The sequence below is a fragment of the Novosphingobium sp. HR1a genome, assembly GCF_015594425.1.
GTDB lineage: Bacteria > Pseudomonadota > Alphaproteobacteria > Sphingomonadales > Sphingomonadaceae > Novosphingobium > Novosphingobium resinovorum_A.
This window is the reverse complement of the sequence record NZ_JABXWS010000036.1, coordinates 1-92,729: the sequence shown is the minus strand read 5'-3', so window position 1 is coordinate 92,729 and position 92,729 is coordinate 1. Positions and strand designations below refer to the sequence as shown.

Here is a 92,729-nt window from a genome sequence, read left to right as displayed (position 1 = left end):
GGAAGTCGAGGAAGCTGCACTTGCGACCGGTCTAGTGGCCGAGGCGGTTGCGCTGGGCCTTCCGGATGAACGTCTGGGGCAGACGGTGCACCTCGTCGTGCGGGCATCCGCCGGATCTTCAGATGCAATTGAAGAACTACCCCGTAAACTCATGCAGGAACTGCCAAATTTCATGCAACCAAAAGTGATCCATTGGCGTGATTCGATGCCGACCGGTCCCAATGGCAAGCTCGATCGAACGGGGCTGGCTGCCGAGATCGCCCGGGAAACAGCGGCATGAAGGCGCTTGGACCGATCCCGGCCGGCTATGGCGGCATTGATGGTATCCTTGCCGTCGGTGGTCGGCCTGTTACGCATTGGGCCGAAGAGGCTGGGGCCACACCGCTGTTTCTCTACGATGCCGACTTGATCCGTCGGCGCGTGACGCAGCTGCGGTCCGCAATCCCGGATCGGGTGGCGCTGCACTATGCAGTGAAGGCCAATCCCTTTCCCCCGCTTCTGGCGCTCATGGCGGGGCTGGTCGACGGCTTTGACATCGCATCCGGCGGTGAACTCGAGATCGTCCGCGATGCGGGCCTGCCCTTGCGCGAGGTCAGCTTCGCCGGGCCGGGTAAGCGCGATGCCGAACTGGAAGCCGCGATTCGCAGCGGCGTGACGCTCAATCTGGAATCCGAGGGTGAAGCGGCCCGCGCCTTTGCCATCGGTGACAGGCTGGGCATCGTCCCGCGCCTTGCTATTCGCGTGAACCCGGATTTCGACCTGAAGGGATCGGGGATGAAGATGGGCGGCGGCGCCAAGCCTTTCGGGGTCGATGCCGAACGGGTTCCGGCTCTGGTGCGCGAAGTCGTTGCCAGCGGCGCCGAATGGCGCGGCTTCCATATTTTCGCAGGCAGCCAGGCGCTCGATGCCGAGGCGATCGCCGAGACGCAGGGACAGGCGCTGGAACTTGCCGCACGACTGGCCGAGGAGAGCAAGACGGTGTTGCCGCATTGCAATCTGGGTGGTGGGCTGGGGATTCCCTATTTCCCGGGAGACACGCCGCTAGACCTTCCGCTTCTTGGCGAACGGCTTGCCGCCAGGCTCGAAGGTCTGCCGGACGTGCTGCGCGGTGCGCAGTTCTGCATCGAACTGGGGCGTTATCTGGTCGGCGAGGCGGGCGTCTACATTGCGCGCATCGTCGATCGCAAGATCAGCCACGGCGAAGTCTTTCTCGTCACCGATGGCGGGTTGCATCACCAGCTTGCGGCTTCCGGCAACTTCGGAACCGTGGTGCGGCGCAATTATCCTTCGGCGATCGCCACTCGTTTCGGCGCCGAGGTGGAGGAAGAAGCCTCCATCGTCGGATGCCTCTGCACGCCGCTGGACAAGCTGGCCGACAAAGGCGGCTTTCCCCGCGCCGACGTTGGCGACCTGATCGCCGTGTTCTGCGCCGGAGCTTACGGTGCCAGCGCCAGCCCCGCGAGCTTCCTCGGGCAAGGTCCGGCAAAGGAAATGCTGGTCTGACCTTGCGTTAACTTGCGTCATGCCCCCGTCCCGATTTGGGACCTGCGCGGAATTAGCCTTGCAAGGCTAACGCAATATTCACCGTTTGCATTGATATCCGAGGGTGAATTTTGCCGGACCTGACCCCGCGCGCCTGGCGTGCGAAGGCCAGACGGTCGCAAAGACGAGGATTGTTCATGCCGCATCTCCCAGCCCGACTTCTGGCCGCTACCGCGCTTGCCAGCGTCGCCCTGACCGGATGTGCGGGGTCCGGCGGCCCGGCTCGGGAACTGCCGCCTGCGTCCTTTGTGGCGATGCAGGAAGGGCCGGGCGAGGAATACGTCATTGGCCCGCTTGATCAGCTGACCGTCTTTGTTTGGCGCAATCCGGAACTTGGCGCGAAAGTGCAGGTCCGTCCTGACGGGCGCATCACCACGCCGCTGATCACCGACATGCCCGCCGTGGGCAAGACGCCCTCGATGCTGGCCGAAGATCTGCGGCTGCAGCTCTCGCAATATATTGAGGACCCGCTGGTTTCGGTCATCGTCGATGGGTTCTCTGGCACCTTCAGCCAGCAGATCCGCATCGTCGGCGCGACCGAGAAGCCTGCGTCGATCCCGTATCGAGCGAACATGACCGTGCTCGACGCGATGATCGCGGTGGGGGGCCTCTCCGAATATGCCTCGGGCAATAGCGCGCGCCTGATCCGGTTCGACAAGACGGCGGGCAAGCAGCAGGAATACAAGCTGCGGCTCGGCGACCTGCTCAAGAAGGGCGACAGCAAGGCCAACGTCATGCTGTCTCCCGGTGACGTGATCATCATCCCGGAAAGCATGTTCTAAGATGGATTCGCTCTACGAAGAACTGCTCGCCGGGCTGCACAGCATCTGGCATCGCCGCTGGATCGCGCTGGCTGTGGCCTGGGCGGTCTGCCTTGCGGGCTGGCTGGTCGTGGCACTGATCCCGAACAGCTACGAATCGCACGCGCGCATCTTCATCCAGCTGGATGATGCGTTGGCCGAGCAGGTCGGCATTGGCGTGGCCGACAAGAAGCGTGATATCGAGCGTATTCGTCAGACCCTGACCAGCGCCGTGAATCTCGAGAAGGTCGTGCGCGCCACGCGCCTCGGCGACACCATCGAGAACCCCAAGGCGATGGAAGCGGCGGTCCTCAAGCTGGGCAAGAACGTCAAGGTGGTGAGCCAGGAGGACAACCTCTTCGAGATCACCGCGACCGCCAACGACAGCTCCTTCTCCGATGCCGAGAACGCCAAGCTGGCGCAGAGCGTCGCGCAGAAGCTGATCGATATCTTTCGTGAGGAAAACCTCTCCGGCAATCGCGGCGACATGGTCGAGACGCTGGAGTTCGTGAACCAGCAGCTGCGCGCGCGTGAGCGTGAGCTGGAATCGGCCGAGAGCAAGCGCACCGCCTTCGAGGCGCAGCACCCGGAAATGGCGCTTGGCGGCGCCGCCGTGGCGCAGCGTCTGGAGAGCGCGCGTTCGACGCTGCGCGATATCGATGCCGACCTTTCGGCGGCGCAGAGCGCTTCGGCAGCGATCGACGGGCAGCTTGCGGGCACGCCGCGCACGATCGCGGGTGGTGCGGCCGATGGCGGGGCGCAGTCCTCGCTGGCGCGCGCACAGGCCGATCTCGCGGCGATGCGGGCACGCGGGCTCACCGAGAATCACCCCGACGTGATCGCGGCCAAGAACCAGGTTGCGGCCTTGCGCGCTCCGGCGGCGCAGGAAGCGGCTAGCGGCGGCGGCACGATCAATCCGGCCTATTCCTCGCTCCAGTCGATTCGCGCCGAACGGCAGGCGAGCGTCCAGGCGCTGCAGTCGCGCAAGGCCGCGACGCAGTCCGACATCGCCTCGCTGACCGCGTCCGCGATCTCCGATCCCGAACTTGCTACTCAGGCCCAGCGTATCAACCGCGATTACGACGTGCTTCGCCAGCAGTACGACAAGCTCCTGCAGGACCGCGAGGAACTGCGCTTGCGCGGCGAAGTGAAGACCGAGCGCGAAGCGGTGAAGTTCCAGGTCGTCGATCCGCCGACGAGCCCGCGTACGCCCGTCGCGCCGAATCGTCCGGTCTTGCTGCTGGGCGTGCTGATCGTGGGCTTCGCGGGTGGATGCGCCGGCGCCTTTGCCTTGAGCCGGGTGCGTTCGGTCTTCGCCACCACTGCGGGGCTGGAGAAGGCGACCGGCCTGCCGGTGCTGGGCGCGATCTCGCACAGCCTGACCGATCGTGCACGGGCGCTGAGGGCCAAGCGTCTCAAGTATTTCTATGCCGGGACCGCCGCGCTTTGCGGACTGTTCGTGGTGCTGCTCGCCGCCGAGTTCATCCAGCGCGGCATGGTGGCGTGAGGGGACTGACATGACCGATCATCGCAAGATCCCCGTACCTGACCAGCCCGATGAACCCGAAGGCGAATCGCTGTTCGAGCGGGCCAACGGCCGGTTCGACTTCAACACGCTGATCGCGAAGCCGGTGGCGTTTCCGGAGCGGCCTGCAAGGCGCGCGCCCGCAAGGCCGGAGCCAGCGCCCGTTCCCGCACGTCCCGTGCCTGAAGCGGCGGCTCCCGCGGCTGCGCCTCAGCCCGCCGCAGAACCGGCGCCTGAGCCCGCACGCTTCAGCGATACCGTGCATCCCGTCGATCGTGAGCACTTGCGCGAGCAGGGCCTGATCGTGCCCGAAGGCGCGGTCACCGAGCTTCTGGAGGAGTTTCGCATCGTCAAGCGCCAGCTGCTGGTTCAGGCTGCAGACCTGCGCCGCCAGAAGGCGGGGCCGATGGCACAGCGCGTGCTGATCTCCTCGCCGCATCCGGGCGAGGGCAAGACTTACTGCGCACTCAACCTCGCGCTGTCGATCGCGGCGGAGAAGGAGAGCGAGGTCCTGCTCGTCGATGCCGACTTCGCCAAACCTTCGATCCTTTCCGCGCTCGGCCTTCCGGGCGGTCCGGGGCTGATGGACGCGCTGATGGACGAGACGATCGACGTTGCCGACTGCGTGCTCGGCACCGACATTCCCGGGCTCTGGGTGCTTCCCGCCGGAGATACGACGGCGCACGACAGCGAATACCTGTCCAGTTCACGCACTGCCCGAATCCTCGACCGGCTGACGCAGGGTGCGGCCAACCGGATGGTGATCTTCGATTCGCCTCCGGCGCTGGCGGCTTCGCCTGCGGCCGAACTTGCCAAGTATGTCGGCCAGACCGTCGTGATCGCGCGCGCGGACAAGACCGGGCGAGGGTCGCTCGACGATGCGATCTCGCTGCTGGGCGCATGCCCGAACGTGCAATTGCTGCTCAACGCGGCCCAGTTCAGCCCGAGCGGTCGCCGCTTCGGCTCCTACTACGGATACAAGGGATGAGCCGCATGAAGCAGGCATCAGGCATGGTGGCGCTGGCGGTGATCGTTCTTGCGCTACCGGCAGCCGGCCATGCCCAATCGACCGGCTATGGCGGCGGCATGAGCGGAGGCATGGGGAGTTCCGGTGCCGGGATGGGCGGCGACAGCGCATCCGACACAGCTTCCGGCAAGTCCGACCGCGCTTCGCGGCGCGGTGCCAAAGGCCAGGGCGGTAAACGCATCGACATCGCGCCTTACATCGAAGTCGACCAGATCGTCACTGCCGAGCTTTCGCCCGGTAGCGACGTGCTGACCTACACCCAGGTCGCGGTCGGCGTGGACGCCTCGATCCAGGGCCGCAACAATGGGGCTTCGGCCTCGGTGCGCTATCAGCGCCAGTTCGGCTGGGGCAAGAAGGCGGGCGACGGCGACGCTATCAGCGGCGTCGTGCGCGGCTACACCACCATCGTTCCGGGCGTGACGGTCGAAGCGGGCGCGCTGGCCTCGCAGGTCAACGTCGAGAACGGCGGTTCCGCGCTCGCCGCCGGGCCGCTGTCGGGCAACGGCAAGTCGACGGTCTACTCTGTCTACGGAGGCCCTTCGGTAACCAAGCGGATCGGCGATCTCGATGTGGGCGCCAATTACCGGGCCGGTTTCACCAAGGTCGAGCAGTCCAACGCCGCGCGCAATCTCCAGACCGGCGCAGCGGCCGATGTCTTCGACAAGAGCGTCGTCCAGTCGGCCGACGTGCAGGCGGGCTTCGCCCCCGGCACCGTACTGCCGGTGGGCGTGGGCGTCGGCGGCAGCTTCTATCAGGAGGATATCTCCAACCTCGACCAGCGTGCCCGCGACATGCAGGCCCGCGCGATGGTCACCGTGCCGGTCAGCCGCACCGTGCAGGTGGTCGGCGCGATCGGCTATGAGGACGTGGAGATTTCCAGCCGCGATGCCGTGCGCGATGCAAACGGCCTGCCGGTGCTGGGCTCCGATGGCCGCTACGTGATCGACAAGTCCTCCCCGCGCGTAATGGCCTACGACGTCAGCGGCCTCATCTGGGACGCCGCCGTCATGTGGCGCCCGAGCCGCCGAACCTCGCTGTCGGCCCATATCGGCCGCCGCTACGGCTCGACCAGCTTCGGCGGCACGCTAGCCTATGCGCCGAGCGACCGTGCCCAGTTCAACGTCGCGGTCTACGACAACGTCTCGGGCTTCGGCGGGCAGGTCAACCGCGCGCTCGACCAGTTGCCGGATGACTTCGAGGTCGTGCGTGATCCCGTCACCGGCGAACTGCGCGGCTGCGTCGCCTCGCTGGAGGGCGGCAGCTGCCTGTCCGGCGTGCTCGGCTCGCTGCGTTCGTCCACTTTCCGGGCGCGCGGCGTGACGGCAAGCTACTCGATGAAGTTCGGCCGCATGCGTGCAGGTCTCGGTGCCGGATACGACCGCCGCAAGTACATTGCCGCGCGCAACACCGTCCTCGCCTCCGCAAACGGCGTGCTGGACGAGAACTGGTGGCTGGCGGCCTATGTCGGCGGCGATCTTGGCCGTGACGCGGGCTGGTCGGCCAACGTCTACGCCAACTGGATCAGCAGCAACGACCCGCTGACCGGCGACGTCGCGGGCTACGGGGCTTCGGCCAGCTACTACAAGATGTTCGCGCCGCGCCTGCGTGGTACGCTCGCTGTCGGCATCGACGGGGCGAAGTACGATACCCCCTCCATCGACGACCTGTGGACCGCCTCGGCGCTCGCGGGTCTGCGCTATACCTTCTGAGGAGAGAAACCCGATGTTCGACGACTTCTACGGGCTCGACGCCAGGCCTTTCCAGCTGACCCCCGACCCCGCGTTCTATTTCGAGAGCAGCACGCACAGGAAGGCGCTGTCCTACCTCGGCTACGGTCTTGCCCAGGGCGAGGGCTTCGTGGTCATCACCGGCGAGGTCGGTGCGGGCAAGTCCACACTCGTCGCCTACCTGATGGCGACCATCGATCCGGCGCGCATGACGGCCGCCAACGTGGTGACCAGCGCGCTCGACGGCGAGGAGATCGTCCACGTCGTCGCGCAGTCGTTCGGGCTGCCGGTCATGGGGCATGACAAGGCATCCGCGCTCGGCACGCTGGAAGCGTTCTTCCACGACGAGGCGCGTGCAGGACGCCGCTGCCTGCTGATCGTCGACGAGGCGCAGAACCTTTCGGTCAGCGCGCTGGAAGAGCTGCGCATGCTCTCCAACTTCCAGCTCGGCTCGCACCCGCTGCTGCAGACGCTGCTGCTCGGCCAGCCCGAGTTCCGCGAGACCTTGCTCGAGAGCAACCAGCTCGAACAGCTGCGTCAGCGCGTTATCGCGACGCACCATCTCGGCCCGATGCACGTGCGCGAGGTCCAGCCTTACGTCGAGCACCGCCTCGGCTGCGTCGGCTGGAAGGGCAACCCGAGCTTCGATGCGGCGCTGTTCCCGGCGATCCACGAGGCGACCGGCGGTATCCCCCGCCGCATCAACCAGATCGTCAACCGTTTGCTCCTGCTGGGTGCGGTGGACCGTCGAGAGCACCTCGACGCCGCGATGCTCGAGCAGGTGCTTGACGAGATGAACGACGACGGCGCGCTGGCAGTGGTCACCAAGGTCGCGGAGCCTGAAGTTGCCGCTGCGCAACCGGTGGAAGCCGCGGCTTTCGCAAGTGCGCCGGTGCAGGCGATCGATACCTCCGTTGTCATGGCGCTGATCGAGTCGGCACTCGCCGATCGCGAGGCGCTGGATACGGAAGGCGCGATCGCGCTCATCGAGGCGGCGCTCGCTCATCGCGACATGCTCGACACCGCCGGCGCCAATGCGCTGATCGAGGCTGCCATGGCCGGGCGCGACACGCAGATTGGTGAGTTGCACTCGGCGATCGCACAACTCACCGCTGCTGCCGAAGAGCGCGAAGCCTCGGCACGGCAGGCGCAGGGCGAGCAGTTCGGGGCGCTTGAGCAGCAACTGGCGGATGCCATCGCCCGCTCGGACAAGCTCGAGGCGCGCCTCGGCGAGACCGAGCGCACGCTGCGTCACACGCTGACCATGCTGATCGAGTGGATCGAGAGCGGCGACGGCCAGCGCAACGTCGCCTGAGGGAGTTTCTACCCCATGTCGGTGCCGATCAACGGCCTTTCGGTCGATGTCGAGGACTGGTTCCAGGTCGGCGCCTTCGAGAAGGTGATCGACCGGGAGAACTGGAACTCGCTGGCCACGCGCGTCGAGCGTAACTGCGACGAAATCCTGCGGCTTTTCTCGGATGCAGGGGTGAAGGGCACGTTCTTCACCCTCGGCTGGGTGGCGGAAAGGAATCCCGCCTTGATGCGGCGGATCGCCGAAGAAGGCCACGAGGTCGCCAGCCACGGCTGGGATCACGAGCGCGTGTTCCGTCTCGGCAGGGAGGCCTTCGCCGCCGACATCGACCGTGCCCGCAAGGTGATCGAGGACGCCTCGGGCCAGGCGGTCAAAGGCTACCGCGCGCCCAGCTTCTCGATCGATGCCCGTACGCCCTGGGCCTTCGAGGTGCTGGCGGAGCAGGGCTATGTGTATAGCTCCAGCGTGGCTCCGATCGCGCATGACCATTATGGCTGGCGGGAGGCTCCGCGCTTTGCCTTCCGGCCGATCGCCGATGCGGAACTGATCGAGATCCCGGTCACGACCGCGCGGTTCGCCGGGCGGCGGCTGGCGGCTGGCGGCGGCGGCTTCTTTCGGGTGCTTCCTTACGGGTTCTCGCGCTGGGCGATCCGGCAGGTGAACCGCGATGATCGGCGCCCAGCGGTGTTCTACTTCCACCCGTGGGAGATCGATCCCGGCCAGCCCCGCGTCGAAGGGGCGCCGCTGCGCTCGCGTTTCCGGCACTACACGAACCTGTCGGTGATGGCCGACAAGCTGGAGCGACTGGTCGGCGAATTCCGCTGGGGCCGCATGGACGAACTCGCCGCGCGTGAAGCCTTGCGCGCCGAACCGCTGGCCTTCGCGGCATGAACGCGCCCTTCGTGCCACTGACAGCGCAAGTCCGCCTCGTCGATCTGACCGACCCGGGCGAGGTCTCGCGCCTTGAAGGCTTCGTGGCGCGCCATCCGCAGGGGACGCCGTTCCATCGCCCCGCATGGTTCGTCTCGGTGGCAAAGGCGACCGGCAACCGCGCGCTGGCGCTCGTGCAGGAGAAGGGGGGCGAGATCGTCGCTTTCCTGCCGCTCGATGCCATTCATTCGCCGGTATTCGGCCGACTGCTGGCCTCGACCGGGTTCGCGGTCGGCGGCGGGCTGCTGGCGACCGGGGGCGCCGATACCACCGCCGTATTCGCCGCCGTTGAGGAACTGGCACTGCGCCTCACCTGCCCGACGATCGAACTTCGCGGCGGGGTACTTCCTCCGGCGGGCGAAGGCTGGGCACTCAAGACCCGTTCACACGCCAACTTCGCCCGCCCGCTCGCGGCCGACGACGAAGCGCAACTGCTGGACATTCCGCGCAAGCAGCGCGCCGAAGTGCGCCGCTCGCTGGGCATGGACCTGACGATCGAGGTCGGCACTGCGGAAGCGGATCGCGCCGCGCATTACACGGTCTTCTGTGAGAGCTATCGCAATCTCGGCACCCCGGTCTTTCCCCGCGCGCTGCTGGATGCGGTGGTCAACGGTTTCGGTGACGATGCGGACATTCTGACCGTGCGCCATCAGGGCGTGCCGGTAGCGAGCGTCATCAGCGTCTATCATCAGGGCGCCGTCATGCCGTATTGGGGCGGCGGCACCTGGGACGCCCGGCGCCTTCGGGCCAACGACCGGATGTATTTCGAACTCATGCTCCACGCCCGGCGGCGCGGCTGCACGGTGTTCGACTTCGGCCGCTCCAAGACGGAGAGCGGCGCCTATCATTTCAAGCGCAACTGGGGCTTCGAGCCCGAGCCGCTGACGTATGCGACCTGGACCGCCCCGGGCAGCGCCAGGCGCGATGCGGACCCGACGAGCGGCAAGCTCTCGCTCCAGATCAAGCTGTGGCAGCGCCTGCCTCTGGCAGTGGCCAATCGCCTCGGCCCGCTGATTGCACGCGGTATCGGCTGATGGGCGAAATCCTGTTCCTGGCGCACCGCATCCCGTTTCCGCCGGATCGCGGTGACAAGATCCGTTCCCACCACGTGCTCAAGGCGCTAGCCGCACTGGCTCCCGTGCATGTCGCGACGTTCTGTGACGATGAGCAGGACCGTGCGTTCGAGCCCGATCTCGCCGACCTCGCCACCAGCTATCGACTGGTCGAGCGCTCCAAGCCGCTGCCCGTCGCCGGTGTACAGGCTCTGGCGAGCGGCCGCCCGCTCAGTCTCACCGCGTTTTACGACAAGGACCTCGAAACCTACGTGCGCGATCTGCTTGCCGAGCGTGACATCGACACCGTCTACGTGTTTTCCGGACAGATGGCGCAGTATGTGCCCGGCGATTTTCGGGGCCGTGTCGTGGCCGATCTTGTGGACGTCGATTCTGCCAAGTTCGAAGCCTACGCCGCGAAAGGACGCGGTATTCGCGCATGGATGGAGCGCCGGGAGGGGCGCCTGTTGCGGCGCGAGGAAGCGCGGATCTGCGCGGGGGCGTCAGTCACCCTGCTGATCAGCGACGCCGAAGTCGGGCTCCTGCGCTCGCGGCTGGCCAGTGAGCAGGGCCGCGTGCGGGCGATGGGCAACGGCCTCGACGCTGCATATTTCGACCCGTTTGCGGTCGCTCCGGAGCCGCGCATGGCAGCGAAGGGTGCTCCGCGTATCGTCTTCACCGGACAGATGGATTACGCGCCGAACATCGAGGCGGCCACCCGCGCCATCGATCGCGTCCTGCCGCTCGTGCGCAGGACGTGTCCCGATGCCACGCTCCATATCGTCGGCCGCAATCCGCCGGCAGCTTTACAGGCCCGTTCCGGACAGGATGGCGTCGAGGTGTGGGGCAGGGTGGATGACATTCGCCCCTGGCTCGCCGCCGCCGACGTCGCTCTGGTGCCACTGGAAATTGCGCGGGGGGTTCAGAACAAGGTGCTGGAAGCGATGGCGATGGGGCTGCCCGTGGTGCTCTCTCCTGGCGCCGCGACGGGTATCGATGCGATCGACGGCCGGGATTTCGCGATACGTGACGGCGATGCCGCGATGGCGCAGGCGGTCCTCGACCTTGCTCGCGCGCCGGAAGCGGCCAAGCTGATGGGGGCGGCTGCCCGCACGTGGATCGTCGCCAACGCCAGCTGGGAGGCCGCACTGGCGCGGCTGCCCGAATATCTCGGCACCATGGGCGAGGCGCTTACCGATGTCGCTTGATGTTGCCTCGACGTCCCTTGCCGGTCCCGCCCGCGCATGGCGCGCGCTTTCGCCGCAGTGGCGTGGCGGGATCATCCGCCTTGGCGCGGCGTGGCTGGTGCTGCTGTTCGCCTTCCTCGGCGACTGGGGCGCGATGGCGCGTCAGTGGTGGGATATCTCCACGTACAATCACGTCCTGCTGATCCCGGCGATTCTGGGCTGGCTGGTCTGGCAGCGCTGGCCGCAGCTGGAACGCCTGACGCCTACCGCGTGGTGGCCGGGGCTCATCCTGCTGGCGGGGGCAGCCTTCCTGTGGCTGCTGGGCGCGATGTCGGGACTGGACCTTGCCCGGCAGGCAGGTGTCGTCGCCATGTTGGGCGCCTGCGTTCCCCTGATCCTGGGTGTCAGGGTCACTGCGGCGCTGATCTTCCCGCTGGGCTATCTGGTGTTCCTGGTCCCGATCGGCGAGGAACTGGTCAACGTCCTGCAGACGATCACTGCCGAAATCACCATCGCGCTCACCCATCTCAGCGGCATTCCGGCCCGGATCGACGGCGTTTTCATCGATACGCCCGCAGGATTGTTCGAGGTAGCCGAAGCCTGTTCGGGCGTGAAGTTCCTCATCGCGATGGTCGCTTTCGGTGTGCTGGCCGCCAATGTCTGCTTCCTCAGCTGGCGGCGTCGAACCGTGATGCTGCTGGCCTGCGTGGCCGTGCCGATCCTCGCCAACGGGATCCGGGCATGGGGTACGATCTATGCCGCGCAGATTTTCGGCATAGAGGCTGCGGCGGGCTTCGACCATATCGTTTACGGCTGGTTCTTCTTCGCGATCGTGCTGGCGCTGGTGATCGCCTGCGCCTGGCGTTTCTTCGACCGCCCTCTGGATGGTCCGGCGATCGACCTTGCGGCTATTGAAAACGCCGGGTGGCTGGCGGGTCTGGAACGTTTCGCCATTTCCGGAACGGTGGCGGTGATCGGCTTCGCGCTGGTGCTGATCGCGGCGCGGTGCTGGGCTCTCGCAGCCGATACGCTGGCTGCTCCTGTCCCGGCGCGCATTGACTTGCCTGCGGTCGAGGGATGGGCGCGGGTGGATTATACCCCAACGATCTGGTGGGAACCGCGCGCGCAGGGCGCCGATCACCGCCTGCTCGGCCGTTATCGGGACGGTCGGGGGCATCAGGTCGATGTCTTCGTCGCCCTCTACGCCAGCCAGGGAGAGGGACGGGAGGCAGGCGGCTTCGGTCAGGGCGCGCTTGTTCCAGCCAGCGCATGGGCATGGCAGTCGCCGGCACCGTCGGTCGAAGCTGGCAAGGGCGAGCGCCTCCTCGGCAACGGCAGGATCGAGAGGATCGCCGTGACCTGGTATCGTCAGGGCGAACTATTGAGCGGCAGCAATGCACGGCTCAAGCTGGCGGTGATTGTTGACCATCTCCTGTTCCGGGCGGAACCGACGACGATGCTCATCCTCTCCGCCGAAGATACGCCGCGCGGCCGAGCCGAGCAGTCGATCACCGCCTTCCGCGCATCCACGGGGTCACTCGCGCGCTGGATGGACGGTATCGCTCAGGTCAGGTAGGGCCAGGGACGATGTGCGGGATTGCCGGAATCTATCACCTGGAAACGCCCAAGCCGGTCGATCGCGCCCGGGTCGAGGCCATGTGCGACGCCATCGCGCATCGCGGCCCGGACGGGCAGGGGGTATGGACCGCGCCGGGCGTCGCCCTGGGGCACCGCCGCCTTTCGATCATCGACCTCGCAGGATCGCCGCAGCCGATGGCATCCCCAGATGGCCGCGCGATGCTCGTCTTCAACGGCGAGATCTACAACTACCGCGAACTGCGGCATGAGTTGAAGGCAGCGGGAGAGCATTTCCGCACCGATGGCGACAGCGAGGTCATTCTGGCAGCCTGGCGGCGCTGGGGACCGGGCTGCGTTACGCGGCTGCTGGGCATGTTCGCCTTCGCCATCTACGACCTCGACGCGCGCACTCTGTTCCTCGCCCGCGACAGGCTGGGCGTGAAGCCGCTCTATTACGCGCAGTTGAGCGACGGGAGCCTGGCTTTCGGTTCGGAACTCAAGGCACTCACCGCCCACCCGCTGCTGCGGCGCGAGATCGATCCGCTGGCGGTCGAAGACTATCTGACCTGGGGCTATGTCCCTGACGATCGGGCCATCCTCAAGGGCGTCTGCAAGCTGGCGGCGGGGCATTCGTTGCTGCTGCGTCATGGCGCTCCGTTGCCGCGCCCTGTTCAGTGGTGGGACGTCTCCTTCGCAGAGCGGCGCAAGGGCAAGCCCGCCGACCTCGAAGCCGAACTGGTGCACCTCATGCGCCAGGCGGTGTCGTCCCGTATGGTCGCAGATGTGCCTCTTGGCGCGTTTCTGTCGGGCGGTGTGGATAGTTCCAGCGTCGTCGCGTTCATGGCGGAGGCAAGCGGCAGTCCGGTACGGACCTGCTCGATCGGCTTCGACGTCGCCGGGCTGGACGAGAGTGCGTACGCAACGAAGATCGCCCGGCAGTTCGGCACGAACCATGCCTCGCGGATCGTCTCGCCTGACGATTTCGCTGCGATCGACCAGCTTGCAGGCATGTTCGACGAACCTTTCGCCGACGCCTCTGCCCTGCCGACCTGGCGAGTATGCCAATTGGCGCGCGAATCGGTCACGGTGGCGCTCTCCGGCGATGGCGCGGATGAAGCGCTTGGCGGTTACCGGCGCCACGTGTTCCAGGCCGGGGAAGACAAAGTGCGTGCGTTGCTGCCGCAATCCCTGCGTGGTCCGGTCTTCGGAGCGCTCGGAAGGGCCTACCCTAAGGCGGACTGGGCTCCGCGCCCGCTGCGGGCGAAGTCGACGCTGCTCTCGCTGGCGGGAGATTCCGCGCAAGGCTATGCGCGCTCGATGGCCGTCCTGCCGCCGGAGCTGCGCGATCGCCTCTATTCCGACGATTTCCGCCGCCTGCGCGGTGATTACCGCGCCGAGGATCCGTTGCTGGCCCTGATGCGAGACGCTCCGGCGCGTTCGGGCCTCGACCGTGCGCAATATGCCGACCTCAAGGTCTGGCTTCCGGGAGATATCCTCACCAAGGTCGACCGCACCAGCATGTCGGTAAGCCTTGAGGCGCGCGAGCCGCTGCTCGACCATCGCCTGATCGAATTCGCCGCCAGTCTGCCCGAGCGGATGCGTGTTCAGGGCGGGCAGGGCAAATGGCTGATGAAGCGGGCGATGCGCCGCTACTTGCCCGATGACGTGCTCTATCGTCCCAAGCAGGGCTTCGTGACGCCGATCGCGCAATGGTTTCGTGGGCCGCTTGCAGGCGCGGCGCGCGAGATCGCAGGCGGGGCAGCCCTGGCGCGAACCGGCTGGTTCGACCAGCGCCGCCTGCTGGGCCTCGTCGATGCGCATGTTGCGGGAACTTCGGACAATTCCCGAGTGCTTTGGCAGATGCTCATGCTTGACAAGGCGTTTACCTCGCTGGGTGTCAATTAATCCGGGCATCAACCGGGCTTTGCGGGCGGATTTAGCGATCCGGCCCGCTCGAACCATTAACTACACGGTTTCTTAGTACCTTTGCGTTAGCTCATGCCTACCAAAGCCTCTTTTGCAGGGCATGAATGAACAGAATCGGTCGCCATCACCGGTATTCAGAGCGGACGCTTTCCGCGCTGGTGGCTTGTGCCCGATACATCCTCACGATGCGGGCAGGGGGAAGACCATGACCGGCATCTGGGGGCAACTTCGCGGTTTCTGGAAAAGACCTCGCGTCCGGATCGTGTTCTGGGCGGCGCTGACCGGCCTGGCCATGGGCATCAGTGGCCTCGGTCTGCCGCTCGAGGACTACCTGCGCAACGTGCGCTGGATGTCCCGCACCCAGCCCGCAAGCGGCGCTATCACCATCGTCCTTCAGGACTCGCAGACGCTCATCCAACTCGGCGCCAACGATATCACGCATGGCAATGACGCTGACACGATCAACCAGTTGTTTGCTGCGGGTGCGAAGCGCGTCTTCTTTGATCGTTCGTTTTCGATGCCGGGTAATCCCATCGATGATGCCAAGTTCGTCGCGGCGCTGAAGGCTCATCATGGCAAAGTTGTGTTGGGCGCTGCAGTGGACAGCAACGGCCAGATGGGCAACTTCGCGGGGAAAATCCCGCTTCAGGCTTACCGCGACCATGCTGGTATGGCATCGGTTCTCGTTCGCCATCGACCACTCAATCAGAACGTTCAGCTTCCGTATGCTTCCGGAAGCCCCGCTGGTAAAATTCCGTCCCTCTCGGCGGCGATCGCTGGCATCGATGGTAAGACAGACGAATTGTTTTTCCCAGACTTCTCGATTGCGGTCAGTTCCTATCCTACGCTGAGCTACATCGATGTAATGCGAGGACGATTTGACCGTTCGCTTGTTCGCGGCAAGGATATCCTGGTCGTCCCAGCTGCAGTAACTTTTAACGATATCCATTCCATTCCTGGGCAGGATATCAATGCCCCAGGCGGCTATTTCCATGCGATCGGCGCTGACACGCTGAAGCTCGGCATTCCCCGTGAGTATGGCTGGTTCCCTGCTTACCTGCTGGTGCTCGTCGTCATCGCATCGGGTCTTGGCCGAGGCCGGGTGCTCGACATCTATCGATTTACGGGGCTGGTCGCGGTGGTGGGCGCCGTTCCGTTCCTGCTCGATTACGTTAACGTGCAAGTGGAAGTCATCCCGGCCTTCTCCGTGGCGCTGGTCGCCGTCATCCGCATGCGCAATCTCGACAGGGTCGAGGAGGCGGGCGAAACGAACACTGGTTCCGGCCTGCCCAGCGTTCAGGCCCTGCGCAATTCTCCTGATCTGTCCACGCGTGTTCTCGTCGCCCTGAAGATTCGGAACTACGGCGGAATTATCGGGAGCTTTGCGGAGCACGTCGAAGCGCAGCTTGCCAAGGAAATCGTTCGTCGCATTCGTATCAGTGACGAAAGCGTGTTGATCTATCACGAAGGCGGAATGTTCGTCTGGCTGTCTTCGATCCGCAGCACGTTCGACTTGTTCGAGAATCTCGAAGGCCTGCACCGGATCGTCCAGAACGGCATCCAGGTCGGCGGTATCGACATCGACTTGTCGTTCAACTGCGGCATCGACTCCGAGTTCGATCGTCCGCTCTCGGGCCGCGTCGCCAGCGCCATGCAGGCCGCGGAAGAGGCGGTGCGCAACGACGAGTTGGTTTATCAGCACGATGCCCGCAAGCACGAGGCTCAGTGGGAAATCTCCCTGCTGACGTCGCTCGACCGGGCCATCGATAATGGGGAGGTCTGGGTCGCCTATCAGCCCAAGCTCGATCTGCGATCAAACCGGATCAGCGGAGCGGAAGCGCTCGTTCGCTGGACGCACCCCGAACGAGGACCGATCAGCCCGGACAAGTTCATCCGGATTGCTGAGGAATTCCATCGGATCGAGCGCATCACCCGCTTTGTCATCAATGACGCGGTGCGAGTGGCTGTCGAACTGGAGCGTCACGGCTACGAGATGACGATGTCGGTGAATATCTCTGCTCAGCTTCTTCGCAATCCGGGACTGCCGGGAATGATTGCGGAGATTCTCGCCGCGCATGGTCTGTCACCCAACCGTCTGATCCTTGAGATCACGGAGACGGATCGCCTGGACCGCAGTTCCAAGACGTTCCAGATGCTGCAGCGTCTAGTCCAGTCCGGCCTTCGCCTGTCGATCGACGATTTTGGCACCGGCAACGCCACGATCGATTATCTGCGCTATCTGCCCGCCAGCGAGGTCAAGATCGACAAGACCTTCGTATCCTTGATGGAAAGCAACAAGGAAGATCTGCTTCTGGTGCAGTCGATCATCGAGATGGCTCATTCGCTCGACCGTGTCGTCGTGGCTGAAGGGGTCGAGACGGCCAAGGTTCTGGAGATGCTGACCGGGCTGCACTGTGACCTCGTTCAGGGGTATCACGTAAGCCGTCCTGTCCCATTCCGGGATTTCCTAGACTTCGTGTCCGGCAGGAGGGCACGACTGATTGGTTAAAAATTCCTTGATGCATCGTTAACTAACTATTATCCGTGAGGGCGGCCGCAGCGATGCGGTCGTTCACATGGGGAATGACGATGAACAAGGACATCTGGGGCGGTGGTTGGTGGGGCGGCGGTCTCTAATAGAGGCTTCTGCTGCACTAGTTTGGGTTGATTAATCCGAACCACTGCAAAAAACGAAGCGCTTTCCAGAAGAACTCCTGTCTTTTGGAAAGCGCTTTTTCTTTGTCTATTGTTTGTGTTTGTTTGTAATTTCTCGCGATGGGTGATTTTAACCCATTTAAGCGCCGCAATTCATCGGTTCTGAAAAGCTCTCGTCTTAAATTGACGATAGCGGCTCCGGGCAGGGGCACTGTAAATCGCTTCCCGATTCGGGACTCGTTAACGAGGTTAGCCTTCGCCGTGGCCCAGCGCGAGATAATCGGCACTCTGCATTTCATTGAGACGGCTGATCGTGCGGTCGAATTCGAAGCGACCGGTCCCGGATTCGTACAGCTCTTCTGGAGTAGCGTCGGCAGCCGCGATCAGCTTCACCTTGTTCTCGTAGAGAGCGTCGATAAGCGTCACGAAGCGCGCTGCCTCGTTGCGACGGTCCGGACCCATCTTCGGAATGCCGACGAGGATCACCGTGTGATAGGCACGCGCGATGGCGAGATAGTCGGCCGCGCCGCGGGCCTCGCCGCAAAGGCGTTTGAAGCTGAAGACTCCCACGCCCTTGAGGCTCTTGGGCACGTGAAGCATTCTTCCGCCGCCGACGTCGATGTCAGTGGAGGGCACATGTTCGCTATCTTCCGGCGGATAATCAGTGAGGCGGTAGAACGCTTCGCGCGCGGCTTCGGTGGCCGGTTCGCCCAGCGGGTGGTGCCAGGTCGCCATGCCGCCGAGGCGCTGCATGCGATAGTCGGTCGGACCGTTGAGCGTGAGCACGTCGAGCTCCTGTTCGATCAGTCCGATGAACGGCAGGAAATGCTCGCGGTTCAACCCATCCTTGTAGAGTTCGGAAGGAGCGCGGTTGGAGGTGGTCACGATGGTGACCCCCTCGTTCGTGATCAGGTGCGTGAACAACCGGCTCATGATCATCGCGTCGGCCGAGTTGTTGACGACCATCTCGTCGAAGGCGAGGCAGCGGACGTTGCGGGCAATAGCTGCGGCGACCGGTGGGATCGGGTCGCCGGTTTCCTTCTTGCGCTCGTCGCGCAGGAGCGCGTGGACTTCCAGCATGAAGGCGTGGAAGTGCACGCGGCGCTTGCCGGGAATGTCGAGCGTCTGGACGAACAGGTCCATCAGCATCGACTTGCCGCGCCCGACACCGCCCCACATGTAGACGCCGCGCGGCGCTGCAGCCTTCTTGCCCAGCAGCTTGCCGAACAGGCCGGTCGAGGACGACGACTTGTAGAATTCGCGCTGGAGGCGGTTCAGTCGCTCGGCGGCCGCTGCCTGTTCCGGATCGGAGCGCAGTTCGCCGGTCGCGACAAGCGCCTCGTAGCGTTCGAGCATCGCGCTCATTTGGACGCACTCGGCTTGCGGAGGGTGCCCATGAAGCTGGCGACGAGATGGTCGCCCTGCTCGACCGTGCCGCGCACGAAGACGAGACGGCGGGTTTCCTTCATGATCTCGGCCACGATGTCGAGCGGCTCGCCGATGCGGCCGGCACCGATGAACTGGTTGCTGAGTTCGAGCGTGACCGCACCGACGGCATCCTCGCCGAGTACGACGAACATTGTCGCGAACATGCCCACATCGATCAGGGCGAGGGTGACGCCGCCATGGACGGCGTCGAGGACGTTACTGTGCTGCAGGCCCGCTTCGACGAGACGAAGGCGAGCGCCGCGCTCACCCTCGCGGCGGACGATCATGCGACCAAGGCCCTGCGAATTGAACCGCGAGCCCTCGTTCAGCTTCCACGTGGACCACCCCGGAAATTCCGGGTCGGGCTCATGGATGAATACACCGTCCTGCGCCACGGGAAGTTACCGGTCTAAAGCCCGAAGGCTCAGACCTGCCGCTCGGCCTGCATCTTCTTGATTTCGGCGATGGCGCGCGCGGGCGAGAGGCCCTTGGGGCACACGTTCGCGCAGTTCATGATGGTGTGGCAGCGGTAGAGGCGGAAGGGATCTTCCAGCTCGTCAAGGCGCTCGCCGGTCATCTCGTCGCGGCTGTCGGCCAGCCAGCGGTAGGCCTGCAGCAGGATCGCCGGGCCGAGGAACTTGTCGGAGTTCCACCAGTAGCTCGGGCACGAGGTCGAGCAGCACGCGCACAGGATGCACTCGTAGAGGCCGTCCAGCTTCTCGCGCTGTTCGGGGCTCTGCAGGCGCTCCTTGCCCGACGGGGTGGTCGAGACGGTCTGCAGCCAGGGACGGATCGAGGCGTACTGCGCGTAGAAGTGCGTGAAATCGGGAACCAGGTCCTTGATCACGTCCATGTGCGGCAGCGGGGTGATGCGGATGTCACCCTTCAGGTCTTCGATCGCGGTGGTGCAGGCGAGGCCGTTCTTGCCGTTCATGTTCATCGCGCACGAACCGCAGATGCCTTCGCGGCACGAACGGCGGAACGTCAGCGAGGGGTCGATCTCGTTCTTGATCTTGATGATCGCGTCGAGGACCATCGGGCCGCACGCATCGAGGTCGATCTCGAACTGATCGTAGCGCGGGTTCTCGCCCGAGTCCGGGTCGTAGCGGTAGACGGTGAACTTCTTGACCTTGGTGGCGCCCTCAGCCTTGTGCACGTTGCCGCGCTTGCTGATCTTGCTGTTCGCCGGGAGGGTGAAGGTCGCCATGGTAGAATCCCCGTGATCTTGCAGTGCGGCATGAACCGCTTTGTGGTCCCCCTCTAGCGATTCGTCCGCGTAGGGCAAGAGGTGACTATGGTGAGGTGAGGGGTGGGATATCCGGAAATGCACCAATATCGGCGCTGCAGCGGGCCTTGCGGGCGCATGGCGCGCAAGGGCAGTTGCGAAAGTCGCGGGCGTCGAGGTTTACACGGTTTACACGGTCCAGGGAGAAAAGGTGTCACCTTCCACCGCCGGTGTGGCCCCGTTTCACGCAAATCCGCCATTCTTGCGCCGAGATGTGTAACCTTGTGTGTCACCTTAGGGCTTCGATGTGTCACCTTAGGTGTCACTTTACGATCCCGGGGTGTCACCTTGCAGGCCGGGCCTGTCACCTTGTGACGAAAGCCGCCAGCCGGAAAACGGTCCTTCGGACCGAAAAACAAAAGAGTGAGAACGCAGAAGGGCATGGACGGAAAAATACTCCGCCCATGCCCCTGTAGGAAAGTCCCTGTAGGAAAGCTGCGGTCAGTAGTTCGGCAGATGCGTGCCGAGGTGCTTTCCGGCGATGTAGCCGAAGGTCATGCCCGGACCGAGCGTGCCGCCTGCGCCTCCGTAGGCCTCGCCCAGCACCGCCGACATGGCGTTGCCCGCTGCGTAGAGGCCCTGTATCGGATTGCCGCTCCAGTCGAGGACCTGCGCATCGGCGTTGGTCTTCGGACCACCGGCGGTGCCGAGCGCCCCGGCTTCCATCTTCACCGCGAAAAATGGTCCCTGATCGATCACGCCGAGCGTGCGGTAAGGCGGTTCGAACTCCGCATCGCCCCACATGTAGAAGTTGTCGTAGGTGTTGTCGCCGCGGTTGAAGTCGTCGTCGTGGCCCTTGCGGACCAGATCGTTGAAGCGCGTCACCGTCGCCGCGAGCCCCTGCGGATCGATCCCGGCCTTTTCGGCGAGTTCCTCCAGCGTGTCGGCCTGCATCATGAACGAGGGCACGGGGCCGCCCGGGGGCGTGTTGAAGGTCTGGTACTTGCTGCGATAGCGCTGGTCGACGATCAGCCAGTACGGCAGGTTGGCGTAGGCGTGCGTACCTGCATCGAAGGCGTGGAGCGCCTTGCCCATGGCGTTGTAGTTGGCCGCCTCGTTCACGAAGCGCTTGCCCGCACGGTTGACGAGGATCGCGCCGGGGCGCGCGCGTTCGTCCGAACCGAGCAGATAATTGGGCTTGGCGGCGCGGTGCTGGGGCTGGAATTCCAGTACGCTCTGCTGCCAGAAGGCGTGCTGCATGTTGCCGAGCTGGGCGCCCGCCTCGATCGCCATGAGCAACCCGTCGCCCTCGTTCTCGGGCACGCTGACCGGGCCGGTGAGGGGGCCGCGCAGGAAGGTCTTTACCAGCGTCTCGTTCCACTCGAAACCGCCGGTGGCGATGACGACGCCGCGCCGGGCGCGCACGCGGTAGTCGCGGCCATTGGCGTCCTCGGCGACGACGCCGATCACGCGATCACCGTCCTTGACGAGCTTGCGCGCGCGCTTTTCGAACTCGACGGGAATGCCGCGATCGATCACCGCGAGGAACAGCGATCCCGCCAGTGCCTGACCCAGACCGCGATAATCGCCTGCCTCGCGCTCGGCGAGCGTCGCTTCGTCAAGCGTGCCGTTGATCGCTTCCATCAGGCTGCCGCGCACCGGGTAAGCCATCTTGGTCGGGTTCACGCGAGTGGACCACTTGCCGAGCCGCTCGAACGAGAAGGCATCGTTGTCGAGCGAGCGGCCGCCGTCGGGCTTGGCGCCGGGCATATAGGGCTGGTAATCGGGGAAATCGGCGTAGGCGTGGAAACGCACGGGCGTGTTGTCCGCCAGATAGCGGATCATCTCCGGCCCGGTTTCCATGAAGGCCATGAGCGTATCGGGATCGAGCGCCCCGGGCGCCAGCGAGTCGAGATAGGCGACGACGTCCTCGTCGTCCTCGGAGATACCTGCCTCGATCTGGTGGTGGTTGCCCGGAATCCACAGCATGCCGCCCGACATCGCGGTGGTACCGCCGACCATGCCGGTCTTCTCGAGGATCACCACGTCCTTCGCGCCGAAATCATGCGCGGCGATCGCTGCGGTCATGGCCGCGCCGCCCGATCCCAGTACGACCACGTCCGCCTCGAGATCCCAGTTCACGTCTTGTGTCATTCAGTCCGTCTCCCAGCAGGCCATCGGCTGCGGCAGGACCAGCGCAACGCCGCCGCCGCATGTTCTTTGCGTCGGCACTGTAGGTTTCGTCGGGGACTGGCAGCCACTCCGACATGTCATAGGGCAGGGCGGTTTGTGCATTCGAAAGTCGTCATCGCGAGCGCGGCGAAGCAATCCGGAGCGGTGAATGTTGCCCTGGATTGCGTTGCTGCGCTCGCGATGACGAAGTTGGGGATCGACTGCTCCCTCAACGCAAAGACGCCGCGCGTGACCTCTTGAGGGCGCGCGCGGCGTCTGCATTTTCAGGCCCTTGTTTCAGAGCCGTCGGCGATTACTCGCCGAAAGTGCGCTGCCACCAGCCACGGCGCGGTGCCGGAGCGGCATCGTCAGCCGACGCGGCTTCGGCGACTGCTTCGGGTTCGGCGACCGGCTCGGCGACCGGTGCCGGAGCGGCTTCGGCCTCGACGTCCGCCTTCTTGCGACGGGTGCGCTTGGGCTTTGCTGCAGCCTCTTCCGCAACCGGCTCGGGAGCCGGTGCCGGAGCGGCTTCGGCCTCGACGTCCGCCTTCTTGCGGCGGGTGCGCTTGGGCTTTGCAGGCGCTTCCTCGGCGACCGGTTCGGGCGCTGCGGGCGCTTCGACGACGGCTTCGGCTTCGACGTCCACCTTCTTGCGACGGGTACGCTTGGGCTTTGCCGGCGCTTCCTCGGCGACCGGTTCGGGCGCTGCGGGTGCTTCGACGACGGCTTCGGCCTCGACGTCCGCCTTCTTGCGGCGAGTGCGCTTGGGCTTTGCAGGCGCTTCCTCGGCGACCGGTTCGGCCGGGACGATCGGCTCGGCGCTGATGCCGCCATCGGCGACCGGCAGCGCGGCTTCTTCGGCAGCCAGTTCGAGGCCTTCGGCGCCGATCACGGCATCCTCGCCCTCGGCACCGTTCTCGGCCTCGCCTTCACCGCGACGACCGCGACGACGGCGACCACCGCGACGGCGGCGCTTCTTGGGTGCGTTGGTATCGTCACCCTCGGCCTCGGTGCCCTCGGCTTCGACGATGCTCTCGCCTTCGTCTTCGGCGTCGTCGCCTTCGTCCGAAGCGTCGGCAGCTTCGACCTCAGCGGTCTCGGCACCGTCCTCGCGGCGATCGCGGTTGCGGCCACGGCGGCGCTTGCGGCGCTTGCTGCGGCGGCCTTCACCGTCCTCGGACGCTTCGGTGCGCTCGGCAGCCTCTTCGGCTTCCAGCTCTTCGTCCTCGTACTCTTCCTCGACGAAGTCGTCCTCGACGTCCTCGGCGATGGGCTCGAAGCGGGGCACGAACTCGTTGCGCGGACCCGACGACATGACGCGCATCTTGGCGCCTTCGTTCTCACCCTCGGGGATGACTTCGACGGTTACGCCGTAGCGTTCCTCGATGTCGGCGAGGTCGGTGCGCTTGGCGTTGAGCATGTAGACCGCCGCCTCGGTGGAGGCGAACAGCGAGACCACGATGCCCTTGCCCTTGGCCGCCTCGTCCTCGATCAGACGCAGCGCCGAGAGACCGGCGGAGCTGGCGGTGCGGACGAGGCCGGTGCCGTCGCAGTGCGGGCACGAGCGGGTGGTCGCTTCGAGAACGCCGGTGCGCAGGCGCTGGCGGCTCATTTCCATCAGGCCGAAGCTGGAAATGCGGCCGACCTGAATGCGGGCGCGGTCGTTCTTTAGCGCTTCCTTCATCGCCTTCTCGACCTTGCGGACGTTGGAGCCGTACTCCATGTCGATGAAGTCGATCACGACGAGGCCGGCCATGTCGCGCAGGCGCAGCTGGCGGGCGATTTCGGCCGCGGCTTCGAGGTTGGTGGCAACCGCCGTCTGCTCGATCCCGTGCTCCTTGGTGGCGCGGCCCGAGTTGATGTCGATCGAAACCAGTGCCTCGGTCGGGTTGATGACGATGTAGCCGCCCGAACGCAGTTGCACGACGGGGTCGTACATCGCGGTCAGCTGGTCCTCGGCGCCGAAGCGCTGGAACAGCGGGACGGGATCGGCGTAAGGCTTAACCTTGCGGCCGTGGCTGGGCATCAGGAGCTTCATGAAGTCCTTGGCGGCGTGGTAGCCGGCCTCGCCCTCGACGATCACTTCCTCGATGTCGCGGTTGTAGATGTCGCGGATGGCGCGCTTGATGAGGTCGCTGTCCGAGTGGATCAGCGCCGGAGCGGCCGAGCGCATGGTCTGTTCGCGCAGCTCGTCCCACAGGCGGGCGAGGTAGTCGAAGTCGCGCTTGATCTCGGTCTTGGTGCGCTGGAGGCCCGCCGTGCGGACGATGCAGCCCATCGAGCGGGGCAGGTCCATTTCGGCGATGATCGACTTCAGGCGCTTGCGGTCCGAGGCCGAGCTGATCTTGCGGCTGATGCCGCCGCCGTGGCTCGAATTCGGCATGAGCACGCAGTAGCGGCCCGCGAGGCTAAGGTAGGTGGTGAGGGCCGCGCCCTTGTTGCCGCGCTCTTCCTTGACGACCTGGACGAGCAGCACCTGGCGGCGCTGGATGACGTCCTGGATCTTGTAGCGGCGGCGCAGCGCCATGCGCTTGGCGCGCAGGTCGTCGGCTTCCTTCGAGCGGCCCGAGGGACGGCCACCCTGGCGGCGACGGCCACGGCCGCGACGGTTATTGCCTTCGGACTCTTCGTCGCCGTGCTCGCCCTCGTGCTCGCCTTCGTCGTCGGCGTGGAACGGGTTCTCTACCGCGCCGTCCTCGATCGTGGCGACATGGTCCTTCTCGGACGTATCGACCTCGGTGAGGCCGCCATCGTCGTTGTAGTCGCCGTCTTCGTCCTCGTCGTCACCTTCGGTGGCGCGCAGGGCGGCTTCTTCCTCGGCATGGGCGGCTTCTTCCGCCAGCAGGGCCTCGCGGTCCTCCTTGGGGATCTGGTAGTAGTCCGGGTGGATTTCGCTGAAGGCGAGGAAGCCGTGGCGGTTGCCGCCGAAGTCCACGAACGCGGCCTGGAGCGAAGGCTCCACGCGCGTCACCTTCGCGAGGTAGATGTTACCCTTGATCTGCTTGCGTTCGGTCGACTCGAAGTCGAACTCTTCAATGCGGTTTCCCTTGACGACCGCCACCCGCGTTTCTTCCGGGTGGCGCGCATCGATCAGCATGCGGGTTGCCATTTGGTATTCTCCGTGCGCGTCGACGCCGGGCCGGATCAGCCTGGCGGATGCGCGTATGTTCACTGTAGGCGAATGCGCCCCGCAGAATCACGACGCGGCCACTTGGGGCGGCGTTCCAAACTGAGGGGGCGAGTTTTGGCGCAATGGTGGAGCAATCCAGCGCTCCATGCGCGGCGAAAGTAGTGGCTGCCCCAGTAGCATGTGCGGCAGCATGTGCGTCTGCGAGCGAAGACACGCGCGGCGTATTAGAACGCGCGGAAAGTTGCGACCACGCCGCCCGCGCCCTTTCGGGCGTCGAATGGCAAGGCGGCAACTGGCTTCTCATGGCTCACTTCAACCTGATAAGGCACTCCGGAAAAAGGATTATTTCCGGCTCCCTGGACCGAGGCTTGCGTCTGGCTCTGCCGGTCCTGTCCGGCGCCATATGGTTATGGTATTGCCGGATTGCGAGGACCGACGCGCATTCCTCGCCTCGGTTCTGCTGGCCTAGCATTCATGACGCAAGACGGCAAGTTGCTTGGACCGTTGGAATTTGGCGGGCATCGGCCCGGGGCGGAGCGGCTGACCAGCCTGTGGGAAAGCGCGGGGGCGCAGGATTGCCCGCCCGCCAAACGCGGCTTAGTCCTTGGCGCAAATGTCGCGCACCTTGCAGTTGATCCTCGTCTTCATCGCGCCGCTGGCGGTGCTTGCCGCCGCGTTCGCGGTGAGCGGGGTATGGCCGGTGCGGGCCGGGGGCTACGACTACGTCATCCGCTTCGACCTGCCCGGGGTGAACGCGCCGATCGACCTGCCGCGCGTCGATGGGCCGCCCGACGCCAGCCGTCCGTTGGTGGTCATCGATCCGGGCCATGGCGGCTTCGATCCCGGCGCGGGGGCAGGAGCGCTGAAGGAAAAGGCCGTGGCGCTGCAGATCGCATTGGCGCTGCGCGAGAAGCTGCTGGCAAGCGGCGGCCTGCGCGTGGCCCTGACGCGCGACACCGACCGCTTCATCGCGCTCGCCGATCGCCCTGACATCGCCCGGCGGCTGAACGCGGACTTGTTCGTCTCGATCCATGCCGACAGCGCCGAGGCTGATTCGGCGCGCGGGGCAAGTGTCTATGTCCTCTCGGAAAAGGGATCGAGCCAGGCCGCCGAGCGGTTCGCCGAACGGGAGAACGGAGCCGACCGCGTGAATGGCGTCAAGCTGTCGAAGACGAGCGCGCAAGTGGGCGCGATCCTGCTCGACCTCTCGCAGCGCGGGGCGCAGGCGCGCTCCACCCAAGTCGCGACGCTGCTGCTGCGCGAACTGGGCGACGCGGGCGTTGGCATGCATCGCGACCGGCCGGAAGCCGCTGCGCTGGCGGTGCTGAAGGCGCCCGACATGCCCTCGATCCTGTTCGAGACTGGCTACATCAACAACCCCGACGACGCGCAGGCGCTGGGATCGAAGCAGGGGCAGCAGGTTCTGGCAGAGGCAGGCGCGAAGGCGATCCGCGCCTATTTCGCAAGGAACCCGGGTGGTTGAGCGGGCTGCACGCGTCGTCCCGGACTTGATCCGGGACCGGTGGCGGTGTTTGGGCGGCCGGACGCGGGCAGCTTCGTGGGCTGTTTACGGCCAGCGGTCCCGGATCACGTCCGGGACGACGAAGAGTTGCGACGAGAGTGGTTTCCTTGCGCCAAAACGCCGTGCTAGAGGGCGCACGCAATGACCGACGCGATTGATCCCGGCGAACAGCCGCCCGAAGACGCGACCTACCGCATCCGCCGCGATGGGCCGGGACGCCTTGCCGCTCTGCGCAGGGCATGGCACGAACGCAAGTGGATGCGCCGTTTCGGCTATCTGTGCATGGCAGGCTTTGCCGGCATCGCCGCGTTCTGGGTGTTCCTTGCCCACGACCTGCCGGACGCCAACAAGCTGCTGGAATACCAGCCGCCGCTGCCGACGATGGTGCGCGGGATGGACGGCGAGATCGTCTATTCTTACGCCCGCGAACGGCGCGTGCAGCTGCGCTTTGTCGATTTCCCCAGGCCGATGGTCAACGCCTTCCTCTCGGCCGAGGACCGCACGTTCTGGACGCACGGCGGCGTCGACGTCGGTGGTCTGGCGGGCGCGGTGGTGGATTATGTCACCAAGTACGGCTCGGGCGTACGCGCCAAGGGCGGTTCGACGATCACCCAGCAGGTCGCCAAGAACATCCTGATCGGCGACGAATATTCCGTGACGCGCAAGCTCAAGGAAATGATCGTCGCCCGCCGTATCGAGGGCGTGCTGACCAAGCAGCAGATCCTCGAACTCTACCTCAACGAGATTCCGCTCGGACGCCGTTCGTTCGGCGTGCAGGCGGCCTCGCGCGCCTATTTCGACAAGGACGTCGAGGACCTGTCGCTCAGCCAGAGCGCGTTCCTCGCGATCCTGCCGCGTGCGCCGGAAGTCTACGGCCGCAAGAAGAACGAGGACCGCGCGATCGAGCGTCGCAACTGGGTGCTCGACCAGATGGTGCGCAACGGCTGGGCCAGCGCGCAGGACGCCGCCGCCGCCAAGGCGGAGCCGCTCGGCCTCGTCACCCAGCGCACTAGCACGTACGAACCTTCGAACGGCTACTTCCTGGAGGAAGTTCGCCGCCGCCTGATCGGCAAGTACGGCGAAAAGGCCGAAGACGGTCCGAACAGCGTTTATGCGGGCGGTCTTTGGGTGCGCACTTCGCTCGATCCGCAGATGCAGGTCGCGGTGCGTGATGCGCTGCGCAAGGGGCTGCTGCTCTATCACGGCAATCGCGGCTTCGTGCGGCCGATCGCGCATCTGAGCGACCTCGAGAACTGGCAGAGCCAGCTCGTCGTCGCCAACAAGACGATCGACTACAAGGACTGGCGCGTCGGCGTCATTCTCGATGCCTCGGGCAGCACGGGGCGCATCGGCTTCTCCGACGGCAACGTTTCCACGCTGACCGGTATTTCCGACAAGGCCAAGGTCGGCGATCTGGTCGCGGCCCAGCCGGTAGGCGGCAGCACCTGGGCGCTTCGCGGCATTCCCGAGGTGTCCGGCGGCATGATCATCGAGCAGCCCGGTTCGGGCCGCATTCTTGCCATGCAGGGCGGCTTCGATTCCGGGATCGACAGCTTCAACCGCGCGACGCAGGCCGAACGCCAGCCCGGCTCGACCATCAAGCCCTTCGTCTACGCGACCGCGCTGCAGAACGGCATGACGCCCGCCACGCAGGTCCTCGACGGCACCTTCTGCGTGTTCCAGGGAGCAGGGCTGGGCAACAAGTGCTTCCGCAACTTCGGCGGTGCGGGCGGTTCGGGCAGCCATACGCTGCGCTGGGGCCTCGAACAGTCGCGCAACCTGATGACGGTGCGCATCGCCAACGACGTGGGCATGGCCAAGGTCACGCGCACGTTCCACAACATGGGCATCGGCGATTACCAGAAGTACCTGTCGTTCGCACTCGGCGCGGGCGAGACGACGGTGGGACGCATGATCAACGCCTATGCGGCGCTGGCCAACAACGGCGTGCAGTTCTCCGGTTCGGTGATCGACTACGTGCAGGACCGCAATGGCAAGGTGATCTGGCGGGCCGACAAGGGCACCTGCAACGCCTGCAACATGGCGCAATGGGACGGCAAGCCGATGCCGCGCATCCAGCGCGTCGGCAAGCAGGTGATGGACGCGCCGACGGCGTACCAGACCGTGCATATGCTCGAAGGCGTCGTCACCCGCGGCACGGCCGAGCGCCTGCGCGACCTCAAGCTGCCGATGTTCGGCAAGACCGGCACCACCAACGGCCCGACCGACGTGTGGTTCATGGGCGGCAACCAGGACTACGTGGGCGGCGTCTACATCGGCTATGATACGCCGCGTTCGCTGGGCGGTTACGCGCAGGGTGGCCGAATCGCTGCGCCGATATTCAAGGACGTGGTGCTGGCGACGCCGGGCCGCTGGTCGCACCAGCCGCTGGTGGCGCCGCAAGGCATCCGCATGGTCCGTATCGACCGCGTGACCGGCAAGCGCGTCATGGGCGTCGAGCCCACCGACGAGCCGAAAGCCTCGGTAATCTGGGAGGCCTTCAAGCCCGACACCGAACCGCGCCAGTACACAGCCGAGGACGAGTTCAGCCGCCGCCGCGACGCGCTGGTGGCCTCGATCCGCAGCGCCCGCGACGCGCGCGATGCGAATGCGGCGGCAGCGGCGGGTGACATGGGCAACTTTGCGGAAGAGCAGGGCGGGGTATACTGATCCCCGCCGGGGCCGGACTGCCGTAGTGCCGCCGGCCGAACAGGAGGGGAAGTCTATGAAGAGAATGGCGGGTATGCGCAGCCTCGCAGGCTGCGGTGTCATGGCCCTGATGCTGGCAACGGCGCCGGTGGCGTCCGGAGAGGCGGTTCCGGCGGCGCAGGAAACGAGCGCCGCGCCCGATGTCCGCCCGGACGTCGCGGCCTATCTCAAGGCGTTCTACGCCAAGCCCAACCCGCCTTTCACGCGCGAACTGCTGATTCAGATCCACAAGCTGCCGCCCGCCGCGCTGGCGGCGATGGCGCAGCAGGACCTGCCGATCGGGAACGTGACGACGAAGGACGTGACGATGCCCGGACCCGGCGGCGCGATGGCGCTGCGCCTGTTCGATCCGCGCCCCGAGCGCGGCCCCGGCCCCGTCGTGGTGTTCTATCACGGCGGCGGCTACGTGCTCGGCAGCATCGATACTCACGCCGGCCTTGCGGCGGAGATCGCGCGGCAACTGGACCTGCCGGTGGTGTCGGTCGAGTACCGCCTCGCGCCCGAGAACCCCTGGCCCGCCGCGCCTGACGACGGCGAGGCGGCGGCGCGCTGGGTGGCGGCCAACGGCAAGGCCTTCGGGCGCGCGTTTACCGGCCTTATCCTCAGCGGCGACAGCGCGGGCGGCAATCTTACGCTCGTCACTGCCGCGGCGCTGCGTGACAAGCCTGCGGCCGTGCCGGTGGTGATGCAGATCCCGATCTATCCGGCGACCGATTTCGGCAAGCTCTATCCCTCTTCGAAACTGTTCGCCGAGGGGTACATGCTCGACGCGAAGAGCATGGCGAGCTTTACCGAGCACTATGCGGCCGATCCCAAGAGTCCGCGCACCTCGCCGATCCTCGGTGATCTGGCGGGCCTGCCGCCGACGGTGCTGGTGACGGCGGGGCTCGATCCTCTGCGCGACCAGGGGCGTGCCTATGCCGCCAAACTGGTCGAGGCCGGGGTGCCGACCGCCTATTTCGAGGGCAAGGGTCTGATCCACGGCTTCGCGACGTTCCGCAAGGCGATCCCTTCGGCCCAGACCGACACGGCGGCGTTCCTCCATGTCGCCCGGGCGATGCTTGACGAGGCCGCGCCTCCAAAGAAATGACACGATCGTGTCAACATGACACCCCGTTTCCATGGAAACGGGAGTATCTGAGTCGCGTCATCCGCTGGTAGGACTGGTCGATGAGACCATCCGCCTGAACGGCCGCCTGCGCAGCGTCTTCGGCGAGGCGCGGGCGGGATGCGCGCTCAACGACAGCGAACACATGGTGCTCACCGCGGTGGTGGAGGCGCAAGACGCCCCCACCGTCGCGCAGATCGGCCGCTCGATGGGCCATGCGCGCCAGCTGGTGCAGCGCGCCGCCAATGCCCTGCGCGATGCCGGGCTGGTCGAGACGTTCGAAAATCCCGCACACAAGCGCGCCATGCTGCTGCGTCCGACCGCGAAGGGCGCTGCGCTCAAGCGTCAGATCGACGCGCGCGCCGATGCACTGGCCGCGCGGCTGATGCTCGATTCCGAGGAAGTCGCGGCCGCGACGGCCGCGCTGCGCGCGGTGCGCAGGCAGATAGAGGCGCATTTCCGCGCTCGCTGAGGAGAGGATGATGGACGCCGATCTCGACCGGCTGGCCCCAGTCGGGCCGCTGACCGAATGGCTGGACGCCTTCGTGCCCGAACTGGGCACGGGGCCGCTGCGCACCGCGGTACTCTCGGGGGGCACGTCGAACGTGGTGCTGACGATCGACCGGGGCGAGAAGCCGATGGTCATGCGCCGTCCACCCGCCGTGCCGCCGCCGGGAGCGGAGAAGGGTGTGCTGCGCGAGGCACGCATACTGACGGCACTCAAAGGCACTCAGGTGCCCCATCCGGTGTGTTACGGGTCCTGTTCCGACGACAGCGTGGTCGGCGCGCCGTTCTACGTCATGGAGAAAGTCGAGGGCTGGGCACCGAACTTGCGCGGCGAGAAGATTCACAACGAGCCGCCCTTCGATACGATGCCTTGCGAATACGGCATCCCCTTCGCCATCGTCGACGGGCTGATCGCGCTCGCCAACGTCGACCACGAGGCGATCGGGCTGGGGGACTACGGCAAGCCGGGCCGGTTCCTGGAACGGCAGGTCGATCGCTGGGCGGGCCAGCTGGCGTCCTACAAGGAGCGCTACGGCTACGAGGGCCGCATGCTCGAAGGCTATGCTGAAACCGAGGACTGGCTGCGGCACGCGCGGATGCCGGAGGAAGTGCGCGGGATCATCCACGGCGACGTCGGCACCCCCAACATGATGTTCCGCCACGGCCCTCCGGCGCGCCTTGCCGCGATGATCGACTGGGAGCTGTCCACCATCGGCGATCCGATGATCGACATGGGCTGGTTCACCGGCGGCATGCGCGACGAGGACGATCCGGACCGGGAGTTCCCGACCGCACTGAACAACCCGGCCAACTTCCCGACGAAGCAGGAACTGGCGCGCTATTACTGCGCGGGGACCGGGCGTGACATTCGCGACTTCGAATGGTTCTCGGTGCTCTCGAAATTCAAGTCCGGGTGCCTGCTCGAATACAAGGTGGCGCAGGCGGAGGCGGGGATATTGCCGAAGGAGACGGGGCGCTTCTTCGCGCGCATCGTCGAGCAGTGCTTCCGCGATACCGCCGCGCAAGTGGCGAGAATGCAGTAAATTCCTCCCCCGCCGGGGGAGGAATGGGAGAGAACGATGATCGATTTTTCGACGGACCCGGAATTCCAGGCCAGGCTCGACTGGATGGACCGTTTCGTGCGCGACGAGTGCGAGACGATGGATCTGCTGTTTCCCGAACAGGGCGCTCAGTTCGATCCCTCCTACGCGGCCGCCCGGCGGCACCTGAAGCCGCTGCAGGAGCAGGTGAAGGCGCAGGGGCTCTGGGCCTGCCATCTCGGCCCGCATCTTGGCGGTCCCGGCTACGGACAAGTCAAGCTGGCGCTGATGAACGAGATCATCGGCCGCTCCACCTGGGCGCCGACGGTGTTCGGCACAGCCGCGCCCGATACCGGCAATGCCGAAATCCTCGCCCTGTTCGGCACGGCGGAGCAGAAGCAGAAGTACCTCGGCCCGTTGATGGCCGGCGAGATCGTCTCGTGCTTCTCGATGACCGAGCCGCAGGGCGGTGCCGACCCCGACGTCTTCACATGCCGCGCCGTGCAGGAGGGCGACGAATGGGTGATCGAGGGCGAGAAGTGGTTCTCCTCCAACGCCCGGTTCGCCAGCTTCCTGCTGGTCATCGCCGTCACCGATCCGGACGCCCCGCTGACCGAGCGGATGAGCATGTTCGTCGTTCCCGCCGACACGCCGGGGATCGAGATCCTGCGTAACGTCGCCATCGCCGGGGACTTCGATCCCGAGAACGGGCATCACGCGCACATCCGCTACAACCGGGTCCGGGTGCCGCTCGATCATATGCTCGGGGGACGGGGCGAGGGGTTCAAGGTGGCGCAGGCGCGGCTGGGCGGGGGGCGCATCCACCATGCCATGCGCACGGTGGGCATGTGCAACCGCGCGCTCGATATGATGCTGGAACGCGCCGTCTCGCGCCGGACCAAGGGCGCGATGCTCGGCGATCACCAACTGGTGCAGGCCAAGATCGCCGATTCGGTGATCGAACTGGAGCAGTTCCGCCTGCTGGTGCTCAAGACCGCATGGCTGATCGACGAGATCGAGGCGGGCCGCCTGAAGCACGGCGCGGCGCGCAAGCACATCGGCATGTGCAAGGTGGCGATGGCCTCGGTCTATGCGAACGTCGTCGGGCGGGCGCTGGAGGTGCATGGGTCGCTGGGCATCTCGCTCGATATGCCGCTGGCCAAATGGTACGGCGGTAACATGGCGCTGGCCTTCGCCGATGGGCCGACCGACGCGCACCGCTCGCAACTGGCGCGCGCCTATCTCAAGCGGGTGCGGCCGGCGGAAGGGATGTTTCCGACCGAGCATATCCCGACGCGCACCGCGAAGGCGCTGGAGCGCTACCCGAACGCGAGAGATGCCTGAGATGGACCCGCTGTTCGACTTCACCGGCAAGGTCGCGCTCGTCACCGGCGGGTCGCGCGGGCTGGGCTACCAGATGGTCCGCGCTTTCGCCGAGCGCGGCGCCGACGTCATCGTCGCCAGCCGCAAACTGGAAGCCTGCGAGGCGGTCCGCGAGGAAATGCGCGGTCTTGGCCGCAAGGCGATGGCGATCAGCGCTCACGTCGGCCGCTGGGACGAATGCGAGCGGCTGGTCGAGGAGGCCTACGCCGCTTTCGGGGCTGTGGATATCCTTGTGAACAATGCGGGGATGAGTCCGCGCATGCCCAGCCACGAAGTCAGCGAGAAGTTGTTCGATTCCGTCCTCAACCTCAATTTCAAGGGGCCGTTCCGCCTTTCGACACTGGTGGGCAAGCGCATGTTCGACCGCGCCGAGGCAGGAGGGCCGGGCGGTTGCATCATCAACGTGACCTCCTCGGGCTCGATGATGCCGCTACCGCAGGTGGTGACATACGGCTCGTCCAAGGCCGCGCTCAATGCGATGAGCCGCTCGCTGGCGTGGGAATATGCGCCGCACGTGCGGGTCAACACGCTCTCGCCGGGCGCATTCCGCACCGATATTGTCGAGGCATGGCCCGACAAGGGGCAGGGGCCGATCCCGATCCCGCGCGGGCATGCGGCGAACCCGGAGGAGATCGTCACCGCCGCGCTGTTCCTGGCCAGCCCTGCCTCGGTCAACGTGACGGGCTCGATCGTGCGCTGCGACGGGGGGCAGCATTGAGCCTGCGCGCGGTCATCGGCCGCGCCTTCGGGCCGCCGGAGAGCTATGTCCTCGAAGCGTTCGATCCCGGCGCTTCCGGCGAGGGTCAGGTGCGCGTCGGCATCAAGGCCGCTGGTGTGTCCTATGTCGATGTGCTCACCGCGATGGGGCATTACCAGTTCAAGCCGCCACTGCCCTTCATCCCCGGAAGCGAGGCGGCGGGCGTGGTCGAGGCGGTGGGGCCGGGCGTGACGCACCTCGCCCCCGGCGACCGCGTGTTCTGCGGCGGGCTCGGCGGGTTGTTCGCCGAGGCCAACCTGTTCAAGGCAGCGAACATGGTCAAAGTGCCCGAAGCGATGAGCTTCGAGCAGGCCGCCGTCTTCGCGGTGAACTACCAGACCGCCTACTACGCGCTGGCCGATCGCGGGCGCGCGAAGCCGGGCGAGACGCTTCTGGTGCTCGGTGCGGCGGGCGGGACCGGATACGCGGCGATCCAGGTCGGCAGGCATCTTGGCCTGCACGTCATCGCCTCGGCATCCAGTCCGGAGAAGCAGGCGGCGGCACTGGCGGGCGGGGCGCATGCGGTCGTCACCACCGGCGCCGAAGACTGGCGCGAGCAGGTCATCGCGGCGAACGACGGCAAGCCCGTCGACATCGTCTTCGATCCCGTGGGCGGCGAGGCGAGCGAGCCCGCATTCCGCAACCTGGGATATGACGGCCGTCACCTCGTCATCGGTTTCACCGCCGGGATCGCGGCACTGCGCACCAACCTGCCGCTGCTGAAGTCCGCCAGCCTCATCGGCGTGCAGATGCGTGACCATGCTCTGCGGCGCCCGGCCGAAGCCGAGGCGATGCGGCGAAAGGTGATAGAACTGGCGGGCGAGGGCGCGTTCTCTCCCGCGATTGCCGAGAGGTATCCGCTGAAGGACTACGCCGCCGCCATGAACGCGGCATTTTCAGGCAAGGCTGCGGGCCGCGTGGTGCTGGTGATGGAGTGAAACCCGCGCCGCCAGGCTCTCTCCGAACAAACGCCCTGGCGATCGTTCGGAGCGCAAGGCGGTGGGCGCGATCTCGATCATTCGCCAGCGTTCGGCGGCGAACCTGTTCTTCCGCCGTTCGCGCCAGCATATTCGCGAGGACGAGACCGACCTGTCTATCCTGTGGTTCGTGAAGCGCGGAGAGCTTGCCGTCTCCAATCAGTGCGGCGGTGAGGTGGCGCGGGCCGGGGACTTCATCATCACCCGCTCGATGTCGCCGTTCTTCATGGAATGCCGCACCGGCGGCGACGGAATGCACGAAGTCCTCCACGTCACCGTGCCCACGCACATCCTTCGCGGGTTCGTGCGGCAGGACTTCAGCACCGGCCTGTTCATGGCGATGGAGCGGGCCGAACTCGCCCTTGCCGAGACGCTGCTGAGCGAAGTCTTCGCCGACTATCCCGCGCAGTATTCGGCGGCGAGCAGCCTGCTCCAGTAAGATCGCTCCGGCGAAAGCGCGGGGGAGCGATGCTTTCGGACGCCGGATAGTGCCTGCTTGCGTCGTCGCCGGGGCTGATTGATCCTCGATGACGAGGAAATCGGAAAAAAAGGACTGCCCATGAAGATGAAGCTCGTCGCGCTCACCCGCCCACAGCCCGGTCGCGAGGCCGAGTATCACGAATGGTACGATACCAGACACCTGCCGGAACTGGTCAACACGTTCGGCATGGCGGGTGCCCAGCGCTACAAGCTCGCGGCGCGGCTGATGGGCGAGGACCCCAACGAATTCCTTGCGATCTATGACGTGGAAGCCGACGACCCGATGGCCTTTCTTGCCGCCATCGGCGCGGCCTCGAAGTCGGGCGAACTGACGCAGAGCGACGCGCAGGACTTCGGCACCTGCTACACTGCGCTGTTCACCGAGCACGGCGATCGGGTGGTGCCCGGGTAATCGCTGGCATAGCGGCACGCTACGTCATAAAGGGTCTCCCGGGGCATGTTTTTCGGGGGAAGTTATGCACTTGCGCGGGTGGCTGGCCATTGCGGGCCTGACGATGTCAAGCAATCTGGCGGCCCAAGCTGTATTGCCAGACGGGCCGTCGATAGACCGTATCGCGCAAGTCGAAACTTATACCGCGCCTCTGCAGCCGGGCATGTTCGCGGACGAAAAGCACGTACTGCCGTTACTCTTCATGCTGCGATTTCCGGTATTTCCGGACACCCCGGCAACATTGCCCATGCTGATCGAGCATGGCGATGCGCAGGCCCTGACCGAAGGGACAGCCGTTCCGGGCCTCTATCACAGGGTCTTCGCCGACCGTGTCGAACTGCACTGGCTGGCGTCTGTGGACCGCAAGGCGCAATCGGCTTCGCTGTGCCGCCTGACGGTACGCCCTGATCGGCTGGAGCGCGGCGCGGGGATCGTTCCCTCGCAATTGATCCGCTACGTGCCGGGTCCGGACTGCGCCTTTGCGAAGGGCAAGCTGCCCTTGGCCCTGGTGCGGCCATACCCGGGCAGGGAGCGGGTGCTGCCGCCCGCGAAAGTCCATGCGACGCGCGCGTTTTCCGGCTGGAAGGTGTCGGTTGTCTCCGCTGCCAGGGGCGCACCGCCCGTCAATGCCTTCGTCGAGAAGGCCTGGGGCGGGGACGATGCGCCGCTGGCGCTCAACGTCGATGCCGGGGACATCGATAATGCGACCGGCCTGCGCGGCGCCTACTGGGAGTTCGGGGTGCCTTACGATCCGCGCGTCGGGGCGGTGCTTCGTTTCACTCGGCCCGACATGATCAAGCTCTATCAGGATGACGCCTATCGCCTCGCAGCCTGCCGCTTCACCGCGGCGTCCAAGGGCCGCGATGCCTCCGCCGGGCTGCCGCAGTTGCCCGAAGCATTCGCATGGTGCGCGAAACAGGTGCTTGCCACAGGAAAGACCGTGCCCGATTTCCCGCGACCGGCGCCGCCTCCACCGCCGATGCCGCCAAGACCGGCTCCTGCGCCCGCGAAGTGAACGCCGTCAGCGGCCCACGAACTTCGGGGCGCGTTTTTCCTTGAGGGCCTGAATGCCCTCCAGATGATCCATGCTGCGGACCGAGACGCTTTCGTAGGCGATCCCGGCGTCCATCAGTGCCGTCGCCAGCCGCTTGAGTTCGAGGTTGGTGAGGATCTTGGTCGCCCGGATTGCCACCGTCGCGCCTGCCAGCAGCTTCGCGCAGAACGCATCCACCCTGGCGTCGAGTTCATCTGCCGGGACGCAATGGTTGATCAGCCCGATCTCCGCCGCCTTGCCGGCGGTAAGGAGGTCGCCGGTCAGCAGGTATTCCTTCGCCCGCGTCAGGCCGATGCGCTGCGCCCAGATCACCGCGCCGCCGTCCCCCGCGACAAGGCCGAGGCCGACGTGCGGGTCGCCGATCTTCGCGCCTTCGGCGGCGAAGATCACGTCGCACAGCAGCGCCAGCGTCGCGCCGAGGCCGACCGCGTGGCCGTTCATCCGGCACACCACGGGCTTGTCGATGTCGAGCAGGGTGGAGACGATGCGCTTGGCCACGCGCGTCTCGTGGTCGAAGAGGTGCGGGTTGCGCGCATTGTTCTCGATGTGGTCGAGGTCACCGCCCGCCGAGAAGGCGCGGCCCGCGCCGGTCAGCACGACGACGTCCGATCCGGTATCGACCTGTGCGAACCACATCGCCTCGGCCAGATCGTCGTGAAGCTGGAGGTTCACCGCGTTCAGCGCCTCGGGCCGGTTGAGCGTGATGCGCAGCAGCCGTCCTTCGCGGGCCATATCGATCGTGGCCAACTGCGGCAGCGCGGGCGCGGTATCGGTCATTTCGGCAGGTCTCCTCTTCCCTCCAGCGTCATAGGCCGGGCGGTATCGAGGGCCATGCGAAAACGCGATTTTGCCCAAACCTTTCGCTCCGGCGAAACCTTTGCCCCTCGCGTTGCCAAAGCGGGCGAAGTTCGATCTACCGGGCTGAACGCATGCGCAGCAGCGCGGCTAGGCGGAGAGGTTACGGCACGATGACGCAGTTCGACGAGACTTTCGACTGGGTGGTCGTAGGAAGTGGCGCAGGCTCGATGGCTTCGGCGCTCTTGATGAAGCAGGCGGGCAAGACCGTCGTGATCCTCGAGAAGGCGCAGTGGATCGGCGGCACCACGGCGAAGTCCGGCGGGGTCATGTGGATACCCGGCAACCGCTTCATGGCCCCCGGCGAGGACAGTCTGGAACGCGCTTGCCAGTACCTCGACGCGGTGGTGCCCGACGATGCGGAATCCCCCGGCACCAGCCCTGCGCGCCGCCGCACTTATGCGGTCGAAGCGCCGAAGATGCTGGACTTCATCGTTTCGCAGGGGGTCAGGATGGAGCGCGGCTCCCGCTTCTGGCCCGACTACTACGATGAACTCCCCGGCGGTATGAAGACCAGCCGCACCGTTACGGCTTTGCCCTTCGACAAGAATGAGCTGGGCAAGGAATGGGCGGGCAAGCTGCGTCAGGGCTTCGCCGAAGTGCCGGTCAAGCTGGACGATGCGATGAAGCTGCCCTTCGCGAAGCATTCGTGGGCGATCAAGCGGCTGATCGTCGGGATCGGGTTCAAGATCATCCTCGGCAAACTGACCGGCAAGCATTGGGTCACCGCCGGCGCGGCCTTGCAGGGGCGCATGCTCAAGGCGGTTCTGGACAATCAGGCGGCGGATATCCGCGTTAATTCGCCCGTCAGCGAAGTCATCATGGAAGGCGAAAAGGCCGTCGGCGTCGTCACCGAGAAGGACGGCAGGCCTTGGCGCATCGGTGCGCGGCTGGGCATCCTGATGAACGCGGGCGGGTTCTCGATGAACCAGGCGATGCGTGACACCTACATGCCGGGCACGCAGTCGAAGTGGTCCAACGGCATCGAGACCGACACCGGCGACATGCACCGCGAACTCGCCGCGAAGGGGGCCGCGCTGGCGCAGATGGACCAGATGGTCGGTTTCCAGATGACCGATGCGCCCGGTTGGGACACCGACTACGTCAAGCCGGGCACCCAGAGCACCACCGCCAAGCCGCATGCGATCCAGGTCGACCAGTCGGGCCTGCGCTACATGAACGAGGGCGGCTCCTACGAGGCGTTCTGCGAGACCATGCTGGTGCGCAACCGCACCGTGCCCGCAGTGCCGAGCTGGGCGATCCTCGACCAGCAGTACATGGACGAATATGCCGTCGCCGGTAAGGGCACCGCGAAGAAGAACATGGCCAAGTGGCTCGCCTCGGGCTGGATGCGCAAGGCGGATACGGTTGGCGAACTGGCCGGGATCATCGGCGTCCCTCCCGGCGCTCTGGAAACCACGGTCGCGCGCTGGAACGGCTTCGTGCGCGGCGGCCGCGACGAGGATTTCCAGCGCGGCGAGCGGGCCTACGACAACTTCCTCGGCGATCCGTTCTTCAAGGACGGCCCGAACCAGACGATGGGGATGATCGACAAGGCGCCGTTCTATGCTTTCCCGGTCTATCCCGGCGACGTCGGGACTTACGGCGGCGTCGTGTGTGACTGCGATTCGCGAGTGCTGCGCGAGGACGGCTCGGCGATCGAGGGGCTCTATGCCTGCGGCGTCACCACCGCCTCGCCGATGGGCCGCGTCTATCCCGGTGCCGGCGCGAGTGTCGGCCCGTCGATGACCTTCGGCTGGATCGCGGCCAAGCACGCGGCCGGCCTCGGCAACCAGGTGTTCTGAAACGCAGATACCGCAGGGGCGGTTCGCCCGTCCTTGCCAGCGGGGCCTGCCCTGAACCAATGTTCAGCCATCCCAGCAGCCACGAGCTGTCCGAGAGAGGAATCATGAGCGAAACGCCAACCAACCGGGCCATCCCCGACGCCGCCACACAGGTCGACATCTACCGTCGAATGATCCGCATCGAGCGCAACGACGACCTCACCCGTCAGCAGATCCGCCGCGGCCGCATCACCGCGCCATATTATTCGGCGCGCGGGCAAGAGTGCATTCCCTCGGCGATCTCGGTGCTGCTCAACAATGACGACAAGATCTGCACGATCTATCGCGGCATCCACGACATGGTCGCCAAGGACATGCCGCTGCGGCCCCTGTGGGCAGAAATCTGCGGCCGCGTCGACGGCACCTGCAAGGGCAAGGGCGGCCCGATGCACCTCACTCACCCGGAGACCGGCGTCATGGTGACGACGGGCATCGTCGGCTCCTCGATGCCGATCGCCAACGGCTTCGGTTGGGCGGCGCTGCTCGACGGCACGAAGCAGGTCACCGTCGCCTACTTCGGTGATGGCGCCAGCAACATCGGCGCCTTCCACGAGGCGCTGAACCTCGCCTCGGTGTGGAAGCTGCCGGTGATCTTCGTGTGCCAGAACAATGGCTTTGCCGAGCACACCCGCTACGAGAACGGCACCTCGGTGGACTTCATCGCCAAGCGCGCGGCCGGTTACGGTATGCCGGGCTACACGGTGGACGGCAACGATCCGCTCGACGTCTATGCCCATGCCCACGCCGCCATCGAGCGCGCCCGCGCCGGTGAAGGGCCGACCTTGCTGGAGTGCAAGACCTTCCGCTTCATGGGCCACGTCTTCGGCGACAACGACGCCTACATGACCAAGGAAGAAAAGGCCGCCGCGATCGAGGCCGATCCGCTGCCGCGCTTCCGCCAAAAGCTGATCGACGACGGTGTCGCCAGTGCCGAGCAGCTCGACGAACTCACCGCGAAGATCGAGGCCGAGGTCAACGACGCCATCGACTACGCAATGGCCTGTGAATTCCCGTCCGACGACGAACTGCGCCGCGACGTCTTTGCCGAGGAGATTCCGGCATGAGCACTGAAACTCTCGAAGCCCCCGTCGTCGAGACGGTGAAGATGAACGGCCTGCAGGCCATCAACGCCGCGCTGAGCGAGGCGATGGAAGCCGATCCCAAGGTTCTCGTTCTGGGCGAGGATATCGCTGACAACGAGGGCGGCGGTGTCTGCGGCGTGACGCGCGGGCTGTCGACGAAGTTCGGCACCAGCCGCGTGCGCTCCACCCCGATCTCTGAACAGGCGATCATGGGCGCGGCGATCGGCGTGGCCATGGCCGGCTACAAGCCGGTGGCCGAGATCATGCTGATGAACTTCACGACCGTCGCCATGGACATGATCGTGAACCACGCGGCCAAGCTGCGCTTCATGTCCGGCGGCCAGAGCCAGGTGCCGCTGGTGATCCGCACCATGACCGGCGGCGGCAACCAGACCGCCGGGCAGCACGCCGACTTCTACGAGGCGTGGTTCGCGCATACCGCGGGCATCAAGGTGGTGATCCCCTGGACCCCGGGCGACATGAAGGGCCTCTATCTCTCGGCGATCCAGGACCCCGATCCGGTCATCATCATCGAAAGCGTCAAGACCCTGTTCGTGCCGATGGACACGCCGGTCAACCAGGGCCCGATCCCGCTGGGCAAGGCCAACGTGGTCGTACCGGGCAGCGACCTCACCATCGTCTCCTACGGGCAGATGATGTTCACGGTGATGCAGGCGGTCGAGGAACTGGCGGCGGCGGGCGTCTCGGTCGAAGTGGTCGACCTGCGCACGATCTCGCCGTGGGACAAGGAAACGGTGCTGGCCTCGGCCGAAAAGACCGGACGCCTGTTGGTGGTCCACGAAGCGGGCCGCAACTTCGGTCCTGGCGCGGAGATCGCCGCGACCGCGCAGGAAGTGCTGTTCGGCAAGCTCAAGGCGCCGGTCGGTCGCCTCGGCGCGCCGTATTGCGCGGTGCCCTTCGCGAAGAAGCTGGAGGATGCCTATCTCGTGCAGCCGCCCGAGATCGTCGCGGAGGTCAAGCGGCTGATGGCGATCTGATACCCACCCCGTCCGGCTAGTTCGCTGCGCTCTCAAGCCTACCGGCCCTCCCGCACGCGGGAGGGCGAAGCGGTGGCCTTTCATTCCCCTCCCGCGTGCGGGAGGGGGCAGGGGTGGGCCTTACTCAACCCAGCACCGCCTGCTCGCGCTTCTCGGGCCGGATGTAGATCGAGGTGATCTTCGGCGAGAGCGCTTTCATCCGCGTCTCCAAGTTTTCGATCAGCGTTTCCGCCTCGCCCATCGGCAGGTTGTCGGCAAAGTCCGCGCTGATCGCCACGAACACCGCGTCCGGTCCTGTGTGGACGGTGCGCACATGGTTGACCGAGGTGATGTGCGGGTTGCCTTCCATCACCCCGCGCAGCCCGGCAATCAGTGCCGGGTCGGCGGCCTCTCCGATCAGCAGGCCCTTGGACTCGCGCGCCAGCAGCACTGCGACGGCCGCCAGCACCAGGCCGATCAGAACCGATGCCGCGCCGTCGAGCCTCGGCTCTGCGAAGTGGCCGCTAGCCCAGATGCCGAGCGCTGCGATGACGAGGCCGATCAGCGCTGCGCTGTCCTCGAACAGGACGATGAAGCCCGGCGGGTCCTTGGAGCGGCGGATTGCCTGCCACCAGCTCTGCCCGGCGCGGCCCGCGTTGAACTCCTTCACCGCGATGGCCCAGGATGCGCCCTCCATGAGGAAGGCGACGCCCAGCACGATGTAGCTGAGGGTCGGGTCCTCGACCGCGCGGGGCTCGCGGATATGGGCGATGCCCTCGTAGATCGAAATACCCGCGCCGCCCGCGAAGATCAGGATCGCGACGACGAAGGCCCAGAAGTACAGCTCGCGCCCGTAGCCGAAGGGATGGGCTGCGTCGGCTGCGCGCTTGCCCTGGTTCTGGCCGTAGAGCAGCAGGATCTGGTTACCGCTGTCAACCAGCGAATGGACACCCTCGGTCGCCATGGCGGAAGAGCCGCCGATACCTGCCGCCACGAACTTGGCGACGGCGATGCCCATGTTCGCCGCCAGCGCGCCGTAGAGGACTATGTTGTCGCGGATGTGTCCGGAAGTCTTGGCCATGCCCGGCACAACGAGCGGCGGGGCAGGGCGTTGCTTACCGTCGTCCCGGACTTGATCCGGGACCGCTGCCCGTGAACAGCCTACCCGTCGCTTAGACACCTTGCCGCATGAACTGCGCCTAAAGACAGCCACCGGTCCCGGATCAAGTCCAGGACGACGAATTGCTCCGGCCGATCTGTCAGCCCAGCGCCTCTCGCCCCGTCCGCTCGTTCCACAGGTCTGGCGATCCGCAAAGCTGCAGGTTCAGCATCGCGCGTTTCATGAAGCGGTGGATCGGGTGTTCCTCGGTCAGGCCGATGCCGCCGTGAAGCTGGATCGCCTCTTCGGTGACGAATGCGAAGGCCTCGGCCGCCAGCGTCTTCGCCGCGGCGCACTGGACGAGGGTTGCGGCATCGTCGCGCACCCGGTTCCACAGGAGCGCCTCGGCCACGGCAATGCGCGCCTTCATATCGGCGGCGCGGTGCTTGAGAGCCTGGAACATGGCGATGGGCCGGTCGAACTGGCGGCGCATCTTCATGTATTCGATGGTGAGTTCCAATGCGGCATTCGCGGCACCGAGGCAGTCGGCGGCGACGGCAAGGTGCGCTTCGGGCGCCAGCGCGTCGTGCAGCGCTGCAGCGCCGTCCGCATCGGTGAGCATGAGTGCCGGATCGGGCGCGTATCCATCAAGAACGATGTCGAACAGGCGCCGGCTGGGGTCCCAGATCGCGCGCTCCACGATAGAAACACCCGGCGCATCGGTCGGCACGAGGGCATAGCCGCCCGGCAGCTTCGCAACGACCGCCACCGCCATGTCCGCATCGAACACACCGCCGACTACGCCCGAAAGCGTACCATTCGGTGCCGCCTCCAGCTTCGCGGGGAGCAGGTGCAGGGGGGCGTATTCGCCCCCCGCCAGCCGTTCCAGCCACTCGACCCGCGCCGCAATCTCGCTCGCCAGCACGGCCTGCAGGCCCAATTGCGCCGGGATCAGCGGCGTCGTCGCCAGCACGCGGCCCATCTCGAAATGGATCGCGGCGGAAGCCTCTCGATCAAGGCCGAGGCCGCCGTCTTCCTCGGGCAGGCGCACCATCAGCCAGCCCATCTCCGCCACCAGCCGCCAGCTTTCATCGCGGCCGGGGGAGAGTGCGTCGGCGGGGAACGCCTTCTGCGCGGCGTCGGTCAGTTCGTTCAGTTCGATCATGTCAGGCCACCCAGGCTTTCGGCTCGCGCGGCATGTCGAGCATGCGCTCGGCGATGATATTACGCTGCACTTCCTCGCTGCCCCCGGCGATGGTCCAGGCGTAGGAGTTCATGAAGTCCGCCATCCAGTTGCCGGTATTGAGGTCGCCGAAGGTGATCGGCGCTACGTATTGCTCCGCGATGCCGCCAAGGCGCAGGCCCAGCTTCGCATAGGCCCTGAGCGCGCGGCTGTAGCTGTTCTTGATGATGGAGGCGTCGCCAATGCGCTCGATGCCCTTGATCCGGTTGTCCAGGAACTGGTCGGCGACGGCGCACACGGCGTCCACTTGCGTCACCAGTTCGCCGAAATCCCGCAGCACTCCGCGATCGTCCTCGTGTCCGTGCTCGCGGATCAGCGAGGCCACGCGCGACAGGGCGCCGCGCATGCGGTAGGACAACTCCATCAGCGTCAGCCCGCGCTCGGAAGCGAGCGTCGCCTGCGCCACGGCCCAGCCCTTGCCCTCATCGCCGACGCGCTCGGAGACGGGGATTTCCACATTGTCGAGGAAGATCTCGGCGAATTCCTCGTCGCCCTGGATCTGGTGGATCGGGCGGACAGAGACGCCGGGTGCCTTCATGTCCATCAGCAGGTACGTGATGCCCGCCTGCTTGGGGCCGTCCGAGGAGGTGCGCACCAGCAGCAGGCACCGTTGCGCGAACTGCGCCATCGTCGACCAGACCTTCTGGCCGTTGACGACGTAGACGTCGCCCTTGCGCTCCGCCCTGGTCTTGATGGCGGCGAGGTCTGATCCGGCGCCGGGCTCGGAGAAGCCCTGGCACCATGTCTCGCCCTCGAGGATGCGCGGGAGGTAGCGGTCCTGCTGCTCCCGGGTCGCACATTCGTGCAACGTTGCGAAGGCATGGTACGTCGAGACGAAGGAGAGCAGCAGGCGCGGACAGTCTGCCTTCGCCAGTTCCTCGTAGATCACTTTCTGCTCGGCCAGGCTGCGGCCGCCGCCGGGGAACGTGGCAGGCCAGTGCGGGATGGCGTAGCCTGCCGAAACCAGCCGCGTAAACCAGTCGCGCTGGGTGCGGACGAAGTCGTCCTGCGTGCGGCTCGCGTCGCGCCAGCCGGTCGGCGCCTCGGCGGCTAGGAAGGCGCGCACTTCGCGGCGCAGCGCTTCGAGATCGGGCGTATCGGTCATGGAGACCGTCCAAGCACGGGGCACGGCGGCGCGTCCATAAGGGGCGGTACGCGCGGGCGATATCGGGAGGTTAGACCGCCACCTCGATCACGTCGCCCTCGATCCGCACTTCATAAGTATCGATCGGCATCGAGGCGGGCGGGTTTATCGGCTTGCCGGTTTCCAGATCGAAACGCGCGCCGTGAACCGGGCAGGAAATCCACCCCGCGCGCACGCGGCCGCATTCAAGCGTTTCGTAGGCGTGGCTGCACAAGTTGCGCACCGCGTAGACCTGATCCCGCGCGCCGACGAGGAGCACGCTGATCCCGCCCACCTCGACCACTTTCTTGCCGCCCTGCGGAACTTCATCGAGTTTCGCCACCGCGACGAATGCCTTCTCGCTCACCCGTGTCCTTTCGTATCTCTTCGCTGCGTCCTTGCGGTACTCCGCAGGTGATTTCCAGCACAAGTGGTCGATGCGCAATCGCGCCAGCGATTCCGACGCCCCGGCGGTTGTGGGGCGAGGCTGCCTGTGCCTAACGAAAGGCTGAGAGGAGGGCGCCGCCCCGATGCAATTCGAATGGACCGCCGGGCAGGACGCCTTCCGGCACAAGATCCGCGACTTCCTACACGCCAACCTGCCTGCGGACTGGGAGAAGTTCTCGGAACACGGCCCTGCGTCCCCGGCGCTGACCGCCTTCGCGCGCGACTTCTGTGTCAAGCTGGCGGAAGCGGGCATCCTCTTCCCGCACTGGCCGGTCGAGATGGGCGGCGAGGGCCTCGGCCCGTGGGAACAGCAGATCCTCTCCGAAGAGATGTGGATCGCCGGCGAGCCGCGCGGCGGCCAGTACATGAACGTCAACTGGATCGGCCCGACGCTGGAGAAGTACGGCACGCCCGAGCAGAAGGCCCGCTACCTCGAGCCGATCACGCGCGGGGAATCGCTGTGGTGTCAGGGTTTTTCGGAACCTGACGCCGGGTCGGACCTAGCCTCGCTGCGGACGCGAGCCACGCTGACCGAAGGCAACTACGTCATCAGCGGCCAGAAGATCTGGACCAGCTATGCGGGCCTCGCCGACACCTGTTTCCTGCTGACGCGCACCAGCGACGACCGCAAGAAGGGCATCACCATCATTCTGGTGCCGATGGACACGCCCGGCATCACCGTGCGCCAGATTCCCTCGCTGATCGGCGAGGGCGACATCCATGAGGTCTTCTTCGACGACGTCACCGTGCCCGAAACCGCCCGCTTCGGCGAGGAAGGGCAGGCATGGGAGATCGTCGCCTATTCGCTGCGCAACGAGCGGCTCGGCATCCCGCGCTTCACGCTGGCGCGCGCGGCGCTCGATCGGGCGGTGGCGATGCTCAAGGAGCAGGGGCGCTTTGCGCGCGAACATGTGCGGATCGAGGCGGCGCGTTGTGCCGCACTGTGCGAGGCGGCGGGCACGGCGAACTACGCCGTCGTCCAGAAGCGCGTCGAGGGCCTCGCGATCGGTGCGGAGTCCAGTTCCGCGCGCTACGCCACCGTCATGGCCGAGCGGGCGGTGTGCGAATTCGTCGTCGAGTTCCTGCCCGAAGCTCTCGCGGGGGCCTCGCCGTATCTCAAGATGCACCACCAGCGCGGGATCGTCGCGGGCGTCGCGGCGGGGTCGGCGGAAATCCAGCTCAACATCATCGCCAGCGACGTGCTGGAACTGCCTCGGGAGCCGCGCTGATGCACTTGTCCCTCAACGAGGACCAGCGGCAGGTCCTCGACTTCATCGACAGCCTCGCGCGGCCTTACGCGGGCGTTCCGCTGCACGATGCCGGCCTCACGCTCGAAAGCGCGGAACTTGACGCGGCGCTGGTCGAGAACGGGTTTCTCGACGTGCTGATGGTCGAGGAACTCGGCCCCGTCACCGCCGCGCTGGTGGTGGAGAAGCTGGCGCGGCTGCCCTTTGCACTAGAGGCGGCGGCCTCGTCCTTCGTACGCCCGCTGATCGATCCGGACCTGCCGCGTCCGCTGTGTCTGGTCGAGGAGGGGCGCACGGCTGGTCCGGTGCGTTTCCTGCGGCCGGGGGCGAGCGTCGTGATCGTCGGGCCTTCGGGCGTGCGCAGCTTCAAGGCGGACGAGAGTGTGATCGCGGCGGCGCAGGAGGATGCGCTTTATGCCTATCCCGTGGCGTTCCTGACCGGTCTGCCGGATGCGATGACTGCGTATGAGGTCGATCCTGCCGAAGTGCTGCGGTCGTGGCGCGTGGGAAGCGCGGCCGAAGCCGCGGGCCTGCTGGGCGCGGCGCTGGCGTCTACGGTGACTTACGCGTCAGAGCGCAAGCAGTTCGGCCGCCCGCTGGCCACCTTTCAGGGCATGCGGCATCGTCTGGCCGAAGACCAGGTCATGACCAACTCGGTCTACTGGCTCGCCCTGCGTGCGGCCGGGACCGGCGATCCCGGCGACGCCGCGCTGGCCCTTCTGCATGCGCAGGAGGCGGCGAAGCGGGTGTGCTACGACTACCACCAGTTCCTTGGCGGCATGGGCATGACGCTGGAACATCCGCTGCACTTGTGGACCTATCGCCTCAAGCTGCTGACCGCCGAACTGGGCGGGCGCGGCGAGCAGGGGCTGGCGGCGGCGGAGGCGCTTTGGGGGTGAGGCTCGAAGGCCCACCCCGCCGCGACTAGGCGATAAATCGCCAAGTCTCGCTCCCCCCGCTTGCGGGAGGGGCGTCTCCGGCTAGATTCCCCCTCCCGCTTGCGGGAGGGGCTGGGGGTGGGCTCTTCCGCACTTCACCCCATCACCGCCACGCTGTCGCTGACCAGCCGCACCAGTTCCGCTTGCCCGCGCACGCCCAGCTTGGCGTAGAGGCGCTTGGAATAATTGCGCGCCGTTTCCAGCGTCAGGCCCATGTTTTCGGCCGCCTCGGCGATAGATTGCCCCTCGTTCAGCGCGATCGCCAGCTGCGCCTCGCGCGGGGGCAGGTCGAACAGGCGGGTGAGGCGCTCCACGCTCGCCGGCGTTCTTGCATTGGGCAGGCGGCACAGCGCCAGCATCGAGGGGCGCGGCATGTCGCTGGTGGCCGTCAGCAGCGCTTCCAGCCGAGGGTCCTCATGCAGCATCACTGCACGCGGCGGGGGCGGCGTCGACGAGGCGAACAGCACGGCTGCCCCGCCCAGTTCACGCTCCGCATGGACGCCGAGATCGCGCAGGCGCTCCCCCACGCGCGGCGTGTAGCCGAGATTCCCGCGCATCCATGCATCGAGGCGCGGGTCGATGGCCAATAGCCGCGCCTCGCGGTCGAACACCATCCATGCCGTAGCGCTGCGCGCCATGCCCTGCGCACTGACGCTGGCGCGGATGCGGTGGTGCTCCAGCGCGACATAGCTGCGCAGCGCGGCCTCCACGTAAGGCGCGAGCGAGGAGAGCAGGGCGCTGTCCGCCGCCTCGCAAGGTTTAGCGCGGGCGAGGATAAGCCATGCATCGGTCTCCGCGACACGCGGCAGGCGCACCACCCGCTCGTCGGCGATACCGAGGCGCGCCATCTTGGCCAGGCGGTCGGCCCGGAAGACGGGATCGTGGTCCACGAACTCGCCGACGCTGTAGACGCGGCCCGGGCGCAGTTGGTCGTAGTGCAGGCGCTCCAGCGCATGCATCTCGAACGGATCGAGTTCGCGCGCCTCGCTGCGCAAGTCGCGTCCGGCGTGGAAGTCGGTGATCTGGGCATGCGGGCCGTCGCCCTGCTTCATCACGATGCTGACGTACTCGGCATCGCTCCGGCGACGCAGGCGCTCGAGAAACTCGGCAAACTGCGCCTTGTCGCCAATCCCCGCTATCAGCGGCAGCAGCAAATCTGTCTCATCGTTGGATGTCAGAGCCATATCTCCCTCCCATATGGGAGGTTCTGCGATTTGTCATCCTTGCAAAGAGCGATTCGAGCCCAACAAGAGGGCGACCCTGCGAAGGCCAAAGGACCAGAGATCCTGATGAAGACCCTGACGCACCTCGACAGACTCGAGGCCGAAGCCATCCATATCATCCGCGAAGTCGTCGCCGAGGCCGAGAAGCCGGTGATGCTCTATTCCGTCGGCAAGGACAGCGCGGTGATGCTGCACCTTGCGCGCAAGGCGTTCTATCCCTCGCCGCCGCCGTTCCCGCTGCTCCATGTCGACACCACGTGGAAATTCAAGGCGATGTACGACCTGCGCGACAAGATGGCGCGCGACAGCGGTATGGAGCTGCTGGTCTACCAGAACCCGGAAGCGGCCGAGAAAGGCATCAATCCCTTCGACCACGGCGCGCTCCACACCGACATGTGGAAGACCGAAGGTCTGAAGCAGGCACTCGACAAGTACGGCTTCGATGCGGCTTTCGGCGGCGCCCGCCGTGACGAGGAGAAGAGCCGCGCCAAGGAGCGCATCTTCTCGTTCCGCACCTCCTCGCACGGCTGGGACCCGAAGAACCAGCGTCCGGAGCTGTGGAACCTCTACAACGCCCGCAAGGCGCGCGGGGAATCGATCCGCGTGTTCCCGATCTCCAACTGGACCGAGCTGGATATCTGGCAGTACATCCACCTCAACGACATCCCCATCGTCCCGCTCTATTTCGCGGACAAGCGCCCCACCGTGGAGCGCGACGGCATGCTGCTGATGGTCGATGACGACCGCTTCCCGCTCAAGGACGGCGAAGTGCCGGTAGAGCGCTCGATCCGCTTCCGCACGCTGGGCTGCTACCCGCTGACGGGTGCAGTGGAGAGCGAGGCGAAGACGCTGCCCGAGGTGATCCAGGAAACCCTCCTCACGACCACCAGCGAGCGACAGGGCCGCGCCATCGACAAGGACGCCGGCGGCGCCGGCATGGAAGTGAAGAAGCAGCAGGGGTACTTCTGATGGCCGATATCGACACCAAGGAAGCGGTCTACGTCACCGACAAGCTCATCGCCGAGGACATCGACGCCTACCTCGTCCAGCACGAGCACAAGACGATGCTGCGCTTCATCACCTGCGGCAGCGTCGACGACGGCAAGTCCACCCTGATCGGGCGCCTGCTCTACGATTCGAAGATGATCTTCGAGGACCAGCTCGACGCGCTCACCGCCGACTCCAAGAAGGTCGGCACGCAGGGGCAGGAGATCGACTTCGCGCTCCTCGTCGACGGCCTCGCCGCCGAGCGCGAGCAGGGCATCACCATCGACGTGGCCTACCGCTTCTTCAACACCGAGAAGCGTAAGTTCATCGTCGCCGACTGCCCCGGCCACGAACAGTACACCCGCAACATGGTGACGGGCGCCTCGACCGCCGACCTCGCGGTGATCCTGATCGATGCGCGCAAGGGCGTGCTGGTGCAGACGCGCCGCCATTCGTACTTGTGCCACCTGATCGGCATCAAGAACATTGTGCTGGCGGTGAACAAGATGGACCTCGTCGACTACGACCAGGCCGTGTTCGACGGCATCGTCAAGGACTACGCCGAGTTCGCCAGGTCGATCGGGATCGACAGCTTCACCGCGATGCCGATCTCCGGCTTCAAGGGCGACAACATCACCACGCCTTCGGCCAATACGCCCTGGTACAAGGGGCCGACGCTGGTGGAGCACCTCGAAACCGTCGAGGTTCTCTCCTCGGTCGATGCCGACAAGCCGTTCCGCCTGCCGGTGCAGTGGGTGAACCGTCCCAACCTCGACTTCCGCGGCTTCTCGGGCCTCATCGCCACCGGCAGCGTCAAGCCGGGCGACAAGATCCGCGTACTGCCCTCGGGCAAGACCAGCGCGATCACCCGCGTCGTTACCTATGACGGCGATCTCGACGAAGCCGTTGCCGGCCAGTCGGTTACGGTGTGTTTCGAAGATGAAATCGACTGCTCGCGCGGCTCGGTCATCTCGGTCGCCGACAATCCGCCGCAGACCGCCGACCAGTTCGAATCGACGATCGTGTGGCTGGCCGACGAGGCGCTGATCCCTGGCCGCGCCTATTGGCTCAAGCTGGGCACGCAGCAGGTCTCCGCGACCGTGGCCGAGCCCAAGTACACGGTCAACGTCAACACCATGGAGCACATGGCGGCCAAGACGCTGGACCTCAACGCCATCGGCGTGGCGGAACTGACCACCGACAAGCAGGTCGTCTTCGAGCCTTATGCCGAGAACCGCACGCTCGGCGGCTTCATTCTGATCGACAAGATGACCAACGCCACCGTCGCGGCGGGCATGCTCAACTTCTCGCTGCGCCGTTCGCAGAACGTCCACTGGCAGGCCGTCGACATCGACCGCAAGCAGCATGCGGGGCTCAAGAACCAGAAGCCCGCCGTGCTGTGGTTCACCGGTCTTTCGGGTTCGGGCAAGTCCACGATCGCCAACATGGTCGAGAAGAAGCTGCACCGGATGAACCGGCACACCTTCCTGCTCGACGGGGACAACGTGCGCCACGGTCTGAACAAGGATCTGGGCTTCACCGAGGCCGACCGCATCGAGAACATCCGCCGCGTGGGCGAAGTCTCGAAGCTGATGACCGACGCAGGGCTGATCGTCATCACCGCGTTCATCTCGCCGTTCCAGGCGGACCGCGAGATGGTGCGCGCGATGCTGCCCGAGGGTGAATTCATCGAGGTGTTCATCGACACCCCGCTGAAGGTTGCCGAGGCGCGCGACGTCAAGGGCCTCTACAAGAAGGCGCGTTCCGGTGAGCTGAAGAACTTCACCGGCATCGACAGTCCCTACGAAGCGCCGCGCAATCCCGAGGTGCGGATCGACACGACGGTCATCTCGCCCGAGGAAGCGGCCGAACTCATCGTCAACACCCTGCTGGGAGACGCCTGATGTCCTATACCGACGGCGATCTCGCGGCGAAGCTGGCGGACGAAGCGGGCAAGATCCTCCTCAGCGTGCGTGGCTCCGGCCTGTTCGGCGGGAAAGCACTGGGCAAGGCGGGCGACCAGACCGCCAACCAGTTCCTCTGCCACGCCCTGCGTGAGCAGCGTCCCGAGGACGGCCTGCTCTCCGAGGAGGAGAAGGACAACGCCGAGCGCCTGGCCATGAGCCGCGTATGGATCGTGGACCCCGTGGACGGCACCCGCGAATACGGCGAGGAGCGCGCCGACTGGGCGGTCCATGTCGGCCTTGCGGTGGACGGCGTGCCGGTGCTGGGCGCAGTGGCGCTGCCGGGCGCCGACCTCGTGCTGCGTTCGGACCAGCCGGGCGAGGTTCCGCCCGCGCCGGAAAAGCTGCGCATGGTCGTGAGCCGCACCCGGCCCGCGAAAGAGGCTACCAGCGTGGCGGAGACGATCGGTGCCGAACTGGTGCCGATGGGTTCGGCCGGGGCCAAGGCAATGGCTATCCTGCTCGGGCAGGCGGACATCTACCTGCACTCGGGCGGGCAGTACGAGTGGGACAGCTGCGCGCCTGCGGCTGTCGCCCTCGGCTGGGGGCTGCATGTCTCGCGGATCGACGGTTCGCCTTTGGTCTACAACCGCGAGGACGTCTACATGCCCGACCTGCTGATCTGCCGGAAGGAACACGCTGACATGGTGCTGCGCGAGGTCGCGGCGTTGGTTTGAGCGCGGCCCCTTCATTCGCCCACTGCGTCGTCATCCCAGCGAAAGCTGGGACCGTTGTGGCCATCATGCAAGCCTGCGTGAGGCCGCAGCGTCATTCGCCGAAGCCTCGGCGCAAGCTTTCGTCAGGCCGCCAGCGGTCCCAGCCTTAGCCGGGATGACGGGCGGTCTGACGCAAGAACTGCATTCGCGGCACAACGCCCCCACGGCATTTTGCTATCGATTGTGTATCACATCCCGGTCAACATTGCTGTTCAGTGACGCCCCCGCTATAGCCGCCCCCTTTTTACGGGTAATCGGGGGCAGACATGGAAGCGAGGACCAGGCGCAGGGTCAGAGACCCGATCGCGACGCGCGAGACGATCCTCGAGGCGGCCAGCAACCTGCTGGCAAAGGACGGGCTTGAGGGGGTCAGCCTTTCTGCGGTGGCGCATCTGGCGGCCGTCAACCGGGGCACTGCCTACCAGCACTTCGAAACGCGTGAGAAGCTGATCGAGGCGACGATTCAGTGGGTCTCCGACAAGCTGTTCCGCGCCGTGTTCGGCGATCCCGAGACGATCGGCGATCGCCGCGTCGAGGAAGTTGACACCGCCGCGCTCACCGACCGCCTGTGCGATTTCGCCATGGAGAACCCGGAAATCTGCCGCGTCTGGCTGCAGCAGGTGCTGGCCTCGCCCGACCCCAGCCAGGACCCGTTCTGGCGCGAGTATGCGGGATCGCTGCAGCGCTTTGCCGATACCAAGCTGGCGATGCCGGGGATTGATGCCGAGGTGTTCTCGGTGATGAACCTTGCCGGCGTGTTCTTCTGGCCGATCTTCGCGCGCGCCCATGCCGCGAACGAGGAGGAGCGCAATGCCCTCACCAAGCGCTTCAGCCATGAGATTCTGCGCCTCTCGATGTACGGCTCGATGAACGCCTCGCGCTTTCCCGAAGTGGCGGCGCGGCTGGCGGCGGAGGATGGGGCTGCGTAGTCTCGCGTTCGAGGTTTGCGCGAGGGGGCTTCGACTGGCCGTGCCTGACCCTTCGACAAGCTCAGGGTGAGCGGAGGTAACGTAAACCTCTCAATTCCCGCTCAGGCTGAGCTTGTCGAAGCCCCCCTCGGCGAGCCACTTCCATTTCGCCTCCGCGATGCCATGTCCCGCCGGCATTGACGCATGGGGTCCGAACCCGTCAGCACGGCAGGCGAGTTCGACCCCGTATCGGGCCGAAGAGGGAGTTCGCCAGAGATGTTTTCCGCCATCGTCATCGACAAGACCGAACAGGGCCAGACCGTCGGCCTCCAGCAGCTGGACGAAAGCGCGCTGCCTGAAGGCGACGTGACCATCGACGTCGCCTTCTCAACGCTCAACTTCAAGGACGGCCTCGCGATCACCGGCGCCTCGCCGGTCGTGCGCAAGTTCCCGATGGTGCCCGGCATCGACCTCGTCGGCACCGTGACCGAGAGCAGCCATGGCGACTGGAAGGCGGGCGACACCGTCGTCCTCAACGGCTGGGGCGTGGGCGAAGTCCACTGGGGCGGTCTCGCACAAAAGGCGCGGCTCAAGGGCGACTGGCTGGTGCCGCTGCCTTCGGCCTTCACCCCGGCACAGGCCATGGCGATCGGTACGGCGGGCTACACCGCTGCCCTGTGCGTCGATGCGCTCGTCGATTTCGGCGTAACCCCGGATCAGGGCGAGGTGCTCGTCACCGGCGCCACCGGCGGCGTCGGCTCGGTCGCCATCGCGATCCTCAAGAAGCTCGGTTATTCGGTCGCCGCGCTGACCGGCAAGCCGGGCGAGGCGGACTATCTCAAGGCGCTCGGCGCCGAAACCATCATCGACCGCGCCGAACTGGCCGAGAAGGGCAAGCCGCTGCAGAAAGAGCGCTGGGCTGGCGTCGTCGATACGGCGGGCAGTTTCACCCTTGCGAATGCTTGCGCGCAGACGAAGTACGGCGGCGCGGTGGCGGCCTGCGGTCTGGCACAGGGCGCGGACCTGCCCGCGACCGTGATGCCCTTCATCCTGCGCGGCGTGGCACTGCTCGGCATCGACAGCGTCATGGCGCCGAAGGCCAAGCGCCTTAAGGCATGGGACCGTCTGGCGAAGGATCTCGATCCCGCCTCGCTCGACACCATCGGCCAGACCATCGCCCTTGGTGATGCGGTGGAGGCCGCGAAGAAGTTCATGTCGGGCGAGGTCAAGGGCCGCTTCATCGTCGACGTGAACGCCTGACGTCAGCAGAGCGAAGAGGACGGCATGACGGCTTCGGTCAAGGTGGTGGACGGCCTTTCGGTCGTCCACGGCATTCCTCTCGGCGAGGAGCAGGGCATCGGCGCGCTGACGCTGGGCGGCTACGTGCGTGAGGTCACCGCGCGCTACGGCCCGCGCGAGGCTGCGGTGATCCACCTTGGCGGGGAGGTCGTGCGCTGGACCTACGACGATCTCTACGCCCGCTCGCTGGAAGTGGCGAAGTCGCTGCTGGCGCTCGGCACCGGCAAGGGCACGCGCGTGGGCGTGCTGATGACCAACCGCCCCGAATTCCTCGCCGCCGTGTTCGGTGCGGCGCTGGCCGGGTGCGTGGCGACGCCGATCAGCACGTTCTTCACGCCCTCCGAGCTGGAAGTGGTGCTCAAGGCCTCGGGCGTGTCGGTGCTGCTGCTCGAGCGCTCGGTGCTGAAGAAGGACTTCGCCGAAATGCTGGCCGGGCTGGAGCCAGAGGTCATGACCGCCAAGCCCGGCGCGCTGGCCTCGCGCACGTTCCCGTTCCTGCGCTATGCGGCGATGGTCGACAGTGACGAGCCGCTGGGCATGATCGAGGGGCCGGGCGCCTTCCTCGCGCGCGGCCGCGATGTGGCCGAAGACCTGGTTCTCGCCGCCGCAGATGCGGTCTCACCCGCCGATCCCGGCATCCTGCTGTTCTCCTCGGGCTCGACCGGCAAGGCCAAGGGCATCCTCAGCGCGCATCGCGCGGTGTGCCTGCAACTCTGGCGCTGGCCGCAGTGGTATGCGATTTCCGATGATCTTCCCGCCCGCACGTGGTCGGCGAACGGCTTCTTCTGGTCGGGCAACTTCACGATGGCGCTGGGCGGTACGCTTTCGCGCGGAGGGACGCTGGTGCTGCAGCGCTGGTTCGATGCCGCCGAGGCGCTGGAGCTTATGGACGCCGAGCGCGCCAACATGGCGCTCGCCTGGCCGCATCAGTGGGCTCAGCTGGAGGCTGCACCGAATTACCTCGACGTCGATCTGGCCTCTCTTGTTTACGTCTGCAGGAACCAGCCGATCTCGCGCCAGCCCACGGTCAACAGCACATGGGTCGAGCCCGGGCAGGCTTACGGCAATACCGAGACGTTCACACTGATCTCGGTCTTCCGTTCAGGCACGCCCGAGGCGATCGCGGGCAAGTCCCACGGCATTCCGACGGCCGGTTCCACGATCAAGATCGTCGACCCGATGACTGGCGCTACGATGCCGCTGGGCGAGCGCGGGGAGATCGCGGTCAAGGGACCGACGCTGATGCTGGGCTACCTCGGCATCCCGCTCGATGAATCGCTCGACGGCGACGGTTTCCTGCGCACCGCCGATGGCGGCTACGTGGACGGCGAAGGCCGCCTGTTCTGGGAAGGCCGCCTCAACGACATCATCAAGACCGGCGGCGCCAATGTCTCGCCGCTCGAAATCGACGAGGTCATCCGCGCGCACCCCGAAGTCAAGGTCTCGCAGACGGTGGGCGTGCCTGATGAACTGCTCGGCGAACTCGTCGTCTCCTGCATCGTCCCGGTCGAGGGCACCAGCCCCAGCGCAGAGGCGATCCGCGACTTCGCCAAGGAAAAGCTGGCTAGCTACAAGCTGCCGCGCCGCATTCTCTTCGTGGCCGAGGGCGAACTCGAAACTACCGGCAGTGCCAAGATCAAGACCGCCGAGCTGCGCAAGCTGGCGGCGGAGCGGCTGGCAGAGGTCTGAGCGATGGCGGCTCCCGATTTTGCCGACTGGCTCGCCATCTGCAACCTCAAGGCGGCGTATTGCCGCATGCTCGACACCAAGGACTGGGAGGGCTGGAAGCAGCTTTTCACCGAGGATTGCGTGCTCGATACGCGGCCTAGCGGGGGCTCCCGGGAAGAGGGGCGCGAGCGTATCTGCACGATCGTCAGTACGGCGTTGGCGAACGCGAAGACCGCGCACCACGTCCACTCTCCCCAGATCGATATCGATGGCGACCGCGCCCAGGTGGTCTGGGCAATGCAGGACCGGGTCGTCAAGGATGACTTCGCGCTAACCGGCTACGGTCACTATCACGAGACCTGCGTGCGCACGGTCGAGGGTTGGAAGATCGCCGGGCAGGTGCTGACGCGCCTGATCCTCGAGGTCGAGAGTCCGGCGCCCTGAGGTCATCGCCGGGGCGCGTCGCGCGGCAATAGGCGGCGCTCACGTGACCCGCTATGGTGCCATTCGAAGCAGCCGACCCACATGCAGCGGGCGGCGAGGGAGCGGAGGAAGCGTGGGCAAGACCATCGTTATCACAGGTGCCGGATCGGGTCTCGGCAAGGCTCTGGCACGGCGTTTTGCAAGCGAGGGCGAAACGGTGATCCTGCTCGGGCGTACCTTGTCGAAGGTGCAGGCGCTGGCGGACGAGCTGGGTGCGCCCGCGCTCGCAGTGGCATGCGACGTGGCCGATGCCGGTTCGGTCCGCGCGGCTTTCGCGCAGATCGCCGAGGCCCATCCGAAGATCGACGTGCTGATCAACAATGCCGGTATCTACGAACCCTTCACCGTGGCGGAAGCCACGGACGAGCAGATCGACGGCATCCTGAATACCAACCTGAGGGGGCCGATCTATTGCTGCCGCGCGGCGATCCCGATGCTGGAAAGCGGCGGCCTCATCATCAACGTCGGCAGCGAGTCCGTAGCGGTTCCGTTCGTGATGCTCTCGCTCTACCAGTCGAGCAAGGCGGGGCTGGAAATGTTCACTACCGCTCTGGAGGCGGAACTGGAGGAGAGCGGCATCCGCGTCGCCCTGCTACGCGCCGGGCCGATGTACGATGAAGACAAGTCCTCTCCGAACTGGGACCGCGATGCGGCGATGCGCTTCCATATGGGCTGCGCGAAGAACGGGCTGGACCTGCGCGAGCGCCCGGTTTCGCACTCGGCCTCGCCGACCGGCATTTTCCGCGCGGTGATCGACCTGCCGGCGGACGTGCGCGTCAGCCACGTCTCGATCGGCGCGCGCAAGATCTGATCTCGAACACTCTTTTCGGCAAGGACAAGACAATGACCACTCTTCCCGACGCCCGGCTCTATATCGACGGCAAGCTGCGCGATGCTACCGGCGGCGTGACTTTCGACGTTATCAGCCCCTGGACCGGCGAGCCGGTCGGCAAGGCCGCCGACGCCACCGCCGCCGACGTGGACGAGGCGATCGCCGCCGCCCGTCGCGCCTTCGACGAGACCGACTGGGCCACGAACGTCGAAAAGCGCGTCGCCTTGGTCAAAAAGTACCGCGAACTGTTCGAGCGCGAACGTCCGCGCCTGGCGCAGTTGGCGATCCACGAGGCGGGCGCTGCGCAGGGTGCGGTCGGCCGCGCTCACGTCGGGATGGCGATCGACGGCTGGGACGATTACATGGCCGTGTTCAACAAGCTCGAATGGGAGAAGGACTACGGCGAGAAGCAGGCCGCAGGCATCATTCACAAGCGCCTCGGCGTGCGCGAGGCAGTCGGTGTGGTCGGTGCGATCACGCCGTGGAACGTGCCGCTCTACGTCAATATCGGCAAGGTCGTCGCGGCGCTGCTGGCAGGCTGTACGGTAATTCTCAAGCCCGCGCCCGACACCCCGGGCATGGGCGCGATCTTCGGGGAACTGGCGGTCGAGGCAGGCTTTCCGGACGGCGTCATCAATGTCGTGTTCGGCGCCGACCCGGCGCTGGCCGGCGAGATGCTGGTCACCGACCCGCGCGTAGACCTGATCTCGTTCACGGGCTCCACCGGTGTCGGCAAGCGCATCATGGAGCAGGGAGCCGGAACGCTGAAGCGCGTGTTCCTCGAACTCGGTGGCAAGTCGGCCAAGATCGTGCTCGACGATGCGCCGAGCTTTGCGATGGACGTGGCGAGGACCATGCTGGTCTTCCACGCCGGGCAGGGCTGCGCGGTCCACTCGCGCCTGCTGGTGCCTCGCAGCCGCTATGAGGAGGCCAAGGCCGTGCTGAAGGGTGCCTATGGCAACTTTGGCGACAACTGGGGCGATGTGGAGAATCCGGCGCACATCATGGGCCCGGTCGTCTCGAAGCGGCAGATGGAGCGGGTGAAGAGCTACATCGACCTCGGCCAGCAGGAAGGCGCGACTTTGCTCGCGGGCGGCAACATCCGCCCTGACAAGGGGGGCGGCTATTTCGTGGAGCCGACGTGCTTCGTGGACGTTACCAACGATATGCGCATCGCCCAGGAAGAGATATTCGGCCCCGTCCTAGTCGTCATTCCCTACGAGGATGACGAGGACGCCATCCGCATCGCCAACGAAAGCTCTTACGGACTTTCGGGCGGCGTATCGGGCAGCCACGACCGGGCGATCAATATCGCCCGCAAGGTCCGCACCGGCTCGATGAGCGTGAACAACGGCATGTGCATCGCCGGCGACATTCCCTTCGGCGGCTTCAAGGCCAGTGGCATGGGCCGCGAATGGGGCCTTGAAGGCATCGAGGAATTCACCGACGTCAAGATGCTTGCCTGGCCGGTCGGCCAGGTGGAAGCCGCCTGAGGCGCGATGCCGGGGGAGGAGGCTGAGACCGACTACTTCGCGGGCCTGCAGCCAACCCTGGCGGCTGCGGTGACCACGGCCTGCGCGGTGGTCAGTCACAATCTCAACGGGCAGCGCCTCGGCCGCAAGGGCAGGGTGACGCGTGAGCGCATCCTCGCCGCTGCGATCGAACTGATCGAGGACTCGGAGGAACCGGTGACGCTCGGCCGCGTGGCGCGGCACGCGTCACTGGGGATGACTTCGGTGTACAACTACTTCACCGACATGACCGGACTGCTGTTGGCGGTGCTCGCCCCGGTCATGGCGACGGCGGAGGACGATTACCTCTCGCTGGCGCGTGAGCCCTGGCCTGACGAGGAACTCTACGCTCGTTGCTACGGGTTCGTGCGGGCGTACCACGGATTCTGGGCGCGGCACTCGCGGTTGCTGCACTTGCGCAACGCGCTTGCGGACCAGCAGGACGCGCGCATGATGGCGCACCGCATCCGCTCAAGCCGCCCGATCATCGCGCTGCTAGTGAAGCAGATGGGCGATGAGCCGATCGGGCTTGGACCCCATACCTCGATGGCGACGATGGTGATGATCGGGATCGAGCGCTCGGTGACGCTGGTGACGGACAAGGAATTGCGCAAACTGGTCGGCATCGAGCCGGAACTGAGCGAAGATCGCTATCTGGTGCCCGGAGCAAGGCTGATGGAATTCGCGATCAGCGACGCGAGGCAGTAAATCCTCCCCCGTCGGGGGAGGAATTCGCGTCTCACTTCGCCTTGCCGCCTACGCCCTTCAGGTAGGCTTCCATGCCCTTGATGTAGTCCGGGTTCAGCATCAGGCCGCTGTTGCCCATGCGCTCGACCTGCCGCGCGGAATCGCGGCCCAGTTCGGCGCAAAGCTCGATCGCCACCTTGGCTGCGCCCATCTGCTCGCCGTTCTGCTTCGCGAGGTGGCGGCAGAAGTCCATCACCTCGGCTTCGAACGTGTCATCCTCGTAGACCTGGTGGACCAAGCCCATGGTGAACGCCATGTCGGCGCTGGCGGGCTTGTTGGCCATGATGAGCCAACGGGCCCAGTGCGGTCCACAGATCCGCGTCAACCGCGAGACGCCGCCAGAGGCCGGCAGCACCCCGAACAACCCTTCCGGGAAGGCATAGGCCGCGCTTTTCGCCGCGAGGCGGAAGTCGCACGAAAGGCTCATCTCCAGTCCTCCGCCTACGCACATCGCGTGGTGCGCGGCGACGATGGGTTTCTCGACATGCTCAATCTCGTCCCAGAGCTGCTGCATGTTGTTGAGGTTGAGACGATGGTTTTCGCGGATCTTGCTGGCGGAATCGGCCGCGACATTCGCCTCGGAGACGATGTTGCGATTGCCGCCGCGAAGGTCCGCGCCCGAACTGAAGTAACGCCCGGCCGAGCGGATCAGCATGACCTTGAGGTCAGCCCGCTCTCGCAGCCGCAGCACGGCTTCGGTCAGGAGGTCCATCATCTCGCGGCTGATGGCGTTGAGCTTGTCGGGCCGGTTGAGCGTGGCGACGAGAATGCCGTCCGTCTCCTCGGTCAGCAGGTGCGGGGCTTCTTCGGTCATTGTGGTCTCCTCATCCCCGGGTACGCGGCAGACCAAGCCCGCGTTCGGCGACCATGGAGCGATGCACTTCGCTGGAGCCGCCATAGATCGTCGAGCCCGCCGCATGGCGATAGCACTGGTTGAGCAGCGCGACTGCCCCCTCGCGTTTCGAGAGCGAGAGCGGCGCTGTCAGGTCCAGGAGGTCGCGGCTGTCGCTGAGGAACTTCTCGGAGGAGTACATCTTCGCCATCGGCCCGAAGGCGTGATTGGGCTTCTTTTCGATGCTGGACCACTGCGCGCGGTACGTCAGCATGTCCGAGACCCACAAGTGCGCGACGGCGCGCGCCAGACGGCACTGGGTGCGCACTTCGCCGTCGATGCCCAGTTCCCGCGTCACTTCCTCGGCGGCCTCGATCATGGCCTTCATGACCTTGGAGAAGCCGCCGCCGTGCTCCAGTTCCAGCGCGGCGCTCATCGTCCTGGTGCCGCCATCAATCTCGCCCAGACGCCAGGAATCGGGGATCACCACGCCGTCGTAGAAGGTGATATTGGTACGCTCGTCCTGGAAGGTGTGGACGGCCTGCACGGTCACGCCCTCGGTCTTGAGGGGGACGATGAACATCGTCAGGCCCTTGTGCTTGGGGACGTCGGGGTTGGTGCGCGTGAGCATCAGGACGTAGCTCGAAAGGTTGGCGCCGCTGGTCCACATCTTGGTGCCGTCGATCCGCCACGAGCCGTCCTCGAGCTGCGTTGCCTTGCACTGTGCGGCGAAGACGTCCGAGCCACACGAAGGCTCCGAATAGCCTAGCGAACACAGCACGTCACCGCCGACGATCCGGGGCAGCACTTCGGCCTTGAGTTCGTCCGAGCCGTACTTGTCGATCATCATCGCCACCATGGCCGCGACATTGGCGCCTGGGGTGTTGTAGCCCTGCCGCTCCATTTCGCCCATCGCCGCGATGCGCGCATAAGGGGTGATGTTGCGACCGGACAGGTGCTCGGGGAGGCCGGGGAACAGCAGGCTGTGCTCGGCCAGCATCTTGTGGACTTCGGGGACGTAGCCTTCCCAGGAATAGTGGAACTTCGCCTTCTGTTCGGGCGTGACCTTGGTGGCGAACAGTTCGGCGATTTCCGCGCAGACCTGGCGGGCTTCGTCTCCGAGGTCGAAGTCGAGCGGCACTTCGCCCGAAGCGGGCAAGGCGACCGTCTCGCCTGCGTAGAGGCGGCGTCCGGCCTCTTCCAGAGCAAGCGCGGGGTCACCTGCGACCAGCGGCCATGCCTTGGCGCGCAGGTTGTAGAGATGGACGTCGTATTCGTTCGACAGCCCGTAGCCGCCGAAGGTGTGCAACCCCTGCGCAACGGACCGTGCTGCAGCATCGCAGGCGTACCAGTAGGCCAGCGAGATCGTCGCGGCGGCTTCGTCCGAATTGTCGTAGATGTCCCGGATCGCCTTCCAGGCAAGGAACTTGGCGCCATCGACATCGCACAGCAGGTCGGCGAGAGGGTGCGAGATGCCCTGGAATGTGCCGATCAGCTGGCCGAACGCCTTGCGCTCACCCGCGTAGGCAGCGGCCATCTGGAGTGCCTGCCGCCCGATGCCGGAAAGCGCGACCGCCATGTAGAGCTTCCACTCCTCCAGCGCTGCGGCGAACAGCGCCAGTGCATCTTCCCCGGAGCCGAGCACGATCGCTTCGCCCGCGGCAAGGTCCATCTGTGCAACGGGCGTAGTGGCGAGGTTGGGTTCGGTTTTGCCATCGACGCCGGTGACCAGCACCACATCCGACCCACGGCGCGCGATGATCGCCTTGGCCACCGATCCGCCCGCAATCCACTGCCTCGATTGCAGCGAAGTATCTTGCATGGCGATGGTCACCACGGCCTCACCGCTGATCGCGGCCTCGAGTAATTCGTCCTGTCCGCCGAGTTGGCCGAGCAGGCGCACCGCCACCAGCGCCTCGGCCAGCGGTCCGGAGACGAGCGTGCGCCCGGCCTCCTCCATCAGCAGCGCCGTGTCGAACAGGCCTAGATCCATGCCGCCCGCATCCTCGGGCACCCGCATCGCGAAGGCGCCGAGTTCGGCGAGGCCGCTCCACAGAGCGGCGTCGAAGCCGTCGGTCTCCTGGGCCTTGCGGACGCGTGACGTGCTGGAATGCTCATCGAGAAAGCGCGCGAAGGTATCGCGCATCATTTCCTGTTCGTCGGTGAGATCGAAGTTCATGGCAGGCTTTCCCGGAGCTTATCGTTTTGCTTCACCATCGTCCTGAACACAGGTTGGAAGGGTGTTCAATCCGGCCTCGGCGGCAATCGCAGGCACGATGGGGCGGGCGGTAAAGAGCGGGGTTCGACAAGCTAGGCCCGAGCCGATTGGAAGGGCGTATGCGTTGTTTCCGCTCAGGCTGAGCTTGACGAAGCCCCCGCGTGGGAGCGGCAATCGCACAAGCGATGGCTCTGGCGTGCATGTGGCTAGCGCGGCGCGAGCACGATAGTCTCACCGGCAAAAGACAAGCGGGAAGAAGCGCCGGCGCACGCACTCACGGGAGACGAGAGATGGAAATGAACGACATGGTCATCATCAGCGTCGATGACCACATCAGCGAACCGCCCGACATGTTCCAGAACCACTTGTCCGGCGATCTGCTCGAATCCGCGCCCAGGATGGTGAAGGACGAGAACGGCAAGGATGTATGGGTCTACCAGGGGCAGACTTTCGCCTCGGTCGCACTCAACGCCGTGGTCGGGCGGCCTTTCGAGGAATACGGCATGGAGCCGACCTCGCTCGACCAGTTACGCGACGGCGTCTACATGGTGGACGAGCGGGTGAAGGACATGGACGTCAACGGCGTTGCCGCCTCGCTCAACTTCGGATCGGTCTTCGACTTCGCAGGTGGCCGCCTGCACCGGGTGCCCGACCGCGACCTCGCGGTGAAGCATGTCAGCGCCTATAACGACTGGCACATCGATGAATGGTGCGGCGCGCATCCGGGGCGCTTCATCCCCTGTGCTATCCTGCCGACCTGGAACATGGACGCGACGATCGCCGAACTGAAGCGGGTCAGCGCCAAGGGCTGCCACACCGTGTCGATCAGCGAGAACCCGACCTGCCAGGGCCTGCCGAGCATCCACAACGAGTACTGGAAGCCGTTCTACAAGGCTATCGCCGATCTCGACATGACGATCTGCATCCACATCGGCGGCGGCAATCCTGCGCCGCATGCGTCGATGGAGACTCCGATCGAGGCGTGGATCTCGACGATGCCGATGACGATCGCCTATGCCGCGTCGGACTGGCTGCAGCTTGAGGCGCTGCACGAGTACCCGGACCTGCGCATCGCGTTGTCGGAAGGCTCGATCGGCTGGGTGCCCTATTTCACCGAGCGGGCCGACTTCTCCAACTCGCGCCACAAGTACTGGACGCATTCGCGCTTCCAGGACCTGAAGCCGAGCGAGATGTTCAAGCGACACTTCCTGAACTGCTTCATCGACGATGCGTTCGGATTGCAGAACATCGGCTTCATCGGCGAGGACAACATCGCCTATGAGTGCGACTATCCGCATTCCGACACGCTCTGGCCCGAAGTGCCGGAGCGCCTGTGGCCGACGATCAATCACCTGACCGACGCGCAGATCGACAAGATCACGCACGGCAACGCGATGCGCTGGTTCCGTTTCGATCCCTTCAAGCACCACGCCAAGGCCGATCTGACGGTCGGTGCGCTGCGGGCAAAAGCTGCAGCGGCAGGCGTGGACATCACTCCCAAGTCCTCGCTTGGCGAGCGGCCGCTGGCAGAAGGCGAAGTGCGTCCGGTCACCTCGGGCGACATCATGAAGATGTTCATGCGCCACGACGATGCCGACCGCCTCAACCGCATGGCCGGGCAGGAGGTCTGAGAAAAGGGAGGCGTCGTTTCGGACACGGCGCCTGACCCTTCGACAAGCTCAGGGTGAGCGGACTTGGTTTAATGCCCTTTGAATTCCGCCCAGGCTGAGCCTGTTGAAGCCTCATCGGCAAAAGAAAAGGCCCCGCGAGACGTGCTCGCAAGGCCTTTTCCCGTTGGGATATGTGAAAGTCAGGCGGCGTGCGAGAACTGCTCGACGCTGGCTTGTGCATGCTGCGCCGCCGGATCGGGCAGGCAGGCACGCATAGCGTCGCGCAGGCACTGGAACAGCGCCTCGGGGTTCACCTTGTCATCCTTGCCGTAGACGATGCTGACGACCAGCGGATGGCCTTCCGGCTGACGCGGGACGAGGCCGCTCAGCGCATCGGCACCGGTGGCGAAACCGGCCGGGCCGAACAGGTGGCGCGGATCGCGGCAGGCGTCGATACGAGCCATCATTTCCGAGAATGCGAACTTTTCCTGTTCGACCGCCTCGGCGTTGAGACGGCGCACCATGCCTTCGCAGCGCTGGCGGGTGACGGTGGACAGCATCAGCCAGCCCGGTGCGTTGCGCGCCAGAGGCTCCTTTACGCCGCCGGCCAGTTCGCGGGTCGCGGCGGGGGCACGAGGGCCATGGCGCCAGTTCACGATCTGCGCGTCGAGGCCGACCATCGAATGCAGCGCCACCGAAAGGCCGGTCTGCGCGACAAGGCGGTCCATCAGGCGCACGATACGGCCGTCACGCACCAGTTCCGGCTGACCGGAAGTGCCGATCAGCGCCGCGCGAGGGGTAAGGCTGTAGGCGCGCGAGTAGGGGTCCTTGTGCAGCAGACCCAGCTCGACGAGGCTCGAAAGCAGCTCCGAGGTGCTCGACTGCGGCCGGTTGTACCGACGCACGATGTCCATGACGGTCGCTTCACGGTGCGCGTCGTCGAAGTACTCCAGTACCTCGATCACGCGACGTGCGATCTTTGCCTTGTTCGATGACGTTGCCTTGCCAGCCATGAGGTCTCTCTCCTTCCCTCTTGCGTGGTTGATGAACTCGATCGTTAGCGCCGAGTACTGCCTCAATCCCCGAGTCGTTTCCGAGATAACTGAGTCATTCTCGTTTTTTGCTGACTTTGGTTAGCATCAACAGAGGTGTTCATCAATAGAAGTTTTTGTATACGAATGTCGAACATGTGGCAGATGGCGCAATCCGTCGGTCGAGCCTGTTTCCAAACGCTGCGGGCTACGAGATGATACAGGCCCGCGATCGGGAGGGATGGTCAATGCCGCCGGAGCGGTCCATGCCGGTACGAGAACACCGGGAATCACTCAGGGACCATATGAAAAGTGTCGGAATTGGCGACCTGACGGGTTCTAGGTCGAGGTTTGCCTTGAGCGGGCCGGATTGGGGCGGGCCGATTTCTTTCATCGATGGCGATAGCGCACCGAATGAGGCGGACGGACGAGATCCGCCGCCATGGCCGGTGGTGGGAATTGGGGCGCACCACGAGGGCGGTGCCGAAAAGTTGGATACTTTTGTCGAAGATGGTTTCGATCCTTTTCAAATCCGGAAAGCCGTAGAGGCTTGCCCGATCGCTGCGGCGACGCTTGTTCAACTGCTGCGGTTGCTGCCGTCGCTGGGTTTGAAGGATGGGCTTGTTGCCGAGTCGCTGGCTTATGCGGCGCTTCAGGGTGGCAACGAACATCGCACGTGGCTGGCCCGGCGCGCACCACCGGACGCAAAGCGCGGGCCAGGCGCCGTCCGTCTTGTGCGGGAAGGGGATACGGTGATCGCGACTCTCGATCGTGCCGGAGCGGGCAATGCGATCGATCGATCGATGCGCGATGCCCTGTCGGAAGCCTTTGCGCTGGTGAACCTCGATCCCACGATTACCTCGATCACGCTGCGCGGGGAGGGGCGCTGCTTCAGCGTCGGTGCGGACATCGGGGAGTTCGGGACGACGCTGGACCCGGCGACGGCGCATGCGATCCGCCGCCGGACGCTGCCCGCCAATCAGGCGGTGCTGTGCGCCGACCGCTTCGTCGCCGAGATCGATGGCGCCTGCGTGGGGGCGGGACTCGAACTTGCCGCCTTCGCGGGGCGCGTCACGGCAACGCGCCGATCATGGTTTCAATTGCCGGAACTGGCGATGGGGATCATTCCGGGCGCGGGAGGCTGCGTCTCGCTGACCCGCCGGATCGGGCGCCATCGCACGGCGCTTCTGGTGCTGTCAGGCCGACGCCTTAGCGCGAAGAAGGCGCTCGAATGGGGGCTTGTCGATGCGCTGGTGGATTAATTTTCCGCCCGCGATCACGAGGCGCACGTCGTTCTTGTCGAAGCGGGCCTGAACTTCGGCCCAGGGGCGGTCGAGCAGGCAAAGGTCGGCCGTGGCACCGATCGCGATCCGGCGCTGGCGTGAAAAATCCGCCGGGTCCGCGAGATAGAGCGCCAGTGCGTTTTCGGGTGTGAGCGCTTCGTTCGGTCCGATGACCGCACCGCCGGGCGTGCGGCGGCTTATGGCGGCGGCCATGGATTTCCACGGATCCGCAGAGCCGTAAGGGGCATCGCTCCCGCCGGCGAGGGGCATGCCTGCCGCCTTCAGGCTGCGCAACCGGTAGAGATCGACGTGATGCCTGGGATCGACGTCGGCCAGATAGCGGTCGCCGCGCTCGGCAATGAAGTGGGGCTGGACGCACGCTGACAGGCGGAGGCCATGCATGCGCGCCACCAGATCGGGAGAGGCGACGGAGACATGCTCGATCCGGTCGCCGGGCGCGCTCCCGTCTGCTTCGAGCAGGGCGAGCGTGAACACCAGTTCAACTTCGGTGACGCAGTGCACGGCCAGGGCACGGCCTTGTGCGCGCCCGGCCCGGATTAGGCTCAGTGCCGCATCTAAGTCGGGCAGGGCATTTTCGTGGAGATGCAGCTTGAGCGGGCCAAGGGTGCAGTGCGGTGGAAATTGCTCGGACAGTGCCAGACTTCCGGCGAGCGTCGGTGCTTGGAGCAGTCGCCCCTCAGCGCGTTGCTGTGCGAAATGCTGCGCCACGACAGCGTCGTTGCGCGGCGACATGTCCGTCACGCCGGTGATGCCGAAGCGGGCAAGCTGGCTGCTGGTTTCCGCGAAATCGGGGAGCGTGCTGCCGAGCGTGCGGCTGAGCCACGCGTCTTCGTCGAACAGGCGCCCGGTGAAACGCCCGGCTTCGCGTTCAAGCCCCGGTGGCGGATCGGCAAGGGCAAGCAGTGCTTCCAGCGCGCGAGAATTGAGAAGCCACATTCGCCCGGTGCGATGCTGCATACGCACCGGTCGATCCGGAACCATGCGGTCCAGCATCCTGGCATCGGGCAAGGTGCCGCCAAGGACGCTCTCGTGAAAATCGACGGCGCGCAGCCATCCGGTGCCCGGTATCTCAAGGGCCTGCGCCAACTGAGCGGGGCTCAGAACGCTGGGCGGTCCACAGGACACCGAGGCTTGCTGCGCGGCGAGCGCGGCGAGGTGGATGTGATGATCGTGCAGTCCCGGAAGCAGCAATCCGCCGCGCGCATCGATGACCTGCTCTCGGGGGCGGGGGGACAGGTTTCCGATCGAGGCGATGCGTTGCCCTTCGATCCTGACGTCACCGTGGGACAGGCCCCAGATTTCTGCTTTGCGGATCAGCATGGCGCCAGCGCGCCGAGATAGCGCGCGGTATCGGCTCCGATCGGGCGCACGGCCGCCTTGAGGGGGCGTGTGCCCACGATCGGGAAAAGATGGCCGACAGCTTGTCCCCAACCGCGCAGTTCGGCGTCGATCATCGCGCGATTATGCGCGCGTTCCTCGGCGAGCGCCATCGCGCAGATGGCGCTCATCGACAGGCCGATGCGCTGCGCGACGCCGCTTTCATACGCGGCAAGCCCTTCGCGTGCGGCGACGATGCCGGTGAGCGGATCGGCCACGGCGTCCGCCACGTAGCCGATGCCGCCCCCCGCTTCGGCCATCGCGCGGGTGAGGCCGCCCGCGACGCCGCAGTCGTTGCCGATGCCGACCCAGTCGGCGGCCTCCCCGCTTGCTCCGTGCCCGGTGATCGACAGCCAGACCAGCCCCGGCGTTTGGCGGATCAGTGTCTCGGCGTCGATGCCGAGGTGGCGCAATGCGCGGGGCCGCGAGGATTCGATCACGATGTCCGCGCGCCGGATCAGCGCGACGAGCGCGGCCTTCTGTGCATCGTCGGCGAAATCGACAAGGATGCTCGCCTTGCCCTGGTTGATCCGGTCGAAGGTCGCCGGATCGTCGCGGCGGATCAGGTCGGGCCGGGTGAGGCTTTCGACTTTCACGACTTCCATGCCTGCCTGCCAGAACAGGTGGCCCGCCAGTGGCCCGGCCCATATCGCGGAAAGATCGACGACCAGCGCTTGGTGCAGGGCTGCCCTTTTCCGGTTTTCTCCGCGCAGCATTACCTCGAGGGCGGGAAAGGCGGGGATCTCGTCCATGCGAGCGACGGGTAGCCCCAGCGTGCGTCCGGTCTCGACGAGATCCCTGACGTCATGGCGCAGCACGGCTGCAGCAATCGCGTTCCAGTCGCGCGTGTCGATCGTGTCGTCACCGAAAAGCGCGGGCAGCAGTTCGCGGTCCACGTCGCGGATCAAAGTGAGCGCGAACCAGTTGCCGTCCCGCGTGGGCATCAGCCGACTGCCGCCGAGCCCGGCTGAGGTCGTGCCGCTGATCATATAGCCGCCACCGGCGGCGCGCTCTCCCATCAGGGTAGCGCCAGCGAGGCGCGGCAGGCCATGGGCTTCGGCCATCGCCTGCAACTGCCGGTCGGCCCACCGCGCCAGAGGGATCTCCGGGCCTTGCGTGATGTGCTCAGCCGGCAAGGACTTCCTTGACCTTGCGGCGCAGCAGCTTGCCCATTTCGTTGTACGGAAGCTCCGCGACGAAGGCGATCTTCTCCGGCACGCGCGAGGACCGCAGGCGCAAGCGGACAAGGTCCTTCAATTCGGTCTCCTCAGGGGCATCGAAACCATCGCGCGTGACGACGGCGACGCCGACCGCCTCGCCCCACTCGACCGAAGGGATCGCACAGGCGCAGGCGTCGGCGACGGCGGGATGGGTGAGTAGCACGTCCTCGATCTCGCCGGGCGACATGTTCTCACCCCCGCGCACGATCACGTCGTCGGCGCGGCCGGAGAGGAACAGGTAGCCGTCCTCGTCCATGTAGCCGGCGTCTCGGGTGGGGAACCAGCCTTGCGCGTCGAGCGCACTCTTTTCCTTGTACTCGCCGGAAACCTGCTCGCCGCGCACGTAGATTTCGCCGGGCTCACCCAGAGGCAGGACTTCACCGTTCTCACCGCGGATCTCGATCTCGACCGTCGGGATCGGCTTTCCGAGCGAGGTCAGGCGGGCGCGAACCTTCGGATCATCGGACGCCAGCGCCTCGCGATGGTCGTCGGGGCCGAGCAGGGCGACGGTGGAACTGGTTTCGGTAAGGCCGTAGGCATTTGTGAAGCCCGCCGCCGGGAAACGCTCAAGCGCCTTGTGTATGACCTCGAGCGGCATCTTGCCGCCGCCATAGGCGATGGCACGCAGCGATGCGGTTCGGGCGGCGGTGCCGCTCTCCATGGCGTCGACGATGCGTGCCAGCATGGTCGGCACGACGAAGGCATTTGTGATCGCCTCCGCCTCGACGAGCGCCAGCCAGCCTTCGGGCGAGAAGGCGGGCAGCATGACGATCTTGCGCTGGGCATAGATCGAGGACAGCAGCGCCGAGATGCCGGCGATATGATAGGGCGGCACGACCACCAGCGCGGCATCGGCCTCGCCGGCACTGGCGAATTCGACCGTGCCCAGAATATAGCCGAGCAGGTTCGAGTGGCGCAGGATCGCCGCCTTGGGCGCGGCCGTGGTGCCGCTGGTGAAGAGCTGGATCGCGATGCCTTCACCGGGATCGTATTCGCGCGCGTCGTCCGCCGGGACCGTCTCCTGCGCCTTGAGGGTGAATTCTTCGCGCGAAAAGATCGTGTGGCCCTGTCCGTCTGCGATGCGCGTCACGCGCTCCTCGTCGCCGATGACGAGGGCGGGGGCGATGCGGCCCAGCAATGCGGCGAGGTCGGCGTCGGGAAGGCGATAGTTGAGCGGGCAGTACGGTACGCCGGCCAGCGCCGCACCGAACACTGCGATCACCGCCGCCTCGCTGCTCTCGTCGAGGAGGGCGACATATTCCGCGCCGCTGTCCTGGATGATCGAGAAGGCGCCGCGTGCTGCGGCGAGAAGGTCGCCGTAAGTCCAGCGCTTGCCATCGCAGACGAGGCCGACGCGGTCGGGCGCGGCCTCGGCCGCCATTTCGAGAAGGAGGGCAATGTTCATGGGCGCGTGCCAGCTATCTTAGTGTCAGTCCGAGGCGGGAAGCGGCTTGGCGTCCTTGACGACGAGCGCCTGCCCATCGACAGAGAGCGAGCCCTTGCCGGGCTTCACGCAAAGCAGTTCGTAGTTGCCGTCGGTATCGACGTAGCGCTTGCCCATCAGCGTACCGGCCGAGAAGTCGGCGGCGAGGGGGGCGGCATCGGCAGGCTTGGCCTCGCCCATCGCTGCGCCGCCGCATTCGATCTGCCCGTCGGCGGCGCGGATCACCATCACCTCCGTATCGCAGGCGGCGCTCTTCAGGCGGGTTCCAGGCTTCATTTCGGGTTCCTTGTCCTCGTGTGTGCGTCTTGTCTCGACGGGCGCTTGGTGCGCCGGCGGCACGGTTTCATCTTACGCCCTCGTCCGTGCAGCGTTCAAGGCGCCGCAAGGTTGAGTGCCTGTACAGGTCGAAAAGCGTTCAGGCGATCGCGCCCTTGGCCTTCCACTCCTCGATCTTGTCCCACTCGACGCCCATTTCCATGAGGACGATCTCGGTGTGCTCGGAGGCTTGCGGCGACCGGGTGGTCTCCACGGCCTCACCGTTCCACTGGACCGGGCCGCGCACGAGCTTGAGCGGGGCGCCGCCGTCGGCGCCCTCGACTTCGACGATCATGTCGTTGGCAAGCGCCTGCTCGTCGGTCAGCAACTCGTGGAAGCTCTGGATCGGCGCCCACTGACCGGAGAAGGTCTTGAGGTGCTGGCGCCAGTATTCGAAGGGTTGGGAAGCGAACGCCTTCATCAGGATGTCGCTGGCCGCCCCGGCATTCTCGAAAAGCGCGCGCGGTTCGGAGAAGCGGGGGTCGTCGGCGGCTTCCGGTACGCCGAGATGCTCGAACATGCTGCGGATGTGACCGGTCGGCGAGATCGTGCAGAGGTTGATCGTGCCGTTATCGCTGGTCTGATAGTTGCCCATAAACGGATTGCGCGCTGCGCCGCCCGAGCCCGGCATCGGATTGCGCGTGAGCACGCCGGTCTCCGCGACTTGCGCGATCACCGCGCCCGATGCCCAGGCGGCGGCGCTCAGCAGCGAGACGTCGAGCTCGACGGCCTCGCCGGTCTTCTCGCGGTGGAACAGCGCGGCGGAGATTCCGCCCGCGATGAACATGCCGCCGATGGAATCGCCAAAGGCCGGGATGCCCTGCGAGATCGGGCCGGGCAGTTCCTCCGGGGTCATCGAATAGGCTATGCCGCTGCGTGACCAGAAGCAGGTGCCGTCGAAGCCGCCTACCTCGCGCTCAGGCCCCTTGTTACCCAGCGCCGAGCCGCGGGCGTAGATGATGTTGGGATTGACCGCGCGGATATGCTCGACATCGAACTTGTTCTTCTGGCGCACCTGCGGAAGGTAGTTGGTCAGGAACACGTCGCACTGCTTCGCCAGTTCGTAGAGCACTTCCTGACCTTCAGGCGTGGAGAGGTCGATGCCGACGCTGCGCTTGCCGCGATTGGGGTGCTCGAACAACGTATGGCGAAGCGGGTCGAGCGTGACGCCGCCCATGTTGAGGAAGCCGCGCTGGGTGTCGCCGCGCACGGGATGCTCGATCTTGATGACGTCGGCGCCCCAATCCGCGAGGACGCCGCCCGCTGCAGGCGTGAAGGTGAACTGTGCCACTTCGAGGACGCGCACGCCCTGCATGACCTTTGTAGACATCTGCTGCCAATCCCCGTGATCTTCTGTGTGGCGCCCGGTTTTCTGCCGTTTGCACTTGTCGGTCCGGTGTGCGCGCAAAGGCATGAGGGATCAACCGGGTGGCCCATCGTGCGGACGATCATGCCTGCAGATGCCTGCTTTTCCATCGTTTCTCGACCTGTGGGAGGGCAATGCGCAGGCGAATGTCGCGGAGGCGATAATGTTGCCGAAAGCGCTCTGAAAGATGCGAATTTCGCAATTGACCGGGTGTTCAAAAAATACTAACCCAGCTTAGTAAGTGAATAAATCCGACCGTTCAGGTTCGCAGTTTTCGGAGAAACGCCATGAAGAAGTTCGCCACGCTCGTCGCTGTCGCCGCCATCGCTTCGGTCCCGGCCATCGCTTCGGTCCCGGCCGTCGCTTTCGCCGAGACCACCCAGGTCCGTGAAGCCACCGAGGAAGCCGCTGCCGGTGCCGTATCGCTCAACGCCGGCAAGATGCTCTATGCCGCCGACGGCTACCGCATTGCACCCATCTATCGCGTCACTGCCGAGGGCAATCCGCAGGTCATCCTCAACGGTCGTCTCGTGACCGTTCCGGCCTCGAGCCTCAGCGACAACAGTGGCAAGGTCACGACTTCCATGTCGAAGAAGGAACTTGCTGCCGCGAAGTAAGTTTTCCCGATACTCTCAAGAAGAAGAGGGCGGCGCCTGGTGGCGTCGCCCTCTTTTTTGTGGCGTTGGAGGATAAGCCCACCTCGCTGCGGTTAAGTTCGCCTGCAGCTCACCAAGCCTCGCGGCCCTTCTGCATGCGGGAGGGCGAAACACGATGCTCTCATTCCCTACTGCTTGCAGGAGGGGCAGGGGTGGGCAAAAGCGCTTATCCCCGGCTGACGTTATCGTAGATGCGCGTCATGAAATCGAGAAGGGTGTTCACCTCGTCCTCGGAAAAGCCGGCGAACATCTTGAGTTCGCTTTCGGTCGCGATGGCGCCCAGCTTGTCGAGGAGAGGCCGAGCCTGCTCGGTCAGGTAGACGGCGCGGGCTCGCCGATCGTCGCGGCGGTCGCGGCGCTCCAGCAAGCCCTCTGCACAGAGGCGGTCGATCAGGCGGCCGGCGGAAGCCTCCGACATTTCGAGATATTCCGCGACGGTCCGCTGCGTGGACCCTGGATAGCGCGCGACGATCGCGATCATCGCCCATTGCGAGCGGGTCACGTTGAGGGCGGCCACCTTGCGATCGAAATTATTGCGCTGCAGCCGCGCCACGATGGTCATGCGCAAGCCAACCTGCCGTGTCGGGGTCTCGTCGCGCATGTTGAACGGGTTGCTGATCGTTCCCACCGGTTTTTCGTCGGCTTCAGTCGCCACCAGATGCTCCTTGTGCTGCGCCGTCAGACGCGTTCGATGATCATGGCAGGGGCCATGCCGCCCGCCGCGCACATCGTGATAAGACCATAACGCCCGCCGGTGCGCTCGAGTTCATCGAGAGCGGTGCCGATCAGCATGGCGCCGGTGCCGCCGATCGGGTGGCCGAGCGCCATCGACCCGCCATTGGGATTGACCTTGGCGCGGTCGAGGTCAAGGTCGCGGATGAACTTCTCGACGACCACGGCGAAGGCCTCGTTCACTTCGAAGACGTCGATGTCCTCCACGCCGAGGCCCGCCTTGGCGAGTACCTTGCGTGCTGCGGGCACCGGGCCGTTGAGCATGAGGGTGGGGCAGTTGCCCGTCTCGGCCATGGCGACGATGCGCGCGCGCGGCTTGAGCCCGTGGGCCTCGGCGTAGTCCTTTGAGGCCAGCAGGATCGCCGAAGCGCCGTCGACGACGCCCGAGGAGATGCCGACGTGATGGATCGGCTTGATCTCAACGTCCGGGTAGACCTGGTTGATGAGTTCGCCGTAAGTCTTGCCGCCGGACGCCGAGGGCATGTTCAGGAACATCTCGAAGGCGGGCTTGAGCTGCGCAAGGCTTTCGGCGGTGGTTTCCGGGCGCGGATACTCCTCGTGGTCCAGGATGACGTTGCCCTCATCGTCCTTCACGACGATGGTGGACTTGTCGAAGCGACCCTCGGCGATGGCTACCGCGGCGCGGCGCTGGCTCTCCACGCCGAGCGCTTCGAGTTCCTGGCGGGAGATGCCTTCCATAGCGGCGATGGCGTCGGCGCAGACGCCCTGATTGGATTGCGGGTGCTTTGCCTGGAGGCGCGGATTGCCCGCACCCATGCCGGCGCTGCCGACGCCCGCCTCGCGCATCTTCGCGCCGTACATGCCAGCGTAGGAGAGCATGTCCATGCCGCCTGCGACCATGAGGTCCGCCATGCCCGACTTGATCATAGCGGCCGACAGGCTCGTGGCGGTGAGGCTCGATCCGCAGAAGCGGTTGAGGGTCACGCCGCCTGCCTTCACGTCGTAGCCTGCGTCGAGCGCCGCCATGCGTCCGATGTCGCCGGCCTGCAGCCCCATTGCCGCCGAGACGCCCCAGATCACGTCGTCGACGTCGGCGGTGTCGAGATCATTGCGGTCCTTCAGCGCAGCGAGAACCGTTGCCGAGAGATGTTCGGGATGCATCTGCGACAGCGCCCCCTTGCCCATCTTTCCGAGCCCGCGCGGGGTGCGCACGGCGTCGATGATGTAGGCCTCGGTCAAGACAGGTCTCCTCGTATTTCTTTCGCGCAGCAAAGCGCGGTTTCCTGCGTGATGCGGGCGCTTTGCGGCTTTGGCAATCTGGGGTGCGGGCGCTATCGCCGCGGCGATTGCTGACTATAGTTAGTATGTCGGAATCGTGTTCGCTTGCGTCAATGGATCGTCTTCGCGATGGGCAGGTTGACGCTTGCGCCGGTGCGTTCAAGATCGGCGCACAGATATAACGACAGGGGACAGCAGCGATGGCGACGGCGCAGGAAGAGGAGGCAGGCGGGGCCTTCGCACCGCTTCGCGAACGCACGTTCCGCAATATCTGGACGGCCAGTCTCTTCTCCAACTTCGGCCAGCTCTTCCTCGGCGTCGGTGCGCAATGGGAGATGACGCGGCTCAGCAATTCACCCAGCATGGTCGCCCTGGTGCAGACCGCGATGATGATCCCGTTGATGCTGGTGACCCTGCCCGCAGGCGCCATCGCCGACATGTTCGACCGTCGCCGGATTGCCATGACCGGCCTGACGTTCAGTGCGGTGAGTGCGGCAATCCTGGCGGCAGTGACGTTCCTTGGGCTGACGACGCCCTGGCTGCTACTGGCTTTCTGCGTACTGACCGGGGCAGGCGTGGCGCTGTTCTCGCCGTCGTGGCAGGCCTCCATCCCTGAGCAGGTCTCGCGCACACATCTGCCTGCCGCGGTGGCGCTGGGAACGATCAGCTACAACGTCGCGCGCAGTTTCGGGCCTGCGTTGGGCGGAGTGATCGTGGTGATTTACGGTGTGAAGGTTGTGTTCGGCATGACCTCGCTGCTCTACCTGCCGCTGCTCACTGCGTTCTTCTTCTGGCGACGCAGGCACGTGCCTTCCCGGTTGCCGCCGGAGCGGATCGACCGCGCGATCCTGACCGGTGCGCGCTACGCGCTGCATGCTCCGGCGGTGCGTACCGCGCTGCTGCGGGTGCTCGGCTTCGGGCTGTCGACGGCGACGGCCTCTGCGCTTGCGCCGCTGATTGCAAAGGATCTTCTCCAGGGCAATGCAGCGACTTTCGGCATCCTGCTTGGCGCACAAGGCGTCGGTGCAGTGGGGGGAGCGCTGTTCGTGAGCCAAATTCGGGCGATGGTCTCGACCGAGTGGGCGATAAGGCTGTTCGCGATCGCCAGCGGAGTTGCCCTCGTCGCGATAGGGTTCAGTCACTCGCTGGTGCTGACCTGCCTTGCCTTTCTCGTCGTCGGGGCGGGCAACATCCTTACCGTCGCCATGCTCAACGTGACGGTCCAGCTTTCCGCGCCGCGTTGGGTCACGGCGCGGGCACTTTCGCTGTTCTCCTCCGCGATCACGGCCGGGATCGGCATCGGCGCATGGGGCTGGGGAGTGGTCGCCGCCCGCCATGACGTCGCCTTCGCGCTGGTCGCGTCGGGCCTCGCTGTTGCTGCCACGGCGCTGCTGGGCATGGTCCTTCCGATCCGCGAGGAGCCCGAGGCCGACATGGATTCGGTCGAGATCGGTCACGAACCTTCGGCCACTCTGCCGCTCACCCTGCGCTCCGGCCCGCTGGTCGTCGAGGTCGAGTACGACGTCGATCCCGAACTCGCCCGCGAATTCTACGAGGTCATGATGACCATGCAGAGGGTGCGCAAGCGCATCGGCGGCTTCGACTGGACCATCGCGCGCGACATCGAGAACCCGGCATTATGGACAGAGCGATACCACTGTCCGACCTGGGGCGACTACCTGCGCATGCGCGGGCGCTACACCCAGGCCGATTACGCTATTCAGGCCCAGGCAGACGGCTTCAACCGTAGTAACAATGGCCGCCGTGTGCGCCGCCGTCTCGAGCGCCCATTCGGCTCCGTGCGGTGGAAGGCGGAGTCCTATGATCCACGCCAGGAAACGATCGGCTACATCACCCCGGGTACCTGAAGCACCGCCAAATCTGCCGCTGCGATATCTGGGCGAAGGTCCGGCCGATCACTGGAACACGTAACAACCTCGTGTAGCCTCGCGTCAAAAGCAGATGGGAGGGATATCGTGAAGACAGCAGGGACTTTCGCGTCCATATTCGCATTAGCAGTGGTGGCGCCGGTTTCGGTGCACGCGCAGGAGGCACAGAATGCCGCCGCAGCGGACGAGGGCGCGATCATCGTCACCGCGCAGCGCCGTGCCGAAGCGCAAGTGGACGTGCCGATCTCGATCACCAACCTGTCTAGCGATGCGCTCAAGACCGCCAGCGTGCAGCAACTGGCGGACATCGGCAAGGTTACCCCGGCGCTGCGCTTCGACTTCGCGGGCGGGTTCTTCCAGCCCACCATTCGCGGCATCGGCACGGCGGTGACGACTTCGGGCGGGGGCGGCAATGTCGGCATCTACATCGACGGGTTCTACTCGCCCAACCCGCTGGCGGCCGACTTCGATCTCATCAGCGTGAACTCGATCCAGGTGCTGAAAGGGCCGCAAGGCACGCTGTTCGGCCGCAACACCACCGGCGGCGCGATCCTCGTCACCACTCGCGAGCCGTCCACTTCGGGCAATGCTTTCGAAGGTCGCGTGACTTACGGCCGCTACAACGAGGCCAAGGCCGAAGCCTTCACCAACTACGTCATTTCCGACCGTGTGGCACTGAGCCTAGAGGGCCAGTATCGCCGCGGTAACGGTTGGCAGCGCGACATCTCCAATGATGATCGGCGCGTGGGCGACTACGAGAACTGGTCGTTCCGTCTCGGCCTCAAGGCGGAACTGACCGACACGGTGGACGTCCTGCTGCGCTACAAGCACGGCCAGGTGGACGATCCCTCGACCATGCTGGCGTCCAGCCTCGACACCTCAGATTTCGGGCTCGGTGCGCCGTTCGGTGGAGTGCCGGGGACTTACACCACGGCGAAGAACCGCATCGCCAGCGGTTCGGTGCCGGAAGTCTTCCGCTCTAATACCGACGTAGTGCAAGGCACGATCCGCGCCGATCTCGGCTTCGCGGACCTGACCTCCTACAGTCAGTACCGCAGCGAAAACTCGTTCATGTCGCAGGACCTCGACTATTCCGGATTGGACCTGTTCCAGCTTGGCCTGCCCAACCTCAACGAGACCTGGAGCCAGGAACTGCTGCTCACCTCCAAGGCGGGGCCAAAGCTGCAGTGGACGGCGGGTTTGTTCTACTTCCAGAACACCGACACCTATATCACCTACATCAACAACGGCGGAAACGCGCCTGACCAGCGTATCCGGCTCGGCGGATCGAGCACCACGGTCAGGAGCTACGCCGCGTTCCTCGACGCCACTTACGAGATCACGCCGCAGCTTTTCCTGACCGCGGGCGCGCGCTATTCGATCGATAAGATCGTCGATGCCTACTGGAACCAGCAGTTCCTGCTGACCGAGATGCCGGTGCCGAACATCTCGAACAACAAGCTGACCCCGCGCGTGGTGCTGCGCTACAAGCCGACCGACAGGACGAGTATCTACGCCTCGTTCACGAAGGGCTACAAGGCGGCGATCTCGGACGTCGGCGGCTCGTGCCAGATCCCCGACACGAACTACACCTGCAACCGCGTGCAGCCAGAGGACATCAACGCCTACGAAGTGGGCTTCAAGTACGAGGACCGCGGCCTCTCGTTCGAGGCGGCGGGGTTCTACTACGATTACAAGAACCTGCAGGTGTCGATCTACCGCACCGGCACGGCGGAGATCATCAACGCCGCGACCTCGGAAATCTACGGGTTGGAGGGTGCGCTGCACTACCAGGTCACGCCCGCTTTCCAGATCAACGCTGGCGCGTCCTACGTCCATGCGCGCTACAAGCGGTTCAACAACGCGCCGGTCTACGTGCGCTGTTCTGAACTGGGCGAGGAAACCGCTGCGACTTGCGCCGCCAACGGGATCACCTTCGTCGTCGTTCCCACTACGCTGGAAGACGTGACGATGCAGCGCACGCCCGAATTCACCGGCTTCGTCGGCGCGCGCTACGAGACGGACCTGGCCGGCGGGGAACTCGCGTTGTCGGGCAACCTGTTCTACTCGTCGAGCTTCTTCTTCGGTCCCTCGGGCGTGCAGTTCAAGCAAGGGGGCTATGAGACCCTGGCCCTGCGCGCGCAGTGGAATGCGCCGGACGACAAGTTCCACGTCGCGATCTTCGGGGACAACGTCACCAACAGCCGCTACCTCACGCAGGCGCAGTATTCGAGCTTCGGCATCGGCGCGAACTGGAGCAAGCCGGTGACTTACGGCGTGGAATTCGGAGTGAAGTTCTGACTTCGAGCCGTCCCCGCATGGGGATTGTCCCCGGCACGCGCGCTTGCTGACGTGCGGGAACAAGGCTGAACGCAGCGAAAAGGGAGAGAGCGATGTCGCAAGACGCAAACAGGACTTGGCGTGTCGTCCAGTGGGCAACCGGGAACGTCGGCAGCCGCGCCTTGCGCATGGTCATCGAGCATCCCCGAATGGAGCTGGTCGGCCTGTGGGTCAACTCGGCGGAAAAGGTCGGCAAGGACGCGGGCGAACTCTGCGGCCTTGCCGAAACCGGCATCAAGGCGACCAACTCTCTGGACGAGATCGTCGCTCTCGATGCCGACTGCGTGCTGTTTATGCCGCAGGGGACCGATTGGGACGCCCTGTGTGCATTGCTCGCGTCAGGCAAGAATGTGGTGACGACGCGCTGCGACTTCCATTACCCGCCGCTGATTGATCCCGGGAACCGTGCCCGGATCGAGGAGGCCTGTGCCGCAGGTGGAACCTCGATCCATTCCACCGGTTCGAGCCCCGGTTTCGTCACCGAGGCGCTGGCGATCCCGCTGCTGTCGCTTCAGCGCGGGCATGGGCTGCTGACGATCGACGAATATGGCGACGTATCAAGCCGTAATTCGCCCGACATGCTGTTCAACATCATGGGCTTCGCAGCGCCCATGGCGCCTTTCGACCAGCACCGGGCCGAGCATCTCAAGGGCGACTTCGGCAGTTCGCTTTCACAGATCGCCGAGGCCATAGGATTGCCCTGCGACGAAATCGAGGCAGTCGGCGAACTGTCGGCGGCGAGGCACGACGTGGAGATCGCGGCAGGCAGGATACCTGCCGGTACGGTGGGCGCAATGCGTACCACGATCACCTGCATGCATAAAGGGCGCCCAATCCTGCGCTTCCGTGCCAACTGGTACGCCACCACCGACATCGAACACGACTGGAACTTGCGCGAGTCCGGCTGGCGGGTCACCACCGAAGGGGACACGCCGGTCAAGGTGGACATCACCTTCCCGGTCGCGGAGGAGGACTACGCAGCCTACACCCCCGGACTGACCGCGCATCGGCCTATCAACGCCATCCCGGCGGTCTGCGCTGCCGCTCCCGGCATCCGCACGACCGTCGAACTGCCGCAGATCGTCCCGCTTTACGGCTGAGCAGGCGCCGTTGCCTGATCCCCGCCGAGCACCCGATAAAGCGCGATCCGGTTTCCCGCCTGCGTGAGGCGAACTGCGATCTCCGCCTGCCGCGCGGAATAGAGGCTGCGCTGCGCCACGAGGTTGTCTAGCGAGCCGACGATGCCCCGGCGATAGCTTGCCTCGGTGAGAGTGGCGGCATCCTGCGCGGCGCTGGTGAAGGCGGTCGCGGCGCGCAGGCGTTCGGTGAGCGTCCCCTGGTCGGCGAGGGCGTCGGCGGTTTCCCGGAAGGCGGTCTGGATTGCCTTTTCGTAAGTCGCCAGGGCCGCGTCGCGCTGGGCTTTGGTCACCTCGACATTGGCCTTGCGGCCGCCCGCGTTGAATACCGACCAACTCCCGTCCGCACCCAGCGTCGTCGTACGCGAGGCCGTGTCGAACAGGCTCGACAGCGACTGGCTGGCGAAGCCGATCAGGGCGCTCAGCGAGATCGTGGGGAAAAGCTGAGCCCTTGCCACGCCGATGTCGGCATTGGCGGCGCGCAGTTGGTATTCGGCCTGAACCACGTCGGGGCGGCGGAGCAATACTTGCGTCGAGAGCCCGGCAGGCACTTCGCCGAGGCTGGAGTTGACCTCGTCGATCCCGGTCGGGAGCAGCGCGCGATCGAATTCCGCACCTACGAGAAGGCGGATCGCGTTGATGTCCTGCGCCAGCGCGGCGGTCTGCGTGGCGAGGTCGCCATTGGCGGTTTCCAGAACCTGCTCGGCCTGCCGCAGTTCCGTGCGCGCGGCGACGCCGCCCTTGAGGCGGGCGGACGACAGCCGCACGCTATCCTTGGCGTTGGCCGCAGTAGCCTGCGCCAGCTTGAGCAGGTCGGTGTCGGCGGCATACGTCGCCCAAGCCTGCGCAAGATCGGCGACGAGGCCAAGGCGAACCGTCCGCGCTGCCGATTCCGTCGCCAGTGCTGTATCGCGGTCGGACCGGGTGGCGTTGGCGAGCTTGCCGAACAGGTCCAGCTCGAAGCTGGAGATACCGCCCTGCACCGAATAGCTCATGCCGTTGAGGCCGAAGCCGCCGCCGGTCTCGGTGTCGGTGGCGGAGCCGCTGATGCCGACAGCCGGGAACTGGTTCGCCCGAGTTACGCGCACTTGTGCCCGCGCCGCCGCGACGTTCGCCGCCGCCACGCGCAAGTCGCGGTTGTTGGCCAGTGCCTCCTCGACGAGCGACTGCAGGCGAGGATCGCGGAATATGTCCTTGTAGGACACCACCGGCAGCGAAGCCTCGCTTTGCTGCAGGTAGGCGTCGCCAACCGGCCAGGAGGCCGGGACCGGCAAGTCGGGCTGGACGTACTTGGGGGCCAGCGAACAGGCGCCAAGGGCGAGGGCAGGCAGGACGCCCGCCATCAGGCGGATGCTCATGCGCTTCATGCTGCGTCTCCCGAGCGCCCGCGGCGCTGCTGCAGTTTCTCGTGTGCCGCGGCTAGGCCGTCACGTACGCTGCGGCGCACGAGCACGAAGAACAGCGGGATATAGAAGATCGCGAGGATCGTCGCGGTGAGCATGCCGCCGACCACCGCCGTGCCGATCGCGACGCGGCTGTTGGCGCCCGCGCCGGTGGCGATGGCAAGCGGCAGCACGCCGAAGATGAAGGCGAAGCTGGTCATCAGGATCGGACGCAGGCGGATCTTGGCGGCCTCCAGCGCGGCGTCGATGACGCGCTTGCCCTGGCGCTCGGCTTGCTCCGCGAATTCGATCATGAGGATCGCGTTCTTCGCGGCGAGGCCCATCGTCGTCAGCAGGCCGATCTGCAGGTACACGTCGTTCTCCAACCCGCGCAGCGTGACGAAGGCGATCGCACCCAGCAGGCCGAGCGGGATGACGAGGATCACCGCGACCGGGATCGACCAGCTTTCATAGAGCGCCGCAAGGCACAGGAACACGACGAGCAGCGACAGGGCGTAGAGGATCGGCCCTTGCCCGGAGGAAAGCCGCTCCTGATACGAGGCACCGGCCCATGCGACGCTGACGCCCGGGATATCCGAGACCAGCTGCTCCATCACGTTCATCGCGGTGCCCGAGCTGACGCCCGAGCCTGCGTTGCCCGAGAATTCGTACGCGGGCAGGCCGTTGAAGCGCGAGGTCGAACTCGGCGCCGTCGACCATCCGACGGTGGAGAAGGCGGAGAAAGGTGCCATCTGCCCGCCCGACCCGCGAACGAACCACTGCGCGAGGTCTTCCGGGCGCGAGCGGAACTGCGCGTCGCCCTGAACGTAGACGCGCTTGACGCGGCCCTTGTCGATGAAGTCGTTGACATACGTACCGCCCCATGCCGTCGAGAGCGTGGAATTGACGTTGCCGGGGGTCAGCCCAAACGCGGTTAGGGCACGAATATCGGTGTTGATCTTCAGGGTCGAGACGTCTGGAAGGTTGCTCAGGCGCACACCGGACAGCTGGTCGTTCGCGCTTGCTGCGGCGAGCAGCTTCTCGCGCGCAGCCATGAACTTGTCGTCGGACAGGCCGCTGGCGTTTTGCAATTCCATCGTGAAGCCCGCTGAATCGCCGAGGCCGCGAACGGAGCCCGGCACCAGCACGAAGACCTGCGCGTCACGAAGGCTGCGGAAGGCGGCGCTGGCGCGCTGGACGATGGCGTCGGCGCTGTCCTTGGGGTCGGTACGCTGCGACCAGTCGGTCAGATTGATGAAGCCCTGACCGCTGTTCTGGCCGGATGCACCGCGCCCGCCGCCCGCGACGGAGAACATGCCCGCGACGTTGTGCTTCTCGTAAGTCGTGAAGTACTTCTCGATTTCGCGCTGCACTTGCTCGGTGCGCGAGCGCGGGGTGCCGGCGGGCAGGCGCCATTGCACGCTGATGTTGCCCTGGTCCTCGTTCGGCAGGAAGCCGGTGGGCAGGCGCTGGAACAGCAGGAACGTGCCGACGCAAGTAACCGCGAACAGCGCGAGCCAGCGCCACTTGTGCGCGACGACGACGTCCACCTTGCGCACGTAGGCATCGGTGACGCGCTCGAAGCTGCGGTTGAACCAGGTATGGAACTTCTCCCAGCCACGCGCGAGCCAGGGCAGGTGTCGTTCGATCCAGTTCGGCTCGTGATCTTCCTCACCGTGAGGCTTCTTGGCCTTGAGCAGCGTCGCCGTCAGCGCCGGGCTGAGGATCAGCGCCACCAGCACCGAAAGTACCATCGCGGTCACGATGGTCAGCGAAAACTGGCGGTAGATCACGCCCGTCGAGCCGCCGAAGAAGGCCATCGGCAGGAACACCGCCGAAAGCACCAGCGCGATAGCCACCAGCGCGACCTGGATTTCCTCCATCGACTTGATGGTGGCATCGCGCGGAGACATGCCGGGGTTCTCTTCCAGCAGGCGCTCGACGTTCTCGACCACCACGATGGCGTCATCGACCAGCAGGCCGATCGCCAGCACCAGCCCGAACAGCGTCATCGTGTTGATGGAGAAGCCCATCACGTAGAACACCGCGAAAGTGCCCAGCAGCACCACCGGCACCGCGATCGCCGGGATCAGCGTGGCGCGCCAGCTTTGCAGGAACACGAACATCACGATGACGACGAGGATGATCGCCTCGAACAGTGCCTTCTCGACCTCCTCGACCGAGAGCTTGATGAAGGTCGTGGAGTCGCTGCCGTAGATGTATGTCAAACCGTCCGGCATTTCGGCGGATAGGTCCTGCATCTTCGCCTTGACCGCCTCTGCCGTACGTAAGGCGTCGGCGCCGGGCGCCAGCGAGATGGAGATACCTGCGCCCGGATGGCCGTTGACCCGGCTGACTGCGGTATAGTTGTCCGCGCCGATCTCCACCCGTGCGACATCGCCGATGGTGACGACCGAGCCGTCCGGGTTGGTCTTGAGCACGATGGCGCGGAACTGGTCGGCGGTCTGTAGGCGCGAGCCGGCGGTGACGACGGCGTTGATCGCCTGATCGTCGACCGCAGGCGTGCCGCCGATTTCGCCCGCCGCGACTTCGGTGTTCTGGGCGGTGATCGCGGACGTTACGTCGCTAGGCATGAGCGCCACGGCGGCGAGCTTGCGCGGGTCCAGCCAGATACGCATGGCGTGCGGCGCGCCGAACACGTTGACGTCGCCCACGCCTTGGACGCGCGAGAGCGGGTCCTGGATGTTCGAGGCAAGATAGTCCGACACGTCCTGGTTGGAGCGCTGGTCGGTCTCGTCATAGACCGCCACCAGCAGCAGCTGGTCGGCGTTAGACTTGGTCACGGTGACGCCGCGCGCCTGCACGGTCTGCGGCAGGCGCGGGATCGCGGACTGGACCTTGTTCTGGACCTGGACCTGCGCGATGTCGGGGTCGGTGCCCTTGGCGAAAGTGGCGCTGATGGTCGCCTGGCCGCGGTTGCTCGACTCGGAGCTGAAGTAGAGCAGCCCGTCGATGCCGGTCAGCTGCTGCTCGATGATCTGCGTCACCGAGTTCTCGATCGTTTGCGCCGACGCGCCTTGATAAGTGGCGCGGATGTTCACCTGCGTAGGCGCGATGTCGGGGTATTGCTCGTTCGGCAGGAAGTTCAGCGCACCGAGACCGGTGAGCATCACGATGATCGCCAGAACCCAGGCGAAGATCGGGCGATCGATGAATATGCGGGACATGAACCGTTAGCCGCGCTTGTGGCCGGATTGCGCTGTCTCTGCGCCTTGGCCTTCCTTGCGCGGCTCAACCTTTTGGGGGGCCGTGCTGACAACCGGCTTGATCGGAGCGCCCTGACGCAGGCCGTTGAGGCCTTGGATGATGACCTTGTCGCCCTTCTTGAGACCGCCGGTGACGACCGCGAACTCGTTGTAGGTGCGATCGGCGGTGACCTTGCGGCGCGTAGCCTTGTTGTCGGCGCCGACCAGCATGACGTAGGCACTGCCGTCGAAGTCGCGCTGGACCGCGTTCTGCGGGATCAGGAACGCATTGGGGTCCGATGCCTGATCGAACATCGCCGTCACGAACATGCCGGGCAGCAGCAGGCCGTCCGGGTTCGGGAAGCGGGCGCGCAGGGTGACGGTGCCGGTGGTCTGATCGACCGTGACTTCGGAGAACTGCACGGTGCCCGCCTGCGGATAGCGGATGCCGCCGTCCAGCATGAGGTGGACCTCGGTGCTGCCGGGGGTGACGCCCCCCGCCGCGAGACGCTGGCGCAGACTCGTCAATTCTGCGGCGGACTGCTGCATGTCGACGTAGATCGGATCCATGCGCTGGATCACCGCGAGCGGATCGGCCTGCGTGGCACTGACGAGGGCGCCGACGGTGAACAACTGACGTCCGATCTTCCCGCTGATCGGTGCGGGGACGGTGGTGAAGCGCAGGTTGATCTTGGCCGTATCAAGCGTGGCGGCGTTCTGCGCAATGGCAGCCTTCGCCGTGCGAGATGCCGCCAGGGCGTCGGTATAGTCCTGCTTGGCGACCGCTTCCATATCGGCGAGCGGGCGATAGCGCTCCGCTTTGACCGATGCGGCATCCGCCGTGGCGCGGGCGCTGGCGAGGTTGGCCTGCGCCTGGTTGACTGCCGCACGGTAGAGGCTGGGGTCGATCTCGAACAGGGGTTGGCCTGCCTTGACCGTGCTGCCCTCGGTAAAGAAGCGGCGCTTGATGACGCCGGTTACCTGCGGGCGCACCTCGGACGTCTCGAAGGCGACCGTACGGCCGCTGAGCGTTGCCGAGAGGGGGACGCTGCTGGTCTGCGCGACGATGTAGCCGACTTCGGCAGTGCGCTGCTGCTGGCCCTTTGACGACTCACCGGAGCATGCCGCTAGCGACACTCCGGCAAGCGCGAGGGCGGCAACAGGCAGGAGCGGCCAGCGCCAACCGGAGGGCCGGCGAAGGGCATAAGGGGGGAAGCTGTTCAAGTCGCGCGCCTTGTTGGATGTTGCCCTGTCCTATTCAGCAAAACGGTGCGCGAGCAAGCGCCCATTTCGCAGATGCGACAATTTGCGACTAAAGATCAAAGCCGCATTACAATCCGGCAGGACATGCTGAAATCCATCACGGATGTCCGCAATGACGTTAGATTTCGGGTGCGACACCAAAGGAAAGGAAATGGTGCCCGAGGGCGGATTCGAACCACCGACACTGCGATTTTCAGTCGCATGCTCTACCAACTGAGCTACTCGGGCACTCGTTCGGCGGCGGCCTCTGGAAGAGACCGGCGAGCGGTGTGGGCGGGCCTATGAAGAAGGTGGCCGACCTTGGCAAGCCCTAAATGACGAAGAAATTTCAATCGTCCTGTGGATTGTTTTTTTCCTGCCCGACGAAGTCCTCGGGATCGTGGGGCTGCCCGGGCAGGGCGTAGCCGTCGTCCAACCACTTCAGCAGGTCACGGTCGCGGCACTGCTTGGAGCAGAACGGCGTGAACTCGGCGGCGCGGGGTTTGCGGCAGATTGGGCATTTGCGTTCGGAGAGGGTCATAGCGGCACCGCCTGCGCGAATCCGGCGGCCAGCGCAAGCGTGCGCTCCTCCTGCCAGCGGATCGTGCGCCCGGTGCGCCGCGCGAGGTCGGCGAGCCATTCCTCGCTCGTCGCGGCGCGCACGGCCGGGTGCGCGGTGAGTAGCAGCGCGCCCGGTTCGGCGACATGCTCGGCGCTGCGCATAAGCAGGCGCGCGGCGGCGGCGACGGGGGCGGCACGCACCCGCTGCGGGATGGAGGGGCGTTCCAGCCGCGCGACGAGTTGCACGAAGCCGAAGCCGTTCACCGCCGTGCGCTGGTGCGGCCAGTGGTCGAGCGCTTCGGCCAGAGCCTCGTCCACCGCGCGGCGGTCGTCCTTGCGCTCCAGCGAGGGGAAGTCGATGCCTATGGAGCCGGCAAGGTCGAGCCGCCCGACCGCGTCGGCGATCGCGGGCACGGCGGCCAATGCCAGCGCGGCGAGCGGCAGGATGCCGTCGATATCGATCAGCGTCATCGCCGGGGTCGGCGTCACCACCAGCGATCCGCCCTCGAAGGCGATCACGCCGTCAAGCGCTTCGGCCACGATCTCGGGCCAGGGATCGTCGGGAAAGCGGCGGACCTTCCTGACCGGCAGTCCGCCGCCACGCAGCGATTCGGCAAGGGTGGGAGCAGGGCGAGGGGCAAGATCGCTGGCGCGGGTCTGGGCCAGTTTGTAGCGGCCGGTCTCGGCCATCGCTGCGCGGGTGACGAGCACCCGCTGGCGCGCGCCTTCGCTGGCGGATTTGGGCAAACCGTCGACGAACGCCTCCTCGCCCGAATCGAAGCGAACCGTTCCGCGTGAGGCTCCGGCGCGGCGCGATACCAGCACTGCGTCAGCGACTTCACCGGCGGTCAGCCGGCCCGGCCATTCCAGCCTTGCGGCAAGGACATGGCCGTTATCGACGAGAATCGCGCGGGTTTCGCCGATCCCCTCTTCGACCAGCCATTCAGCCAATGGGGAAGCCTGCGCCCTTCAGCAGGGCGCGCGTCTCGAACAGGGGGAGGCCGACGACGCCCGAGTGGCTGCCGGAAATCCACGCGATGAGGCCTTCGGCGCTGCCCTGGATGGCATAGCCACCGGCCTTGCCCTCCCACTCGCCGCCGGCGATGTAGGCTTCAACCTCGTCTTTGGACAATTGCTTGAAGCGCACGATCGTCTCGTTCAGCCGCTCGTGCAGGGTGCCGCCGGGCGCGCGCAGGGCGATGGCGGAGAGGACGCGGTGCCGCCTGCCCGAAAGCAACGCGAGACATTCGCGCGCGGTCTTCTCATCTTCGGCCTTGGGCAGCACGCGGCGGCCGCAGGCGACTACGGTGTCGCCAGCCAGCACGAAAGCATCGCCGGGAGGCAGCGCAAGCGCCTTTTCCCGCGCCATGCGCCGGGCGTAATCGCGCGGCACCTCGCGGGGATGCGCAGTCTCGTCGATGTCTGCAGCTTCCACCGTGAAGTCGCTCATCCCGATGCGGGAGAGCAGTTCGCGGCGTCGCGGGCTGGCGGAAGCGAGAACGAGTCGGGGGGCGCCATGCCCCGCCGACAAATCTGCCGCAGTCAGGTCAGGACCCGAACTGGCCAGGGCCGCCACGGCCCGGCATGAAGCGGTAGGTGATGCGACCCTTGGTGAGATCGTAGGGGGTCAGCTCGCAGAGCACTTCGTCGCCGACCAGCACGCGAATGCGGTTCTTGCGCATCTTGCCTGCGGTGTGGCCGAGGATTTCGTGGCCGTTCTCCAGCTCGACGCGGAACATCGCGTTGGGGAGAAGTTCGACCACGCGGCCGCGCATTTCGAGGAGTTCTTCTTTCGCCATTGGCGATCAGTTTCCATTGTTCTGGTGTGTCATCGGCGCGCGACATAGCCACGACTCCGCGAAAATGGAAGCCTTGGCGGCATTTTTGCCGTTCGTGTGACTGCTTTGTCGCCATTTGCGCATCGCGCCATGGCCCGCAACGACTTCGCGACGATGCGTACAGTAGCAAGGGCCGCCGGTTCATGTTCGCGCAAGACGATTGCGACAAAATGATACCGCGCCCCCGCTTGTGGTCCGCAAGAGGCCAAGGCAATAGCGCGGGAGGGGAAGGAACACATCACTATTTCACAGATGCACCTTGGCGGAGACTGCACTTGCGTTCCTTACCTCTGATCAGCCTCGTGGCGAGCCTCGCCATGCCGATGCCTGCGTTCGCGGCGGAAGCGGCGGCTGACGCACCTAGCGTGCCGGTCATCAAGGATGACGACTCCGATCCCGACAACCCGCTGGAAGTCCACGGCAACGAGATTCTCGTCACCGCGCCGCGCGTGATCGGCTCGATCGACGTGCCCCAGCAGCCCATTGCGGTCTTCGACGAGAACGACATCGCGTCCTATGGCGTCGCCTCGATCGAGGAACTGCTGGATGCGATCAGCCCGCAGACCGGCAGCGGCCGCGGGCGCGGCGGCTCGCCGGTCATGCTGCTCAACGGCCAACGCATCTCCAGCTTCCGCGAGATGCGCGGCATCCCGCCCGAGGCGATCCGCCGGGTCGAGGTGCTGCCCGAGGAAGTGGCGCTGCGCTTCGGCTATTCGGCCAACCAGCGCGTCGTCAACATCATCCTCAAGGACCAGTTCTCGGCGGTGACGACTTCGGGCGAATACAATCGCCCTACGCGCGGCGGCTACGACAATTACGAACTGGAAGGCGGCCTGTTCAAGATCGCCGGGCCGCGCCGCTTCAACGTCAACGGCAAGCTCGACAACACCAGCATGCTGACCGAGGCCGAGCGCGGCATCACGCAGGACGAATCGCGTGTCTCGCAAGTCGCGGGCGATCCCGATCCGGCGCGCTATCGCAGCCTCGCCGCGCAGGACCACGAACTGACGCTGGAAGGCACGATGACGCAGGGGCTGGGCGAGAAGGGCCTGGCCGGGGCGATCACCGCGACCGGCGGCTATACCCGCTCAAACACGCTCTCGCTTTCGGGGCTCGACACGGTTCCGCTGACGTATGACGGCCAGACGCTGCGCCGCACGCTGGCCGATCCGCTGAGCAACCGCTCGATCACCGATACGTTCGAGGGTGGGCTCGGCTACAGCACGATGCTCGGCGAATGGCAGGTCAGCGCTACCGCCAATGCGACGTATACCGACACGAATACCCGCGTCGATCGCCGTCGCACCGAGACGCAGTACGGCGATCTGCAGGCCGAAGTCGCATCCGGCGCGCTTTCCATCACCGGGGCGCTGCCCAATGTGCCGGGCGCAGGCGTGGACGTCGCGACCACGCGCCAACTGACGCTGTCCAACCTCGTTACCCTGTCGGGCAAGCCGTTCCGGATGCCGGCGGGCGAGGCGAACCTGACGGTCAAGGGCGGGTACGACTTCGATCGCTCCATGAGCGAGGACACGCGCAACACCGTGGGCAACGTGACGCTCCGGCGCGGCGATCTGCTGGGCGGCGTCAATCTGGCGTTGCCGCTGACCAGCAAGGGAGAGGATTTCCTTGGCGCGGTGGGCGACATCACGCTGAATTTCAGCGGCGGACTGGACCACCTGTCGGACTTCGGAACGCTGACGGACTGGAGCGCGGGCGTTACATGGTCGCCGACCGAAACGCTGATGCTGCAGGCGAGCTATATCGTCGATCAGGCCGCGCCCAAGCTGACCCAGCTGGCCGCGCCGATGGTCGAGACATACAACGTCGCGGTCTACGATTTCACCAATTCGCGCACCGCGCTCGTCACCACGGTGACCGGCGGCAATCCGGACCTGAAGAAGGAAACCCAGCGCGACTGGAAAATCTCGGCACAGTGGAAGCTGCCGTTCCTGCAGCGCTCAAACCTGATCGTCGAATACTTCCGCAACCGGTCGAGCAACGTGACGCAGGCGTTCCCCCTGCTGACTTCGGCGATCGAGGACGCCTTCCCTGACCGCGTGACGCGCGACGCGGACGGCAACCTCACCCGGATCGATCGGCGCGCGGTGACTTTCGACGAAGTGAAGACTTCCTCCATGCGCTGGGGCTTTAACATTTCGGGTAGCCTCGGCGGTTCGTCATCGACTGGCGGTTCGTCCGGAGGCTCGTCCGCGCGGATGAGCGCTGCGCCGGTGCAATCGGTCACCGGCCCGAACGGGCCGATGGCGGGCGGTCAGGTATTGAATGGGGGGCAGACGTCCAACGAAGCCGCACGCCCCAACTTCGATCCCTCGCGCTTCGCCGCGATCCGCGAAAAGCTCTGCGCGCCCGGCGCAGGCGATCCCGATCCGGCGAGCCTGCCCGAAGGATTGCGCAATCGTCTCTCCGGTGCGGACGGCAAGATCGACCCGGCCAAGCTCGCCGAGTTCAAGCAGCGTGCCTGTTCGGCCGAAGGGCAGGGGGCCACGCCCGGCGAAGGCGGCGGCCGAGGTCCGATGGACCCCGAGCGTTTCGAACGCATCCGTACCGCGCTCTGCGCGGGCGGCAGTGGCCCACCGGACGTGGCGAGCCTGCCCGACCGCATGCGGGAGCGCATCATGGGCGCCGACGGCAAGGTCGATCCGGCTAAGCTCGCCGAACTGCGTGAGCGTTTCTGTAATGCGCCGACGCCGGCCCCTGGCACGACCCGCGCGCAGGGCGAGCAGCCGGGCTTCCCGCCGCCCGGGGCTTTTGGCGGTCAGCCGCCGATGGCATCGAATGCGGGCGAGCGCGGCGCCGGTGGCACTCGCGCCGAATCGGGCGGACGGGGTCCCGGCGGTGGACCGGGTGGTCCTCCGGGGGGCGGCTTTGGCCCTCCCGGCGGTCGCAATGGCAGTCGCTGGAACCTCTCGATCTATCACACCTGGCGCTTCACCGACACGATCCTCATCGCGCCGGGTGTGCCTGTGCTCGACCAGCTGAACGGCAATTCGACCTCGGCGGGCGGCACTCCGCGCCACACCATTGAGGCCGAGGGCGGCCTGTTCAAGAACGGCTATGGCCTGCGCCTGAAGGGTGAATGGAACGCGCCTGCCCGGGTCGATGGCTCGGGTGCGCCCGGCAGCCAGGACCTGCGGTTCGGCAGTACCTTCGACGTATCGCTGCGTATCTTCGCCGATCTCGGCCGCAACGAGGACCTTGTTTCCAAGATGCCGTTCTTCAAGGGATCGCGCCTGTCGCTCAAGGCCAACAACCTGCTCGATTCGCGGCAGAAGGTGACCGATCAGAACGGGCTCACCCCGATCGCTTATCAGCCCGCCTATCGCGAACCGCAGGGCCGCGTGTTGGGGATCGACTTCCGCAAGATGTTCTG

The 92,729-nt window shown here is 65.7% G+C and carries 73 protein-coding genes, 1 tRNA gene and 1 pseudogene; 46 read left to right on the top strand and 29 right to left on the bottom strand.

From position 1 onward, the window contains the following. From HWN72_RS08655 to HWN72_RS08595, 13 genes and pseudogenes are all read left to right on the top strand, one after another. A pseudogene (locus HWN72_RS08655) lies at nt 1-280 on the top strand (AMP-binding protein); the annotation flags it as partial. Beyond that, on the top strand, nt 277-1,503 hold the full coding sequence (locus HWN72_RS08650) for a pyridoxal-dependent decarboxylase, exosortase A system-associated (RefSeq protein ID WP_008829430.1): 1,227 nt from the start codon (nt 277-279) through the stop codon (nt 1,501-1,503). The pseudogene HWN72_RS08655 and the gene HWN72_RS08650, both read left to right, overlap by 4 nt. A gap of 176 nt (nt 1,504-1,679) precedes the next feature. Further along, nucleotides 1,680-2,324, top strand: coding sequence for an XrtA/PEP-CTERM system exopolysaccharide export protein (locus HWN72_RS08645; protein ID WP_008829431.1), 645 nt, complete (start codon nt 1,680-1,682; stop codon nt 2,322-2,324). Between the two features lies 1 nt (nt 2,325). Then, nucleotides 2,326-3,849 (top strand): XrtA system polysaccharide chain length determinant, encoded by a 1,524-nt coding sequence (locus HWN72_RS08640; RefSeq protein ID WP_008829432.1) that lies wholly within the window; start codon nt 2,326-2,328, stop codon nt 3,847-3,849. 10 nt (nt 3,850-3,859) lie between these two features. Continuing rightward, nucleotides 3,860-4,855 carry an AAA family ATPase gene (locus HWN72_RS08635; protein ID WP_008829433.1) on the top strand — a complete coding sequence of 332 codons (996 nt, stop codon included), beginning with the start codon at nt 3,860-3,862 and terminating at the stop codon, nt 4,853-4,855. 5 nt (nt 4,856-4,860) lie between these two features. Continuing rightward, nucleotides 4,861-6,603: a preprotein translocase subunit YajC gene (locus HWN72_RS08630; RefSeq protein ID WP_309141559.1), complete on the top strand. Its 1,743-nt coding sequence runs from the start codon at nt 4,861-4,863 to the stop codon at nt 6,601-6,603. 13 nt (nt 6,604-6,616) lie between these two features. After that, nucleotides 6,617-7,936 carry an XrtA/PEP-CTERM system-associated ATPase gene (locus tag HWN72_RS08625; RefSeq protein WP_211150033.1) on the top strand — a complete coding sequence of 440 codons (1,320 nt, stop codon included), beginning with the start codon at nt 6,617-6,619 and terminating at the stop codon, nt 7,934-7,936. Between the two features lie 15 nt (nt 7,937-7,951). Next, the gene (locus tag HWN72_RS08620; RefSeq protein ID WP_008829436.1) at nt 7,952-8,824 is read left to right on the top strand and encodes an XrtA system polysaccharide deacetylase; all 873 of its coding nucleotides are present in this window, start codon (nt 7,952-7,954) and stop codon (nt 8,822-8,824) included. Then, nucleotides 8,821-9,897 (top strand): FemAB family XrtA/PEP-CTERM system-associated protein, encoded by a 1,077-nt coding sequence (locus HWN72_RS08615; protein ID WP_008829437.1) that lies wholly within the window; start codon nt 8,821-8,823, stop codon nt 9,895-9,897. Before HWN72_RS08620 ends, HWN72_RS08615 begins: the two co-directional genes overlap by 4 nt. Then, a complete protein-coding gene (locus HWN72_RS08610; protein ID WP_069707746.1) occupies nt 9,897-11,123 on the top strand; it encodes a TIGR03087 family PEP-CTERM/XrtA system glycosyltransferase in 1,227 nt (408 codons plus the stop codon). The genes HWN72_RS08615 and HWN72_RS08610 overlap by 1 nt, the downstream gene beginning before the upstream one ends. Then, the gene (xrtA, locus tag HWN72_RS08605) at nt 11,113-12,678 is read left to right on the top strand and encodes an exosortase A (protein ID WP_008830861.1); all 1,566 of its coding nucleotides are present in this window, start codon (nt 11,113-11,115) and stop codon (nt 12,676-12,678) included. Before HWN72_RS08610 ends, xrtA begins: the two co-directional genes overlap by 11 nt. Before the next feature lie 11 nt (nt 12,679-12,689). After that, the gene (locus HWN72_RS08600; RefSeq protein ID WP_008830862.1) at nt 12,690-14,585 is read left to right on the top strand and encodes an XrtA/PEP-CTERM system amidotransferase; all 1,896 of its coding nucleotides are present in this window, start codon (nt 12,690-12,692) and stop codon (nt 14,583-14,585) included. Nucleotides 14,586-14,811: 226 nt separating this feature from the next. After that, complete coding sequence (locus HWN72_RS08595) at nt 14,812-17,115, top strand: EAL domain-containing protein (RefSeq protein ID WP_069707744.1); 2,304 nt, start codon at nt 14,812-14,814, stop codon at nt 17,113-17,115. 395 nt (nt 17,116-17,510) lie between these two features. Here HWN72_RS08595 and zapE read toward each other — a convergent pair whose 3' ends face one another. From zapE to HWN72_RS08570, 5 genes are all read right to left on the bottom strand, one after another. Beyond that, nucleotides 17,511-18,626, bottom strand: a complete 1,116-nt coding sequence (zapE, locus tag HWN72_RS08590; RefSeq protein ID WP_008832645.1) for a cell division protein ZapE — start codon at nt 18,624-18,626, stop codon at nt 17,511-17,513. After that, nucleotides 18,623-19,084, bottom strand: coding sequence for a PaaI family thioesterase (locus HWN72_RS08585; RefSeq protein ID WP_008832646.1), 462 nt, complete (start codon nt 19,082-19,084; stop codon nt 18,623-18,625). Before HWN72_RS08585 ends, zapE begins: the two co-directional genes overlap by 4 nt. A gap of 29 nt (nt 19,085-19,113) precedes the next feature. Continuing rightward, nucleotides 19,114-19,896 carry a succinate dehydrogenase iron-sulfur subunit gene (locus HWN72_RS08580; RefSeq protein WP_008832647.1) on the bottom strand — a complete coding sequence of 261 codons (783 nt, stop codon included), beginning with the start codon at nt 19,894-19,896 and terminating at the stop codon, nt 19,114-19,116. 519 nt (nt 19,897-20,415) lie between these two features. Continuing rightward, nucleotides 20,416-22,068 (bottom strand): FAD-binding protein, encoded by a 1,653-nt coding sequence (locus HWN72_RS08575; protein ID WP_211150032.1) that lies wholly within the window; start codon nt 22,066-22,068, stop codon nt 20,416-20,418. A 331-nt stretch (nt 22,069-22,399) separates the two neighbouring features. Beyond that, nucleotides 22,400-25,195 (bottom strand): ribonuclease E/G, encoded by a 2,796-nt coding sequence (locus tag HWN72_RS08570; RefSeq protein ID WP_069707743.1) that lies wholly within the window; start codon nt 25,193-25,195, stop codon nt 22,400-22,402. Between the two features lie 634 nt (nt 25,196-25,829). On the opposite strand from HWN72_RS08570, the gene HWN72_RS08565 reads away from it, so the two are divergent. The 11 genes from HWN72_RS08565 to HWN72_RS08515 all read left to right on the top strand — a co-directional run bounded on the left by HWN72_RS08565 (nt 25,830) and on the right by HWN72_RS08515 (nt 37,165). After that, nucleotides 25,830-26,699 carry an N-acetylmuramoyl-L-alanine amidase gene (locus tag HWN72_RS08565; RefSeq protein ID WP_008829220.1) on the top strand — a complete coding sequence of 290 codons (870 nt, stop codon included), beginning with the start codon at nt 25,830-25,832 and terminating at the stop codon, nt 26,697-26,699. A gap of 180 nt (nt 26,700-26,879) precedes the next feature. Then, nucleotides 26,880-29,408, top strand: a complete 2,529-nt coding sequence (locus HWN72_RS08560; RefSeq protein WP_069707742.1) for a penicillin-binding protein 1A — start codon at nt 26,880-26,882, stop codon at nt 29,406-29,408. A 64-nt stretch (nt 29,409-29,472) separates the two neighbouring features. After that, nucleotides 29,473-30,537, top strand: a complete 1,065-nt coding sequence (locus HWN72_RS08555; protein WP_008830583.1) for an alpha/beta hydrolase — start codon at nt 29,473-29,475, stop codon at nt 30,535-30,537. Between the two features lie 31 nt (nt 30,538-30,568). Continuing rightward, the gene (locus HWN72_RS08550; RefSeq protein ID WP_008830584.1) at nt 30,569-31,027 is read left to right on the top strand and encodes a MarR family winged helix-turn-helix transcriptional regulator; all 459 of its coding nucleotides are present in this window, start codon (nt 30,569-30,571) and stop codon (nt 31,025-31,027) included. Between the two features lie 10 nt (nt 31,028-31,037). After that, a complete protein-coding gene (locus HWN72_RS08545; protein WP_008830585.1) occupies nt 31,038-32,105 on the top strand; it encodes a phosphotransferase family protein in 1,068 nt (355 codons plus the stop codon). Between the two features lie 36 nt (nt 32,106-32,141). Then, nucleotides 32,142-33,446 carry an acyl-CoA dehydrogenase family protein gene (locus HWN72_RS08540; protein ID WP_008830586.1) on the top strand — a complete coding sequence of 435 codons (1,305 nt, stop codon included), beginning with the start codon at nt 32,142-32,144 and terminating at the stop codon, nt 33,444-33,446. Then, the gene (locus HWN72_RS08535) at nt 33,439-34,203 is read left to right on the top strand and encodes an SDR family NAD(P)-dependent oxidoreductase (RefSeq protein ID WP_231958173.1); all 765 of its coding nucleotides are present in this window, start codon (nt 33,439-33,441) and stop codon (nt 34,201-34,203) included. The genes HWN72_RS08540 and HWN72_RS08535 overlap by 8 nt, the downstream gene beginning before the upstream one ends. After that, on the top strand, nt 34,200-35,180 hold the full coding sequence (locus tag HWN72_RS08530) for an NADPH:quinone oxidoreductase family protein (RefSeq protein ID WP_008830588.1): 981 nt from the start codon (nt 34,200-34,202) through the stop codon (nt 35,178-35,180). The genes HWN72_RS08535 and HWN72_RS08530 overlap by 4 nt, the downstream gene beginning before the upstream one ends. A 61-nt stretch (nt 35,181-35,241) precedes the next feature. Continuing rightward, a complete protein-coding gene (locus tag HWN72_RS08525) occupies nt 35,242-35,658 on the top strand; it encodes a hypothetical protein (RefSeq protein ID WP_008830589.1) in 417 nt (138 codons plus the stop codon). A gap of 120 nt (nt 35,659-35,778) precedes the next feature. After that, nucleotides 35,779-36,111, top strand: a complete 333-nt coding sequence (locus HWN72_RS08520) for a hypothetical protein (protein ID WP_008830590.1) — start codon at nt 35,779-35,781, stop codon at nt 36,109-36,111. A 103-nt stretch (nt 36,112-36,214) separates the two neighbouring features. After that, a complete protein-coding gene (locus HWN72_RS08515) occupies nt 36,215-37,165 on the top strand; it encodes a hypothetical protein (protein WP_211150031.1) in 951 nt (316 codons plus the stop codon). Between the two features lie 6 nt (nt 37,166-37,171). Here HWN72_RS08515 and HWN72_RS08510 read toward each other — a convergent pair whose 3' ends face one another. Next, nucleotides 37,172-37,981 (bottom strand): enoyl-CoA hydratase/isomerase family protein, encoded by an 810-nt coding sequence (locus HWN72_RS08510; protein WP_211150030.1) that lies wholly within the window; start codon nt 37,979-37,981, stop codon nt 37,172-37,174. Between the two features lie 191 nt (nt 37,982-38,172). Between HWN72_RS08510 and HWN72_RS08505 the strand changes: the two genes are divergently transcribed. The 3 genes from HWN72_RS08505 to HWN72_RS08495 all read left to right on the top strand — a co-directional run bounded on the left by HWN72_RS08505 (nt 38,173) and on the right by HWN72_RS08495 (nt 41,983). After that, nucleotides 38,173-39,864: an FAD-binding protein gene (locus HWN72_RS08505; RefSeq protein WP_211150029.1), complete on the top strand. Its 1,692-nt coding sequence runs from the start codon at nt 38,173-38,175 to the stop codon at nt 39,862-39,864. Between the two features lie 104 nt (nt 39,865-39,968). Then, nucleotides 39,969-40,967 carry a thiamine pyrophosphate-dependent dehydrogenase E1 component subunit alpha gene (locus HWN72_RS08500; protein WP_008830330.1) on the top strand — a complete coding sequence of 333 codons (999 nt, stop codon included), beginning with the start codon at nt 39,969-39,971 and terminating at the stop codon, nt 40,965-40,967. Further along, on the top strand, nt 40,964-41,983 hold the full coding sequence (locus HWN72_RS08495) for an alpha-ketoacid dehydrogenase subunit beta (RefSeq protein WP_069707740.1): 1,020 nt from the start codon (nt 40,964-40,966) through the stop codon (nt 41,981-41,983). The genes HWN72_RS08500 and HWN72_RS08495 overlap by 4 nt, the downstream gene beginning before the upstream one ends. Before the next feature lie 124 nt (nt 41,984-42,107). Here the strand turns inward: HWN72_RS08495 and HWN72_RS08490 are convergent, their stop codons facing one another. The 4 genes from HWN72_RS08490 to HWN72_RS08475 form a co-directional block, all read right to left on the bottom strand. Beyond that, nucleotides 42,108-43,043: a cation diffusion facilitator family transporter gene (locus HWN72_RS08490; RefSeq protein ID WP_037519447.1), complete on the bottom strand. Its 936-nt coding sequence runs from the start codon at nt 43,041-43,043 to the stop codon at nt 42,108-42,110. Between the two features lie 178 nt (nt 43,044-43,221). Beyond that, entirely contained in the window at nt 43,222-44,226 is a 1,005-nt protein-coding gene (locus HWN72_RS08485; protein WP_008830327.1) for an acyl-CoA dehydrogenase family protein, read from the bottom strand. A gap of 1 nt (nt 44,227) precedes the next feature. Next, complete coding sequence (locus HWN72_RS08480) at nt 44,228-45,409, bottom strand: acyl-CoA dehydrogenase family protein (protein WP_008830326.1); 1,182 nt, start codon at nt 45,407-45,409, stop codon at nt 44,228-44,230. 70 nt (nt 45,410-45,479) lie between these two features. Then, nucleotides 45,480-45,794, bottom strand: a complete 315-nt coding sequence (locus HWN72_RS08475; RefSeq protein ID WP_008830325.1) for a Rieske 2Fe-2S domain-containing protein — start codon at nt 45,792-45,794, stop codon at nt 45,480-45,482. A gap of 163 nt (nt 45,795-45,957) precedes the next feature. Between HWN72_RS08475 and HWN72_RS08470 the strand changes: the two genes are divergently transcribed. Together HWN72_RS08470 and HWN72_RS08465 are read left to right on the top strand one after the other, a co-directional pair. Continuing rightward, nucleotides 45,958-47,103, top strand: coding sequence for an acyl-CoA dehydrogenase family protein (locus tag HWN72_RS08470; RefSeq protein WP_008830324.1), 1,146 nt, complete (start codon nt 45,958-45,960; stop codon nt 47,101-47,103). Beyond that, complete coding sequence (locus HWN72_RS08465; protein ID WP_008830323.1) at nt 47,103-48,020, top strand: acyl-CoA dehydrogenase family protein; 918 nt, start codon at nt 47,103-47,105, stop codon at nt 48,018-48,020. The genes HWN72_RS08470 and HWN72_RS08465 overlap by 1 nt, the downstream gene beginning before the upstream one ends. A gap of 134 nt (nt 48,021-48,154) precedes the next feature. On the opposite strand, the gene HWN72_RS08460 is transcribed toward HWN72_RS08465, so the two are convergent. After that, a complete protein-coding gene (locus tag HWN72_RS08460) occupies nt 48,155-49,243 on the bottom strand; it encodes a helix-turn-helix transcriptional regulator (protein WP_008830322.1) in 1,089 nt (362 codons plus the stop codon). 105 nt (nt 49,244-49,348) lie between these two features. Here HWN72_RS08460 and cysD point away from each other — a divergent pair, with 105 nt between their 5' ends. The 10 genes from cysD (at nt 49,349) to HWN72_RS08410 (ending at nt 60,358) form a co-directional block, all read left to right on the top strand. Then, nucleotides 49,349-50,251, top strand: coding sequence for a sulfate adenylyltransferase subunit CysD (cysD, locus tag HWN72_RS08455; RefSeq protein WP_008830321.1), 903 nt, complete (start codon nt 49,349-49,351; stop codon nt 50,249-50,251). Further along, nucleotides 50,251-52,173, top strand: a complete 1,923-nt coding sequence (cysN, locus tag HWN72_RS08450) for a sulfate adenylyltransferase subunit CysN (protein ID WP_008830320.1) — start codon at nt 50,251-50,253, stop codon at nt 52,171-52,173. Before cysD ends, cysN begins: the two co-directional genes overlap by 1 nt. Next, a complete protein-coding gene (locus tag HWN72_RS08445; protein WP_008830319.1) occupies nt 52,173-52,910 on the top strand; it encodes a 3'(2'),5'-bisphosphate nucleotidase CysQ in 738 nt (245 codons plus the stop codon). The genes cysN and HWN72_RS08445 overlap by 1 nt, the downstream gene beginning before the upstream one ends. A gap of 305 nt (nt 52,911-53,215) precedes the next feature. Next, nucleotides 53,216-53,878 carry a TetR/AcrR family transcriptional regulator gene (locus HWN72_RS08440; protein ID WP_008830318.1) on the top strand — a complete coding sequence of 221 codons (663 nt, stop codon included), beginning with the start codon at nt 53,216-53,218 and terminating at the stop codon, nt 53,876-53,878. 255 nt (nt 53,879-54,133) lie between these two features. Beyond that, entirely contained in the window at nt 54,134-55,117 is a 984-nt protein-coding gene (locus tag HWN72_RS08435; protein WP_008830317.1) for an MDR family oxidoreductase, read from the top strand. 24 nt (nt 55,118-55,141) lie between these two features. Beyond that, nucleotides 55,142-56,845 carry a class I adenylate-forming enzyme family protein gene (locus HWN72_RS08430; protein ID WP_069707738.1) on the top strand — a complete coding sequence of 568 codons (1,704 nt, stop codon included), beginning with the start codon at nt 55,142-55,144 and terminating at the stop codon, nt 56,843-56,845. Nucleotides 56,846-56,848: 3 nt separating this feature from the next. Continuing rightward, nucleotides 56,849-57,268, top strand: coding sequence for a nuclear transport factor 2 family protein (locus HWN72_RS08425; protein ID WP_008833373.1), 420 nt, complete (start codon nt 56,849-56,851; stop codon nt 57,266-57,268). 112 nt (nt 57,269-57,380) lie between these two features. Beyond that, nucleotides 57,381-58,118, top strand: a complete 738-nt coding sequence (locus HWN72_RS08420; protein ID WP_008833372.1) for an SDR family oxidoreductase — start codon at nt 57,381-57,383, stop codon at nt 58,116-58,118. Nucleotides 58,119-58,150: 32 nt separating this feature from the next. After that, nucleotides 58,151-59,632 (top strand): aldehyde dehydrogenase family protein, encoded by a 1,482-nt coding sequence (locus HWN72_RS08415; protein ID WP_008833371.1) that lies wholly within the window; start codon nt 58,151-58,153, stop codon nt 59,630-59,632. A gap of 6 nt (nt 59,633-59,638) precedes the next feature. Then, on the top strand, nt 59,639-60,358 hold the full coding sequence (locus HWN72_RS08410; RefSeq protein WP_008833370.1) for a TetR/AcrR family transcriptional regulator: 720 nt from the start codon (nt 59,639-59,641) through the stop codon (nt 60,356-60,358). A gap of 31 nt (nt 60,359-60,389) precedes the next feature. Here the strand turns inward: HWN72_RS08410 and HWN72_RS08405 are convergent, their stop codons facing one another. Continuing rightward, the gene (locus tag HWN72_RS08405; protein WP_008833369.1) at nt 60,390-61,211 is read right to left on the bottom strand and encodes an enoyl-CoA hydratase/isomerase family protein; all 822 of its coding nucleotides are present in this window, start codon (nt 61,209-61,211) and stop codon (nt 60,390-60,392) included. Between the two features lie 10 nt (nt 61,212-61,221). Continuing rightward, nucleotides 61,222-63,408 (bottom strand): acyl-CoA dehydrogenase, encoded by a 2,187-nt coding sequence (locus HWN72_RS08400; RefSeq protein ID WP_008833368.1) that lies wholly within the window; start codon nt 63,406-63,408, stop codon nt 61,222-61,224. Between the two features lie 329 nt (nt 63,409-63,737). Between HWN72_RS08400 and HWN72_RS08395 the strand changes: the two genes are divergently transcribed. After that, complete coding sequence (locus tag HWN72_RS08395) at nt 63,738-65,078, top strand: amidohydrolase family protein (RefSeq protein ID WP_008833367.1); 1,341 nt, start codon at nt 63,738-63,740, stop codon at nt 65,076-65,078. A 179-nt stretch (nt 65,079-65,257) separates the two neighbouring features. On the opposite strand, the gene HWN72_RS08390 is transcribed toward HWN72_RS08395, so the two are convergent. Beyond that, on the bottom strand, nt 65,258-66,070 hold the full coding sequence (locus tag HWN72_RS08390) for a helix-turn-helix domain-containing protein (protein ID WP_008833366.1): 813 nt from the start codon (nt 66,068-66,070) through the stop codon (nt 65,258-65,260). 284 nt (nt 66,071-66,354) lie between these two features. Between HWN72_RS08390 and HWN72_RS08385 the strand changes: the two genes are divergently transcribed. Next, nucleotides 66,355-67,350: an enoyl-CoA hydratase/isomerase family protein gene (locus HWN72_RS08385; RefSeq protein ID WP_248005884.1), complete on the top strand. Its 996-nt coding sequence runs from the start codon at nt 66,355-66,357 to the stop codon at nt 67,348-67,350. On the opposite strand, the gene HWN72_RS08380 is transcribed toward HWN72_RS08385, so the two are convergent. The 5 genes from HWN72_RS08380 to HWN72_RS08360 all read right to left on the bottom strand — a co-directional run bounded on the left by HWN72_RS08380 (nt 67,285) and on the right by HWN72_RS08360 (nt 73,078). After that, a complete protein-coding gene (locus tag HWN72_RS08380; RefSeq protein WP_008833364.1) occupies nt 67,285-68,712 on the bottom strand; it encodes an amidohydrolase family protein in 1,428 nt (475 codons plus the stop codon). The two genes, HWN72_RS08385 and HWN72_RS08380, sit on opposite strands and share 66 nt — an antisense overlap. Next, nucleotides 68,706-69,905, bottom strand: a complete 1,200-nt coding sequence (locus HWN72_RS08375; protein ID WP_008833363.1) for a CoA transferase — start codon at nt 69,903-69,905, stop codon at nt 68,706-68,708. The genes HWN72_RS08380 and HWN72_RS08375 overlap by 7 nt, the downstream gene beginning before the upstream one ends. Continuing rightward, on the bottom strand, nt 69,895-71,394 hold the full coding sequence (locus tag HWN72_RS08370; RefSeq protein WP_036524525.1) for a class I adenylate-forming enzyme family protein: 1,500 nt from the start codon (nt 71,392-71,394) through the stop codon (nt 69,895-69,897). The genes HWN72_RS08375 and HWN72_RS08370 overlap by 11 nt, the downstream gene beginning before the upstream one ends. A 24-nt stretch (nt 71,395-71,418) precedes the next feature. Continuing rightward, on the bottom strand, nt 71,419-71,709 hold the full coding sequence (locus tag HWN72_RS08365; RefSeq protein WP_008833361.1) for a hypothetical protein: 291 nt from the start codon (nt 71,707-71,709) through the stop codon (nt 71,419-71,421). A gap of 139 nt (nt 71,710-71,848) precedes the next feature. Then, nucleotides 71,849-73,078, bottom strand: a complete 1,230-nt coding sequence (locus tag HWN72_RS08360; protein WP_197524422.1) for a CaiB/BaiF CoA-transferase family protein — start codon at nt 73,076-73,078, stop codon at nt 71,849-71,851. A 323-nt stretch (nt 73,079-73,401) separates the two neighbouring features. Between HWN72_RS08360 and HWN72_RS08355 the strand changes: the two genes are divergently transcribed. Continuing rightward, on the top strand, nt 73,402-73,731 hold the full coding sequence (locus HWN72_RS08355; protein ID WP_211150028.1) for a hypothetical protein: 330 nt from the start codon (nt 73,402-73,404) through the stop codon (nt 73,729-73,731). 205 nt (nt 73,732-73,936) lie between these two features. Here HWN72_RS08355 and HWN72_RS08350 read toward each other — a convergent pair whose 3' ends face one another. Both HWN72_RS08350 and HWN72_RS08345 read right to left on the bottom strand, forming a co-directional pair. Then, entirely contained in the window at nt 73,937-74,425 is a 489-nt protein-coding gene (locus HWN72_RS08350) for a MarR family winged helix-turn-helix transcriptional regulator (RefSeq protein ID WP_008833358.1), read from the bottom strand. Nucleotides 74,426-74,448: 23 nt separating this feature from the next. Further along, nucleotides 74,449-75,702, bottom strand: coding sequence for an acetyl-CoA C-acetyltransferase (locus HWN72_RS08345; RefSeq protein WP_211150027.1), 1,254 nt, complete (start codon nt 75,700-75,702; stop codon nt 74,449-74,451). Nucleotides 75,703-75,941: 239 nt separating this feature from the next. Between HWN72_RS08345 and HWN72_RS08340 the strand changes: the two genes are divergently transcribed. The 3 genes from HWN72_RS08340 (at nt 75,942) to HWN72_RS08330 (ending at nt 81,070) form a co-directional block, all read left to right on the top strand. After that, a complete protein-coding gene (locus HWN72_RS08340) occupies nt 75,942-77,609 on the top strand; it encodes an MFS transporter (RefSeq protein ID WP_008833356.1) in 1,668 nt (555 codons plus the stop codon). Nucleotides 77,610-77,717: 108 nt separating this feature from the next. Then, a complete protein-coding gene (locus tag HWN72_RS08335) occupies nt 77,718-79,931 on the top strand; it encodes a TonB-dependent receptor (RefSeq protein ID WP_289357665.1) in 2,214 nt (737 codons plus the stop codon). 92 nt (nt 79,932-80,023) lie between these two features. Continuing rightward, on the top strand, nt 80,024-81,070 hold the full coding sequence (locus tag HWN72_RS08330; protein ID WP_008833354.1) for a dihydrodipicolinate reductase: 1,047 nt from the start codon (nt 80,024-80,026) through the stop codon (nt 81,068-81,070). Here the strand turns inward: HWN72_RS08330 and HWN72_RS08325 are convergent. The 8 genes from HWN72_RS08325 to infA form a co-directional block, all read right to left on the bottom strand. Further along, nucleotides 81,061-82,473: an efflux transporter outer membrane subunit gene (locus HWN72_RS08325; protein WP_069707735.1), complete on the bottom strand. Its 1,413-nt coding sequence runs from the start codon at nt 82,471-82,473 to the stop codon at nt 81,061-81,063. The two genes, HWN72_RS08330 and HWN72_RS08325, sit on opposite strands and share 10 nt — an antisense overlap. Further along, entirely contained in the window at nt 82,470-85,676 is a 3,207-nt protein-coding gene (locus HWN72_RS08320; RefSeq protein WP_008832187.1) for an efflux RND transporter permease subunit, read from the bottom strand. Before HWN72_RS08320 ends, HWN72_RS08325 begins: the two co-directional genes overlap by 4 nt. A gap of 6 nt (nt 85,677-85,682) precedes the next feature. After that, nucleotides 85,683-86,918, bottom strand: a complete 1,236-nt coding sequence (locus HWN72_RS08315) for an efflux RND transporter periplasmic adaptor subunit (RefSeq protein ID WP_008832186.1) — start codon at nt 86,916-86,918, stop codon at nt 85,683-85,685. Between the two features lie 191 nt (nt 86,919-87,109). After that, nucleotides 87,110-87,185, bottom strand: a tRNA-Phe gene (locus HWN72_RS08310). Nucleotides 87,186-87,285: 100 nt separating this feature from the next. Beyond that, the gene (locus HWN72_RS08305; RefSeq protein WP_008832185.1) at nt 87,286-87,477 is read right to left on the bottom strand and encodes a DNA gyrase inhibitor YacG; all 192 of its coding nucleotides are present in this window, start codon (nt 87,475-87,477) and stop codon (nt 87,286-87,288) included. Beyond that, entirely contained in the window at nt 87,474-88,448 is a 975-nt protein-coding gene (locus tag HWN72_RS08300; protein ID WP_008832184.1) for a ribonuclease, read from the bottom strand. The genes HWN72_RS08305 and HWN72_RS08300 overlap by 4 nt, the downstream gene beginning before the upstream one ends. Beyond that, nucleotides 88,441-89,028, bottom strand: a complete 588-nt coding sequence (locus tag HWN72_RS08295; protein ID WP_036524918.1) for a nucleoside triphosphate pyrophosphatase — start codon at nt 89,026-89,028, stop codon at nt 88,441-88,443. The genes HWN72_RS08300 and HWN72_RS08295 overlap by 8 nt, the downstream gene beginning before the upstream one ends. Nucleotides 89,029-89,044: 16 nt before the next feature. Continuing rightward, the gene (gene infA / locus HWN72_RS08290) at nt 89,045-89,296 is read right to left on the bottom strand and encodes a translation initiation factor IF-1 (protein WP_008832182.1); all 252 of its coding nucleotides are present in this window, start codon (nt 89,294-89,296) and stop codon (nt 89,045-89,047) included. A 314-nt stretch (nt 89,297-89,610) separates the two neighbouring features. Between infA and HWN72_RS31020 the strand changes: the two genes are divergently transcribed. Then, the coding region (locus HWN72_RS31020) for a hypothetical protein (RefSeq protein ID WP_069707734.1) at nt 89,611-92,729 on the top strand (3,119 nt) is incomplete at its 3' end.

Excerpts from the sequence above, each read along its gene's own strand:
- HWN72_RS08650 (WP_008829430.1), top strand. The coding sequence starts at position 277 with ATGAAGGCGCTTGGACCGATCCCGGCCGGCTATGGCGGCATTGATGGT.
- HWN72_RS08645 (WP_008829431.1), top strand. The coding sequence starts at position 1,680 with ATGCCGCATCTCCCAGCCCGACTTCTGGCCGCTACCGCGCTTGCCAGC.
- HWN72_RS08640 (WP_008829432.1), top strand. The coding sequence starts at position 2,326 with ATGGATTCGCTCTACGAAGAACTGCTCGCCGGGCTGCACAGCATCTGG.
- HWN72_RS08635 (WP_008829433.1), top strand. The coding sequence starts at position 3,860 with ATGACCGATCATCGCAAGATCCCCGTACCTGACCAGCCCGATGAACCC.
- HWN72_RS08630 (WP_309141559.1), top strand. The coding sequence starts at position 4,861 with ATGAAGCAGGCATCAGGCATGGTGGCGCTGGCGGTGATCGTTCTTGCG.
- HWN72_RS08625 (WP_211150033.1), top strand. The coding sequence starts at position 6,617 with ATGTTCGACGACTTCTACGGGCTCGACGCCAGGCCTTTCCAGCTGACC.
- HWN72_RS08620 (WP_008829436.1), top strand. The coding sequence starts at position 7,952 with ATGTCGGTGCCGATCAACGGCCTTTCGGTCGATGTCGAGGACTGGTTC.
- HWN72_RS08615 (WP_008829437.1), top strand. The coding sequence starts at position 8,821 with ATGAACGCGCCCTTCGTGCCACTGACAGCGCAAGTCCGCCTCGTCGAT.
- HWN72_RS08610 (WP_069707746.1), top strand. The coding sequence starts at position 9,897 with ATGGGCGAAATCCTGTTCCTGGCGCACCGCATCCCGTTTCCGCCGGAT.
- xrtA (WP_008830861.1), top strand. The coding sequence starts at position 11,113 with ATGTCGCTTGATGTTGCCTCGACGTCCCTTGCCGGTCCCGCCCGCGCA.
- HWN72_RS08600 (WP_008830862.1), top strand. The coding sequence starts at position 12,690 with ATGTGCGGGATTGCCGGAATCTATCACCTGGAAACGCCCAAGCCGGTC.
- HWN72_RS08595 (WP_069707744.1), top strand. The coding sequence starts at position 14,812 with ATGACCGGCATCTGGGGGCAACTTCGCGGTTTCTGGAAAAGACCTCGC.
- zapE (WP_008832645.1), bottom strand. The coding sequence starts at position 18,626 with ATGAGCGCGATGCTCGAACGCTACGAGGCGCTTGTCGCGACCGGCGAA.
- HWN72_RS08580 (WP_008832647.1), bottom strand. The coding sequence starts at position 19,896 with ATGGCGACCTTCACCCTCCCGGCGAACAGCAAGATCAGCAAGCGCGGC.
- HWN72_RS08575 (WP_211150032.1), bottom strand. The coding sequence starts at position 22,068 with ATGACACAAGACGTGAACTGGGATCTCGAGGCGGACGTGGTCGTACTG.
- HWN72_RS08570 (WP_069707743.1), bottom strand. The coding sequence starts at position 25,195 with ATGGCAACCCGCATGCTGATCGATGCGCGCCACCCGGAAGAAACGCGG.
- HWN72_RS08565 (WP_008829220.1), top strand. The coding sequence starts at position 25,830 with ATGTCGCGCACCTTGCAGTTGATCCTCGTCTTCATCGCGCCGCTGGCG.
- HWN72_RS08560 (WP_069707742.1), top strand. The coding sequence starts at position 26,880 with ATGACCGACGCGATTGATCCCGGCGAACAGCCGCCCGAAGACGCGACC.
- HWN72_RS08555 (WP_008830583.1), top strand. The coding sequence starts at position 29,473 with ATGGCGGGTATGCGCAGCCTCGCAGGCTGCGGTGTCATGGCCCTGATG.
- HWN72_RS08550 (WP_008830584.1), top strand. The coding sequence starts at position 30,569 with ATGGAAACGGGAGTATCTGAGTCGCGTCATCCGCTGGTAGGACTGGTC.
- HWN72_RS08545 (WP_008830585.1), top strand. The coding sequence starts at position 31,038 with ATGGACGCCGATCTCGACCGGCTGGCCCCAGTCGGGCCGCTGACCGAA.
- HWN72_RS08540 (WP_008830586.1), top strand. The coding sequence starts at position 32,142 with ATGATCGATTTTTCGACGGACCCGGAATTCCAGGCCAGGCTCGACTGG.
- HWN72_RS08535 (WP_231958173.1), top strand. The coding sequence starts at position 33,439 with ATGCCTGAGATGGACCCGCTGTTCGACTTCACCGGCAAGGTCGCGCTC.
- HWN72_RS08520 (WP_008830590.1), top strand. The coding sequence starts at position 35,779 with ATGAAGATGAAGCTCGTCGCGCTCACCCGCCCACAGCCCGGTCGCGAG.
- HWN72_RS08515 (WP_211150031.1), top strand. The coding sequence starts at position 36,215 with ATGTCAAGCAATCTGGCGGCCCAAGCTGTATTGCCAGACGGGCCGTCG.
- HWN72_RS08510 (WP_211150030.1), bottom strand. The coding sequence starts at position 37,981 with ATGACCGATACCGCGCCCGCGCTGCCGCAGTTGGCCACGATCGATATG.
- HWN72_RS08505 (WP_211150029.1), top strand. The coding sequence starts at position 38,173 with ATGACGCAGTTCGACGAGACTTTCGACTGGGTGGTCGTAGGAAGTGGC.
- HWN72_RS08500 (WP_008830330.1), top strand. The coding sequence starts at position 39,969 with ATGAGCGAAACGCCAACCAACCGGGCCATCCCCGACGCCGCCACACAG.
- HWN72_RS08495 (WP_069707740.1), top strand. The coding sequence starts at position 40,964 with ATGAGCACTGAAACTCTCGAAGCCCCCGTCGTCGAGACGGTGAAGATG.
- HWN72_RS08490 (WP_037519447.1), bottom strand. The coding sequence starts at position 43,043 with ATGGCCAAGACTTCCGGACACATCCGCGACAACATAGTCCTCTACGGC.
- HWN72_RS08485 (WP_008830327.1), bottom strand. The coding sequence starts at position 44,226 with ATGATCGAACTGAACGAACTGACCGACGCCGCGCAGAAGGCGTTCCCC.
- HWN72_RS08480 (WP_008830326.1), bottom strand. The coding sequence starts at position 45,409 with ATGACCGATACGCCCGATCTCGAAGCGCTGCGCCGCGAAGTGCGCGCC.
- HWN72_RS08470 (WP_008830324.1), top strand. The coding sequence starts at position 45,958 with ATGCAATTCGAATGGACCGCCGGGCAGGACGCCTTCCGGCACAAGATC.
- HWN72_RS08465 (WP_008830323.1), top strand. The coding sequence starts at position 47,103 with ATGCACTTGTCCCTCAACGAGGACCAGCGGCAGGTCCTCGACTTCATC.
- HWN72_RS08460 (WP_008830322.1), bottom strand. The coding sequence starts at position 49,243 with ATGGCTCTGACATCCAACGATGAGACAGATTTGCTGCTGCCGCTGATA.
- cysD (WP_008830321.1), top strand. The coding sequence starts at position 49,349 with ATGAAGACCCTGACGCACCTCGACAGACTCGAGGCCGAAGCCATCCAT.
- cysN (WP_008830320.1), top strand. The coding sequence starts at position 50,251 with ATGGCCGATATCGACACCAAGGAAGCGGTCTACGTCACCGACAAGCTC.
- HWN72_RS08445 (WP_008830319.1), top strand. The coding sequence starts at position 52,173 with ATGTCCTATACCGACGGCGATCTCGCGGCGAAGCTGGCGGACGAAGCG.
- HWN72_RS08440 (WP_008830318.1), top strand. The coding sequence starts at position 53,216 with ATGGAAGCGAGGACCAGGCGCAGGGTCAGAGACCCGATCGCGACGCGC.
- HWN72_RS08435 (WP_008830317.1), top strand. The coding sequence starts at position 54,134 with ATGTTTTCCGCCATCGTCATCGACAAGACCGAACAGGGCCAGACCGTC.
- HWN72_RS08430 (WP_069707738.1), top strand. The coding sequence starts at position 55,142 with ATGACGGCTTCGGTCAAGGTGGTGGACGGCCTTTCGGTCGTCCACGGC.
- HWN72_RS08425 (WP_008833373.1), top strand. The coding sequence starts at position 56,849 with ATGGCGGCTCCCGATTTTGCCGACTGGCTCGCCATCTGCAACCTCAAG.
- HWN72_RS08415 (WP_008833371.1), top strand. The coding sequence starts at position 58,151 with ATGACCACTCTTCCCGACGCCCGGCTCTATATCGACGGCAAGCTGCGC.
- HWN72_RS08410 (WP_008833370.1), top strand. The coding sequence starts at position 59,639 with ATGCCGGGGGAGGAGGCTGAGACCGACTACTTCGCGGGCCTGCAGCCA.
- HWN72_RS08405 (WP_008833369.1), bottom strand. The coding sequence starts at position 61,211 with ATGACCGAAGAAGCCCCGCACCTGCTGACCGAGGAGACGGACGGCATT.
- HWN72_RS08400 (WP_008833368.1), bottom strand. The coding sequence starts at position 63,408 with ATGAACTTCGATCTCACCGACGAACAGGAAATGATGCGCGATACCTTC.
- HWN72_RS08395 (WP_008833367.1), top strand. The coding sequence starts at position 63,738 with ATGGAAATGAACGACATGGTCATCATCAGCGTCGATGACCACATCAGC.
- HWN72_RS08390 (WP_008833366.1), bottom strand. The coding sequence starts at position 66,070 with ATGGCTGGCAAGGCAACGTCATCGAACAAGGCAAAGATCGCACGTCGC.
- HWN72_RS08385 (WP_248005884.1), top strand. The coding sequence starts at position 66,355 with ATGCCGGTACGAGAACACCGGGAATCACTCAGGGACCATATGAAAAGT.
- HWN72_RS08380 (WP_008833364.1), bottom strand. The coding sequence starts at position 68,712 with ATGCTGATCCGCAAAGCAGAAATCTGGGGCCTGTCCCACGGTGACGTC.
- HWN72_RS08370 (WP_036524525.1), bottom strand. The coding sequence starts at position 71,394 with ATGAACATTGCCCTCCTTCTCGAAATGGCGGCCGAGGCCGCGCCCGAC.
- HWN72_RS08365 (WP_008833361.1), bottom strand. The coding sequence starts at position 71,709 with ATGAAGCCTGGAACCCGCCTGAAGAGCGCCGCCTGCGATACGGAGGTG.
- HWN72_RS08360 (WP_197524422.1), bottom strand. The coding sequence starts at position 73,078 with ATGTCTACAAAGGTCATGCAGGGCGTGCGCGTCCTCGAAGTGGCACAG.
- HWN72_RS08355 (WP_211150028.1), top strand. The coding sequence starts at position 73,402 with ATGAAGAAGTTCGCCACGCTCGTCGCTGTCGCCGCCATCGCTTCGGTC.
- HWN72_RS08340 (WP_008833356.1), top strand. The coding sequence starts at position 75,942 with ATGGCGACGGCGCAGGAAGAGGAGGCAGGCGGGGCCTTCGCACCGCTT.
- HWN72_RS08330 (WP_008833354.1), top strand. The coding sequence starts at position 80,024 with ATGTCGCAAGACGCAAACAGGACTTGGCGTGTCGTCCAGTGGGCAACC.
- HWN72_RS08325 (WP_069707735.1), bottom strand. The coding sequence starts at position 82,473 with ATGAAGCGCATGAGCATCCGCCTGATGGCGGGCGTCCTGCCTGCCCTC.
- HWN72_RS08320 (WP_008832187.1), bottom strand. The coding sequence starts at position 85,676 with ATGTCCCGCATATTCATCGATCGCCCGATCTTCGCCTGGGTTCTGGCG.
- HWN72_RS08305 (WP_008832185.1), bottom strand. The coding sequence starts at position 87,477 with ATGACCCTCTCCGAACGCAAATGCCCAATCTGCCGCAAACCCCGCGCC.
- infA (WP_008832182.1), bottom strand. The coding sequence starts at position 89,296 with ATGGCGAAAGAAGAACTCCTCGAAATGCGCGGCCGCGTGGTCGAACTT.